A 92413-nucleotide genomic window follows, 5' to 3' on the forward strand; every position below is an offset into this window, starting at 1 on the left:
TCCGCGCCTACACGGTGCCCAGCAGCGGTGGCCGGGACAATCGAGGCCGGTTGCTGGCAGCACAGACGCGCCTGACCGGGCGCAGCGTGGACGTGGTGGCAGAGGCCATCACCTGGACCTCTGACAGCCGCCAAGCCAGCTACGCTGCCACGCGGCTGACTGCGAATGATGGCACGGGCACGGCCACCTGGCAGGATGCAAGAAACTACCAGTACAGCACGCAGCGGCGGCAGCTGGTGAGTGAAAGCTGGGTGCCTGGTGATGGCCAGGCGGGCAAGTCGCAGGGACATGAGCATGATTTCGGCCTGGCAGGGGGACTGGGCATTTACACCGGGCGTGAGACGCCTGCCCCCACCGGCAGCACAGGCAGCCAGCTCTTCGTGGTAAACGACGCCGGGATGGCAGGTGGGACGGGAATTGATGCCTTCGGCCGTGTGACCCGTGAAGTGAGCGGCTTCGAAAACCTGGGTCTCACCGCCCAGGGTACCGCCAAAGGTGCCAAAAGCGTTGAGCTCACCGTGAACACCAACAGCCAGTTGAGCGAAGTGCAGTTCCCGGCGGCCACCCGCTTCTTGAGCGGTGCCTGGAGCCGACAACTATGGCTGCCGGCAGGCGGGTACAACCTGCTGGCTAAAGGAAATCACCCCAGCGGGCAGTTCAGTGCGCAGGCCTCGGCGTCTTTTGACATTGGGGTGAGGCACTTTGGCGTGGAGTCCGTCCATGATGACAACGGGAATGTGACCTACAGGCACGTCGCGGGTGGCATTGCGCAGAATGGACGATCTCAGTCGCTGACCTGGGATGGTCTGGGACGCCTGGTGAAGGTGGTGCAGGAGGAGTTTGGGGGCTTTGGCTTTGAATGGACAGCCACCTACGACGGGCTGAGCCGACGCCTGCAAACCACCTATGTGGCTAAGCGGGAAAACCTGTATCGAACCGCGGAGCAAGTGATCGAGCGCTCGTGGTATGATCCTTTGGTGGAGTTCCTGGAGGTGGGTATCGAGGTGACGCGTGGCGGTGGCGGCACAGCGCAGTCCGAACGCTGGTGGAAAGTTCATGGACCGGACTTGAACGGCGGCTACGGCGGCTTGGGGGGCATCGGAGGGCTGGAAGCTCTGGTGAATGAGGCCACCGGCCAGGCTACAGGCACAACGGACGACTTCAATGGTCATATCGTCGGCTTCGCGAAGGCTGCCAGCCTAAGTGCGGCCGGAGCTGGATCGGTCGTGTATGAGTGGAATGACGCCCGGTTTGGAGGGTATGGCCCGCTCTCGGGCGGTTGGAGCGCTTCTGTATCGGAAGGGGCAGCTGTGTGGCGGACCTTTGGCTGGCGCGGAAGGAGACTGGATGCCACCGGGTACGTGCATCTGGGGGCAAGGTACTATGAGCCCAACAGCGGTAGGTTCCTTTCGCCAGACCCTCTGGGACATGGGGCCAGCATGTCATTATACGACTACGCCAATGGCGACCCCGTCGGCTTTGTGGATCCAAGCGGCAGAAGCGCTCTGGACATTTGGAGCTCTTCCATCACTGCGAACTCGTCAATTCTGGGATTTGAACAACCTACAGGCTCAATCGCCGGCAAACGACCGCTGGATTTGGATCCAGCCTACTGGGGTAACCAGGCCGCGCCCACGACTGCGGCCCAGTCAACGTTCTCAAACATCTACCAGTACAGTCCGACTGCGCGGAATGTCTATGACTATGCCAAAGAGAACGGGTATCAGAATTTGTCCTTTGACTACTCAAAGGCCGGTGGTGCCCAACCCGGTATGGCGTTTGACGGATCAAATAAGAACACGAGCAACCGGTATCTAATCTTCCCCAATGATGTCACAGACCCTGCCTTCAACTACACACCCTACCATGAGGCGGGACATGTCGTGCAGCGTGGATATCGAAACGCGGAACTGAATGCGGGCATGAACTACACCAAGCCCAATCCCTATCTCATGGGAGTGATCAACGACATCAGGTACGCATCTGATGGGAACGAGATGGCGAGCGAGCTGGAGATGCGCAGGCTGACCAACCGCATAGCTGTGGAAGTGTACGTGAACTCGGGCGGGCGGGTGATGCTCCCGCTTCTGACCCACTATGGCAGCACCAAACTGGCCCCTGGCACAGAATTTGGTCGTGGGACTTCCCCTGGGACATTCCTGAAAGGGTATCCTGCTCTGCCTTCGGCAGTGCAGCAGGATGCAGCAAGATATAATGCGCAATCTGGCAAACAGTGGTACTATGGCCAGGACTTGGGAGGATGGGCATCGAAGACGTTTCCACCTTCGACGGGCTCCTCCGGGCACCCGGCATCTCCACCACCCTCCCCGCCTTCAACTCCTCCGGCCGCCCCTAAGCCACTTACGCTCACTCCATTGCTTTGATTGATTGGATATGAAAAAGTTAGCTGTGATCATCACTTGCGCAGGGTTTGTGATTGCCGCCGCTCCCGGTGACGTGGTGGCGGACCCTAAGACGCCGCCATCGAACCTGAGAAGCTCAAGAACCGCTGAGACTGATCCTCTGCTGCTGAAATCGGTGTTGAAGCAGGTGGAGATCCCTCAGTCGAAAAAGAAGCCTGCACAGAAGCTGCATATCAAGATGGAGAACGTGGAACTGATTCTCGACGCGGACCCCTTCTTCGAGATCATTGGCAAAGAGGAGGGGGCATCGGCCTCTGGAACCTGGAAGCTGTTTTTTGACAGTGTCAATGCCAGAAGAACGGGGGACATCGTATGCTCGATCAAAGAGGACTCCATCGCGCATGACTTCGCCAAATACCGTCTATACACCGAAAACTCGACCCAGGAGATTGACGAGGGCAATAGCCTTATTGTCGCGCTGTTCGAATCGCTGGAAATGAACCCGTCCATTCTGGTCGGAATAACGGACCTGTTGCACAAAGACAAAGATAAATCCGGTATTCCACTCATCGTGGGTAGCTGGAAGGTGCCCAAGAACTTCGACCACGGGGACTTTGGCCGGTGCCTGATCTGGGACGGCAGGATCCTCACCAACGTCTATTTGGGGCACAAAGGGTAAACTCTTCGACGAAAAAATGGTGAAGAGTAAGGCTAGGTGGCGAGACGTCTCACCCAGGCCACATAGTCCCTTTTACTAGCGTCTGTCTTCCTCATCCTCGTCCTCCAGCTCCCTCAGTTCATCATCGGCTTCCTCGACACCGGCATTCACGAGATCTTGCGTTGCGGCGAACTCGTCTTCCAGCGGTGGTTTGCCGACACGATGGCCGAGGTCTGCACCCAGGCCACTCCAGCTTTCTTCACGGCTGGGATCGCTGTCCTCGTGCTCCTCCGTGTCTGGGATGACATCGCTCTCGTCGGGAGGGAGGACGTCTTCCGTGTTCAGGTCATCGATGATGGCGTCGGCGGTGAGCTCGGGATCTTCGGAGGCGGACGGGGCTGGTTGGTTCGAATTCATGAGTGGTCGCAGTTGAGTTGATGAGGATGGTCGGATCGGAGTCCGGAAAGGGATAAAAGGACAAATTGACCTTCAACAGGAGATCGTGCAGCGGGTCGGGCCCGGTTGGATGGTTCACCCGGATTGCCAGGGGCACATTGGGAGGTTGAACGCGAGAAGTGAGCCTGGCTGGCGTTTTCATAGCATGGGCAGAGTCTGTTCCGTACTGGTGCTGCTTTTTCTGGCGGGGATGGCGATGGCCGAGGACTGGCCGCAGTGGCGTGGACTGCATCGGGATGGCACATCGGCAGAAGTAGCGGAGCTGCCAGAGTTTCCTGCGGAAGGGCTTCCGGTGTTGTGGAGAGCGCAAGTCGGTGCGGGCTGGTCGACGCCGGTCGTGCTGAGTGACAAGGTCTATGTGTTCGACGCGAGACTGGAGCGCCCGAGGGCGTGGGAACGTCTGACCTGTCGGGATGCAGAGTCTGGCAAGGTGCTCTGGCAGGTGGAGACGGAGGTGGCTTACCCCGAATTCTGCTTCGTAGCGGGTCAGGAAAATGGGCCCACCTCAACGCCGGTGATATCGGCGGAGAACATCTATACGCTGGGGCAAAAGGGGCAGGTTTGTTGTCGCAACACCACAACGGGAGCGCTGGTCTGGCAGCGCGACTTCCAGGCTGACTACGGGATGAAAGAGTTTACTGGGAATGGCTCAGCTCTGGTAGAGGATGAGTTCCTGATCATCACCATGACGGGAACGAAGGGCGCTTGCGTGATCGGCTTGGACAGGCGCACGGGGTTGGAGAGGTGGCGGGCGTTGGACGAAGCGATGTCGAACAGTTCACCCGTCATGGCGGGGACAGGCGACCGGCGTCAACTGGTGGTCTGGACTCAGCAATCCGTATCGGCGCTGGACGTGACCACTGGCATTGTCCTGTGGAGCGAGCGATTGCTGACCAGCTCAGACAACGCGGTGGCCACACCGGTGAGTGATGGCGAGCTTCTCCTGGTGGGCGGGCTGATGTTCCGGCTTGGCGCCAACATACCCGGGGCCCAGATCCTCTGGCCGGAGAGCCGGGCGGTCTCGCAGCGCGTGCTGAGCAACACCTCCACGGCATGGCTCACTGGAGGTCACGTGTACTCCGCGAGGTTGAAAGGAGAGTTCGTGTGCCTGAATGCCGCCACGGGGCAGGAAGTCTGGAAGACGGACAAAGTGACCGCCAGCAAGCAAGGGGCGACGGTGCAAATCATCGGCTCCTCTTCTTCCCGGAATGGTGAGGCGCTGCTCTACAACGACCAAGGGGAACTGATCCTGGCGAGGTTGTCGCCTGCTGGGTACGAGGAAAGGAGTCGCGCCAAGGTGCTGGAGCCCGACCAGCCCTTTGGGGGTAACAAAGTCAACTGGTCTGCCCCGGCGCTGGCAGGGGGAAGGGTGTTTGTGAGGAACCAGCGGGAGCTGGATTGCGTACGGGTGGGGAAGTGAGGGGAGACTGAATTTTGACGAAGTGCGAAGGCGTGAAGGACGCGATGCCTGCAGGTTCAATGTGATTGAAGGATGCAACTATCCGATGGGTTCCAGAGAAGGAATTTTTTCGGCTTATCGATTGCCCGATGAGCATTGTCATGTATGGCAAAATCCCAATGGAAACTCTGTTGGATCTGGGAAGAGAGTATCAAAATCGCTTCGCGGCACTGGCTCCCTATCGGGATGCGGTGTGGAAAGTGCTGGTGAAAGGTTTTTTCCAGAACTACATCGAGACCAATGCCACGGTCTTGGATCTGGGAGCGGGGTGGGGAGAGTTCACTCGTAACATCCAGGCGGGACGCCGGATCGCAATGGACCTGAATCCTGATATGCCGGCAAGAGTAGGCCCGGGGGTGGAGACGATCCTGCAAGACTGCTCTCAAACGTGGCAACTGCCGGACAACTCAGTGGATGTGATCTTCACGAGTAACTTCTTCGAGCATCTACTGACGAAGGATGCGTTGCGTCGCACGCTCATGGAGGGGCTGCGTTGCCTGAAACCCGGGGGACGAATCATCGCCTTGGGGCCCAACATCCGGGTGCTGCACGGGACCTACTGGGACTTTTGGGATCATTACCTCGCACTGAGTGACCGGGCCATGACGGAGGTGCTCACCCTGACAGGGTACTCCGTGGAGCGAGCGGTGCCGCGCTTCCTGCCGTACTCCATGTCGCTCGGTCTCACTCCGCCCGTCGCACTGGTGGGGCTGTACCTGAAGTTGCCGTTTCTCTGGCGCTTTTTTGGCAAGCAGTTTCTAGTGGTGGCTCGCAAGCCTTTCGCGTGAGTCGCCTTTTTGGAGGAGGCGCGGCGTGTCCGATTTCGGAGGACCGGGTACTGCACGTCAGGTGCGTCATCATGCCTCCTGAGTCTACCGAGGAGCGTGCCCAGGGCGTTTCGCCCGTGTATCAAGCCGGGCTCTGGCTTTGAGGTACGAGGGACCCGTCAGAGGAGTGCCATCGTCGCCTTTAACGATAAAGACGGACCACTGATCATCTCCAGGTGGGTAGGTCTCGATGAGGTCGTGCCCGCCCGGTTTGATCTGCTGAACTCGGGTAGGCCAATGCGGTGGGCGGATCTTGGGGGGATCGGTAGCGCCGAGGCCGCACATCATGCTGATGAGCAAGACGATGGCCACGCTGGACAGGAGGCGTCGACGTGAGGCGAAAAGGGTCGCCAGAGCCAGTATCACCAGAGCATAGGGGATGACATAGTAGCGATCTCCCCCGAGCCAGGCCCGGCTCGAGCCGAAGGTGCGAGCATATCCCGCTGCGGCGAACAGGGAGGCAAAGAACAGCATCCAAAGCAGACGTGAAGGTCCCCGCGGATGGCCCTTCCAGTGGAAAAGTGCGCTGGCAAAGAGTAGTGAAAGCCCAGCCGCTAGAATCATTCCCCACACGAGAAACTGAGTGGGTGTGAAGGGCAGGCTTCTCCCGAACAAGCCCAAGGCAAAATCAGCCACCCACAGGAGCAAGGGACCTCGGGTGACTCCAGGGATGGCGGGCTCATGGGCACCGAAAATCAAGATGGCGATCTGGATCCCGGCAGCGACAGCTTGGGAGAGTGCCAGGGTGATCTCAAACCTGTTGCACTGAGACCAGGCCTGCCAGATCATGGCCGGCAGGGTGAGAATGGCGAAGGGGCCGGAAAGCGCGGCGACGAAGGCCATGGAGAGCAGGAGGATCTGCCCGAGAGGCGTGGTGGGCCGAGACGAGGGGTGAATGGCAAGCAACACCAGAGCCAGTCCCGTGATCCACTGAAGATTGGTGGGCGAGAACATGAGGTATCCGCCTAGTGGGGCGACTGTGAAAAAGGCAGTGACGGCGAGACGCTCTGCCCAGCCTGTCCAACTGCCGATGAAATAGAATGTCAGGCTCACCATTCCCAGCGTGACCCAGACAAAGGCGGCGGGTTGTAGATCGAGCGAGAAGCCGCCACTCGCCCAGGCAATCAGTCGGGGAAGCACATGGAGATAGCCCGCATAGGGCACAAACAGGGCACCGATGCCATGGGCGAGGTTGTCTTCGATGAAGATGGAGCCATCTTCCGCGACCAGATAGGGATCGCTGAGTTTCTGCCAATTGGCCGCAGCGAGAAGTGCGGTGGTGATTCCGACGTAGATCAACAAGGCTGCAGGGTGGTGCTCCGCCCGCTTCAGCAGGTGCCGCCATTGAGCTACCTCAAGGTAGCAGGCATCAAGCAGGGGGCGGCTGCGCAAGAGCGCTGCTGCCAGGAAGAGGGATGATGCACCCCACACCCACCATAGCCAGGTACGGGGAGCCCACGGTCTCACCAGGGAATAGGACTTCGACAAATTTCCCGAACTTCCCACAGGCGCGGGCCTCAGATTGAGGGAACCGCTGCGCAAGACGTAGGAGGCTTCCGATCCCGGTTGGGACAGCTCATGAATGGCCTGCTTCCTGTCAAAACGGCGACCATTCTGAGTGATATAGGCGTGTCGCAGATCCGCCTGCGTGAGCACGGGAAGAGCGCTCTTTTTCAGACGAAGGACGTCGCCATTCTGGCTGAAGTGTTTCGATTGGAGAGTGACGGTGGAGCGGAGCAAGCCCAGTTGCCCCAAGATCGCTGCACATGGCAGACCAAACCAAATGGCATAGATCAGCACGAGGATAATGCGAGTGCCGGATGCCCCCGGGCGCAGGGTCAACATGGAGAGCTGGGATGGGTATGAAAAAGGCACCTCTCCCCAGGAGCAGGCCGTCGAGAGGTCAATGGGTTGGGAGTTGGTCTATGGCAGGTGGCGGGGGAGCGGTCAACCGAGGGCTGATCGAGGAGTCAATTTTCTCCATCTGCATCAGGTCTGCGCTCACCCTGCAAGACGCGGCAGATGGCCTGGATGAGCTGGCGGGAACTGGTGGGTTTCTCCAGGCACCCGGCCACGCCGAGGCGGGTGCATTCATCCTTCATCTCCGGCGTCCAGTAGGCGCTCATGATGAGGACAGGCAGGGAGGGGTGAGTGCTCTTGATGAGGCTGAGGATGAACTTGCCGCTGGCCACGGGCATGCGGAGATCAGTGAGGACGACGTCGAAACCAAAGTCTGGGTCCGCCATGAGCTGCATGGCCTCCGCCGTGGAGCTGGCGGAGTGCACCTGGGCACCGGCGCGGCTCAGCACCTTGGTGACGGCCCGGAGCATGGGGAGATCATCATCGACTACCAGCAGCCGGCAGTGCAGGAGAGAGAGGCGGGATCTGTCCAGTTCAACAGGCAGGGGAAGGATGGATTTCGTGATCATGGGGTGGGGTAGAGCAGGGGGTGAAGGTCTGAGCGGAGCCGGAGGCCCGAACTTTGAGGCTGGAGGTGGCGACTTCTCGCACTCGCGGCAAGGCGATCGTAAAGGTCGTTCCTTCCCCCAGAATACTGTGGCACGTGAGTTCACCGTCGTGTTCGGCAATGATCTGCTGGGCAAGTGCGAGCCCCAGCCCGGTGCCTCGGGCTTTGGTGGTGAAGAACGGGGTGAAGATCTGGGACAGATCCTCCGGACGGATGCCGCACCCGGTGTCTGACAGCTGGATCAAAGAACGGTCCTCTTCCTGAAGAGTAGTCACACTCAGCACCCCGCCCTGCGGCATGGCATCACGGGCATTCAGGGCGAGATTCAGCAAGACCTGCCAGAGCTGGACTACGTCGATGTTCACCGTGTGCAGGGTCGGGTCATAGGTCTTCACCATGCGTACGTGAGCGGCCCCTAGCTCCGGCAGCAGCAGGGCGAGCTTCTCGTCCAGGAAAGGGTGGAGAGCCTGGGGTGTAGGCACTACCTTGGGCAGGCGGGCAAACCCAAGGTAGTCCTGCATGACCTTCTCCACCCTCTCCACCTCACTGCGGATCTGGTCCACCAGAGACAAGGCTTCCTCCTGATCATGAGGTAGTGAGGAGGGCATGGCGCGCGCGAGTTCGATCACCTCGCATGCCAGGAGGTCAAGGTTTAGGGAAATAGATCCCATGGGGTTGCGGACTTCGTGCGCCATCTGGGCTGCCATGGCACCCACCTGGGCCAGGCGTTCCGCCCGGAGCCTCGCCAGGTCCGCATCGTGACGGCGCGTCATTTCCTCCCTGAGTTGACTGGTTCTCAGGCGCACCCGCCGTTCCAGGGAGTTCATCACGTCATGCAGGGCAGAGAGCAGCAGGGCCACCATGAGGAACACGGTCAGAAACATGAGCGCATTCCACAGCAGGCTGGACTGTCGGGCGTGAATGCCGCCGATCCCCGCTTCCGCGGCCAGCCAGGTGCATGCGGAGAGCAGGCAGAAGACCATGCCGAGCTTCCGCCCCGCCACCCATGCCACCAGAGACACTGGCAGCAGGTAGAGCGCCACCACCTGACACTCCTGGCCGGTGAAGTAGTCCAGCGCCCCGATGGCCGCAGTAAGGGCTGACGCCAGGGTGATCGCAGCTGCCCGATGCTTGAGAACCATTTTCGCCACTTCCATGACTGAGAGGAGACTGCCACAGAAACGGAGTTTGGACCGTCCGGTGGAGCCCATCTTGGATAGGCGCTTTGCCTAGGACGGAGGCCTTTTTTTTGGGGGGGTCTTCCCAATCAGTTTGTCGATTGATTGAGTGTTCTGTCGACGAATGTGATTTCGCTGAGTATCGCGGTGGTATAGAGTTTCTTTCGCATGAGCAACATGGCCCCGCCTTTCGAGTTCGCCCTGAGTCTGCTTGTTGGCAAGCCGCTCTGGGGAATCATTGCTGGCTGGGGAACAGGTTCCCACGTTAGCATGCACTTCGGTCAGAAGCTGAGGCTGAGCAAGCCGATCCAGAACCTGCACCTCTCAGAGGACTGTAGAATGTTTTCTGGCGAGTATGGACTCTTTCTCCAAGGGGTAGCATGGCGTGTCCTTCATGCTGGGGTGGTTATTTGTGACTTCAACAGTGACAATCGGACTGGGTGTGAAATGCAGGAAGGGCTGGGCTGGTTGAAGGACAAATTTGTGGTGTCTGTCCTCGTGGATCCGGCCGACTGGGCATTCAAGATTGAGTTTGAAAAGGATCTCGTGCTCCACGGCGCAGCGGCTCTGGCGTTCGATGATGTGCCAGAGCGTCGCTTCGACTTCTTCATGCCAGGCTTTGTGTATTCTGTGGATGAAGAAGGGAGTCTGGCGGTGGCGACGCGCTGCCACCAGGTATGAATGAAGTTGGGTGCGAGCTTTCGGTCTGCCTGACGAATCGCGAAATCGCCTCACTGGCGTTTGTCCCTAGAGACGATGGAGGTGATTTGCATCAAGGGTTCGAGGCAAGTTTGTTGACCGGGGGTGAAGATGAGGTGGGGTGAAAATTTCATGAACCCTGCGTTGAGCCTGAGTTTTTTGCCGATCCCTGACCTCTTTCGTGCCGCTGGCGGCTGGACCTGTGCACGGGTGGCGACCACTTATTCACATGTTCGCGTCGCCGGGTTCCGCCAGAACGGTGCGCCGCTTGTGAGACTGTCTGAGACCGCCCGGGGTTGTGCGGCATCTTTTCGAGCTTCCAGCCCACAGCAACACTTGCACGTGGCTGCCGCATGGCGTACCTGATGCTCTACCGGAGCCATGCTTTTTCATCCCATGCAAGAGTTTAAACCTGAAGTCATCGAAGCCCTGCTGAAGCTCCCCGGTCTGGTGGGCTGGCAGGTACGCCTCTGCGAGGCCGCGCTCTACGGTGACGACTACTCGGAGTATGATCTGGCGGACCTCATCCAGTCCCGCTGGCGGGAGCTCATGGAGCGGGGTGCGGTGTGAAGAAGTGAGGCGAGAACAGTCCGCATTTATGGCTCGGCTTGAGGCCCCGCCTTCAGGGGCGCTCTGGTTGGCGTCTGCACGGGGTGTGATCTCGATCTCTGTCGCGTCTCTATGGAGTGCCCAGAGGGATGCCCCATAGAGTGGCATGATGAGTGTTACCGCGAACTCGGTTCCTCTCACCGCCGTCGTGCCACCATGCAGGATGACTGGGTAGATTTCTCCAAATGCATTTCCAGTGGTAGGACTGTTTTCGGAAGTTTGACCTACGGTGGGTGTTGCATGAATTCGAAGCTTCTTCACACCAGCCAGCGCAATTGCAAAGACGTGGGGATCGCCTAAGGTGGACCCATCCGTTGCATGCTGAATTTGTTTCGCCGCTTTTTCCAGGCCACAGGTAACAGACCATCTGTAGATGCGCTCTGTTGCGATGAGGTTGGTCGTCCGGTGCTGGACAGGGATGACGAGTGGTGGCTGGAGGTGAATGGTGAGCGGATCGCGCTCCTGAGAGATCGCCGATCTGTGGAAATGTTTTGGAGCAGTTTTCTGGTTGTGCCAGTCACGGAGAATCCCGTCTGGCTGCGACAGCTGGGAGAACGGGATTTCTGGCTGAGCCTGACTCCGGAAAACTGCACTTTCCGCAATCGTAGCCGTGATGTGGTTTCTTCTCACCCCTTTGCTGCACAAAATCCTTTCGTGGTGCCTGGGAGAGTGCTGATGCGCAGACTTTAGGTGGGCTTTGGTTTGTGCAGGTCAGTAACGATTCTTGTTGGACGTGGGGTGAAACTTTGGATGAAGGACCACAATCCCATCCGATGAGTAGCCCTCTCCCAAGCGGCCGGGAGAGGTGGAATGCGAGCTGCCTCCACCCGGTCTACGGCGCTCTGCCCAGGCCAGCACCCACGTCCGCTGCAGAGGTGCCAGTGACCAGCCCCGTGAAGGTGCCAGAGGCAATGAGTCGCGCCTGGAGGATCATAGGATTGACGGGCTGCCCAGAAGCAGCCAGGCGCTGGCTCCAGAGGGCGGCGAGACCGGCGACGTGCGGGGTGGCCATGCTGGTGCCGCTGATGGTATTCATGCCTCCGTTGAGCCAGGCAGAGTTCACGGCCACGCCGGGTCCGGCGAGGGTGGCGCCCGTGTTCGAGAAGGGGGCTACGCGAAGACCGGTGGGGGATTGGCCCAAGGCACCGATCCCGATGATGCCGGGGGCGGCGGCGGGCGGGGAGAGGTTGATGGTGTAGGGAGTTGGCAGCGTGCGCTCGCTCTCGTTCCCGGTGGCTGCCACCACCGTCACCCCTAGGCCAAACGCGGCCCTGGCGGCGAAGAAGGACGCGAGTTTCTCAAAAAGCATCACATTGGCCCGGTAGGCCTCCAATGCCATGGAGGTAGCAGGCTCTACGGCCAGTCCCTGGCTCACCACTTGCTGTACGAAGCCTGGGAAATCGATCCCCAGGGACATGGAAATAACCGTCGCGCCCTCGTCAGCCGCCCACTGCATGGCCAGCGCCAGGACATCGCTCCCGCCACCAGAGGGGCCTCCGAGCACCTTGCCAATGACCGCCTGGGTAATGCCCGGTGCCACGCTGAAGCGAAGGTTGTTTAGCGGACGGCCGAAGATGGTGCCTGCGCAGTGGGTGCCGTGGCCGTTGTCGTCCTCCACGCTGCCTGCACCGGTGAAGTCCCGGGTGGTGAGGTTCACTCCGGCGAAGGCGGGGTGGTCCTGGTCGATTCCCGTGTCCAGGACGGCGACCTTCACGCCGGTACCGTTGAATTGGGAAACATCGGCACCGATGGCGTTTACTCCCCAGGTGGTGTTGGCCGCAGCGGGATCGGCGGTGAATCCCGGACCCGCGTCACGGGGCTCAATGAGTTTCAGTGGCATTACCGGTGCTCCCACCACCACATCGGGATCGCGATTGATGTCCCGTATTTCCGCCTCGGTGACTCCCGAGGCGGTTTCCAGAGTCATGCCAGCACTGGCGGCGGCCATGCTGACGGCTGCTTCTAGTCCGGGGGTGGCGAGTGGGCCGGTGATGGGATCCCTCGTGGCGCGGAGAGAGGGGACACGGAGGATCGTTATGGAGTGTTTCATAGGATGAGATGGTGGTGGGTGTGGGAAGGAGGCAGATCAGAATTGCAGCGACAACAGAGGTTCCATGAAACAACTGATGAGTTGGCGGAGGCGCCGAATTGCCCCGTGTCGCGAACGTGGACATCCCTTGCCGATGGATGTGCGGTCGGTGAAAGTGAAACCTTCCCGAGAAGGTTTGAAAGGAGGCGGCCGTGAAGTCAGGCGACTGTCCCAGGTGCAGAACGCAGGATCAACTTAACAAGAAGGGTGGATTGAGCTCGCGGATGGCTCCAGCCTGGATGTTGGCCAAGGCATCGCGCGGTGCAGCAAGATTCGGTGTTCCTGAAGTCGTGAATAAAGGTCGCTCAGCCGCTGGCGACGTCAAGTGATTGCGTGGCGCAAAGAAAGCGCCGAAATTATTAGTGTACGGAGAAAAACAGGGCTCCAGGGAGATGCTCTGCCTGGGAATGCCTGACTGAATTGATGAGTCCCCGGAGTTGCTCTGCTTCCGTCTTGAAGCTTCATTGGGCTGCGTGCACGCTGACCGTGATTTTCCGATGACCTTCACCCATCTTGAGAGTTCAGAAGCCGACGACTTTGAGGCGGAGCAAGTGCTCCATAGCCTGATGCTGGGCGGGGATGAGATGGCGCTGAAGGCGGCTTGCTGGGCGATTCTCACGGCGGAGTGCTTCCCGCCCCGACTGGGGGCTGCCTACGCGGCCGTACAGCAGGTAAGTGCACACCCTGGCTGGAGGGATGAGTTCTGGAGCCGCATTCTCAGCCACGCAGGCAGCTGGACATCGGCCCAGTTGGCGAACTGGCTGAGTGGGCACTACTACTTCTCATACACAAAGCAGGATTTCGAAAAGTTCGTGGAGCTTACAGGTTCGATCGCTTCCAGCCATGATCGGCGCTGTGTCGCCGTCATGTTGTTTACCTGGCGGCGGTTGGGGGAGGATGAAGCGCGAGTCCTCCAGTTCATGGACGTGACTTCCAGATCCGGCAGCGGGGCCTCCGGAGTTGTTCATGTAGGCCCGTCGGCGGCGCCGGATAACGAGATGCTTTGAGGGTAGGGGGCGAGCGGCGTTTTTGTAACTTTCGCAATACGGATAAGCCTTGACAGGGTAAGGCAAAAGCGTATGCGTGGTTATGGTAGGTGTGAAGTTTTTGATCGCGTGTTGCCGCGTGCTGGCGGTAGTTTTGACGCTGAGTGGAAGTCTGGCTTTCGCACAAAGTGGGGTCGTGGTCGTACGGTCTCGTCCAGGCCAGCTGGATGAATTTGCGTCGGCGATGGCCTTTACCCAGATGGGGAACTACGGGGTCGTCACTCATTTCACGACGGGGCCTGGTGCCCCGGTGATCGTGGAGAACGCGACCATTGCTGGCCTGTTTGTGACCGGAGATTTGCCGGGCAGCGAACTCGCTGGAGATGACGCGGTGGCGAAGCTGAAGAAGCGCCGGGACGAGCTTGCCGATGCGACGCGTCGCTTCCCTTCTGCCCGGGCATTGCTCAACCCCGTACTGGCAGAGCTGCAGGACAGTCTCTCCCGCCTGTCCGCCGGGGAGGTGCGGCACGAAGACAAGTGGATCTCCGCCCAGCAGTATCAAGCTTTCAAAGCCAAGGGGCAGGAGCTCGCGGATCTGGGTAAGAAACGTGAAGCCAATCTCACCAGCAAGCAGAGTAATCTGGCCGCGAAGTGGTTGCTCTCCAGCCATCGGAGTTATGTGGCGGAGTTGGAACTGCATCATCGTAAGGCGCAGGGTGCGGCCAAGATAGGCGGGGGCACCGAGGCCGAGGCGGAAGCTGACAAGGGTGTATCGGCATTGCCCGGATTGCCCTTTGCGCTGCCTCCTTCGATTGTTCAGGGAGGAGTGTTGTTGCCTAAATATCGTGATGCAGAAGTGGCACTCAAGATGGGCCAGACAGACAGTGCTGCCGCGATGGTGCACGTGACCAGCGGTGAAAAGTGCGTGTCCTGCCGCCTCGCTTTCACCGTGACCCGGAACGGAGACGTCGTTCAGAATAAAGAGGAGGTTCGGGCCGCCGCCTCGTTGATCGGCCAAATGGATTACGCCGTATCCAGCTGGCTGTTGCTGGCCATCACCTCCGCGCAAACCCGGTTTGACTTCAACAAGGCGGCGGGAACGGCCTCTGAGACGGTGTCCATCCAGCGCGAGATTTCTGGAGTGGACTGTGAGCTCATCATGATGGCGGAAACCAGCAACGATGTTGGGCAGCTTTGCGCAGTGTATTGCCTGACACTCCGCTAGAACTTTTTTTGGCACATCCCCAAGGAACCCCCCTCCATGGAATACTATTACCTGAATGCCAGCGGCACCCCTGTGGGACCGATGCCCTGGAGCGCCATCCGCAGCCTCCGTGAGGCCCGGGTGATCCTGAATGAGACGCTCGTCGCAGCCGAGGGCTCAGACGAATGGGCTTCCTATATCGTCTTGATCACGCAAGGCGAGTCGCCTGTTGTTGGCTCAGTTGCCACTGGGGCGGAAGCGTCGGGCGAGTCATCGCCGGAGGCAAATGCATCGGTGCCGGGTATCCTCAAGCCTCTGCCGGTGCTCGCGCCCGTCACGCTGCCGCTTAATACGACGGCGACCGGTACCGGAACCACGGGGGGAGCATCAAAAGGGCGCAACATCCTCTTGCTCGGGATTTTTGGCGTCCTGGTACTGCTCCTGTTGGGCACGGCTGGGATTGCTGCGCTGCTTTACTTCCGGGGGGCGGCTCCCACGGCAGAAACTGAGCTTGCGAGCGATGACTCCGGTGCCAATACGCGGGGAAGGGGAGTTCCCAAGGTGGACCCACATGAATCCCGGCATCCGCGTCCCGATGGCGCTGGCGGATTGCCGTCCGGCTCCAGCGTAGCCAGCACCCCTTCGCCGACTCCGCTCGCCAGCAGCAATCCGGCTCCAGGTGGTGCGGCGGTGGTGACGCCTCCTCCAGCTGGCACCTCCGATGTTACTCCAACGTCCCCCAAGGTGGCTCCGTCGAACTATCGCGATCCTTTGGCGGAGTGGTACGACTTTGGTTACCGTCAGGGAAAGAGCGTGCTTCGGGTGCATGAGACCTTTGGGCGTCCCCCCGTAGCCACCCGCACTCAACTCTATCAGTTGCTGAAAAACCTTGATGTGGAGCCAGCCGCCGTCAAGCCGGATGCCCTGGAGATCTGCATGCGCGGGTACAGTGATGGCATCTCTGGGCTCGAGATGGTCATGACCGTGCCTGAGGGGGCGATCACCAGTATTCTGCCACAGGAGTTGCGGGGCTATCACACTTACAAAGGAGGGGGCCGCTCTCGCTGAGGAATCGGGCGACTTCGCCTCCCGAGCCCGTGCCGCCAGTGTGATGATTCTTGCGCTCGGACGGTCCAGCAAGGAGCACAGTCAGGGCTCAGGCTTCTTCATCGCACCAGGCATCATCGTGACCAACCGGCATGTGGTGGACAAAGGGTCGAAACTCATCGTTATCATGCCCGACAAGACTGAGGTCACCGCGAAGCTCGTGGGCAAGTCCACGACCATCGACGCGGCAGTGCTCAAGGTGGACCGGACCAATCATTCCAGTCTGCGATTTGCCAGGTCCTCATCGGTGCAGATCGGCTCCCAGGTCTGTGCCGTGGGGTATCCCGTTTCTGACTATCTCGCCGCCGCGAGTGGGACGGCGGATTTCTCCAAGGCGCTGGCGGGCATCTCGCCCACCAGCACCTACGGGCGCATCGGCGGGCGTCAGACGCTCAAGAACACCAAATGCCTTCACCTCGACCTTAATCTTAACCCCGGCAACAGCGGTGGCCCGGTCATGGATCGAGCCAGTCAGGTCGTTGGCGTCAGTACCTACAAGCTCATGGGAGCCGATGGCACAGTTCAAGGTATGAACTTTGCCATTGAGGCAGATCTCGTCCGGCAGTTTGTCGAGGAAACCGTTCCAGGCATCCGGTTGTAGGGGCTGCCCTCACCTGGTTGGCCGATAGACACCCTGCTCCTCTTCCTCTGTTCGAGAAAGCAGGGTGTCATTCACAAGATCGATCTGGACCCGGATCAGTTGGCCGGCTTCTTCAGGCTGTCTAAGCCTGAGGTGGAACTGCTGCTGCTCGTTCCGGCGGCGCCTCCGCCCTTCAGGATTTTCTCCATGTCCTCAAGCACTTTGCGCGGCCCCACGTATTTGCCGTCCACATAGGAGTCAGAGAGGACCTTGCCGGTTTCATCGATGAAGACCAGGCAGGGGATGCCTCGTCCGGAGTATTTGGTAAGTCCTGGGGTGTCCTTCTTGTTGTCAAACGCCAGCGCTGGCCAGTCCATGCCGTCCTCCTTCATGTACGCTGCCATGTCCTCCGCTGAACGGTCGCTGCTCACGAAGATGAGCTCAAACTGGGGGTTCTTGCTCTTGTTGCGCTTGTACCAGCGCACCAGATCAGGTGTGAACGCCCGGCACGGTCCGCACCAGGAGGCGGAGTAGTAGATGGCGTAGTACTTGGACTGGGCAAGTGCCGCATCGTCGAACTTGTCCACCTTGCGTCCTTTGGACTCCACGAGCTTGCCTTTGAACCCGGGATACACCGTATTGTCAGCCTGGAGCGCCCCAGCACCAGCCAACAGTGCCGCCGCAACGGCCATGTAGAGGAAGTTGGTTTTCATCACACCATTGTGGTGCGCCTCCGGAAACTTGGAAAGCAAAGTTTTGGCGGAGCGATGGGTGGCCCCAATGACGGGCAACGCGAAGTCTGGAGCAAGGATGCTATCCGCCGAACCTCGCAGGATACATTTTCTCCAGAGCCACGCGACTGGCAGCCAGACGGTTTTCAACCCCCAGCTTGGGATAAATGCGCTCCAGATGGACCCGCACGGTGCCGGGCGAGATGTTGAGGATGGTGGCGGTGTCCGCGTTGGTTTTGCCTTCGGAGACCCAGTAGAGCACCTCTTGCTCACGGGGCGTCAGCCCCAGTCCCACCAGGCGATCGGATGCGGGGCCGCTGGATGCGGTGCGGGGCGGATTCAGCGTCAGCACTGCTCGCAGGTGGGGCAAAAGCAGGGTGAAAAGGAGGCGGTCCCGCTCGGTGAAACTGCGTTCCTCCCGGATGACGCATCCCTGAAAGAGTGATCCACCGGGCAGACGCATGTCTACACCCAAGTCGTCTTCCAGGCGTACGGAACCGCGATCCACATTGTAGAGATCGGTGCGCTGCCACCGGGTCTGGCTCAGGAAGTCGGACACGCTCAGGACTTCACCCCGTGGTCCGGACTGCAGCCGCGGATGGGATTGCAAAAGACGAAACTGCTCGGGGCTCCAGTTGAAGGCTCCTCTCTCTGAAAGCGCAAAATCAGGTGCCGTCTCCGGCAATGCCGGGCTAAGGCATGCTGCAGCCACGGTCCCGCCCACGACTGTCGCCAGGGTGCGGGCGATCATCGGCATGGCCTCCTCCTGAAGCGCACCCGCATAAAGCGCCGCCACGTGATCATTGAACCGACGGCATTCAGCCGCGGACAAGGCCGGTGGAGAGGGAAGGTTCATGGGGTGCGAGAAGTGAAAGGGCGCATAAGAGAGCAGAACTTCGGCCGTGGGAAAGGGGAATGTACCGGTGCGTCGGTGCGGCAGGTTGCCGCCCTCCCGTCCCAAGCTTAGGCTCCGATGGCCTTGAGGTACCGCTCTGCGGACAACCGGACTCGCTCCTTGGCAGCCTGGTTCACGATGCTGGGCCAGAAGGCGCCGTAGAGATGCTCGTAGGCGTAGGGCTCCAGTGCATCCGTGATGCGGCGGATGGCGGGGGCGTTCAGCGGGATGAAGTTGGGGTAGCTGTACATGAAGCTCACCCACCTCCGGTCCGCGGCCACCTGAGGCTGGTCCCCGGCCAGGATGGCCCCTTTACCCTGGGCTCCGTTGCGCCAGTGCAGGACTTGAAATCCGTCGAAGTGCCCTCCGGTGTTGATCAGCGTCAGATCATCTCCCAGCTTCTTCGTCGCGCCCTTCCAGAACTGGTAGTTCACATCTGCATCTGGCCTCATGACCCACTGGCGGTCTGCCTCGTGCAGGTGAATGGGTGCGTTGCCGAAGGCCCGGCTCCACTCCGCCATGCTGCTGTAGTAGTGCGGATGGGAGATGGCGATCGCCGAGATGCCCCCTAGCTTCTTAACGGCTGCGATCGTGGCGTCATCGAGATAGCTGATGCAGTCCCACAGGATATTGCCCTCCGGGCGCCGGACCAGGATGGCCCGCTGACCGATCCCCAACTTGGGCTGGGTGCCGATGCCATGCAATCCCGGCTCCAGTTCACGGATGACATTCTTCCAGGTGCCCTGTTGTTTCATCGCCTCCAGGGTGTTCCACTCCTGGCCGTTGGCTCCCACATACTGGCGTTCATCCAGGCAGATGGGGCACTCTTTGGGCGGCCCGTCGGTGGCGGAGAACTGGGATCCGCAGGTGATGCACAAGTGCGGTTGCGCCCCGCTGGCGGCGGCGGTTTGAGCAGCCGATGCATTCATCATGAGGGAAAGCGTGCCGGTTGCGGCGGCGGAAGTCGAGAGGAAACGTCGGCGGGAGAAGGAGGGGAGCATGGCGTGGAGGGGTGAGGAGTTTTTTTCGGTGCCCGATTGTGACAGGAAGTGCAGGGGCTGGAGAAATACCAAGAAGGTTGGGCCATGCATGCCCTGCGAGTATGGCGCACTTCCTCAGGAGAATAAGGCCGGAAGCTCGTCATTCCCTCCACAGCTGCAAAAAGGATCAATGTCCGCGATTCAGCGTTGCTGGACGGTGGCTTGACTGGTGAGCGCCGCCCTTATGGCGAGCGTCTCGTCAGTTGGGGTAATGTTGCCGGTGCCTGTGATTAACAGCAGCGTGCTCAGCGATGGCATTGAAGAGAGAGTAGGGATGCTTGCCTGGGTGATGCGGCTGGCGGGTAGGCGGAGGGTGTTCACCGTAGGGTGTCCGGCGAGTGGAGCGATGGAGGCGTCAGTGAACTGGACGCCATCCAGTTCGATGTTCCGAAGTTTGGGCAGGTCGCGCAGAGCTTCGCAAACTTGGGTGGCGTCCGCCTCAGTCAACTCGTTGGAATTCGCGGAGAAAGAGACGACGACGGCTTTTGCATTCGAGAACTGCCGCAAAGCGTCGTGGAAGCCGGGCTTGATAGATTTTACATCTGTAATGTAGATGGTGGGGAGCTTGGCACCCAGCGTGCCGCGAAGACGATTGTGCAGGTAGTAGGCCAGTTCGTCATTTGCGGTCAACCTCCTTGTCAGGAATTCTATCCCGTCGTCACCTATCGATGGCATCCAACGGGGCTTGGAGAATCCCGGGGCAAAACGGTGCCCCTCGTAAGTCTGAGCCAATGCGGCAAATTTCGCCAGGATCAACTCGGTGCGGACGTAAAGCAGGCCCAAAGTCAGGAGGGCGACGGCTGGGATCGCGAGATAGATGAGGTGAGGCTTGAATTTCATGGCTGTGCGGCGCAGCGTCTCCAGCCCCGGCAAGCTCGCACTGAAAATGAGACACTAGGGATCTTGATCAGAAGCAGCTTAACGGGGCAGCTATGTCAGATGAGCTGGCTGGATCCGCGTTCATTAAGATATTGGGTAATGGTCTGTCGTTGAGTGGAGCCGCCCAATCTGCATCCGAACTCGCTTCACCGTGGCGAGCAATCGACATGGGCAGATTGAACATCTGACGTGGATCGAGCGGGTTTTAGTGGAAAGTGATTTTTAAGGTGCCTCGTAAGGCGCTGAGGCTAAGTTGGATGCAATCGAACGTCCGTTGAACGGAATCATGTGTTCCGTTCAACAAGACAGGGGTGTCCGTTGAACAAAAGAGAAAAGGAATGGGAAATGGAACAGAAAAAGAATGAGGAAGAGAAATGAAAGGAAAGGAACGAGGAAACCAGCGAGGCCGCTTTGATGCGCGTGTTTTCTCCAAGGAAAGAAATTCCAGTTGCGTGGTACGTGTGCTTAGTGCACATTGATTGATGAAGTGGCTATGTAGGCATCCGTTGACATTCATCACCTGTCTGGGTTTGCTGTTGGCCTGGGTGGTGTCTGCCTCAGGGTGGCAATACGACAGCCCTGGTTTGCGCGGTGTGGCGTTTTGGGCTTCCTGGTTGTTCGCGCTGCCTGTGTGGGCAGTGGGTGAAGCCGATCAGTCTTGGGGCCCAGGGGCTCCCAGTTGGTTGTTGATCGCGGTGGCGTTGGTGTTGTGCTGGTTTATCGAGATGGGCGTTCGCAGTTTGGTGTCGCGATGGCGCGGAAGTTTGTCCAGGGTGCCTTGAGGCAAGTCGCGGGCGGTCAGGAGCTGATGGGTTGACTGGACCCTCTATGCTTCGTCAACCCGCGGGACCGGAGATCCCGCCTCCTTTACTCTGTGTTCCAGTTGTCAGGAGGTTTGTTCGCGGATGAGCACTTCACCGGATCTTCGCCTCGGGCAGCTCTTTCTTCACTCCTTCATCGATCGGCATCTTGTCCTCCTTGAGGCCCACCTCGTCCATCAGCACGGCCAGTTGCACCTGGAGTTCGCGTTTTTTGGCGTCGTGGGCGGGGAGGTTGATGAGGTTGTTGTTCTCGCCGGGGTCCGTCTTCAGGTTGTAGAGCTCGGCCATGTGGCGGTCTTCGGAGTCATCGCCATGAGGGTAGTGAATGTACTTCCAGTTCGCGGTGCGAATGCCGCGGATGTTTGGCGTGTAGGGGAACTGCTTTTCGTAGTACAAGTAAAATCATATACAATTCAGTGATATGTGTAACCGTCTCATTGCGAGAAAATTAACGGTGGAAACGGCACGCAAACGGACCAGCGGTTTTGGTGGCGCTGATGCGTGTTGGTGGCGATGCGCGCTTCGGTGTTGATGCTGGACGGATGGCAGCCGACTTTGGAGGCAGCAACAGAATCCGCATTGCCAGTGAGCAGGGATGCCTATCGCGTATCTGGCTCTCCCTGGCGTACAAACATTCAAGTTTCGGGGGAACTGTCTTGCAGAGGAGATTACGTTGCAACACCCTACCTACTTCCCCGGATGTCCAGGGACCACATGTGGTTCTACTCCAGGCCCGCCCGCCCCAATAGCGACTTCGGGCGATACACCCTCTTTGTCCCCATCGTTATTTTCCTTTTGCGCTTGAAGTTTCTCGTGTTCTTGCGCAATTGCATGCAACACGCAAAACAGGATAGGAATACCGAGAAGCGTATCGATAGGAACAGCCAGAGGACCGGTGAAGAGCGCAGGCCCCGCAATGGCCATGGAGACCGCGGTCTGCAGCGCGCAGACATCGATAGTGTGAATTCCTTCGGCTTCGGGCATGACTAAAAGTCCAATGTTACATTGTCAATAACATTCTCGTCATCCACCCAGCAATTAATAGGCTTTTTTGCTCCGGCGGATGTTAGCAGCAAGGTGAAGATAGCGCTGTGACCTCGGTGACCTGTTAGTAGCTTGCAATTAGTGCCGTCAACTTCGGCCAATACATAGTCAGCCTCCGCTCTAATTGTCTTAACAACTCCTGTTTGCATTTTCATGTGACAGATGTGTTGAATGTGCGCACATGATTCCAAGGAGAAAAGCACTTGTCAAGATGAAACTTCCTAAACATCTGGAGCCACAAGGCAAGGATGTACGCTTGTAAATTATATGCAGCCTACTTGTCGGGCGTTCACTGGGAACGCCCAAAAAGAGGAAACTGAGACTATTTCGCTTTCGCACGGCCTTCTTGTGCCGCAGCTTTTGCCCTTGCCTTTGCTACCTTGTCTTTGAGCAATTCCGTCACTATATCAGAGATGGACTGCCCGGTGCCGTGAAGCAACTCCTTGGCATCAGCCAAAACGTCAGGATCAATCGTGAGATTGAGACGGGGGCGTTTCCCTGTTGAGCTCATTTGTGGTCTTGCCATGGTGCATTTAATGCGCATTTTATGCGCATAGTCAAGAGCAATTCGGCTTTGGCGGAAGGGGTTTAGCGATTGATGCTGTAGTAGTCCACGAAGCCATCACTATCGACTGTGACGAAAGCGTCTCGCCAATGCCAATGCTGCACCCCACTTGAATTCTTGCTCGAACTGCTTGGCTGGCCCCAAGCCAAAAGCAAAAGCGCTCCGGGCATGCCCTTCGCGATTTTGCCTTCGTAAGTTGCCTTCACCCAAAAGATGATATCGGACCTCTCAACGCCTGATTCAAGCAGCGGGCGGCAAGTGTCCTGTATGATGGCAAGGTCTGATTTGAGCTTTTCGTACCGTTCGGGATCGGTGACATTTTGCTTCAACTTGGCAATCTCGGAAGAATAGGGCTCCCAAGTGTGGAAGTCTAAACGATCGTCTGCATGCTGTCTTTTTGCAGTGGCGATACGCTCCCGCTTCGAAGCCTCGGCATCCGCCATGGCGGCTTTGACCTCTAATTCATCAAAGCCGCCAAGTGCCTGCTGAACCTCAAGAGGCAGTTCCTTGTAGGAGATTCTTGCAACCCCGGCGGAGTGAACAATCTTCACTCCATCAACGAGCTTTTCCGTCACCTTTACATCGCTGTACTCAGCCCCCTTTGCTGTCTTGAGGGTGGGTAGAGTGAGGATCGGGGCGGATCCTAAAGCGGTGCTAACCAAAAGCGCCAGAATAGCAAGAGGTTTCATCTTCACAATGGTTAGATGAAAGGTGGAAGGTGTCAAGTTCCACGACGCTAAAGGGCTGAGGCTGAACACCTCAGCCCGTGAATGTTTAATTGAAATTGCCAGCCAGCACATTCCCCACTTGGGCGGGATCTTTAACCCTCTCAAGAATTCTCTTGAGAAGTTGGCCGCGCTCTCCCCGGCCCTTCTGCGTCAGAGTGAGGAGGTGGGCGTCAACAGCGTCCTGCTTCACGGGCGGAAGCACCGCCATCGGCACCGTCACGGGGTGATCCCCTTGAACCAAAAGGTCATAACGGACAAGACCTTTGATGTATGCGGCCCAGTTGGGATAGCCGAGGGAAACGGCTCTTTTTTCGGCGGCTTGAGCAAGAGAATCGGGGAATCGTACGGAACGGGGGTGTGACATTGTTGCGAGTCGTTAACAATCTTGTAGTTCGATGTAGTTCAATGAACTACACAGAAATTGTTGCGCTCTTTGTCACTGATTGCAAACTGTTCGTGTGAACACTATGTATTTTTCTTTGCAGCGCGCTTCGATGACTTGGGGGGTGGGGTAGGCTCCTCTGTAGCGATCAATGAGCGCATCCAATCGGCAAGAGTCATCCCTCTGCTCTTTGCAGCTTCCATCATGGCGGCGGCTTCCTCCTCGGTGGCATAGAAACCGACCATTCGCTTTCCGACTTTGCGTTGGCTTGGCATGAGGTGATTAGACACCTAGGGAAACTTTTATCAACTTTTTCTTGCGGTGTCTAGTCACCTGCAATAGTGGGTGTCTAGACACCTTGCCTGAACATGATAAAAATATACTTTCAGACACCTCTGTCGATTAAGCAGTTCTCAGCGCTTGAGGGATTGGCAAAGCATAACGGGCGCAAACCTGCACAAGAGCTACGCGCAAGGGCTTTGGCGGCGCTTTCTAAAGCTACCCCCGCTCGCAAGCAGGAGGCCCGGAAGCCGTGAAACCCGCTCCCTTTGTGCGAGGCATGCTCTTCGCACTGATTCGCCGCAGAGCCTTTCTTTGCCTCGCGAGGCTTAACCGCCCTCAAGCCATCAAGTGGATCGGCTTTGCACGCAGTGAGAGGCAGAGCCTCCGACTCAACGCCGCCCTTGCTTTCCAAGTTTCCAAGCCATGAACAACCGGCTCCAACAATTCAACTTCAACGAATCTTCCGTGAGGGTGGTTCAGCGTGACGGCCAACCTTGGTTTGTTGCTGCGGATGTGTGCGAGGTGCTGAGCCTCTCGAATCCCTCCATGGCCCTCAATGCCTTGGATGACGACGAAAAGGGTACCCTAAGGATTAGTGAGGGAACCTCGGTAAAGGGGGGCAATCCTAACATGGGCATCGTCTCCGAATCCGGCCTTTATGCTCTCATCTTCAAATCCCGCAAGCCACAAGCAAAGCTCTTCCGCAAGTGGGTGACATCTGAGGTGCTTCCCGCCATTCGCAAGACCGGAAGCTATGCAGTCAGTGCGCCGACAACGCCGGAGATGCACCCGGTAGCCGTGCAGTTCCTCAACTTCTTCGACTCCCTCCACAAGCGCGGCGTGCCCGTTGACCAGTGCTCAAAGACTGCCGGGCAAGTCTTCCAAAGCGGTGTGCAAGGCTTCGAATTTTCTCAAGCCGCGTTGCTGCCTGGAACGCGAGCCCTTGCCCCAATCAACCAAATCCATCAAGCCTAAGACTCAACATGCCCAAACAACCGACGAACATCTATCTTCCTGCCGATCTCATTCTTGAGGCAAAGGCAATGGCAAAGAAGCAAAAGACCTCCCTTTCCGCCATCGTGAACAAGCTCCTCAAGGAATGGGTGAAGCGTGAGAAGCGCAAGCTGGAGCAACAGGCAGAAGGGGGAGCGGCATGAGCGAACTAATCACCGGCCAGTGGCACGCCAAGCACCTTTCGCTTTTCGTTCCGATGTCTGCCCTTCAAAGACTCGCAAAGTATTGGACCCTAAAACCCGCACAGGACAAGACCGATGAATCAGAAATTTCGCAAAATGCGCCGTCTCCTGACGGCAATCTTCCACCGGTTGTTTCTCCCGGCCAGCGTCGCAAACGCTCACAAAATCAACGGCATTCAGGCCCGTTTCATCCTCGCTCGTCCGGGTTACGGAAGCTCGAAAAGAATCGCGGCTGAGAGCCTTTGACTTCCAAGCATGTCTGCCGCAGGTGCACTCAAATTAGACTTCTAAATACACCAAATACTCGATGGCACTACAGATCAAAAAAGGAAAACAAGTCCGCGCTCAACGCGTGGTAGTTCACGGCCCGGAAGGGGTCGGCAAATCGTCTCTTGCCTCCGGCTTTGGCCGGGTGCTCTTCATTGACGCCGAAGATAGCACCGCACAATTGGACGTTGAGCGTCTCGAACCTTCCAACATGAAGGAAGTCCGGCAAGCGATTGAGATCGCAAGGAAGAGCCCGGATCATGATGCGATTGCGATTGATACCGTGGATTGGATCGAGCATCGCCAGCTCGCCGAAATGCTGGAAGAGGACAAGAAATCCTCCATTGAGGATTACGGCTATGGTGCCGGATACACCATGCTTTCAGAGCGCATGATGGAGTTCTTGAAGCTTCTCGACGGTCTGATTGCGGCAGGCAAGCACGTGATTTTGCTCGCACATTCGCATGTGCGCAAGCACGAGGAGCCCGGCGACAAAGGCTCTTATGATCGCTTTGAGTTGAAGCTCTCAAAGAAGGGCGCGCCCTTGGTGAAAGAGTGGGCGGATGCGGTTCTTTTCCTCAACTTCCAGACCCTAACGAAGGAATCAAAGGACAAGAAAGTCCGGGCAGTGGGCGGCACGGATCGCGTCATTCACACCTCACGTTGCGCCGCGTTCGATGCCAAGAACCGCCACGGTCTCCCGGAAAAGCTCGACTATGAAGTCGCAGGGAAGATTCCGGCTCCATTGTTGGCAATCATCACCGGCAACACCCCGACCCCGAAAGAGGCGAACCCGGACGCCCCCGCAGATCCCTTCCTGATGAAGCTCGTGAAGGGCTATGAAGCTGCAGCTCTTGCCGTTCTGATGGAGCGGGGCATGCTGCAAGTAGGGCAAGATTTTCGTGCCCTGAAAAATACGCATTTAATGCGGATTAAATCACAGTCCGGAAGCTTCCTGGATGTTGTGAAGTCGAAGCACGCCGCCATGAATCCAGCTCCGGAGGAGCCCGCCGAAGAGGCGGAAGCAGAGACTCAAGAGCCCGGCTTTGACAAAGGAGGAGAGGCGTGAGCGAAGCCGCTGCCGTCACCATCGAGCCCCCCGCAACGGGGGCTCTCCCTCTCACCGTGGAGCGCCCCACGCACTTCACGGAGGTTCTTCGCCCGTCTTCGCTCCCGAAGCTGGCGCAATGTCCGCGATACATGCCCAGCTCCGAAGCTGGCCCGTTCGCAGAGCGTGGCAACAAGCTCGACCGTGCATTCCGGCTCCTCTTCGCAGGTGACCCGTCCGCCCTGGATGGATGCACCGAAGAGGAAAGCAAAAGCCTCAAGTGGGCTAAGGATATGACAATCCTTCTCTCTGGCGGGGAAGAGATCCACACGGAGAAAGACGATTGCCGCATGAGCATCCCCGACCTGCCTAACGGCGGCGAAGCGGATGCGATTGTTCCCACGCGCTTTCGCTCCATGGATCTCAAAAGCGGTATGCTCCGGGAGTATCGCGAACAAATGGCGGCATACGCTTACGGGCTCATGCTCCGCCACTTCACAGAGGAATGGACTTGTTCACTCCTCTTCCTGGACCTCCGCGAGGTTGTGCACATGCGCTTCACATTCGAGGAAGCAAAGGGAATCGTGGAGGCCGTGATTGCCTCAAAGCGTGATCCTGAATCACTCGCAACCCCTGGTGGCGCGTGCGGCTGGTGTGCGTTCAAGGAAGTATGCCAAGCCCGGCTTAACCTCGCGGCGGAATCCCTCGCGGCGCTCCATCTCAAGGAAGGCCTGGAAGCTTTGAAGGATGACCCGGAGAAGCTGGCGCGCTTCATCGTCGGATGCAACCCGTTGGAGGACATGCTCAAGAGCGCCAAAGAACATGCTAAGAGCTATTTCGACAACGGAGGGCCGGGGGTTCCTGGCTTCAAGCTCCAAAGTCGAAAGGGCAACGAGTTCGTTTCTCCTGTTGACGTTCTGGCCTGCTTCCCTGGTGCAACGCTTGAAGAAATCTGCGGCTACTATGGGGAAATGTCCGGCACGAAATTCCGCCTCGCATGGACGGAGCGCCGGGGGAGTCAGGAAGCCCCTGAAAACCTCATTCAGTCAAAGCCGGGCTCCACCTTCATCAAAGCTGCCCCGCCTCCAAAGGAGCCTAAAGCAAAGAAGCCAAAGGCCCGCAAGTAATCAGTAACAACTCAAAACACGACAGAAACTCAAAAAACCATGGCATCCTATACCTCCGGCCCCAAAGAAGACCGCCCCATTCGCATCCAGCTCGTCAAGTCAGGCGAGTACGATCTCAAAGTGCTCGACTCCAGTGAGAGTCAATCCAGCAATGGAAACGACATGATCGAGCTTAAGTTCGAGGTGATCCTCGAAGGCGACACCCCTGGCCCCATCATTTACGACAACCTCGTTTTCACGGAAAACTCTGCCTGGAAGATTGACCAGTTCCGCCGCGCCATTGGCGAAAACGTGGTGGAAGGGGAGGAGGTGGAGGTTGATGCGGATGTTTTCCTTGGCAAACGCTTCCGTGCTTTCCTCAAGCAGGAGAAGGACCGCAACGACAGCTCCATCAAGCGCAACCGGGTGGGCAGTTACCTGGAACCGAAGCCGGGCGACAAAACCCAAGCCCCGGCCACCAGCGGCGCGGAAGATGATGATCTTCCGTTCTAACCTTTTTTTCGCCGCTTAAATGCGCATTTAATGCGTATGGAATATCCTTGGGCGGGCTGGATATTCCGGCCCGCTCATTAAAGAGCAACCCAACATTCCAATGCTCCCCACTATCCCCCCTCAATCCCGTTACATCTTCTCGGGTAATTTCACAAACCGCCATTCGGAATTCCCCTGGCTCGTGCGGCGCGCAGATCAACCCCTTTGCCACTGCGTCCCGTGCATGTTTGTGGAGGCTCGGCACGTCATTTTCACCCCCTCCGGTGAGGAAGAGCAAAAGCAGGGTTGCAAGATGACGGCAACCATGAACGTACAAGGCCGGGAAGGTGTGCGCTTTGGCAACACCTTCCAAGGGCGGCAGATCCTCCCGCTTGAACCACTGGTGGAGGATCGCCCCTCACCGGAGTTGCTGAAAGCTACGCAAGAGGCGCTCGACCTCCACGCCATGAACACCGGCTTTGTCCGGCTCCTCTTCACCCCGGAGGGCTTCAAGGTGGGGATCACCGGGGAGCTTGTGGAGAGCGTCTTTATTCTCCGCCTCACCCCTGACGGCAGTATTTCCGCAGTCCTTTACCCAACTCCTGCCTTTGAAAACAGCAACAGCCCCTCAGCCTAACCCACCACCCCCCGCCGACACAGTGAAATCATTCTCTTACTTCCTCTCTGGTCTCCTCTTTGGTGCCATCCTCTGTATTCCCTTCATGCGTCCATTGCCGGGCTTTGTCTCTCCATTGCTCGCGCTGGTGGCGGTGGTGACGCTCCTGGTTGCGGCAGGTCTGCCCCGGCTCAACTCCGGCGGGTTCCTTCACTTCGCGGCGGTGCGTGTTCAGAAGGTGGAGCTGGATCTCCTTCGGAAGCGCATCAAGTCACTTCGAGCGGTGATCGAGTTCTATGGAGCGCATCGCTTCTACTCCTCCGGTGCCTGCCAGAAGGACAGGGGAGCGGTTGCCCGTCGCGCCCTGCAATATGACGACAACGGCCAGACCAGTTCCAGCATTCTTAAGCTCCCCAACGGCGAGGACTGACACACGAGAAGCAAGGAAACCACTAAGCGCGGCGGCGGCTGAACGGCTCCCGCCGCTTTTTTTGCCATCACATGACGATTAGACCGTATCAGCAGGAGATTTTAGAGCGGGTGATTGCCGCTTTTGAGGAATTTGACCGCGTGCAGGTGACTTCCGCCACCGGGTCAGGGAAAACGATCATCACGAGCGAGCTTATGCGCCTGGAAGAAGGGCGCTCACTCTTCCTCGCGGACGGTACGGAGCTTGTCTTGCAAAACTCAGACAAGTATCACAAGCACACCGGCGACTTTGCCGCCGTCGAAATGGAGAAGCTCAAGGCGCGCCCCTACGAGCGGAAAGTGACTATTGCCAGCGCGCAGACCTTGCACCGGCGGCTTGAGAAGTATCCGGCGGACTACTTCGCAAAGATCATTGTGGATGAATGTTTTCCGGCGGGGACGCTTGTCGATGGCAGGCCAATTGAGTCCTTCAAAATTGGGGATGAAATCACTGCATTCGATGAAGTGACAGGCACGCTCAAGCAAAGCCGAGTGACGGACGTGCTTTGCCATGTGACTCACAACCCGCTAGTTGAGGTGAGAGTGCAAGGGAAGCGGATTCGATGCACCCCTAACCACCCATTCTGGACGCAACGGGGATGGGTGCCCGCTGCTTTGGTTGACTCCGGTGACTCGGTGCTAACCACCGAAACACTTGAAGACCTATCCCTCTCAAGCTTGCCAAGTCTGCGGAACGCAGTTCTCACCATCGAAGAGCCAGCATCACAACCGGAAGCACAAGCCAAATGCGGCATGGTGTTGCTCCCGGGCGTGTCAGAGTGCGCATTGCTCCGCGCTACGGAAAGTGCAAAATCCGATGCACGACCCGAAGGTGAGAGCGATGGTTTCGACCAAGCTAAGGGCGATGGGCTGGAAGCCAACAGTCAGAGGAGGGAACGGGAAACCGTTGCCTCCGGAGCATATAGCGATTGCTGCGATGCTGGGCTGGAAAACGGAAGTGGCGATTGCCACGAAATCGCGACACCTGGGACTCGGACTGCCGACCTGCTACAAACTGGACATTGCGCACGAGGGGTTGAAGATTGCGCTGGAGATCGACGGAAATTCCCACAACGTGACTGTGAGGAAAGAGCAAGATGCGAAAAAGGACGCGTTCTTAGCTGGGCTCGGGTGGAAGGTGTTGAGAGTGTCGAAGAAGGAAGCGCAACAGAACCCGCAGGCTATCGTTTCGCGCGTGCTGTCTATAATCTGACGGTTTCCACCTATTCAACCTACCTCGTGCAGGGAGTGGTGGTGCACAATTGCCACCGCAACACACTGGGCGGCATGGCTCAGAAGATCCTCAAACACTTTGAAAGTGCAAAGGTGCTTGGGATGACGGGGAGCCCGAAGGGGCCGAAGGGGCGCAGCTTGAGCGAGTATTACCAGCACATCGCGCATGACGTGGGGCTTGAAAGGTTGATTCGCGAGGGCTGGCTTGCTCGCATTGTTTTGAAGTGTATCCCGCTTGGCGTGGATCTCTCCCACGTGGGCACCGCCAGCGATGGGGACTACAAGCTAGGGGAGCTTGACGAAGTGGTTGAGCCTCACTTGCTCAAGGCCGCGCAGATCCTTGCTCACCACGGAAAGGGGAGGAAGTCCGTTGTGTTCGTGCCGCTCGTGAAAACGGCATACAAGTTCGCCACCGCCTGCCGTGCGGTGGGGCTGAAAGCCGTGGCGGTGGATGGGGACGACAAGAGCTCGCTTACGCACTTCACGCACGGCAACGCTGACGTGATCGTGAACGCGGCTCTCCTTACGACCGGCTGGGATTGTGACCTGGTTGATTGCGTGATGATCCTCCGCCCCACGAAGAGTGAGAACCTATTCCGCCAGATGGTGGGGAGGGGCACACGTCCCCGTTACATGGAGGGCTTTGACCCTAACGCGGACATGCACAACCACGAGTTGCGCCGGGAGGCAATGCGCCTGGGGCCAAAGGCAAACCTTTTGCTCATCGACCCGCTCTTCATGACGGATGACGTGAAGCTAATCGGCGCGGCCCGGCTCATGGCGCGGGATGGAGACCTTGAAGCCGCCATTGCGAAGCATCTCGCGAGCATGGCTCCCGGAGAAGATAATCTATTCGCGGACGTTGAAGCCGTGGACCTCCTGGACGCTGACGAAAAGGTTGAGAAGGACGCGGCGGAGATCCGAGAGCTTTCGCTCAAGAAGAAGCTCGAAGCCGCTGCAAACAAGAAGGAGCGCACGGTTGACGCGGTGGAGTTCTTCCTTGCCCTTCATGAGAAGGAGTTTGCGGAATACACCCCGGAGCATGATTGGGAAGGGGAACCGCCTTCCGAAGGGCAAAGGAAGCTCTTGGAGAAAAATGGCTTTGACCCGGACGCGATCAAATACAAGGGGCAGGCCGTGGCGATCTTGGAGCTTGTGGCAACGCGCCGGGATGCTGGGCTTGCCTCCCCGGCTCAAGTGAAGGCGCTCCGCAAGCTGGGGCATTCCAATCCCGACCTTGCCACTTTCGACGAAGCAAAGAAGTTCATCGCGAGCGCGGCACTTCGCGGGTGGGCTCCTCTTGTGCAGAAGCCGGAAGCCAAACCTAACACGCCCAGAGTGTGGCGGAGTGTCTCCGGAAACACCCTGGAGGGAGTGTTTGTGAAACTGACAAAGCAGGGCGCTACGCTCCGGCTTGCCGGTGGGCGGGTGATGGAGTTGCCGCTTGAGCGGTTCGTTGAAGATGACCGCATTGCACTCATGCACCTCGCTCATGAGGAGCAAAAGAGCAACCCACGCCCACGCTATAAATTTCGTGTCTAATTAAATACGCATTAAATACGCATTCAAAGCCTTTCCTCAATTCCATGTCACGATTCAAATACACATCCGTCCCTCAAGACAACCCCCACGCTCACGCGAGCAACGGCGACACGCTGCCGAATAGTGTGCAAGAGTACCTCGACAACGGAGCCGCACAAGGCGGACGCAACCGCGCGCTTTTCGCGGCAGCGTGCCAACTCCGGGACATTGGGGCAACGGAGGGGTTCGCCGTGGAAACGCTTCTCTTGCGGGCCACTCAAGACGGTCTCAAGCCGGGAGAGGCTACCCACGCCATCAAGAGCGCGTTCGCGGCTTCCCGCCGGGAGCCTCCTACCGGGAGCACCGGCCAGCCCTGGCAGCTGTCAAACAACCGCAGGCCCGCCCCTGCCATGGTTGCCCGCCCCTCTCAGAAGACCGCCAAGCCCGGCGCTATCAGTGAATCCCGGCCCATCCCACTTCCCGAGACGATAGCTGACGGCTTCAAGACGCTCCTGCTTACCGCCTTCAAGGAAGGGGAGGGCGTATGCTTGGCTCCCACTCGTGAGAATGAGGATGGAAGCCGGACGCCAGTACGAGGAACAACCCTCACCCGCGAGGCGTGGCTTGAGAAGTTGAAGAAAAAGGGATCGCTCAGCAAGATCTACTCCACAAAGGAAGGGCTCTTTGTGCGCGTCAATCCGATGAAGACCGGGGGCAAGGGGACAAATGACGACGTTACCGCCTTCCGGCATGCCCTCGTGGAGTTCGACACGGATGCCCAAGGACAGGACATCCCAAAGGAATTGCAGCTCGGGGCAATCATCCACTCTGGCCTTCCAATCACAGCCATCCTCGACAGCGGAAACAAAAGCGTGCACGCCTGGGTGCGCGTGGATGCCGCCAACCTGGAGGAATATGAGGCGCGTGTGGACGCGGTTTATGCGCTCTTCGATTCTGCCGCGTTGGACCCTTCCAACCGCAACCCGTCGCGGCTCTCGCGGTGCCCGGAGGGGCGGCGCACCGAGAAAGGCGAAGTGAGAGAGCAACGATTGCTTGCCTTGAACCTGGGGGCGAAGAGCTGGGCGGACTTCGAGCGTGTTCGCAACACGGCAAACCTTGGGGAGCCTATCCGGCTGGACTACCTCCTAAACTACAACACCAAGGAAGATCCAAACAACATGATCGGCAACCGGTGGCTTTGCCTCGGTAGCTCTCTCGTGATCGTCTCTCAATCCGGCGTTGGCAAAAGCTCCCTCAACATGCAGCTCGCGATTGGCTGGGCGGCTGGCCGTGAGGATATGACTTTCGGGATTAAGCCGGTGCGCCCGATGAAGCAGCTTATCTTGCAGGCCGAAAACGACGAGGGCGACCTTGCCGAAGCCGCACAAGGGGTATTCTTCGCGCAAGAGATCAGCGCGGAAGAGCGGGCGGTTATCAACGAGAACCTTCTTTGGCACCGCATCACGTCCGCCACCGGTGAAGAGTTCTGCCGCACGGTGGAGGACTTGGTTACACTCCATAAACCAGACATTGTCTGGATTGACCCCCTGATTAACTTCATTGGGGACGACCTCAGCGAGGCGAGTGTGATTGCGCAGTTCTGCACCGGCTGGCTCAATGCCATCAGTCAGAAGACGGGCGTTATCTTCGCGCTCATTCACCACACCGGGAAACCCCCGAAAGATGGGGCATCACGAGGAACGAACTCAGACCTTGCTTATGCGGGGCTCGGTTCGTCCGCCCTGGTGAACTGGGCTCGTGAGGTGATGGTTCTCTCTCGCATCAAGACTCCCGAAGGTGACCCCGCCACATTCTCACTCACCGCCTGCAAACGCCGGAAGCGCGCGGGCATGAGAGACATGAGCGGCGAGGTGAGCGAGGAGATTTACATTCGGCACGCAGCGGACGGCACTATCCGTTGGGAGCAGTGCGACAAGCCGGAAGCGCCAGAGAAGGCGAAGAAGGGGAGCAAGAAGGAGGACAAGGCACCAGCGGCGGGCGGCTACGCGTTGAAGAAGAAAGGAGAGGGGACAGAAACGATTCCTGGCGTTCTGGAGCGCGAGGACGGCACGGGCGAGAGTGGAGACAGCGCCGCCCTCACTCAAGGCGCGCCAGAAGCCCCGCAATCGCGAAGCTACACCCTCCGGAGAGGCAGGCCCTCAAAGCTTCCTCGTGAGGCTCAAGCCGCCATCATTGCCGCCATTCGAGCAAACGGCGGACTCATCACCCCGGCGGAAAGAGAGCAGTTTGCGACCACCTACGGAGTCAGCACGATGACAATTCGACGCTTCGAGGATGCAGCAAACGGAAAAGAAGAGGACCGCTCAGAAGAAAAATAAGGTGTAGGTATGGAAAAAGCGTGCGCACGATCGGTCTCCGGTTGTGCGCATATTTTTTTGAACCCGGAGGCACCCAAGTATGCGCACGATCGTTTCACAAAACCTCTTAACAAATGTAATGACGTGGAAAAACTACATCGTGCGCATAGTTTCCGAAGAATCACAGAATGCAACACCCCGAAATGAGACACTCAGAAGCCTATTTTGTGAGCTGTCTAGTGCTCACCTCTCCCTAGTGGGAGCGGATAACAAAATTCCTCACAATATTATTCACAAATCATGACTCACAAAACCCTCAATCCTCTCCGGCTCCCTCTTAACAAAACTAGTTCACAAAATCCATACTCTCTCCCCCCCTTACAGGGGGGGGAGAGAGAGTGTTATGGAGTTTTGTTGTAACTAGCTTTTGTTGAATAGGGGAGCTCAGGAGGTTCCGGCATTTTTGAAATGTAGGGGAAGAAAAGCGACGGGAGAGAAGCGCTCAAACACGGGGTTCAAAAGGGGGTGTGTAATGCAATAGAAAAACCTACGAAATGCATTGAATACGCATTAAATGCGCATACAATGCAGGCGACAAAGAAACCCACAAAATACCCCCTCCAACATGAGCACCGGATACATTGCCCGCGCCGACAAAGAAACGAAAAGCTACCTCGCCGTTTATGCCGCCTGGATCGACAGCATGACGCCAGAAGAGAAGCGGGACTTGGTTAAGCTTGGGCTCGACCGGCCTTTGCACCCCCATACTGTTTCCGGCGCTCTCCCTGCCAGCACGGTTATCACCTCGAACGGTCTCGGCGCCACGAGCGAGGATTCGGAGGACGACGCCCCGGAGGCTCTCCACCCTGACCAATGGCAAGCAAGCATGGATCACGCCGCCGAAGAGCTGGACCAGCAGGAGACCGACTATCTCAAGCTTGGGGAAGCTATTCGCGCACTCCTGGGGCTCATTCTGGCAAGCAGCAACGCCCGGCTCACGGTGGAATGCGTGGCCCTGGTGACTGGCATCCTGTATGAGGGGATTAGCGAGGCAGAGATTGCCAAGAAACACGGCATCACCCGCTCTGCTGTGAGTAAGCGGTGCGTGGAGATCGCGGAGGCCCTGGGGCTCGACCCATCACGCGCAATGCGTGGTGTTGAGGTGCGCGAGCGATGCGCAGCCGCTCAGACCGCCCGCAAAGCCGCCTAACCTTCACCCTCGCTCATTCCTCCTCATGGAAATCACCACCCTTTCCGTACTTCCTCCCGAAAACCCGGAACTCCCGGCCACGTTTGCAATTCAGGCCGTTGGGGCGCGCTTCGCTCCCGACACGCCTGCCGAAATCGTTCACGGGACCGGCCAGCAAGCCGCCAACGGCATGAAGCAATGCGCCTTCGTGCTGGCCGATGCGCTCAATCACTCCGTTACCCACCTCGGGGGCACGCTCTCCCAATGGAGCGAGCTAACCGGCATGGATGAGCGCGCGCTCGAAAACCTCTCGAACCTGGGGAAGAAGATCCCGCTGGAACGGCGCTCCGTTTCCTTGAGCCTCGACCATCACAAGGTGATTGCCACGGCTCCGGATGGGCAGCAAGAATTCTGGATCAATGAGGCAGAGCAAAAGGGGCTCTCTCGTGGGGCTCTTCGCCGGAGCTTGCTCACCGGTGAAACCCAGCTCGACGGCAAAGGCGCTCCCTCCGACCGTGGACAAGACAACGTGAGCGCCCACGCCACCAAGATCCGGACTATCGTGCAACGCTTCAAGAGCAAGGGCGTCCTGGACGAGGCGAGCCCCGACCAGCTCCTAGCATTGCACCGCGATTTGCTGCCGGTTCTCGCGGCTCACGGGGAAATCGTGAAACGGCTCATGAGGACCGCAGACCGGCGCGCCCTCTCGGCCCTCGGCGCAGACATGCGCGCTCTCGTGGAAAGTAAGTAACCCCCCATTTCCCATGAAACTCCCCGATACCATCGAACACCGCGAGATTGCCTCGCTTCGTCCGTTCCCCACCAACTCCCGGACGCACTCACCCGCGCAGATCCAAAAGATTGCCGACTCTATCCGGGAGTTCGGTTTCACAAAGCCCGTACTCGTGCGTGGTGACTTCATCATTGCCGGGCACGGTGCCGTTGAAGGTGCTCGCAGCTTGGGAATGGAGCGCGTGCCCTGCATCAGCCTGGACCACCTCACCGCAGAGCAAGCCCGCGCCTACGTGATTGCAGACAACCGCATCGCGGAAGAGTCGGAGTGGGATGATGGGCTCTTAGCCGCAGAGCTGGCAGCACTGCAAAACCTGGACTTCGACCTTTCCCTTACCGGCATGGATTTCGAGGAGATTGCCAAGCTCCTTCAAGGTGACGGCTCGGAATCGGAAGGCTCAACCGATGAAGGGAACGAATCCTCACCCGGCGACAAAGTGCCCATGCTCTCCTTTGGAAAGTACAAGCTCGAATTGACCCCCGAAGAGCTGGAAGACATGACGGCACGCGTGGAGGCGCACGTTGACGCCTACGGCTCTTATCGCGGCTTCGTTGCCCGGCTCCTCCTGGCATTGTCCGGCCAAAACTCCCAACTCCCTTCGTGATGACTTCTATTCCCTTCGGTTTGCGTACTTGACGGTAAGCGCCAACATTTCCCTTGTCATTGGGGGGTTGGGAACCATTGCTGCAATCAATCCCTTATCCTCTGGGTCAATCTTCTTAAATCCTTCAAGAAAGACGGCGACGGTCTTCATTTGTTCAACAAGTTTGTCGTAGCCCTTTTCCGCGAAGATTTTCGATGACATTGCCCGGAGGTTTTCGTACCCAGCTAGGTGGATTTCAAAAGCCTCACGAATCTTTTCCTTTGGGTACGGGAGCCTATCAACGTCTGATACCACTGGGGCTCCTTCTGCCACTACATCGACAAAGGCATACACAACTCGTTGCGCCTCATCCTCGCTCATTGCGCCTTCGTTGTAGCCTAGCTGATCTTGTAGCCGGGTCAGCGCACCAGTTGAATATCCCTCTTCAGGGGACGGAGAAGGGAATTTCCCTGTCCATTCATTCTCGCGAACATTGGCAACCACTTGCTTCACTTGAGCATGAACCGCATGGGCATCATGCTGGTTGTTGCGGATGAAGGTGTACTGTTGACCGTCAAAGTCTGGTGTCGTCTTCTTTATGAATCCAAAGAAGGAACTTTTTGTAGTTCCTGGTATGATAGCCGTGCTCCAGTAGTCTTGTCCGATTTCTGGTGCCGTACTGATAAAGAAGACTTCCTTCGAGTACTTGTTTGCAACTTCGCTGAGAAGTCCTCCCGGTATCTGCGCTTTACGTTCCATGGCCTCTGTTTGGTTGGTTGATCGGTAAAACGCAGGTTACGCCGCTTGTCGGTCTGTGCAACGACATTCCTTGAGGCCGCTCGCTCTCAGTTTCCGCTGTTCAAGCACGCCCCCCTGAAATTTTTCGGTTTGAGCTCGGTATTTGCGTTAATTCTCTTGCGTGGTGTGTTTAATGCGTATTAAATGCGCACACAATGAAGACCGCCCCGCGAGACAGTGAATCCCTAATCGCCTCTGAGATTGCGAGTCTCGTGGTGACCTTCGAGAGGGTTCCCGAAGAGCATCACCTCGCCATGCGATCCCAAATGGACGCGCTGGCCGGACGCCTCACGCATAACCAAGTGTGGGATGCTTTCGATAGCGCCGCAGAAGGGGAGAACTATTCCACTCACGCCGCGAAAGATGCCGCTCTTGATGCAGTGGAGTGGTTGAACGGGGAGAATCCAGAAGCGCCTTCCGTGCGCTGGCTCCGAGTGGCTAAACAACGCGCCGTTGCCGTATGACCGTCATCAAGCGGTTAGGGGAAGCGGCTATCTATGTGAAAGTTACCCTTGAGGAGTTTTTCAACATTCAAGCCGCAACGATGCCGCATCAGCTCCCGATCCCCAGCGCAGTCCACAATGGGCAAGCCCTCCTGGAAGCAATTCAAAGGGAGTATCAGCAAAAGAAGATCAAAGACGGAGCTGCCTCCATCTACCTCCAGTTACTCGACGCATGAAAAGCCTCTCCTTCTCAAAGACCGTTGTCTATAATTTCCTCGTGCCCGATACGGCCACCGAAGAGCATGCTCACCATTTCCTCTCCCGGCTCACTCCTCGCGAGCTGGCAGATGCAAGCGTGAACCTGGAGGAGAGCCTCATTCTCTCGCCGGTCACGGATGCTGCCTCTTTCGGACACGTGTGGGTTGAGTTCAATGCGACGCAGGCGAGCCGGTGGGGATGGATCGTGAAGGACGGTGACGAATGGCTTACCGGCCCCGATGAGCGTTGGCTCCCCATCACGAACATTCCTGTTTCCGACCCGCTGCCCGGCATTGAGATCCCTCGCACGTTCCCGCCTTGGCTTAAATACCGGAGGCAGCTCCCAGCAGAGCGCGTGCCGGCCGATGCGAGCGTAATTTACTGGGCTCCCATGCCCGCTATCCGGGAGGTGGGGGAATGAGCCGCAGATCCAGAGCAAAGCAGAAGCTCCGGGCTCTTCGGCAAGCGTTGGAGGTGGAGAGGCTCTCCCGGCTGGAAGTGACCAAAGCCCTTGCGAGCGCGCACGGGGAAACCCGGTACTGGGAGTTTCAAGCCCGCGACTTTCAGAATCAGCTCTTCATGGCTTTCAATTGCCACATGAGGCCGTTGCCTTTCCCAATGGAACGCGAGCGCGGTTTGTTCTGGCGATTCTCGCCCATTGCTTTGGAGAGGTGGGAGAGCGTTGAGGCTCTCTTCCAGCATACTCACCGCATGATGTTTGAGGAGTTCATCAAGCATTACCCGTTGCGCTGGGAGGAGCCGCAGATTCCAACGGACGGCTTTTTCAGCAGGAGACCGGAAGACCCTCGACACGCCAGACGCACCGGCAGCCCTTTCAGATTTCAAGGATAAACACTATGATCCCACCCAAACCCATCGTTGAACCCTTCAACCTCGCGGAGGCAAAGGCAGGCAGAGAGCTTGTCACGGACTACGGCGACAAAGCCCGTTTCATCGCCCATGTCCCGGAAGCTGGTGAACCGCACCGCGTGATTGTCCTCATTGAGGGGGACAGTTCTCCCACATGCCTCCATGAAAACGGCAAGGTTCACGCCAACGGCAGCAGTGACCGCGACTTGTTCTTGGTGGCGGAAGAGCACGTCTTGCTTTGGGTGAATCTCTATCCGGAGGGCGAGGGCTCTTGGTTCAAGACTGAGGAGCTGGCAAAAGCCCACCGGCATCGTGGTTGCATGGCGGTGTGTCCGATTTGGGTGCCCGTGAGCAGGATGCCGCTTGCTCTTGAGGCGGAGCTTGTGAAGGAGCAAAACCCGCAGGAGCCCACGCAAGTTAAGGCAGGTGATTTGACGGTGCTCCCTCCCAATCACAAACCCGCTCCCCCGAAGAGTCGCCAGCCGGGGCGGCTCGTGCAAATGCTCGTAGGCTTGGACGTGAAGGGAGGCGAGAAGTGAAGCAGTTCGCTCTTGGCTTTCTCTTTGCTCCCGACCAGACGGGCACGCGTAGCGTTGTGCTCGCCATGAAGCAACGACCGTCTTGGCAGGCCGGTTTCCTGAATGGGATTGGCGGAGAGGTGAAGGACGCGGAATCCCCGGAAGATGCGATGAAACGCACCTTCTCCGAAACGACCGGCGCGGGGACATGGTGGCAGAAGTGGGAGCGGTTCGCGATCCTTCACAATGAGGGCAGGGTTATTTCCTGCTTTCGGATGAATCGCGAAAAGCTGCCTATGATCCACCACCGGGGAGACGAAACGGTATCGTGGTGGAAGGTCCGCAGCGTGATTGAGGGGAAGTTTCCAACGCTTCCGGATCTGGCCTGGCTAATTCCTCTGGCAGAGGGCGGGGAGGGTCTGGGTGCAATGGTGACTCTTCAAGCTCCTGCCAGTGCGTTGGGTGCCACGGCTTATTCCAAGCCGACCAGCTAGCGCCACTCCAAAAGGCCCACATGGACAGCTTGCCCGGCGGCCAGATTCGGAAATAGCCGGGTTCATCCGGGAGCCTCTCCCGGACATCGACAATCGGAAATTCTTCACTCATGCCCGGCCTATAGCTGGGTTTAGAAAGTGTTCAAGTGAACAGTATTGAATTAACCCCAAAACCAGCCGGGGGAGTGAGGGCTTTGGCCAGCTCTCCCGGCACCCGATCAACACACAACACCATGACAGACGGACTAGACCAGTGTGACGGACGGTGCCACCTCAAGAGGGGGGCTTGCGGCGCAATTCAGCCGGACGGGAAGCGATACTATTGCACCCTGCCAGAGGGCCACGACGGCGCGCACATCGCTTGCGGCAGAGATTGCGACTATGCCATTTGGGAAGGTGGCGAGAAGCCCCCGGCGAGTGGCATGGGGCCAATCAAGCGCGATTGGATGGAAGGAGGGCAGGAGGGATGAGCCTGGAAGGATTGAAGGAGGGTGACAAGGTGTTGGTGCTCTCACGCTACGGGAGCGCGGTGCGAACGGTGGGACGGGTGACGAAGCGGCACGCCATGGTTGCAGACCGGAGTTTCCGGCTTCGCGATGGTCTGCCCACGGGGGAGAGTTTTGTTGCCCTTCGCATCCAAAGAGCAACGCCAGAGGATATCTTGAAGCACGAGGTAGACGCTCACCGGCGCGCCCTGGTGGCCACGCTCAAGGGCACGGACTGGGATAAGCTGACGGTGGAGACGCTTCAAGCGGTGCAGCGGATGATTGCGCCCCGTCTGGCAAAGGCTGGAAAGGGGGGTGCAGCGTGAAGGATCTAACGGACAAGCAAAAGCGAATGCTTCACGCAGCGATGGCATTCATTGAGAATCGCCCCGCGTGGTACTACCTAATCAAGCGCGGGCTCTACTGGCGTCCCAATTCGAGCGGCTACACAGCCAACCGCAAAGATGCCGGGCTCTACACCTACACGGACGCAAAGGCGCGCCAGTATCTCAGAGGCTCAGCAGATGAGCGGGTGACGATGGAGCCCGCAGAGCTACCGGACTACTCCGGGGATTTGAATGCAGTGCGTGAGGTGCTCGCGTCGCTGCCTCAAGAGCATCGCAACCGGTGTATTTCTACCCTGGCGGAGGTTGTCACCGGCACACCCCGGCCAGCGATGAAGCGACGACACACAAGCACATGGAACATTGCGACAGCGACCGCCCTAGAATGGTGCATTGCCCTGGTTCGTGTTGTCACTCCGGGATGGTGGGTTGAGATCGAGAAGGAGGGGAGGGAGGGGGTGGTTATCACCCACTATGACCCTGTTAGCGGCTTCGTGGTCGGCGTGGAGGTGGTGCTCCCTGGGGGAGAGCGCACCACCTTTGGGAAAGTGTCGAGGGCGACTCCTCAGTAGATGCCAGTCCGGAGGGAGTACCGTCCGCCTCCTAAGCTTTCGACAACCGTTGCGCTCTTCTGGTCTCCGGCAAGAGTTGCATTGTAGGTTTCTCCCACAGTGAGAGGTGCGGTGGTTTCAACAGCCCAGTGAACACTGGTCGGCATGATTGGAACCCCCACTTCAGCTTGCAGCGCCTCCATGACGCCCGGTGCAATGCCTGCCATAGGGTGTTGAAGCGCAGCGTCATCGAAAGAAACGGTGAGCGGGTAGAGGTTGCCGTTAACGGTGATGGAGTCGGATTGTGAGGACGAGTTCATGGTATGAACCGCGAGTTTCAGAAGGACCACAGCAAACGCAAGGGCAAACTTAGCGAGGTGATGGGCTCTCAAAAATGAGACGAAAAAGGAATCTCTTGGGCAGGGGCAAAGGATTGTGGGTAGCGCAGTCGCTCGCTCTGTTTTTGTGCGATTTCGGTTTTCGCACTTCCCACCTAAATCCGGGCTGGTCCTGCCTCGCCAGGTAGGCGCTCACGCGTGCTAGCGAGGGGGTGAAGGTGGGTATAGCCAAACGCCACCCAGGCCCCTAGAAACAGGCTCAAAACGCGCGCATTGGATGCGCATTAAATACACATGGAAATCACAGCAATTCAGACCAGGAAAGCGGACGATGGTGACAGCGTCCAAAGTGGGAAAATGGCCCATGTCAACGCGGGAAATAAGGATGGGAAGCACGGCGCTTTGAACAGCCGGAGCGTTGGGGAGTGGCTCGCCCATCCCTACCTGACGCCCCGGCAGGTGAGAGAGACGATTGAGCGAGAAGCGGAAGATGTGCGCCTTGCGTGCTGGGCGCAAGTTCCAGTAGAACACCTTCGCCGGGAGATTGCCCGGCGGCTTGTGGTCACTTGGGGAACGAGGGCCTACGTCGTCGAGCGGCTCCGGGCCGAGATCTTGGTCGGGCAGTGGCCATCCGCAAAGGTTGACATCCTAGCAGAGGCGGACCCCGCCGGAAGTGAGTGGACGCAGTAGGCCAAGCGGCAACGGAAACAATGCTCGACCGGCGGGAGTCCCCCAAAAACGTAGGGAGCTTTGGAAGCCTCCGAGTCTCATAAGCTCGGCGAAGCAGGTTCGATTCCTGCCCCTGCATCCATTGATTCAATCTCTCGCATTGGTGCTATGGGGTGTTGCTCAAATTGGCGTGATCAGGGCGCTGAGTCTGGTTCTCCACCACATTGCGGGTTCGATCACCTTCTTTGCGGGACGATTTCGGGTGTAGAGCTCTATCCACCACTCGACGTAGATATCCAAAGGGTGCTGGCCCAAATTTGAGTCTCCAACAGTGTAGGCCAATGGCTTATAGACCAATTCAAGGTTTTTGACAGTTCTCGGGGGCAGCATGCCGCTTGATTCCAGATAGCTCAGCGGCCCAATGCTCAAGGTGTAAAGCGCAATAGTAGCCAGAAGCGTGACGCCCATAGTCGTCAAACGGCGCGAGGTGGAGGATTGTACGGCATCCATGAAACGAAAGGCTACGAAGCGGGGGCTTCAGGTGTTTGAGTTGGGCGGTTGAAACAAGAATGCCCGCCCCTCTCAGAAAAGGGGTGGGCATCGCGCCACTCATAAGCTAGTGACTGGCTGGACCTTGGAAATTACTTCTTTCGGTCTGGTTTCTGCGTCAGAGCAGAGCCCGCAGCCGTCTTGGCATCCTTGCTGGCGGTCGGACTTTTCAGGGTGCGACTCGCCGCAGATGCGGCGCGGGCGGAAGTGGTTTCATTCTTGGGCTTTGACATGAGAGTAAAGCTTTGAAATAGTGTTGCAGGTTATGCCTCCCGGCTCGCGTGGACTCCCTAGAGAAGAGCTTTCACCACGCGAGCCGGTGCTTTTTAGTGTCTTCGCGCCTTACCACACCGGCCCGTTGTGGTTGCGCTCTGGCCTTCTTGTCTTCATAAAGCTGTGAATTGACCTCCGCTGGTGAAAAGCTTGTAGGCCCCCCGAATGGCTGGCGTCGGCACCAGTTTTCCCGCCTTGGAAAGGCGCTTCATCGCATTATTAACAGCGGCAACAAAAGAGCTGTCGGTATAACTCCTGCGATCAAAACCACCGGCTAGCAAGATTGCCCGTACTTTGGAGCCCGTCAGGGACTGGGTGCTGTAAGCTTGAAAAACCTTGAAAACGGATTCCTGTAGATTCTTCCCTTGATAGGGCAGGTCCCCGTCCGGAATAATGTTAAGGATATCCTCAAGTCGCATAACGAGTCCAATACCCTCGTTGACCTGTTGAAGCTCGTCCTGCAACGCGCGCTTCTTCAAGTGTAGCTCTTCAAACCGCGCTTCGACATCCTCCATCAATGCCTCCAGATCCGCCTTGCGGTTCTCAAGCATGGTGCGGGTCTGGAGTGAATCCATGCTCAATTCTGGCTCAAAGTAGGTGCGTGCGCAATATGAAAATGAATTTTATGATTATGGTGTGAATTGTTGTGTACAAGTATTGAACGAAATGAGTTCGCTTGAGCGCTGTTCACGCGAACACTGCGAAGCGAAGGGAAAGCATTATGATAGCATGGAAGCATCGTTTGGTATGTTCAAAAGAACGTGAATGCAACCAAGCGTTCAACCGTCTCGCGAGTGAGTTGGGAGTCTACTAGCCGGATGACCCGCCAGCCATGGAGCACCGCCTCCATGTATTTCTCGCAATCGTCCGTGAAGCCGGTGGCGGTGTTGTGCCGCCCCTGGATGTGAATGCCGCCCTCAATTTCGATAATTGTCCGGCTCTCGACGTGGGTAAAATCGGCGCGCCATTTGCGGAAAGGGTGAAACATAAATTCCCGCAGGAGCGGGGAGCCGCCGCAAGCTTTCCAGAGGAATAGGAATTTTTCCTCAAGCTGGGAGCCCTGCATTCTCGGCAGAGCCATTGCCGCCTCTATCCTGGCGGCTTCGCTTTTGCCAGCGTGGAAAAACTCCAACTCACGCGAGCAGGGCGCGGCGGTGGAGATTCGGCGGGTGCGTTTCGTTGACGGTCGGGATTTTTTGACTCGCGGCTTCATACGAAAGCCCGCATGCCAACTCCAGCCCCCGTTATTTCCGCCGCCGATGCGGAGAAGCTTCTGAAAGGCGACCTCGCTAACCTCGTGCAGAAGGTCAGGCGTGGCGAGCCATTGACGCGGGCACAGCGAAACACGCTCCTTGCGTACCAAAACGGCGAGGCAAACTCGACCTCGTTTGCAAAGTCTTGGGTGGAGCTTGGGAGCATTCTTGGCGTTACACGTCGAACCCTCAACACCTGGAGCAAACGCGTAGGCGCACCCATACCAGCCCCGAATGGGAGCCATGACGTAGCCGCATGGCGCGAGTTCACGCGTGCCAACGGGCTCAAGGGCGGAGATGAGGACAGCGAGGAGACCGAGGGCGAGGGGATCGACGAGCTGAAACGGCAAAAGCTCTCGGTGGAGGTGCAGGAGCGCGAATTTCGCCTCTCCGTTCTGCGGAAAGAGTACGTGCCGATTTCTGCCGTTCGTGACCGCTGGCAGTTCAACGTAGAGCAAGCGGTTATGACCCTCCGCAAGAAGCTGGAGGACGAAGCGCCGCCCTTGCTCGAAGGGAAGACCGCGCTGGAGATCCGGCAAGAGCTGGCGGGAGTCGTTGACTCCTTTATCTCCATTATGAACGCTGGAGGTGAAGAGCAATGACCGCAGAGGGCACGATGAGCCCGGAGGAGTTGCTCGATGCCGCTTGGCGCTACGCGTGGCGTCCGCCAGACCGCCGCCCGCCCTGGCTATGGGCGGAGGAGCACATCAAGAGTATCCCGTACTCTCCAATTCCGGCGGCTTTCCGCTCGGAGCATTCGCCATGGATTCGTGAGCCGTTGGAGGCTTTCGTTGATCCGGCGATTCCGTGCGTTTCGATCATGGCTTGCATTCAGGCCGGGAAAACCACGGTCGCAGAGCTGGGGGCGTGCTATATCATTGCCAACATGCCGGGGCCGATGCTCTGGCTTGACCAAACGGACGAAGACGCCAAAGACCAGAGCGAAAGCCGGTTGCAAAAACTCTTCGATGAGTGCCCGCCAGTGAAACGGTTGTTTCACCGTAACCGGCACAAGAAGAAGCTGGATGCGGTGCATTTCGCCCATGGCATGGCGTTGTGGGTGCTTGGTGCGCACAATAAGACGAACCTGCAACGGCGCTCTATCCGGTGGGTGATCGGTGATGAAACTTGGCGCTGGCCGAAAGGCCACATGGCCGAAGCGGAGGCGCGTGTTACCGCGTTCGGTTGGTTGGGCAAGCGTCTCTTCGTGTCGCAGGGCGGGGAAGAGGGGGACGACACCGACAAGAAATGGAAATCCGGCGATCAGCGGGAATGGACATTTGTTTGCCCGCATTGTGACATTCGACAGCCGTTCTTGTGGCGCAACGTGGAATGGAACAAGGAAGCGCACGACGGCGCAGAGTGGGACTTTTCCGCTGTGAAGCGTTCCACCGTGCTCCTTTGCGACAACCCGGAGTGCCGCCACCCGTTCCCCGACACGAGCAAGGCGCGAAAGATGCTCAACGCCACGGGGGCTTATGTGAAGATGAACCCCAATGCTTCCGGGGAGGTTGTTTCCTTCCATTGGAACAGCTTGTGCGCGTCTTCCTGGGGGATGCTGGCGGAGCTATACCTCCGCGCCAAAGAGACGGCAAAGCGTGGCGACCTCACGGACCTCAAGATTTTCTATCAGAAGAGGCTCGCGTTGTCCTGGCGTGAAGATCTTGAAGATTTCCGGGCAGACATCAAGGCCAGCTCATATCAGCGCAAGCAGGAGTGGGGGAAGGAAGGCGCTATTGGCATCAATGGCGAGATTTTGAGCGCCCCGTTTGAACGCGAGCTGGCTGCGGTGCCCCTCCGGTTCCTCACCGTTGACGTGCAGCTTGACCACTTTTGGTGTTTGGCTCGCTCTTGGGCTGGAAACGGCTCCTCGCGGCTTCTGGAGTGGCGGAAGGTGCACACATGGGAAGATGTGGAAGCAATGCAGCACGAGCTGGGCATTGCGGGCTCGCTCGTGTTCGTGGATGCGCGTCATACTCCTGGCACTGTTTACAAGAAGTGCGGCGAGCACGGGTGGACCGCTCTCATGGGCGACAAGCGCGCCATGTTCCAGCACAAGGGGAAGAAGGGGAGACGAATCAATCGCTACTATTCGCCCCGTCGCACGGTTGCCCCCGGCGGCAAGCCTGCATCGCTCTTCTACTGGTCGAACCTTTCGATCAAAGACATGCTCGCGCGGCTCCGGCTCAATCAAGATCCGGAGAAGGGGCTCACGTGGGAGATTCCGGAAGACGCTGGCGACGACTACTTGCGGCAGCTTGATAGCGAGCGGCGGGTGAAGCGCGGAGATAAGTGGCTTTGGGAGCAAATCGGCAAGCGTGATAACCACCTTTGGGACTGTGAGGCAATGCAGGTTGTTGCAGCGTGCATGCTCAAGATTATTGGGCGCGAGTCCTTCCCGCAGATTGAGACAGAAGCCGCAGAAGAGGAGCCGGGGGAGTAAGCGACGTTGACACCGCTGCCGTTTTGAATGGCAGCGGTTCCAGACTATTACACAGGCTTCACGCAAGTAGAGGTGGAGCGAATCCTTGCCGTCCAGAAGAAGGAGCTGGAAAAGGCGCTGCAAGCCTACAGCGAGAATGGGACAAGCGTCACCAAGCGCGCCCTTGACGCTGTGAACCTGATTATCGCGGGTTGCCAAAAGGCTTTGAAAAAGTTCGACCCTGAAACCTACGGGGCTCGCCGTGTTCGCTCCGGATTCGTTTGCCCATGAAACTACTCTCTCGCATTGTCCAATTTTTCGCGACTCCGATTCCCGAACCTTTGAAGGAGGGCGCTGCATACAATTCGCCGTTTGAATCGGCGAATCATACGCCTAACCGCGCGCGCACGCCGGGAGGTGCCCCCAAAGATTTTAAGCTGGAGCTTACCGAAGGGGTGCGCTCCGACATCCTGGAGAAGACGCGATATGCTGACAAGAACTCTGGCGTCATTCGTGAGATCGTCCGGAGCAATGTGCTTTACGCGGTGGGGCATGGGCTCCGTGTGCAGAGCGGCGCAGAGCCCGGATGGAAGACACAAGCAATGCGCTATTGGAAGCGGGCAACCCGCCGCGTGGACATTACCGGGAGGTTCTCATTGGCGGATGTGCAGCGGCTCGTTTCTCGTGCTCTGGACGTTGACGGGGAGATATTCGTTTTAAAGGTTCGCCATCCGGAAACCGGGGCCGCGCTCCTGCAACTCGTGCGCGGGCACCGGGTGGGGGACTTTGGAAAAGGAGGAACAACGGATGGCATCAAGTATGATGGTATCGGCGCGCCCGTCGAATATCGCATTTTGCAGGATGACGGCAACACGAAGGAATTTCCAGCGTGGCAGGTGCTTCACATCTTTGACCCGGAGAGCCCGGACTTTGTGCGCGCAACCTCGCCTCTGCAGCATGGTGCAAATCACACCATGGATGGCATTGAGTTGCTCGCCCTGGAAAAGCTTGCCGTTCGGGCAAACGTCGAAGTTGCTCGCACCATCACGACCGAGACCGGCGACCTGGGCGAGGAAGGTGACTATAAGGTGCAAGAGGTGGTGAGCGCCTCGGGTGATCGCTCCGACCCGGTTGCGATTCAAAAGATCATGGGTGGGCGCATTGCGGCGCTTAAGCCGGGCGAGGAAATGGAGTCTTACCAGTCCTCCCGGCCCTCTCCGACCTTCACCGGCTTCCTTGAGCACCTCGACAGGGATACTGCCCTTGGCAACCTCCCCTATGAGTTTGCTGTGAATCCCTCGGGGATCAATGGCGGAGCTGTCCGTCTCGTGACCACTAAGGCGGACCGCATTTTTAGCATGCGGCAAGACATCATTTTCGAGCGTCTCATTATTGCCGCTTGGTTCTGGATCATTGGTGACGCCATTGACAGCGGGGCGTTGCCCGTGGCGCTCGACTGGTGGGAGATCGACTTTGTAGCTCCCCGAAAGTTGACGGCAGACGCCGCGCGAGAAAGCGCATCGAACCGGGCAGATGTGGAAATGGGGCTTAAGACATTCTCAGACCACTTCGAGGAAGGAGGGGCGGACTTTGAGGAAGAGATGGAGCGCCGTGCGCAAGAGGTGGTGTTCCTGCAAGCACTCGCGGAGAAATACAAGATCCCCGTTGAAATGCTCTTCCGGCCCACTCGCCCCGCTACTCCTGCAGCCGTCACCCCTCCCTCCGCAAAACTCGCCAAGTAATGACCCTAAACACAAACATTCCAGACAGTGGCACCCGCTCCCAATTCATCACCGGGGCGGTTCGTGATGCGGCCCCCGGCAAGGGATTGCCGTCGAACATTCCTCCAATTGCCATTCGTGCTCTTGCGAGACGGTTTGAAGATGGGGCACAAAAATACGGACCGCGCAACTGGATGCAGGGGATTCCATTGAGCCGCTACATAGACGCCATAATCCGTCACACCCTTTCGATGAGCGAGGGGCGGACTGATGAAGACCATGCTGGAGCCGTTCTCTGGAATGCAGCGGCGTTCATGTGGACTAGGCAAGCCGTCGAAAATGGCAAATTGCCAAATGACCTCAATGACCTGATTTATGACGAGGCGGGATGATATCGCGGTAGCGCATCCTGCTTTGCGATAGTCCTCGACAAGGTTTGGTAGCCACCTTGCATTAGCAAAGGTAACGTATGGAGTTAACGCACCATTGCCTGAGCGAGGCAGTGGATGACTTCCTTGCCGTCAAGGTATGCCTGAACGACTTCGTTGTAGGTTGTTGTAGAATTGATTTTGCCCTCATGGGCAAAATCATTCCTCCACACAATCAAGTTATTGTATGACGTCTTTATGTCCCGTCTGTGCAAACGAAGGTGAGACTTGGCTGTCGATTCCAAGAGCCGCGAAAACTTCTTGGTGTAGCGGGTGCCAAATCGGGGGATGTACTCATCTTTTACGATTTGTAACTTAATGCGTCCATTTATGCGCTTGAAGTGAGACTCTACAAACGCTCCGAGCACTGAGTGTTTTCGATTGGCGAAGTCGCAGAAAATATCCTTTATTGCCATTTCGTAAACCGTTACGGCTGCCACCGATACGAAGCCAACGTATTTGGCCGTCAGTAGCGGATTGCCTAGAGTAGGTACGACACCGTTAAGGTGTGCGACAACGTCGTCGGCGTGTTGAAAGTGAGTGGCGTACGGCACGGCTCTTAGCTGAAAAGAAGTTCTTGTACGCGTGATATGCGTGCCTGCACGGTTTTCGTATCGGTTGTGTTGATTCGAGTGTGCTCGTCAAACACGCCATCCCTAAGGAGATCAGCGTACCGAGACTCTAAGTCAATGGATGAAACCTTTCTGTGCTGTCTCAGAAGTACGCTCATAACGGAGTCAAGAGCTGAAACGTTCAGGGGGCCTCTGAGGTGGAAAGGCTTTTCTCCTAGTGCATCAACTACTATCTTTGTGATCGAGGGGAATACTAGGAAAAAGTTCGTCGCCTTCTTTGTTGTCCCTGAGTCGTTTTGTAACATTGCCTTGTTTAGGAACTCCTTCATGGGCTTCTCATACTTCGTCTCTGGTCCTACCAATGAGAACACCCTTAGAAGCAGCTCCACATCCCTTTGGTGCTTGTCCAGATACTTCTTACCTAAGATTTTGCGCCAATTTGCGTCTTTGTTAGCTTCCTTGAGCTTTTTGTTGATTCCGCCACGAAATACACAATTGCGAATTTCCTGGGGCTTTAGTGGGGTTCCCCCCGTATTGAGGCGCTCAAATATGTGGTATGCGCTTGTGCTCTCACCTACTGGGGACAACTGACGGATGTTAACCGCTCGTAAGACCGCCTGTTTCAGTTTGCGCTGGTCTGATTCGTCGAGCTCTGAAAAGCGTTTTCCGTGATATGGACTACTGTTGTGGAGACCTGTCAGTCTGAAAACTTGACGCTTCCCATGTGTGCTTTCCCGACCAAAGTAGCCTTCAAAGTAGAACACAATGCTCAAAATGCGTTGTTGTCCGTCGATTACTAGATTCTTGTTCTTGTCGTCTATATAGAAGAACACAGGTGGCACAGGTAGCCCAGACAAGAACGAATCGATCAGCAGAGACGCTTGACGAATTGACCAAACAAACTCTCGTTGATAGTCCGGGATCACAATATCACTGTCCTGCCACATTTGGGATATTCCCGAAAGGGTGAAATCGGAAGGGTAGCTGGCGATATCATATGTTACTGACAGAGTTTCCTCCTCCTGTTCCTCCTCAAGTTCAAGTTCGTCTTCTGCCATCTTCGCTTCTCCTGTAGTCGTGAAATTGTTTGCAACCTGGGTTTTGCTTCAAGAGAAGAGCAGGGGCGGGGATATTGCAAGCTTCATCGAAAAAAGTTTGCGAGGTTGACAGGGGCGGAAAGGCATGATTGGCCTTCCGCCCCTTAATCTTTTCAGCCTGCACAATCCGTTTGCGATCCTGCCGGATGCGCTGGTTGACATGCACTCACGCACCGCACCGGCGGCTCGCGTGCAGTGGAATGAAAATTACGAATTGGAGGATAAGCCCATCCTCACGGTGGAAGATGGCATTGGTTCCGTTTCCATTACCGGCCCACTCATGCGCAAGCCTTCGCTCTTTGCGCAGGTTGTGTACGGTGCCACGGATTTCGATGAAATTGTTGCCTCGCTCGAAAATGCCGCCAACGATCCCGGTGTTAGGGCGATCCTTCTCGAAATTGACTCGCCCGGCGGGACCGTGAACGGCACTCCGGAGGTTGCGCAAGCAGTGCGTGAAGCGGCTCGCGTGAAGCCGGTCTATGCGTTTACGCAAGGGCTCATGGCTTCCGCCGCCTACTGGATTGGCTCGCAGGCGGATGCGGTTTATGCAACACCCTCCGCGATGCTCGGGAGCATTGGAGTTATTGTTTCGTTCCTCGACGTACGCGGAGCCCTGGAGGGCATGGGTTACAAGATGGAGGTTTTCAGCTCTGGCAAGTTCAAGGGCATGGGGCTCCCTGGCACATCCCTGACCGACGAACAGCGCGAGCATATTCAAGCCCGAATTGAGGAAACGGCCAACGAGTTCAAAGCCGCAGTTCGCGCCCGTGGCCGGAAGATCCCGGATGAAGCGATGGAGGGGCAGGTTTTCTACGCCCGAGAAGCTCAAAAATACAACCTCGCGGGGACGGTGAAAAACCGCGCGGAGGTGGTTGCGCGGCTGTCCGCCCTGGCGCGCTCCGGGCGACGCGCGGCATAGGCGCACGGGTTGACATCACCGCAAGTGCTCAAAGCAACGGAATTGCACCCTAGAACCAATCATGCCAGACCTCGACCCTAACACCCCCGAAGGACAGCTTGCCGCCGCGAGCGAAAGTCTTGCCACGGCGACCGCGAATCTCACGACGGCTCTAGCTGATCTTGCGGCCTTGAACGCGGAGAAAGCCACGCTCACCGCGCAGGTAACTCAGCTCAATGCTGACCTCGCCGCCGCCAATGATCTCTTGAGCGAGGAAACTGCGAAAGTGACCCGCCTGGAAGGTGAGCTTGCGACCGTGAAAGTGGATCGCACCAACTACAACGCCGACGTTGCTCGTGAAGTGGCGCGCATTGCCGCTGGCTCTGGTGGCGCTCCCGCTGCCGTAACTCCTGACAACGGCAAGGGGCCGGAAGCGAGCGAGAGTAAAACGCTTACGCAACTTTGGGCTGAATGCTCTGCCATCACAAATCAGGGCGAACAGCGCGCTTTCTACCTCAAGCACATCAAGCCTCGGAGCTAGTTAGCTCCTAAACCGCAAAAAGCCCCCTGGGCAAACAAGGGCGCAGTCAGCCCAAAAGGATACAGGAAACAACCCCACCCGAAAGAGCAGACAACATGCCGAACGACATCGCATCCGCAGTCAATATCACCCGCATTTCGCAGCTCACGCTTGACGCCCTCGTGACTCAAGGCGTTCCGCTGCGCGCATTCCTCACCGACTTCTCTGACGAGCTGGAGCCCCACGGTGAAACCGTGACCGCCCGTTTCCCTGGCGCCCTGACCACGCAGGACATGAACGCGAGCAAGGCTCCCGGCTCTGTCACCTTTACCCCGGTGCCGATCACTCTGGACAATTTCCGGGGCGTCGTGATGGGGTTCAAGGATACGGAGCGCACGTTTACCGACGTGAAGCTTGCGGAGGAGTTCGTTCAACCTGCTGTCTCGGCGTTGGTTGACTATGTGATTTCCGCCGCGTTGAGCGTCGTCACGAATGCCAACGGCTACACTCACGCCGTTACTCTCACCTCCGCTCAGTTCGACGCTGACGCGGTGGCAGATCTCGCCGACGAGTTTAGCACCCGGAAGATTCCGACCACGGGCCGGGTTCTGCTTATCAAGCCGAAGTACAAGGGCAGCTTGGTGAAGGACAATGCCATTCAGAACGCCAGCGCCTCCGGCAGCAATGGCGCGGTGGTGAACAACGAGATTCCTCGCGTGCATGGCTTCGCCGTGGTGGAGTACAATGGCACCATCCCCGCCAACGGCGAAGCACTGGAAGGCATCGCGGTTCACCCGCAGGCGATTTGCATGGCTGCCCGTGGCGTTGTTCCGCCTCCGGCTGATACCTGGTATGGCAAGGTGGTGAACATCATTGAACCCAACACCGGCCTGCCCTTGCAGATCCGTGAGTACTACGATGGCGTCCAGCTCGTGTACGAGATTGCCGTGCTCTTTGGTGTGGCAAAGGGCATGCCCGCGAAGCTGACCCGCATCAAGAGCGCCTAAGCCGGGCTCGTGTAGTGGGGCGGAGGGTTGAGCCTCCGCCCCTTCACTCATTCATTTCACTCTCTCTTTCTCTCTCATGCCTTCATTTCAGGAAAAGGATACCGGCGCGGGCAAGCAAATTGGAACCTCGCCCACTCAGAAACTCGGCTTCTTCGGAAAGGCTCCCGTGGTGCAGCCCGCCGGAGTAACGCAAGCCGTCGCCACGGACGCCGCGAGCGTGATCGTGCTCGCAAATGCCCTTCGCTCCTCTCTCGTGGACCTGGGCCTTATCAAGGGAGCGGCTTAACCATCAAACTCATAGAAGGGACTCCCTCAAACTATGGCTATGCGATTTCATTGCGTCGCGGCATACGACGATCAGAACAACTTCCTCGAAGTGCTCTATGCCGGGGCAGACGGGGAGAAGGCGGTGCAGACGTATCACACCGAGCGCGATGCCGCCAACTTCCCGCGACTCGCCTATTTCCGTAATCCGCCCCATTCAAAACGGTGCAGCACCGTGAAGAAGGGGGAGACTCCGGAGGCTCCGGCTCCGGTGCCCGTGGAGGGTGATCCCGGCGGCGGTGGCGACGGGCTGGAGGGTGAGGAGGATGACGACAGCGGCGACCTCGCCGACATCGTGGCAAGGGCTGGAAAAGGCAGAGGTAAGGGCAAGGGTTAGTAGTTGGTTTGGTTCATGGGCTGGGAAGCCGCTTCCGAAAGGGAGCGGCTTCTTTGTTTTGACAGTGAGGCGAGGTAAATGGCGAACATCCTCAATGAAGACCTCGCGGATTCCCTGGCGGAGATCCACGCCGAAGTGGCAGATGACGAGATGAATTGGAAGACGCAAACCGTCACAGGGAAAGTTTCAGGCGGTGAGGTTCGCGGAGATACAGCCACCGGCCACAGCATCCCCGACGGGCAGTTTCGCGCGAGCATTCTCAAGAGTGAATTCACCGGAGGCGTGTACCCCAAGCGCGGGGAGCCCATCGCGTACGCGGGCACAATCTACCGCATCGCCTCAATCATCATCAGACCACAAGCCCCCAATATCATCCTCACCTTTGAAGCATAATGAACGCGACCGCCGTAGAGGCCTCCCTTAAAGAATGGCTCACCCGTGAAGGGGTGAACAATGACGCCCCGATTGTGATGGGCTTGGATGTCGAAGAGGTGCCCATTGATACGCAGTGCGTTGTTGCGGGGTGCACAGACGTTGAAATGGTGGTTGGACCGTTGCGCAAGGCTCAAGTTTCCATCGTGATCGCATCGCCCATGCACACGAGCACCCTTGCCGGGCATCGCGCACTGGTGGCTCGGGTCGCGGACTTAGTGGAAGACTACGACAACACCAGCCTCGCAACGTGTGTTGAAGAGGAAGCCGGGGCGTTCTTGCGCGGCATCTTCCCGAAGGACGGAGGAAATGACGAGGAGAACGGGCGTTGGCTCACCGCCGTTCCCTTTATCATGGGATTGCAGAGAAAGCCGTAGGTTGACACTCAGGCAAGGGCATGCCTGCAAAAATTGGAGTTGTTGAAACCTTTGGTATCACGGAGCCCGTGGGCGGCTTCGTGTCGGAGTCCAGCCGTGAAGCCACGGTGGAAATTGCAACCGTCCGCGACAAAGGCGGCGTTACGCGCATCGCGAAGCCAAAGCGCCTTGTTACTGAGGAAGTGACCATCAAAGGCAAGGGCGATCCCAATCTTGCAGGTGTGACCGCCGGTGCTTTCGCGGAAGGAGTTATGAAGGTTGTTTCCGCGAAAAGTTCAGAGGTGAACGACGACTTCCCCGACTTCGAAATCAAAGGCACCCGCTTCTCCAATCGCGCCTAACCCCTCTCTAAAATGGGACTTACCCTGACTGACATTGGTATTCAATCCGTGGACCTTGCCCTTGTGGAGAAGGTGGATCGTGAAAGGAAAGTCGAAGTGAAAAGCATCATGGCTTCAAACGGCGGCTTCGGGGCGGCGGAAGCCTTCGATCCTACGCACGAGTTCACCATTGCCGGGCGCGGCGACGTGCCCGCAGTACTGGCGCTTGGTGTGCTCGATAGCGCGGACCTTCCCATTTCTGACCTCACTGGCGGCGTGACAATCGTTCACCGGCTTTCTGAAGGGCAAAAGAATGACGACTTCCAGACATGGGAAGCGACCGGCACGCATTACCCCGGCGCAAGCTAACAGGAAACAACATCATACCTACACCCCATTCCAACAGCATGAAAGACGGCCAATCCATCCATATCGCACGAGACCACGACAAGCCCTCGCGGTCTATCAATACGCGGCTTATCGCAGCGAGCCTGATCTCCGGCGCGCAGTTCGCGTCCGACAAGCCCTTTCTGGACACGGTGGAAGACGTGGACGGAGAGGCAAAGCGCACTGTTACCTGGCTCATGGACGGTGAGACGAAGATGCATTTCTCGCCGGAGTTCATGGTGGAGCGCATTGACTTCAATGAGTTCAAACGGCGCTTCCTCTCGCTGGAATGGGCTCTTGCCAATCCAAATCACCCCATCGCATACATGCGCGGCATGTCGGAAATGATGAACCGACTTCGCGACAAGATCAGCACCATGCAGCCATTGGCGCTTATCCGCCGGGGCAAGTCTTTTGCCTTGGTGCCCGCTGGATGCGATGCCGCCAAAAGGGCGAAGCTCCTTTCTTACCTCTAATCAAAGCACACCCCAACCCGCTGAAATTCCCCCACAATGACCCCTCGTGAATCAACGCTGACAGATGCATTCTTTGACGTTCCCTTGATCGTGGACGGCTTCAAGCTTCGCGGTTTTACTGCGGGCTCTGTTACCCTAAGCCGAAAGATGGAGCTTTCACTTTTCCTTGGTGACGAAGGGGCCGAAAAGAATGCTACGCTTACCAAGGCGGAGCGCGACCGGCAAGCCATGGCCTTTGCCTGGGCTCATGCCGCGCCCTTGAGCGCGGTGTTGAGGCACGTGCGCGATAAGACTTGGAGCGATGAAGTGGACCTTTTCGAGTTCAGAGTTTCGATTGACTCCATTCCGAGTATCCTGGCGGAGATTCAGCGCGTTGCGGAGCAAGCAGGGGAGGCATCCGTTGACGTGGTGGAACGCAGCGGCAGCACGAGCGGAGAGAAGCCGCCGGGAAACTAATCGAGCCGGTATGGATAGCCTCTCTGGTGTTCATGCTGGCGAGAGAAACTGGATGGAGTGAGCACTATATTATGTGGGAGCTTCCGTTTACGCGACTTCTGCAATATCGACATTGTGCTTTGCGCGGGAACGATGTGTGGACGGTGCCGCTATCCGCCGCCCCTTCGATACAAGCAGTCAATGCGGAGGCTCATATTGCCAAGGTGGCGGAGATTGACTCCGGTGGATGGGATGACTGGTAATGCAATCGTTCCTTCGCATTGATACATCATCCTTCAATCGAAGGATTCAACAGACGCTCGCCCACACTAAGCGTGATGGGCGGGCTTTCTTGCAGGAAACCGCGCGGGGTGTTGTGAGGAGAATCCTCAATAGCACCCCGCCCGCGCGGAGTGGGAAGGAAGGAAAAGCGGCGCACGTAGCGGGCAAGAAAACCGTCGCCGCTCAGATTGGGAAACTCATGGTGGGGGTTCCCGCAAAGCGCGCAGAGCGCACAGATATCCGGGAGATTCACAAGGCCGCGCGAGTGGAGGGGCGGATTGTGGGAGCGAAGCGGGCAAACCGCATCAAGGTGCCTATCCGCGCCTTGAAAGCCTTTATTAAGGCGGCACAAGCCCGCGTTGGCTACCTGGCTGCCGGGTGGAAGAAGGCCGCGCAAAAGCTCAAGGTGAGCGTTCCAAGCTGGATCGCGAAGCACAATGCTGAAGGCGATGGGAATATCTCTGTAACGTCGCAAGGCATCAAGATCATTCTACGCAACTCCGTGGGTTATGCTTCCGGCTTGCGCAACATGACGCGACGCATCAACTCCGCCCTTCGCGGGCAGGACAAGGCAATGGCGAACCGACTGCGGAAGATGGTTGAGCAAGCCGCGCAGCAGGCAGGTTTAGGCAATTGACATCCCGGCAACGGGAGTATGGCAGGAATCACCGCAGAGCTTGATTTACAGATTGGGCTCTTTCAGAACGCCCTTAGAAGGGCGGAGGGGCAGCTAAGCGGCTTCGCGCGGCGAACCGGTGGAGCTGGTGGCGGTGTTGTTTCCGGGATCTCCGGTGCCCTGAACTCCGGGCTAGGAGCCATTACCACGGCGTTGACTGGCGCGGTGGTGGGTGGCGCAGCTCTCGCCGGTGTAGCCGGAGGCGCGGCGATCATGGGTGGCATGAAGCGCGCCATGGATGAAGAGACGTTGCAAATGTCCTTCAACGTCCTGGTGGGTGACGAAGATAAGGCAAAGCAGGTGCTCGCGGACCTCCGCAAGCTGGGGGAGGCAACTCCTTTCGAGTTCCCCGAGTTGGCGGATGCGGGCAGGAAGTTGATAGCGTTCGGTGAGGATGCAAGCAATGTCACAGAGGCGCTTCGCCGCATTGGTGACGTGTCTTCTGGCGTGGGCGCGCCTATCAGCGACGTGGCCGAAATTTACGGCAAGGCTCGTGTCGCGGGCACTCTCTTCTCCGAAGACATCAACCAGCTCACTGGGCGCGGCATCCCAATCATTTCGGAGTTCGCGAAACAGCTTGGAGTCTCGGAAGCTGAAGTGAAGAAGCTAGCTAGCCAAGGGAAAATCACGTTCCCAATGCTTGAGCAGGCGTTCAAGGATCTGACCGGCGAGGGCGGAAAGTTCGCGGGCATGATGGAGGCTCAGAGCGGCACGGTTGCCGGGCTACTCTCTACGCTACAAGACTCATGGGGCTCCGTGCTCCTGGAGCTGGGCCGCCCGATCAATGACGCGATTCGTCCCATGCTCAAGGCGGGCATTGGTATGATTGATAAGTTGAAGGAGGGCGCGGCGCGTGCTGGTGAGGCAATTGCGGGTGCCTTCAAGGCTATCATTGCCACTTGGCAGACCCTTTCCTTTGCCGATATGGGCGAGCTTGCGCGTGCGGGGATCTCCCTTGGTTTCAAGGGGGCGGTCAACTTGCTTTATGCCGGGCTCATGGGCGCAATGTCTGCCTTTGGAGCTGGGATAGTGGAGCACGGGAAGAACATGGTGGCGGTGTTCGGTATTCTCACTACGGCGGGCTTTTGGAAAGGCATGGGCAACGTATTGCTCGGCATCTTTCAGGGTGTTGTGTCCTTCTTTGGTGACGCAATTGCGAACATCCTGACGGAGTTCAAGAAGGTGCCCGGCCTAGGGCACCTAATCGGCGATGCTGATGAGGCAATGCGGGACGTTGCCGGTGACTATCGGGAGTCCTCGAAAGAGAACCTAGGCAAGGGTGGGGCTCAGCTTGGCCCCGCTTTCGATACTGCAATCAAGCGCACCCTGAAGACAGCGGAAGCCATCGCTAAAGCTTTCAAAGAGGGCTATGCGCGCACCGGCAACGTGATGGATTCGGAGGACGAAAAGAGGGTGATGGAAGACGTGCGCAAGCGCATCGCCGAAACCATGGCGAAGAACGAAGAGGCGAATAAGAAGGAGAATGAGAAGCTGAAGAGTGGTGGTGATAGCGGGAATAACGAGAAGGTGGCGTCTGGTGACGGCTTCGCGGTGAATGGAAGAATCTCGGGAGCAATCAACTCCATCATGGGACGGAGCACGAACGAGTTGCTTGCCAGCTCTATGCAGCAAGTCGCGCAGCAAATGGAGCAGAGTAACAAGACGCTGGGGGAAATTGAAAAGAACACAAAGCCCAAAACTGACACGCAGGCAAAGCCAGCAAAGAGCAACACCCCGACCGGTGTTTTTACCTAAACCATGAGCGAACCATTTCAGATGCAGGGGGCTGGCGGCTCCCGCGATGAGCGCAACGTGTATTCCCTCACGGTGCCATGGTACGCGCCAACCCTGGATGACGTTCGCTCCGTTGGCTCAGCGCCTCCGCTTGGCTTGGTGGAAACTGGGCGCACCTGGAACGAACTGGATGCAGGCGGCTTTCAGGTGGATGTTTCTTATGAGGGCATCCCCGATGGAGAAGACACGGAACAAGAGACCATCGAGTTTGATTCCGATTTTAAGGAGGAGCCCCTCCCGGCGCATCCAGCGTGGGCGACAATCAAAGAGAAGTATCGAGGGAGCGTTGATAGTACTGGTGCGGTGAAGTTCGACGAGTTCCTTGAAAAAGCATACAAGGGTGCCCTAGGGGGCGCACAAGCTGGGAACAAGGTGAAAAATCCGCTCTTCGGGAGTAAGTCGTATCTTGAGTTTAGCGCAATCTTTAGGCGGACGCGTATTGTTGAACAGCTTCCGGGTGATTTGCTCTCAAGCATCGGAAGCATCCAGAACAATCTTCCTGGTGGTCTCCCGACTCCCGAAGGCCGGAATTGGCTGGTAATGCCGCCCAAGGTATCCAAGCGCGGGAATGTGTGGCAGATCCGGGACGAGTGGAAACTATCGCCTAAAGGCGGTTGGCCCCCCGAGGTTTACAACCTGATTCAGTTCTAGGCATGGACACAAGTTTTTTAAAGGTGAAGCGGGGGGACAACATCCTTTCCGCGTGGAAAAAGCTCTTGGCCTGGGTGGAAACTACTCGCGTAATCGCGGGGCCGGGGCAACGTATCCACGTGACGCCTGCCGGCACGCGCGTTTATGTGGATGACCCGTCGCGGCAGTGGGCGCACCCTTGGCGCGTTCATCTTTCCGGCGGAGAGGCTAGCATTGAGGCTGGAAACGTGAACGGAGAGCCTGCCATGCTCAACGGTTTGACGCTGGATGGCTTCAATAAAGACGAAGTGCAGGTGACTCCGCCCCGGCTTAAGGTGAAAGGTGTAAAGGCCGGGAAAACGTGGATCTGCTTAAAGGTGACGACAAGGGAAGGCGTGATTGTGGCGGATGATCTCAATGCGTTGACCGTGGTGGAGGTGTCCAGCCTTGACCCTCGCTTGATTGAGGGCGGTTCTCCCGATAAGGACGGGGTGGGGCTCCACGTTCTCGCCTTCATTCGCTGGCGCGACTCAAAGCCGTTGAAGGTGGTCCAAAACACCCACTTCGACCTGCAACACCGCTTCATCCCGGCGAACGATGGCAGGCCCGCGCGTCATGTGTTCTGGGGTATGTGAAAGCTTAGTTCGGGATTTCGGGGAGGTTGTAAATGTCGCGGCGTAGTAAAAAAGTTGTGTTGACCAACTAGGCGATGTGTGAAAAAATGGGAATTGCGTGTGATAATTGCAACGACGTCGCCTAGTTGCCTTCGCCCGGGCTTCCGTTGGTGTTCATGCTGGGCTATTGAGGAGACATGTATGGGAGTCGAACTCGGATTTAGGGGTTTTGCCTGTGATCGCACTACCGAAGATGGCGCAGACGAAATCTATATGCTTGTTTTTTGTCGTCGTGGCGGGGCTACCTTTTCTTCTCGCCTTCCGCGTGACTTGCCTCAGCAAGAACTTGGCCACTGGGATATGAATGACGGAGGTCAAGGATGGAAATCGGCAGTGGTGCCATACTCAGGTGACGCACACGGGATTAATGATGGTGTGTTGTTAACGCTTGATGGTAATCTCAAGGATGGCGAGTCCGTTGAGATCCAGGTCATTATCATGGAAGAGGATGGTGGAAATACAAAAAAGCTACAGGAGGTTGGGTCGCAAGTTTTACAGCAGACCGGTGATCCCTACGCTGTAGCAACTGGAGTAATTCTCGGTGCCCTGACGAATTTGGGATTCAACATTCTTGCTGATACCGATGACTTTATTGGTTCCTTTGGAGTGAAGGTTGTGGGCGTTGGTGGAGGTCGAATCCGTGCAGATTGGAAGCGTGGAGATTCGGTCACCATCAGCCAGCCTGATCCAGAGCATAAGAATGATCGCAATCGCAATGAGTTCCGTTTCAATGGCTCCGGTTCAAATTACGTCGGGTGGTTTTGGGTTACTCGATAGTCGCGATTCGGAGCGACAAAGCTAGTATGAACACCACGTATGCATTTGTTTTTACGGAGATGAGAGGCGGCCAAGTGGCATGGTTTGCCAGTTGGCCAATTAATTCCAAACTAGTTTCACTTTACGGTAATCCCCAACCATTTATTCAGAATTTGATTTCAGCGGGATGGCAGCAAAAGGCTAGCCTCGATCTTTCCTCCGCTCCAGGGCCAGAAGTTCTGATATTTGAGAAACGGAACGTACCTGGAGGTGGTGGTATAGGTGACTGGCCTTAGGGCGCTCTTTTGTTGGTATAGGCCGAGCAGGTTGAGAGCCCTCCCATTGTGGAGGGCTTTTTGATGATCCGCGCCGAAGACTGGAATAAGCTAATCGACACAATCACTCGCAATCTGCCTCTCGTGTGCGGCGGGGATGCCTTGCCCGCGTGGCGGCATCCTTGGCACATGGTGACCCGCTGGCGCGCAGATGCGGGAGCCTGGGCCGTGCAGATCAATCCGGGGTGCGTGAATGGGGATGAAGTGGAGATTGATGTGCTTGCCAGACTGGCACCGGCGGAAACGCTTGAGCGCCTGGATAATCCTCCGGAAAGCTCTACGGTTCGCGCGTATCTCACAGAAGCGCCAGAAGTGCCGCTAGGATCGCTCCGGGGAATTGGGAAGGGCTCTGCTCCTACGGGAGCAATCCAGACGCCCGGAGGCGGCGTCACAACCACGCATGAGCCCGTTCCCGCGTTCTTCCTCGCGCTGGGAGTAAAGGAGGCAAAGCCCGTGACGTTCCAAGATCCCAACACCGGCGTAACTTCTATTGCCGGGCTCCTTGAGGATAGCGCGGATCTAACCCCGTACCGTCTCCTCCGTGCGTGTGACGTGGTGCTTTACAAGGATCGCTTTGGCACCGCCACAAACTGGCAGCAAGGGGCGGGCGTGGACGGGAGTTTCATGCAGTTCGATGTCGGATACTCTATACCGCCGGAAGGGCTCCGCTCGTTTGGTTATGTGAAGCTTGATTCCCAGTACACCCCGCCGGTGCCCGTGGACCCGATGACGAAGCTTCTCGGAGGCTTCACAGACTCGACGAATGACTCATTGAAGATTGGCACCGTCTATCTCCTTTCCCCTTATGACGCGTCCGTTGACGATCCCGTAGATGACACATGGACTCCATACGTTGAGCACTCGCTCTTCTGGAACCTCATGCACGCCACAAACCGCCTTGAAACAGTGGCAAACACAAACCTCGTGCTGCCTTTACCTCTCGCGGGCGGCATTGCTCAACCACTGGTGAACAACATTCTCGCCACACTCAATGATGAGGCGGACAAGGTGGCGGAGTTTCTCGCAAACCACGAGCTTGCAGGGAGATTTTGGAGCGTATGAGCACAACGAAGCACGGAGCCAACAAGGCGGCTCGACTGGCAGAGAAGAGGGCGCAAGAGCAAAAGTCGAAGGTGGTGCCGCCACTTGATCCACCTTTTCCATACAAGATGCAGCCTTTTGATCCTGCATTCTTCGCCTTCCCAGCCAATCCGGCCAAGCCTACCCCGAAAGGTTGACGTGACTCCATGGGGGAGTCATGGAAGCAAGCCCCCTCTACGCCGATCTCACCCGCCGCATTCTCTCTAGCGATCTGTCTGGAAGCTCGGCGTTTTCGTTTCCCTCCTTGGTGCAGGGCGATACGCTCACCATTGGGCTACGCTTCGCGCAGAATGTGGGAGGATCCCCGATTGAGGTGAGCCGCAATGTGCAAAGCCTCCGCGCTGTCATTGGCAAATTGGACGCACGTCCGGAGAGGGGAAGCTTCCAGCTCACCATTGGCCCGGATGCCGCAAGCCCGGCCAATACCACGGCAACTTTGCAGCACAACGAGACCGCGAAAGCCGTGCAGGACGCAATCAATGCGTTGCCTGATATTGTGGCAGAGTACGGCAGCGCGACCGTGACCACGCACGCCGGAAGTTGGATCGTGAAGTTTGGCGCTGGCACGGTGGAGGTGGAGATTGCAGCCACGGCGAACGATCTCTTTCCTATTTCTTTCTGCCGTGTTCGCGCCTATGCCAATCATGATGCAGAGTGGTTGCATGAAGTGCGCCTGATTCAAGCGCCGGTTGCGCTTACGGACACGAGCGAGCGCATTGTTCCTCCACCGCCGAAAATCACCCGCTTGCAGGCTGGCGGGTTCAATGGGACAAGCGCATGGAACGAAGTACAAAAGCTTTTCGTGCCTCCCCAGTTCGTGGGGACGTTCCAGATCCGGCGCGGCTACGCAAAGAGCACTCTTCTTTCCCTGGCCGATGGCCCGGAAGAAACTGCCGAGGCTATCAAAGCGCTTGCTGACGAAGATGGCGAGTTTCTGGTGACGAATCCCACAAACTACGCGATGCACATTGAGTTCAAGGGCTCAATGGCGGCGACGGAGCAAGACTTGCTCACCGTAGAGGTCTATGACGCTCCGGAGGGGGATCTCACGTTTAGCCTACCCTTGGACTCCTGGGAACTAGCTACCGTTCTTCGCGCGTCCAAAGATGGGGAGGTGAAGCTACCGTTTGAGATCTCCGCAGAGCTGGCGGATGAGGCTGACGCCGACACCTTCCGCCCGGTTAAGCTGTATCGCGGCGAGGTCAAGATTAAGCGTGAGCTGGGGTTTGATGAAATCGCCGTTGCGAAACACGTGGATTGGCTCCGAGGGCCGAAGCGACGCGACTACATTCCGTTTTCACTCTCGCAGGTTATCACGGGAACTCAGCATCATTCCTCAGCTCTGGGGGATGGGGTGGCCACGAGCTTCACAGTTGAGCACGGGCTCGAAACGGAATCGCTGCACGTGACCTTGCGCGAGAATAGCTCGAACCTGCCCGCTTTGGTTCATGGCACCGACTACACTTGGACCCCCAACGATGCGGATTCCTTGACCGTGACGATGCTCACGGGCAACCCCCGCGCAAGCGGGTCCGTGGCGTGCCTCATTTCGTCCGCAGGGCCGAAGAGCGCCTTTCAGGACCACGGGCACACCATTCCGCAAGTGTACCTACTTCGCCAAGAGTTGGACGCTCTGGGCTCTCGTATTGAGGTGCTTGAGGATCTCATCCCCTCCGGAGCGGCGGAAGTGACTAACAAGGAGCAAGAGGGTGTGATTGCGGAGTGGCCCCTTCCTCCCATCTTTGAAGTGTTCCCTTCACGCACCGCCATTAAGGGCGCAAGTCTCGCAACGGTTGACCTGCCCCTCAGCCTCCGCCCTGGCGGACTGTATCCCGCAATCCATGACGCCACCGTTGAAAACGTTTCTTCCTTGCCCTCCACATTCCCTGTGCCCTCCGCCACCTACAAGGGCAAGGTTTACACGAACAACACTGGCGCGAATGTGCTTGCTCCTGGTGGAATGGGCACGCGTTCGATGAACGTGAAGCCGGGCGAGTTCGTTGGGTGCGATGGGCGCGCGTGGTATCGCGTGGCGAAGTACGCGCCAACCTCTCAAACCACATTCTACCCGACCGCATTCGAGCGTGAGCTATTCATGTTCCACGTGGACGGCGAGCAACTTCGGCTCAAGAAGACCTTCAAGCTTTCATTCGGAATGGAGCTGGCCGTGCTCAACGCCAACACCCGCGCTCAATGGAGCGTGATTGTGCAGGTGGGCACCGCTACTCAGGAAACCACCCCAGCAACCACGGGCGCAAACCTGAAGGATGTTGAGTGGGTTTCGACCCCCTTGCTTGAGCACCGCATGATTTTGACGCGCGTCCCCTCAACCCACAAGTTCGGGGTGAACATCAAACGCGCCCTTGTGGGTGTGGTGGACACTCTCACGGCGGAGAAGGTGCTCTATGGAAACGCGAAGATGGCCACGCCCCCGGCTTTACCTACGTTTGCAATCCGCGCTCTTCTGGCACGCTTTGACACCGAAGACAGTGAAGAGAACGCACGCGGCTTTGTGGCAGTTCGTGGGCTCGCCCTTTCCACCGGCGGCGCTACGGATTCCGAAGACGGCAAAGCGGTAATCAAATAGACTATGGCAGCTCCCGTCATTGACCCAACAACGAGCATCCTCGCTTACAGGCGAGGGGAGTCGTTCGTGTATCAGCCCGCCGCATCAAACTCGCCGACATCCTGGGCGGCGCTTGGGCTCCCGGCTGGCGTCACGATCAATACGAGCACGGGAAGGATTTCGGGAGCTGCCACAGAGGCGGGCGTTTACAACGTCAACCTCACCGCGATCAATGGCGACGGGACGAGCGCGCCCTTGTTCGTGGCTATGGGCATTGAGTCCAGTATTTATGAGCCTGACGGTTCCGTTGAAATCAACGTGGATTGGCTTACCGGCAAGGTGACGAACCCCGCGACAAAAGACGGGGAGCCGGTGGCATTCCTTGCGCGCGGTGACACGTTGATTGCCGCCGTGGGCATCATGAAGAACGCGCAGCTCCAAGACTTGCCTGTTACCCTCGTGCAACTCGCCATCAAGGAATATGAAGGCGAGGCGGTGCTTAGCCTGGGTGACGGGCTATTCCGCAAGTCGGGCTCTTTCGATCAGACTCGCTACAAGACCGCTATCAAGTTCGAGCCTGACGCCTTGACGCCTATCCTGGCGAGCTATGAGGGCGACAGGGCCACCTATTTCGATGCCACCGCAGAGCTTCGCATCATGTGGAGCCACCAGCTTCTTGACGGCGGTGAAGTTGTAGAGCTGGAGCGCACTTCCCAAAACTTCACCATCCGCCTTTCCCGCGATTTCATCGTTGCACCATGACCGCAGACATGACGTTTCCCAAAGCCCGCCAGCTTGCATTGCGTGGGTACTTCATTAGGCGTCGTTCTTGGGACGGCTCAGAGGGTGGGCACGCGCTGGCCTGGGTGAGCTACAATTATGGGCTCTACTTCTATCACCTCGCGTCAGGTGTGCGCGTCGTTGATGGGCCGGATGTGACAGCCGCAGACTTGCGCGCGACGGATTGGACCCTTGATCCGGTGGAGGTTGAGGATGGGACAGTTGATCCTGGAACCGGTGTTGAACCGGGAGATCCGGTGTATCCACCAACGTACGAACCGCCAACGGGCAACTTCTCAAACCCCAACGGGGGCAAGGGCGGCTCTGGCGGCGGCTCTGGTGGTGGTTCGGGGAATGGAGGTGGGGAAGGTCCGCAGTCTCCTGGTGGTGGTGGTGGCGGTTCTGGCAGTGAAGGCGGCGGCGGAGACGAGCCAAACCGCCCGCCGAAGCAGAAGCGTTCCGCTCCCTCCATGACGCTTACCGTGAATCGGTTGAGCGGTGAGGATTGCGTTACCACGGATGAAACAACGGACAGCTTTAGTGCAAGCGCGTCGCTTGGGAATGACCCGGACGGGCTCCCTGGTGAACTCTGGTTCTTATCCATCAAACACGGCTCTCCCGATGGGACGAAGACAGCGTTTCATGGAACCATTGCGCCGGGCGACACGCACGATGCAAGCTTTTCGGTTTCAGCAGAAGTGGGGCGGACGTTCTCTGTTACGGCGCGCGCGTATCTTTCCAAGGTCAGCTTGGAGGCATCCGATAGCAAGAGCGCGCCATTGCGCGGCAAGTGTCCGGAATGTTCAGAGGGACAGTATTTCTCGCACAATGATCAGATTTGCAAACCTATCCCGACGTGTGAGCCGGATTACTGGTTCAACTTCACAACGGAAAATTGCGAGTACCATCCTCCCACGGTGCTAGGTTGCACGGACTGGACTGCAATTAACTATAACCCTTTGGCCACTCTTGATGATGGCAGTTGCATATACTCCTGCCCAGAAGGCCAGCATTGGGAAACGGAGACGCATCAATGCGTTCCAAACACGGTTTTTGGTTGCATGGACCCAGCCGCCAGTAACTACAACCCCTCCGCCACGGAGAGCGATGGCTCTTGCACCTATACTTGCCCCGAAGGGCAGTATTGGAACGGAAGCGAATGCGTATCGAGTGAAGTCTAATTTATGAAGCCCGGAATTTGGTTCGACTCAAACGAGAAGAGGGGCAGACGCTCCGCCGGTCTCTCCGTGGAGATGACCACCACGGAAGCGAAGGGGCTCCTGGCTGGATTGGGCCGGGCGCTCCGGAGACTGTGGCGGAAGGTTGACAGGGGAGACAGTGACAAATGCTTGTCTCCCTCGAAACAACCACCGGGACAGTCCTCCTGAATGAGGCACCGGCGGACTCTCTTAGCTTCCGAAAGGGAAACGTCGTTCCTTTCCGCGTTCGCTTTCTCAAGGACGGCGCGCCCTTTGAGCCCCCGACTTCCGCCACGGTTAGTGTAAGGCTCAATGCGGCGGACACCTATGGTGGAACCGGATACGCTAGCGGCTCCTTTGAAGGAGTGGAAGGCACAGGAGAGGAAGCGGTTTGCTTGGTGAAGCTTGCCCTCACGGACACCAGCTTGCTGAATGCTTTCAGCGATGGAGCGGCAACGGTTTCGGCGCTTCTGGAAATTCGCTGGATCATGGGCGGCTACACTCTCACTTCCCAGCTCGTAGCAGCTACCATTGACAACACCCTGCACGCGTAACCATGGCCACCCCTCGTTTTGACCCAAAGATTTCACTGGGGCACATTCTGACGGCTCTTAGTATGATGGGAGCCGTATTCATCGCCTGGGGCGTGATGACGGAAAAGCTGGCGCACGTCAAAGAGGCGCAATCCGCACAGCAGGCGCGCACTGAAAAAGTTGAGGATCGAACCGGCAAGCTGGAGGCTGACAGCGCCACGCTTAAGGCGAATATCTCCGCCATCAATGACGGTATCCAAGACCTCCGCCAAGACTTGCGCCTTTCCCGTGGCACCGCAGCCCGTTGACACCGGCCCTAGGGCATGCCCGCAAACCTGACTCTCCCACGCAGATCAAACCGCCCGGAGCTTTCCGCTTGGGTGCTGGATAAGGCCCTAGGCTGGGCCTTTCGCAAGTACGCAAAAGGCGCGCTTTCCAACCACAAGACCACGCTTGCTGGCGTGGGCTCCATCCTGGCCGGGCTTGGCTCGCTTGTTCAGCTTATCATTGCCTGGACCGATGGCGGGGAGATCCGCTTCATGGATCTGGCGGACGTGATTGGATTCATTTCCCTGGGCTTCGCGGGCATCTTCGCCCGTGACTACGACAGGACCAGCAAGGGAGAGCTTGCCGTTATTGACGGCCACGTGATCCCGAAGGCTCTCCCGGTGGAAGAGTAACACTTTCAAACCCCCCAAACAAAACAACCCTCGAAACGTGAAAGAAAAAATCCTCTCCCTCTTCTCCAAGGAAACCCTGATTCAGGTTCTCGCCTTCTTCTTCTACGCCATCACCCCTGGCGCGTGGACCAAGGCAAAAGAAGCCGTGACCGAAGCGGAAGACCTTTTCAGTGAGCCAGGCACCGGCGCGGCTAAGTTCGCCCACGCGAAGCGTGTGATTGCGGACGCTTACAAAGAGCTGGCCCCGCGCGCCCTCAACTGGCTCATTGAAACCGCGCTGGCGTTCCTGGGAGCCAAGCTCCTCAAGCAAATCAAGGTGTAGCCATTCAAGACAACACCTGACCGGCGCGAGCCTCTCCCGATTGGCTGGGAGAGGCTCTTTTTTTTGACAGCGGGGAAGGGGCATGTTTGCCAAACTCCTCGCCCTATTTGCAACCAGTGCGGCCAGCAAAGCCGCGCTCACCAAACGCACAGAAACCGCCGCAGAGAAGCCGGACGCCACACCCGCAGTCTCTACACTGCGCAAGCCCTCTTCGATTGCGGAAGCCATCGCAGAAGCCGCAGAATCCCAGATCGGCATTCGCGAGAGCGAAGGTCAGAACCGGGGGCCGGGAATCGAAAAGTTTTGGACTGCCACCAGCTACAAGACTGGCTATCAGAACCGGGAGCCCTGGTGTGCCGCCTTCGTGTGTTGGTGCATCCTTGAGGCTCTGCTTCGCCTCAGCATCAAGCCACCCTTCAAGCGCCCCACCACCGCGCAGGCGTTTGGCTTTGAGCCTTGGGCAACCTACAGCGACACGGACAACGTGAAGCTCGTGCCCACTACGGGCGACATCCGACGCGGGGACATCATTGTTTACTCGTTCTCGCACGTGGAGATTGCGACCAAGGACACACCAAAGAGTGTGAATCTTGTGGAGTGCGTGGGCGGCAACACCAATGACGCCGGGAGCCGGGAGGGGGATGGCGTTTATAGGAAACAACGTCGCCGCAAGTCCTTCCGCGCCGTTGTGCGCATTGAGTAGTTTGACAGCCTCGCAGAGAGGCATGCAACAAACGCTCGCACTCGATCTAAAGACAAGCACGCTTAGCCTTGTTTCCTCCCGCGAAGCTCTTACCTCCCTCACGCTTCGGCGCGGCGGACGTTATGAGCTTCGCCTTTTTATGACAGAGCACGGCTCACCGGTGGATCTCCCGGCGGGTTTTACCGTGGAGTCCTCCGCCAAGAAGTCTGCGGACTCGCCTAACGCCCTCATTTTCTCCTCGTGGAGTGGCGCGAGCCCGGTGGAGTGTACCATGCAGGCAGCTGGCACCGTGCTTGACGGCCTGCTTGCTGCAGATGGGGATCCCACGAATGACGTGGAAAGCGTGGATCTCTTCTTTGACGTTCTTGTTCTGGACGGCTCCGGTGAAGTTGTCGCGCAGTCCCAGCGCGTGACGCTCACCGTGGAAAACAGTGTCACCCGTGGCGGAGAAACGGGGCCGGAGTTGGCTCCTTTGTCCGCGCGATTGATTGAGAGCCTTCCTGCCGTGACGGGGCTGGTGGGTGGTGAGCCGGAGCACCTGGACTCTCGCGCAACCGTAGCCTTGCCTCTTGGCTGGCGTGTCCTGGCGAAAGATGGTGAGTGGCTTCGCCTCTTCCAGCTGGTTGAGCATGATGGCGCGGAGCTTCCGGAGGGTGCCGTTCTGCCGGTGGATCATGACGCAAGCGCCAATGCAAAGGCGTGGTTGCCTTGCTCGTTTGAGGGGGTGACTCCGGAGGAGCTTGCGGGGGCTCTTGTGGGTAAGGCAGACGCTTCCACCTTGAGCGCCCACACGGGCAACACTAGCAACCCTCACAGCGTCACGGCGGAGCAAGTCGGCCTTGGGAGTGTGCCCAACTACGGCGTTGCCTCGCAGGTGGAAGCGGAGGCTGGCGCGGTGACTGACAAGCTCATGACCCCGGAGCGAACGGCGCAAGCTATCGCGGCGCTTGGCGGCGGTGGTGGTGGTGGGGCGAGAACCTTGGACATTCAGATTTTCAGCACGCCCGGCTTGTCCACCTGGACAAAGCCCGCCGGGGCGGTCTCGTGTGAATGCGTGGCAATCGGTGGTGGTGGCGGTGGCGGCTCTGGCCGTCATGCCACTGACGGAAACCACCGGGGCGGCGGTGGCGGTGGTGGGGGCGGAGGCATTGTGAGGGAGCTAATCATGGCCGATGAATTGGGCGCAACGGAGGTGGTTACGGTAGGGGCAGGAGGGCCTGGCGGCGCTGCAATTTCGGCGAATGACACGAACGGAGTAAGCGGCATTGCCGGAAGCGCCTCGACTTTTGCCGGACGCTCTGCTACCGGCGGGAATGCGGGCGCGGGCGGGGTAGCTGGAACAGGAGGGGCAAGCGGTTCTGCCATTTCAAATGGCAGTTTCGTACATACAACCGCTTTCACTACGGGTGTAGGCGGGAGCGGGGGTGCAAATGGTGCGGGGAGTTCTCCAACTCCAGTTGCTCAAAGAGGCCCCACCGGCGGCGGCGGCGGTGGGGGCTACAGCTCTGGTGACACCGGGGGCACCGGAGCGGCTGGCGGCTCGCAAGGCGCGGTCCCGGTGGGAGTGAAGCAAGGTGGTAGTGGCTCCAACCCCATCAACCCGATTGTTGGCGGGAATGGTTCTGGAACACGCGGCGGCGGCGGCGGTGCGGGAACCGTCAACGGTGGGGGGCACGGCGGCAACGGTGGCGTTGGGGGTGGTGGCGGAGGCGGCGGCGGTGCTCCCAATACTGCTACCTCTTCGGGGAAGGGTGGGGACGGAGGCAATGGATTGGTGATCGTCACCACCTATTGCACCCTGTGACACCTAGAACCACGGATTGACAACGAGGCAAGCGAGAGCCTCCGCTCACAGACGAGCGGGGGCTTTTTCTTACCCCCACATTCACCTATGGAAAACCGAAAGTGGAGCTTCGCGTCGAAGTCTCGTAACGTCCACACTCTTCACATTGATCTCCCGCACGTGGGGGATGAGCAATTCATCTTGCTACAATCGGACGTGCATTTCGACAACCCCCATTGCAACCGGGATCTCTGGCGGGAGCACATGGACAAGGCGCGCTCGCTTGACGCTCCCGTTTTGGATGCCGGGGACTTCTTCTGTGCGATGCAAGGCAAATACGATCCGCGCAGTTCAAAGAGCGACGTGCGACCGGAGCACGCGCGAGGCGATTACCTGGATGCCCTGGTGCGCACTGCGGCGGAAGAGCTGGAGCCGTACAAGGATCTCCTCACGCTTAGAGCCTGGGGGAACCATGAAACCGCCATCTTGAAGCGGCATGAGACGGACCTCACCGCGCGCCTCGTAGAACGGTTGAAGGTGATGGACAGCGGGGCGGAGTGCGGGCAGTTCTCTGGATGGGTGCGCATTTTCGTCACCTATCAGGGTACCCGGCGCAAGAGCTTCGATCTCTTCTATCATCACGGCTATGGCGGAGGCGGACCCGTGACACGTGGCGTTATTCAAGCGAACCGCATGGGGGTGTTCTTGGATGGTGCCGACATCGTTTGGAGCGGTCACACGCATGACTCCTGGATTATGCCAGTTGAAAAGGTGCGTCTCACTCAAGCGCTCAAGGTTGAACAGTTCCGCCAAGTCCATATCCGCACCGCAGGCTATAAAGACGAATACGAAGACGGTGCGCGTGGCTGGCACATCGAGCGCGGCGCGCCCCCGAAGCCACTAGGAGGCGCTTGGTTGCGTGTCTATCAATCTGTCGGGGGAGAGGTGCAAGTTGACGTTGTGGAAGCTCGCTAGTTAGGCAGGAGTGCTAGTTGGGGGGGGTGTTGGGGTGCAAAATTTGGACCATGGACCATCTTTAAGGTACTGAACAAACCCCTCAACTTTTCTGGTAGTGCACAACTTTCGAAGTTGCAAGCCCATCTGCGTCAACAATACGCGTCCAACTGGAAGTGCGGTATCGCGTTGGGATGAGAGATCCATCTCAAGCACTTCCTTATGATAGACAACTCGAAATTGCGTGGGAAGGGATTTTTTCGAAAGGCCGAAGGTCTCATATCTTATCAAGCCAATCGCTTCAAGCTGTTGGATCGATGAAAATGTCACCCCATTTGTAGTGTAGATTGGTTCTTCCTCTTTGAAGATCAATGGAGTTGGATGCCCGAGGTGCAGGAGAAAGTTTAGCATGTTGCTAAACATCTCTGCATCCGATTTTTCCAGCTCCGCCAGAAAGTTGACTGTTCGCTTAGAGTACGTTCCGGGTTTATTTACTTCGCCTGAAAGCACCTTGCTCCATAGATCTTGCATTTCAGCTTCTGAAATGAGCTTACATTTGTCGAAAAAATTCGCGAGCCAGTCGTCATTTACATCCTCTGGTTTTGCCGTCTCTTCGATCCGAGAAATTGCCTCTCGCACGATGCTTTCGATATTTGCCTGACCGCGCAATTGCTCGACTGTGATTCTAGCTTCGGTCCGCAGTTTGATCAATTTTACCTGTTCATCTGCTTCTGCCTTAATTACGACGGCTTGCGCCTTCGCTTTGGCGTCACGAACAATGTTGCCAGGCTTTAAATAATCGCCTATGTGCCCTGAAAGCTTTTGCAGAAAGGTATTCACGGGTTTTGCCCAAGCGCCAAGCTTAACGAAGCTAATGCTGTTGTCAGTGTCACCTTGCTGATCATTTTCTTCTTGCATGATGGTACGGAGGATGTGTAGCCAAAAACTACACGCTGTTCTAGCGGCAGTGCAAGCAGATGACGGGGATAAAAAGTTACGGTGCGCCGTAATTATCTGTTGCGAATGTTACGGTGAGCCGTTATTATTGAGCCATGAAAGCAAAGGAAGTGGTTGCCAGACTGAAAGCAGACGATTGGACACTCAAGGCCACTAAAGGCAGTCACGCACAATACGTCCATCCCGTTAAGCCGGGCAAGGTGACGGTCCCGCAGCACGGCGGGAAGGACATAGCCACTGGCACGCTTCGAAGCATATTCCGTCAAGCTGGGTGGCCGTGGCCCCCGTGAGGGTGATGAAAGGGGGCGGGGAGGGAAACCTCTTCGCCTTGAAAACTGGCATTCCTTGAAATTTATGGTACAACTACAAAACGAACGCGATATGAAATATCTCTTGGTTATCGAAGAAGCGAAAGGCAACCTTAGCGCCTACTTCCCTGACGTTCCCGGTTGCGTTGCCGTTGGCGACTCCGTGGAGGAAGCCCGCGCCAACGCGAAAGAGGCTCTCGAATTCCATTTGGAGGATGACGAAGCGCCTGCATCCCGCTCATTGCGGCAAATCTTGGAATCGGGCGACGTGGTGAGCACCGGTGAGGAAGTATTCGCATGGGTGGACTATGAGCACGGAAAAGCCCTCGCCACGGCTTGACGCTCTCATAGAGCGCATGAGCGAGTTTTGCGAAGCGAAGCGGGGCAGGAAAACCGCGCTCGCTCAATATCTGGCCGTTCGCCAACACATGGTTAGCGAATGGCTTTCGGGCGTAAGCAAGCCTTCTGCCGAGAACGCATTAGGTATCTTGGAATGGATGGCGGAGGTAGAGGAGTAGGGCAGAACGGGACGGTTTGACGTTCCCTGAAGGGGGACGCTTCACACCATGTCCGCTCCCGCTCCTCGCCGCCGTCGCCCTCAATACATTTCATGGCGGCAAGCCGCAGTAGGGGAAACTCTCTTCATCATTCCCGCTGGGAATAAGCTTGAGGAGTCCATGGAGATCATGGGCACCCTTGAAGCAATCTCCCGCGCGGAGCTTGGGGAACCTGGACTCCGAAACGACAGGGGATTTGCTTCAACGGGAGCATTCAAGTTCAAGGAAGAAACCTTGCTCCGGCGCTTGGATCATTGGCGGGCAATCCGGCTCGTGGAAAGCTAGCCAAGGCATCAAGCTGCTTCTATGATTGCGCCTTTATCAGGAGGGGGCAGGCTGAACGAGTGCCCGTTCGTGCGTCCTAAATGGGAAGAGGGCGGCACAAGTTCTTCGTCAATGTCCGCATGAAGTCCTTCTGGAGTGAGCATTGCACGAATGGTGCCGCCCTCGCGGAAATGGAGTTTGAAGCGCCCTGGTGCAAGCTCAATGCTGGATAGAACGGCACGGAAGTTGGCTCCCAGTTTGACGGGATCTTGCCAATCCATGCGCACGAGCGTTGGTAGATCCGGCCCGCCCTCCAACTCCTCTTTTCGGAGAGCCATTTCCAATCCCTCTTTTTGTGCCTCCAGATCCCGCAACCCCCGCTCAAGGGCGGAGGAATAGCCGCGCGAAATCACCTGCACGAGTGTATCAATCCGCTCATTGATCCCCAGCAGCTCTTGCCGCAGGATGTCCCGCGTTTTGCCACCGGACGCGCTGGCGCCCCCTTTACGGGCAAGCGTGACCCTATCCACGAGGGAAAGGGTGAAGGAGAGTAGATCCGAAATTTTCCAGCCAACGGATTTACACCGCAGCGTCGTGTTATCGTACGATACGAGATAGCCGTAAACGCGACCATTGTCTTTGTGTTGTTGAACGAGATGGCAAGAGTTCCCCGCTTCATCGTAGAGAAGCCCGCGAAAGGGGTTCGCGTTTGTAAAGCGGCCCGATTTCTGAACACGAGAGCTAAGTAAACGGTTTGCCTCAATGAAAACCTCTGGAGGTATTATGGCGGGGTAGTGAGTCGGCATCACCACCCGGCGGGAGATGTCTGTTGCATACATGACACGCTCTCCAAGTACTGCCCGACTCCGAATGATTAGCATCACGGCCCGAGTGCTCCATTTCGTTTCCGCCCGAGCGGGCTTTACCTTGCGAGCTTGAAGCTCTAGCGCCACGTCGCGAAGGGTGGAGCCGCTCGCCATCATGTCGAACATCAGGCGGACAGCCTTCACTTTGTCGGGGATGGGTTCGTAAGCGCCCCCCTTCACCCGGAGCCACATGGGGCAACGCTTTGAGGGCTCATCCTTCCCAGCGAGGGCTCGCAGCCTTCGTTGTTCCCATGCCGCCCCGATTCGGCGGGATTTCGTCCGGCTCTCATCATTTGCCCGCGCCAGCACGACGAGCGACAGCATAAGCTCGCCCATATTGTCGTTTACGCGTGCCTTGTCATACTCCCGCCCGTCCGCCAGAGTTACGACAGTGATGCCGCCATTGATGAGGCGGAGGAAGAGCGCCACAGCTTCCGACAGATCCGCACGGGTGATGCGGTCTAAGCTCTCAACAACGAGCGTAGAGCCTCGCGGAATGCTCCCGTCCTCAACCTTTGTGAGGAACGCGAATAGCGCGCCCTGGGTTGCGTTCTTGCCTCGGAAAGCAGAAACGCCAAGATCCCTGTAGTCCTCCACCAGCGCCACCCCTCGCGACTCGCACCATTGCCGGGTCAGGGCGACCTGACGGCGGAGGGAGTCACCCTTTGCCTGCCCACCGGAGGAGAAACGAATGTACGAGTATGCTTGCACGGCGTGTATTAAATGCGCATTTAATGCGCATAGCAAGCGTCTTTCTTAATTCTCTCTCTAGTCTGGAATCCGGCCCGGTTCGGCACTGGACGAGTCGGAGGGGAGACGCGGGGGACCAGCGTCAATGGGCATCTTGTCCTCTTTGAGTCCGGCCTCATCCATGAGCACGGCAAGTTGCACCTGCAACTCCCGTTTCTTCGCATCATGGGCTGGAATGTTGATAAGGTTGGTGTTTTCACCGGGATCTGTCTTCAAGTTGTAAAGTTCCGCCATGTGCCTGTCTTCGGAGTCGTCACCGTGGGGATAGTGGATGTACTTCCAGTTCGCGGTGCGGATTCCCCGGATGTTGGGGGTGTAGTGCGCGAGCTGTTTTCCTTGTATAGGTATAGTCAGGTACTGCTCGTAATTGTATTCATAGAACCACGCGGTGCGCCAAGCCTTGTCGCCAGACTTGACCAGCTTCACCCAGGACTTGCCCTGGGCCTCGGGCAGAGGGGTGGCGTGGCAGAGTTCGAGGAGACTGGGGGCGAGGTCCAGGGTGAGCACTTGCTGGGGGACGGCCTTTGGTTTTTCAGCGGGGGAGAGGCCCGGGTACCGGACGATGAGCGGGATGCGGATGCTGGCGTCATGCATGGCGCGCTTGTCCACCATGCCGTTCTCGCCATTGAGCAGGCCGTTGTCACCCATGAAGACGACCACGGTGTTGTTGAGCTGACCGCTCTCTTCCAGTTGCCTTGTGAGCGCGCCGATGCTGTCGTCCACGCTCAGGATGACGCCCCAATAGCCGTGGATCATATTCTCGAAGTCTTTCACACCCTCGGGCTTGTCATTGGGGAACTCTTTGCGCCACTCGAAGAGCGGGCCGTAGATGCCGTGCCAGGTGTTGAGGCGGTCGCGGTACCAGCGGGGCTTGTCTTTGAGGTTAAAGGCGCTCTTGGGGTAGGGGACGTGAACGTCATCAAACGTGTGGGCGTACTTCTCCTCAGGCGTGTAGAAACTATGCGGTGCCTTGTGGCCGAGCATGAGGCACCAGGGTTTGTCGTGGGGTCTCTTGATGTAGTCAGTCGCCAGTTGGGTGACGCTGGTGGTGTAGTACCCGGGCAGCACCTTGCGTTCGCCCTCGATATTGAATTCGGTGTCGAAGTACTTCCCCTGGCCTTTGTGCGATGCCCAGTAGTTGAAGTGGGGGCGCTTTTCGTCGTTGTCCTCGCCCATGTGCCACTTGCCAATATAGGCCGTGTCGTAGCCAGCCTCTTGAAGGCGCTGGGGGAGGCTGGCGATGGAGGTTGGGAATTCAGTGAAATTGTCCCGCACGCCGTGCTTGTGGGCATACATGCCGCTGAGGATGGAGGCGCGACTGGGAGAGCAGAGGGAAGTGGTGCAGAAGGCGTTCTTGAAATGCACGCCCTCTTTGGCCAGACGGTCGATGTTGGGCGTCTTCAGGTTGGGATGTCCGGAGCATCCCAGATGATCCCAGCGAAGATCGTCGCAGAGAACAAACAGGACATTAGGCTGGGCAGGAGTCGCAGGTGTTTGAGCGGTGGGGGATGAGGCGTCGCTTGCTGGCAAGGCTGAGGGTGGCGTTGCCCCTGGAGTCGTTGGCGCAGGCGGGGCGGGGACAGGCGAAGGAGTCGAGGGCGGGCCTGCCGCGGAAGGCGGAACGTCGGCTGAAGCTGGCGCGGACGAGTCTGTCTGGCCGGAAAGGGGGCTAGAGATGCAGAACATCGCAAGCCCAAGCGCGGAGGAGAAGCGGGACAACGTCGGGTTCATGGAATAAATGAAGCGTGAGGGTGGGCGGATGACGCGAAGCGCGAGCGCGGGAAAAGGAAACGTTGTTGAAAAGGGAAACTTTTTCACGGGAGCGCAAAGCTCCGCCGGCAAAGTCGTCCCCCTCCCCACTATTCACTCTCCACCGGGCACGGAGCCAGGCAGGCGGTCATCTCCTTCTGAGTCATACGGTATAAGAACCAATCGCTCATGCGGCGGGCTCCGAGCTTCTCTTCGTAAACGCGCTGGGCGTTCACGTTCCAGTCGAGAGCCGTCCACTCGACCCGGCCGCATCCCCGTTCTGCGGCCAGTTCCACCGCCTTGCGAAGGAGTCCGCCTCCGATGCCCTGCTTCCGGAAGGCGGCGTCCACGAAGATGTCCTCAATGTAGAGGGTGGGCAGGGCAAGAAAGCTGGAATAGGTTTCCAGCAAGATGGCATAGGCCACCGGAGCGGCCTGCCCGGGCACGAAGGCAAGCCAGGGTTCAAAGCGAGGTCGGGATCCAAAGGCGTCTTCAATCAGGCGTGCTTGTGCCGTCGGGTCTGGTGGATCCAGTTTTTCAAAGATCGCCAGCGCCTCGACGAGATGCAAAAGGTCGGTCGCATCCTCCCGGGTGGCGGGACGCAGGGTGTAGCTTGCGGATGTGCTCATGGTGGCTGGGGTGAGGGAAACGCGGATGCCACGGGCGGGTGCTGTGGAAGTTCTAGAGATTACGGTGTGCCGCAGGTGTAGCTCATGCCGTGCGGCGGACCATGAACGTGTACGGATAAGCCCCCGGCTCCGTCATGTCGCGGAAGCCCAGCCCTGCATAGACCTTCTGGGCATCTTTGGTGCCGAGCGTCCAGGTGGTCACCGTGGCGAAGTCCGGGTGCTGGAGGGCGTGCTGGACCATGCGCCGGGCCAGGCCCTGACCGCGATGGGGCGAGTCCACCCACACGTCGCACAGGTAGGCGAAGCGGGCCTTGTCAGACACGACACGCAGGAATCCCGCCTGAATACCTGAGGCGGTGTGGACACTCAACACGAGGGCAGAGTGTTGCGAGGCGTGCTCGATGCGGTCCTGGCCGATGCCCGGTGTCCAGTAGGAACTGGACAGCCATTCCTGTACCCGGGCAAAATCCACGTGCTCCAGTCCTTCAAAAAGGTGGTAGGTTTCTTTCATGTCGGGGGTTGCGCCGCTTTATAGAGGGCTTATGATCCGGGGGTCAAGCGCAACCCACCAATTCCAGGTCCGGTTTTGGAGGGAGCGGCACCCTGTGTTTCGCACGGAATTTAATCTTGCTTGGCCCTGAAACCGCCTTCTCAGCGCGGTAGAACAGGGTTGGGCATCTTTTTTGGTACGCGAGTCTCAATTGGGAGGTTGATTCCTTGCTTCGACTGCGTTTTGATGGGAAAACTTTATTTTTTAACCCGGCTGGAATGGCGAAACTGATCTTCATCCTCGACGACGAACAGGAAATCGAAGTCCCCCTGCCACAGCAGGTGACAGTCGGCCGCCAGGAAGGAAACGATGTGGTTGTGGATGATCCGCGAATCTCCGCGCGTCATGCCGTGGTGGTGAGGGACCGCAACGGCAACTACGAGGTGCGGGATCTTGGATCCAAGGCTGGCACTTACATCAACGGCGTACGTCAGGAGCGACGCCTTCTTCATCCTGGCGACAAGCTGAGCTTTGGCCCCCTGAAGTGCATCTTCCTCATGGAGGAGACGGAGCGCCCGGTGAATCGTCAACGTCCTCCTGGTTCGAGTGCTCATCCAGTGCTTACAGGCATTCTGGAGTCCACTTCCGTGAGACCCCATGCTGAGCAGGATGGCCCCCGGCTCACGGGAAATGCCTTTGCCTCCGGTGTGGGTGAGACCAAAGCTCCTTCGCCAACCCCGAGTAGTTCGGGCATGGTGGTAACGCCCCGCCTCACCCAACCGCACTCAAGCGTCACGGCACCCCGCTCGCTCTACGACGAGCCGCTGGACAAGAAAGCTGGCAGCGGATCCGGCAAATCGGCATCGAGCAAAGGCACGGGCGGCGTTCTGAAATCCTTTTTGCGCAGTGTAGGCGCGATTCGACACGAGGAGCATGAGCCTGCGGAAGAGCCGCCGCGTCATACCGTCAGCCCCCGGCAGGCACCTCAGGCACGTGAGGACGAGCGTGCAGGCAGCCAACACGTCGTGCGACCCGTCAGTGGGGATCACGGTGGCTATCCCACCCACCAGCAGCAGCAGGCGCACCTCACCCAGCGTGGGCACACGCAGGGCCGCGAAACCAGCAGTGGCGTGAAGCCTCTGGCTGGGATCAACAAAGGTCCCCAGCCCAAGGACGCTGGTCACGGACCTGGAGGGCAGGGGGCACCCCCGTCTGAAGTGATCGAGCGTGTGCCGGTATACACCTATGCGGTGCAGCCCAAGGCCCGTCCCAGTGCTCCGCAGGAAGTCGATGCCCGCCATCACGAAGCGGATGCCTTCCCGGCCTCGTTGCCGAGTCAGGATGTTTCCCACCCGGCGCAGCCGTTGTCCCAACCCGCGCAGTCTTATTTCCCGCAGCAGTCTTCTTTGTCGGTGCCGCCACCGCCGCTTTCTACTGTGCCTGCCCAGGCCCCGCCAGCTGCGCCGCTCACGCCCCTCCCGCCCATGCCCGCAGGGATGGTCCGTCCGCCTTTGCCACCGCTCCCGGCGATGCCGGCCAGCATGAAGCAGGCGATCCCGGAGCTTCCCTTGACCCCGACGTTGCCTTCCACAGGCTTGGGGGCGGCACCTGCCAGCGGTACGGTTGCACCGGGGCAGATTCCCGCAATTTTGCCCACCACGGGCAAGACTGCAGGCACAGGCTTTAAGGTCCGCATTTCTCCGTCCACCGGTGCAGGCGGCTCGCCCGCTGCGCCACCTCCTGTGCCAGCAGCGTCTCCGCTCGGTGCGCCTCCTTCCGTTGTTTCCAACCCAACACCCGCAGCACCCCCTGTGTCGGTGGCTCCGACGGTTCAGGCAGAACAGCGTCCGGTAGTGGCCCCGCCCGTTGCGGTCGCCCCGGCTCCTGTGGAGAACAAGGCCGCGACACCTGAGGTTCCAGCTCTTCAGCCGTCCGCCGTAGAGGTTTCCGCGCCACAAACTCCCGCCGCGGTCGAAATTCCGGCGAAGGTGGAGTTGGCTCCTGAAGCTGTTCAAGAGGCGAAGCCGCCCGTGAGCCTGCCAGAGCCAGTCGTCGATCAGGTTGTCCAGAACGAGAAGGTCCAGGCTGAGCCAGCCCCCAAGATCGAGCCCGCCGCTGAAGCGATCGTCGCTCCGGAACCCGCTGTCGCGGCCCCGGCTCCTGTGCTTGCACCTGAGCCAGAGCCTGAGTCCGCCTCAATGGTCCCTGCTGCCGCGGCAATGCCGGTGGTGGATACGACAGATGTCGCAGAATCGGCAGTCGCGGTGTCTGAGCAAACGCAGGCTCCGAAAGCCGAGGCCACGCCGTCGCTTCCCGCAGAAGCACCGGTAAAAGCAGATCTGCCCACAGTGGTTGAGGCCGAGAAAGCGGAGGTGCCGACGACACCGGCACCCGCTGCTCCGGAGCCCGTGTCCGAAGCCAAGGTGGAAGCCGCTGCGAAGGTCGAGGCACCCGAGATCAAAGTCGAGCCGCTTCCTGCCGTGGTGGCCGAAGTTCCGACTCCTGTCGCTAGCGCTGAGACCAAGGTCGCAGCACCTGTAGAGAATTCCGCACCGGAGGGTGAGGCTGTTGCCGCCGCTTCCGTTGCAAAACCCGAGCCGGAAGTCGTCGCGACTCCGACTCTCACTTCGCCCGCCTCTCCAGTTGCGGTAGCGTCCCTTTCATCTTCTACAGTTCCGCAGGCGCCAGCATCGGCTCCTGCAGTGGAAGTCGCAAACAAGGTCGCAGAGGTGAAGCCTGAGGTGAAATCTGCCCCAGCAGTGGCTGGGCAGGTCGCAGAACCAACGGCAGCAGAACAACCCCCGTTCCCCCCCTCCACCATGGATGCCGACCGCGCGCATGTTTCCCAACTCGTCAAGGACCTCGAGGGCAAGCAGAGTAATCTGATGCAGTCCTTGAGGGCGCTGACTGACCGGAAACACGCCACTCAGGCAGAAATGGAGCGGATGATGAATGAGGTCCGCCGCTCGGTCACCGAGTTGGAAGGTCTCAAGAATCAGATTCTGGCTCGTCAGGAAGAGCTGCGTGCCATCGACCGGGAGACGGAGTCCCGGCATGCCCACCTCACCCAGCTTACGTCAGAGCAGCAGCGTCTGGCGCCGGTGACCACCGCCCTGCAGCAGGCAGAGGCCCGCCACAATGAGCTGGTACTGACTCTCCATGCACTCGTTGAGCAGCGTCAGGCCAGAGAGGCGGACCTGCACCATGCTTCAGAGGAGCTGCAACAGCGCTCTGAGGTCGTTGCCCGCCTCCAGGCGGAAGAGCAGCGTCTGGCTCATGTGACAGCAGCCCTCATGGAAGGGGAGGGGCGTTACGGTGAGATGGTTGTGGCCCTGCAGGCTCTCGCTGAGCAGCATGATGTCACCCACAATCACCTGAAGAACGCTTCTGACGAAGTTCGGGTCAAAGCGGATCGAATCTCCCAGCTCTCGGCCCAAGACGAGTGGTATGTGCAGTCCATTGCCCACCGCCAGGCGGAGCTGAGCGAGGCGGAGCAGAAGCTCACCCAGACGCTGGAAGGCATCACCCAAGGGGTGGCCCGTCATGAGGAATTGGTGCGCGGTCTTGAAAATCTCGATATCGCCTGTGGCAAACGCCAGCTTGAGCTACAGCAGTTGGCGGATGCCTCCGCCGCTTCCACACAGGATCTGGAGGCCGTTCGGGGCAGAGTCCAGAGCACGGAAGACCTCTTGCGAGATACGGACCTCCGGCTTCGCAACACGGAGGCCACCCTGCGTGGCATTGAAACGGACATTCAGTCCAAGCAGCAGGCGCTGAATGGACTGGTTGCCGATGAAAAGCGATTGCAGGATGAGCTGGAGGCTCTGAAGGAGCGGGAACTCGCCTTTCAGGGAGCTGCCAACGATGCGGAGGCCAAGCATGCCGGGTGGCTGACGGCCATCCAGGGGCTTGCGCAGCAGCACGATCAGAAGCAGTCTGAGATCCAGCGTCTGCACAACGCTTCTGAGGCGGCTCTGCGTGAGCTGGAAGCCATGACGGCCAACAAGGAGCAGATGTCTGTGCACCTGCTCAGCCTGCTGAAGGAGCAGGAGGCCATTGATTCCCGCCTGACCCACATGCGGAAGCAATCGGATGATGCGGAGGCACGTGTGGCCTCGCTGAAGTCCCTTGTGGAGAAGCGTGAAGACGAGGCCCGCGAGCGCCACCAGGTGCTGGCCGAGCTGGAGACCAAGCGCAAAGGACTCGAAGAGCGCATCGAGGCCCTTTCAGGCACCGAGGAAAAGCTCCTCACCGCCAAGCAGCAACTGAGAGAGACTGAGGAGTCCCAAGTCCGGGCTGGCGATGAGCTGACCGAGGTCAACACCCGGCTCCAAACAGGGAAAGGTGAGGCGACGGAACTGGAGTCCCGCATTCGTGAACTGCAGGCCAGGCTGGAAAGCCTGCATGTGGAGATCACTGAGTCTCGTGCCGGCCTGGCCCGGGATCAGAAGACTCATGAGGACTTCCAGACCGTGTCTTCAGAGGCCCGCGCCAAGCAGGAGAGCTACCGCGAGGCGCTGGACAAGCAGCTTGAAACCCTGCGGGCAGACTTGGCCAAGGAGAGCCAAAAGCTGGCCGAGACGATGTCCCAGCGCGAGGAGTTGGACCGTCAGTGCGCCGAGCTGGCAGAGACCGGCACCAAGCTCGCTGAAACCAAAGGTTCCCTGCAGCGCAGTGAGGCCCAGAAGTCCGAGCTTGATACTTTGAATCGCGAGCTTGAAGGCAAGCGCGACAGCCTGGAGCAGATCGTGGGTGGTCTCCATGGCGATGAGGAGAGCACGAAGGGGCGCCTGGAAGTGCTACGCACTCGTGAGAAGGACCTGCGTCAGGTGCTGGATGAGCTTGCTGATCGGGAGCGCAATGAGCGCGAACGCTTTGAAGCCCTGCGTCGTTTGACGGCAGAGGCTGACAAGGAGCACAATGAGCAACGCGAGAGCCTGCTGGCCAAGCTGGACGGCAAGCGACGTGAGCTGGCTGACCTGGAAATGAAGCTGACACCCCTGCGGGAGTGGAAGGAGTGCATGGACATTCGCTATGCCCGCCTGGCCTCCCTGCCAGAGGATTCAGATGCGGCCCGCGAGCTGTGGCGGGAGATTGAAGGGGAGAAATCCAACCTTCGCAATCTCATTGTCGGCTCCCCGGGAGGCACTCGCGGCGTGAGCCTGAGCGAAGCCGTCCTGCGTGGGCTCACCGCCCCCAGCCTGCAAGGCGGCGTTGCTTCAGACAATGTTCCCCTTACCGATGAAGCTGTTAGCGCGCTGGATGGAGACGAGTCTAGGAAGGCGGGTGGCTTGGCAGCCCGAAAGGGACGATTCTCCGGCGGTGCTGCTGGTGGTAATGCTGATGATCTGACGCCCGAAGAGCGCGGCAATGTGGGACCTACGGGTACAGGCGCCATGCATTCTGGCACGGGTCAGGAGATGGCCCTCAAGGCGCGTCTCAATCGCCTGCGTGAAAGCGTGCAGCGCGAGGCCACTCGTCTGGAGTTTCTGCGTCAGGAACGCGCTCGTGAAGAGCTGCGCACCAAAGGCGGATCCACCGGTGAGCCCATGCTGCGTGAGCAGGAGCGTCAGTTGGAGACGAAAATCCGTCGCGAAGAAGAGCGATTCGCCACCGTGCAGCGCAAGCTGGAACTCGCGGAGGTGGAGGAGGAAAAACGTCGCGATCGCATCACTGAAATGGAGCGCAAGCTGGCGGAGCTCAAGTCCTCCATCATCGATGCCGAGCGTGATCGTGGCGCTGCCCGTCACCACGCAGAGATTGCCCAGGCCGAGCAGAAGGCCCAGGAGGAGAATCTGAAGCGCTTGAATGAGAATCCAAGTGTTGCAGCCGAGGAAACCAGTGTTCTTGCCGCTCTCATCGGTGGCAAGAAGACCCGTGGCCCCTCCAATCTGAAGCCGATGGGAACGCCTAAGGAGTAGTCGCGGTGCGTCAGTGCGTCAGTGCGTCAAGGGCACGGATGCATTGAGGTGCTGTTGAATGGCGCGTGGGTTTGAGGAGATCACCAGGAGTGCGAAAGCGGCGATTCTCGCCGCAGTCCCAAAAGCGCTGCGCGCTCAGGAGTTGTATCCGGGAGCGAGGATGATGCGGCGATATCAGCCAGCGACATCGGAGGCTCTGGCGGTTCCAACGCTATCGCATTGCGTTCAACATCTGGCGACGAAGTCGCTGTGGAGTGCGGCGAGAATCGCCGCTTTCGGGAGTTTTGTGTCGGGATTGAACTTGGAGGATGGGAGCGGAGGGCGAAAAGGCGCTGGTGAGGTAGCTCTACGGCTTTGCAGGCCTGGGCTCGCGCAAGGAGCGGCGGTTTGTGCTTGCACAACCGCCGGGGGAAGCGGAGCGTTTGATCGCCAAACACCTACCACCATATGGGGTATTGCCGCTGACTTCTTAACTTGGAAGCACGCTTCCTCCGGCAACCGTCGGCGGTTGTGCAAGCACAAACCGCCGCTCCTTGGATGCTTGGGCGTAACAACCTTGAATCGGTGACTGGGCGCCTCAGGCTCTTGACCTGACGCACTGAAGTGCTGGATCACTTTGCTGGGTGCGCGGGTTTAACTTGAGATGAGAGCGGAGGGCGGAGTGGGTGTGAGGAGATCACAAGGGGTGCGAAAGCGGTGATGCTCACCGCAGTCCCAAAAGCGCTGCGCGCTCAGGTGTAGTTTCTGGGAGTGCAGATGGAAGCGATATCGGCCAGCGACATCCAAGGCCTTGGCGGTTTCAACGCATGACATTGCGTTCAACATCTGGATGCGACGGATCTTTGAACCGCCACACTGACGCACTGACGCACTGACGCACTGACGCACCGACGCGCCGACGCGCCGACCAACGGCCGCTACTCAACCAACTCTGCCTTCACGGGCGCTGGAGCGGCGGCGGGGTTACGCCAGTTGTACTGCGGCACGCCGGTGAGCTCCACCCATTGTTGTCCGCCTTCTTTGCGCCACTGAATCTCCACGATCGCGGCGGCCTTGGAGACTTCCCAGCCGACGTATCGGTCCAGATCGCGGGAAAGCGGGGCGGCGCGCCGGGCGAAGACGTGTCCGGTAAAGCCTGGCATGGGGGGCTGGATCTCGAAGCACGTAAGCTTGTCCAGACCTGGGATGTCATCATCAAAGTAATGCGTGCGCCGCATCATGACGTGGAAGCGCTTGGGCTCGTCTTGATAGCTTTCCAGGAAGCGCTGCAGGAGTTCGTCCTTGAACTCGGTGAAGGTCAGCCAGTCCACCTTCCAGCTGTTTCCTTCCTCCTCAACCATCACGGGCAGAGGTTGCTTGAGGTCACCACCAGAGACCTGGAACACGCAATGGGGCGGCCCGCCGGTGTTGGGCGTCTTGTCATGACGCATGAGTTGAATCTGCCGGACGGCGATGGGGCCATCAGGATTCTGGTGATAGTACTGCTCCATCAGAGGGCGGACTTTGTCGGCGGTCTGCACCACCTTCTGACGTTCGTTCCAGTTGGGGGCGGCCAGGAATTGCTTCAGGGCATCGACTGCGCCCTGGCTTTCTGGAGTGGCGTTTTCAAAGATCCTCGCCGGGGCGGAGTTGGGGCCTAGGGAGACGGGCTGTTCCGACTTCCGAATGGAAGGCGGAGGGGCGTCCATGGTCTTCCGATCCTCCGCGGTGACTGGCAGAGGGGGGAGCACCGTCACCGGAGGGGCGGTGGGGGGCATGGCTTGGGGCGGCTCCAGCCTGGCTGGACCAGACACCGGTGGCTGGACCTTCGCAACGCTGGGAGCTGCGGGCTTGACCTCAGGCGCTGAGGAAACAACCGAGACAGCGGGGGCAGGTGCAGGCGAAGCTTGAGGCGGTGCCGCTGGCATGGGTGAGGGGGCGGCAGCCCTTGAACTCCCTGCGCTTCCTGACGGGGCTTCTGCGCCTGGCGGTGGGGCGGTGGGTGAGAAGGTGGGGGCGGGGACTGCTGGAGGGGTAGGTGCAGGGGACTCGCCTGCCTCTTCTTCTGGCGCGTGCTGCAGCGTGTAAGTGATGTAGGTCACCCGGATCTGGTCGCGGAAGAACCACCCGATGCCCAACAACACCAGCAGAGCCATCAACAGAGTGGCGAACATGGCGCCGCGGCGGCCAGTAGGAGCGGATCGCACCTGCCGACGGCTTCCCGAAGGGGGCATCACGGGGAGGCGCGTTTTGGCGGTCCCGAGTTCTGGATTGGCCGGGCGGTTGTAGCCGGGCGCCGGCAAGGCCCCCACGCCTGCTCCCAAACCCATGGCGGGCCCGGCGGGGGCACCAGCACCTTGAAGGGGTAACAAACTGCCCCCTCCCAGAGGATGAGGTGCACCTATCCCTGGATTGGCCCCCGGTGCGTGGGGTAACCCATGTTGAAGTGGCGACGGGGCCCCGTGACCAACGGGTGGAGGGCCGTGGGTAGGCAGCACGGAAGGTGCCTGCAGCACATGGCTGAGCACGGGATGCGCGTTCTCAGGGGCACCGACGACCCCGCCAGGCGTTCTCCCGCCGCTGGCGGCAGGGTGCGACGGGCCCTGCGGTGAAAGCGCCTGAGGCCAGGGCGGCAAAGGTGAGGCAACGGCTGCAGGACCCGGACCAGGGGCAATAGCATCCGGTGAAGTGGGCCAGATCGGCGCCTCCTTAGTGACGATGGTCGGGTGAGGGTCTAGTGCTTTTGGCACTGGGACCGGAGTTGGCGGGGGCGCAGGAAGCGCTCCCAAGGGGGCCGCTGGCGACGGGATGGCGTGGGCTGCTCCCGGTCCAACGGTCGGGTAACCAGGAAAAGGACCGCTCCCGGCGGCTTGACCCAAGGGCAGCAAAGAAGGACCCGGACCAGGAGCTCCGACGCCGGGCTGGGGTGATGGCTGCGGGCCGCCTGGAGGCGCTGGGGCAGGACTCAAGGCCGGAACTGCCGCAGGACCTTGTGCGGCGAGTTCGGGCTTGGGTGAGGTGATCATGCTCCCACACCCGGGACATGGCCCTGAGGCCCCCGCCAGCTCCATCGGCACGGTCAGGGGCATCCCGCAGGCGTGGCAGGTGAAATGAATCACGGTGGGCGTTGGAGTCATGTCTGCGGCAGAGCAAAGGATGATTCAAACCTGCGTGCCCCTCACGGGCACAGACACGAAAGGCATGCTTTCTAAGTTTGTCTCATCAGCTGGCAAAATATCAATCAATCCCAATCAAGGCAAGGGGAACTGGTGCTGGCTGCGGACACTCCACCCGGAACCACCTCGTGACAATCGTACCTATAAGCGATTCGTGAGTATGCTCATCCGTGGATGGGGTGGCGTATTTGTGTTGCATGAAAAGCGTGACTCCTCCGTGGCTGTGTCTGATCGTGGGTACCATCTCCCTGCTCCCGGGCGGAGGTTCTCAATCAGCGTTTTCTCAGACAAAAGAAGCAGCCACTGGCGGAGCTGGATCCGGTGTTGCGGGCTTAAAGCCTCACATCGTGTTGGCGGCTTCTTTCGATAACGGAGTGGATGCTGATTATGCCTCAGGAGATGGCAGGCTCTACCACGCCAGTACCGCGGCCAGACTGGATAAACAGCCTGGTTTGCCTGTCTCCGGCTTGGTGAAACACCTTCCCAGCGGCGGCCGCGCCGGCGGTATGTTGGCGTTTACCAAGAAGATGAAGCCGGTTGTCTTCTTCGAGGGCGGACCCAACATCGCTCACAGCCCTTCTGATTGGCAGGGGACGGTTTCCTTCTGGTTGCGACTGAATCCGGAAAAGGATCTGGAACCCGGCTACTGCGACCCCCTGCAGTTGGTGGGACAGGCATGGGATAACGGCCATATGTTTGCCGAGTTCAGCAAGGATCACACCCCTCGCCGGTTCCGCTTTGCCATCCGGCCGGTGAAACAGCTCTGGAACCCAGAGAACCTGAAATGGGAGGAGTCCCCGGAGAAGCCCCGTCTGATGGCGGAAAGTGAGGCCCCGCCTTTCCGGAGTGACCGGTGGACCCACGTGGTGATGACCTTCACGGGTGTGAATGTCAAAGGCAAGGAAGCCGAAGGCGCTCTCTATCTGGATGGGAAGGAAGTCGGCCGATTCCGTCGCGAGCAGCTCTTCGACTGGGATGCTTCCCGGAGTGCTCTTACGCTCGGCGTCAGCTATGTGGGAGGTTTGGACGAGTTGCTTGTGCTCAATCGTGCCCTCACTTCAGCTGAGGTCGTTTCGCTGCACCAATCACCGCATTCGGTTGCAGAGTTCGCTCGCAAGTAGTGCTCCTGGCGAAGCCGCATGGGTGCCTCCAAATGGAAGGATCACTCCATGTCTTCGCCTTCCATCCCAACAACAAAAAAGCACCGGATAGACCGGTGCTTTTCTGAAAACACAAAGAGTAATGAAACCCTGGAGCGATTAACGCTTGGAGAACTGGAAGCGCTTGCGGGCACCTGGGCGACCGGGCTTCTTACGTTCTTTCATACGGGAGTCACGGGTCAGCATGCCGTTCTGCTTGAGGACACCGCGGTTCTCGGCGTTCGCAAGGATCAGCGCACGGGCGATGCCCATGCGGATGGCACCCATCTGGCCGGTCACGCCACCACCGTCCGCACGGACGTTGATGTCATAGCTCTGGGCCGAGTTGGTAAGCTGAAGGGGAGCCAGAAGCTGGTTCTGAAGGCTCACCGTCGGGAAGTAGTCGTCGAGAGGACGGCCGTTCACGGTGATGGTACCGCTGCCATTCTTGAGGTGAATCCGGGCGACGGCGTTCTTGCGGCGGCCGGTGGCGTCAAACGAAGTGGTGCTCATGAGCTAACTGCTGAGAGTAAGAATGGAGTGGAATTAGGCCAGTTGAAGGGCTTCCGGGCGCTGGGCTTCGTGGGGGTGCTTGTCACCCTTGTAAACCTTGAGCTTCGTGTAAACAGCGCGGCCGAGGCGGTTGTGGGGGATCATGCCCTTGATAGCCTTCTCGAGCATCAGTTCGGGATGCTTCTTGCGCAGGCGCTCAGGATTGGTGCTGTGGTGGCCACCGACGTAACCGGAGAAGGAGGTGTACACCTTGTCGGTTTCTTTCTTGCCGGTAAGGCGCACGTGCTCCGCATTGATGATCACCACGTGGTCGCCGGTGTCCACATGGGAGGTGAAAATGGGCTTGTTCTTGCCACGCAGGATGTTGGCAGCGGTCACCGCCACTCGTCCGAGCACTTGGTCCTTGGCGTCAATGACCCACCACTTGCGCTCGACTTCTTCGGCTTTGGCGGAAAACGTTTTCATGTCTTGAGTTGGTTGCTAAACAGGGTTCTAGAATTTGGGAGGGCAAAAGTAGGAGAATCTTTCGGACAGTCAAATGAATTGTGAAAAAGTGAAGAACCTTCAGGAAGAATTTGGTGGTGGCGGGTGACGTGTCCTCCCCTATATAGAGAGCCATGGCGACCAATCAACCCCGCGGCACCCCAGGACTGATCCTGTTGGCCTTCGCTGTGATCGTGCTGGGGATCGCCCTCGTAGGCTGGATTCAGCACTGGCAGCGGTAGGGGGAGCGTGGTTTGGTCCCAAGTTACCGCTTGCTCAAGGCAGGCGCGGTCAGCGGTTTGGAAGTCCAGGCGGCAGGGTGCTCACCGTGACTTTGGGTCCAGAAGACGCGGAATCCGTTCTCAGTGCCGACGACCCGGCCGTGGGTGGCGCTGAAAATCGGATCTGAAAGAACGACGGGCTCTCCCCAGGTGGTGCCGCCATCGGTGGAGACGGCCCCCTTGATCACGGCGGCATCGCCCTGTTTGGCATTCCAGACGGCGGCGACCTGGTCACCCGCCACGGCTACATCTGGGTGCGAGGCGGAGCTGTCCCCCATGCGCACGGGCTCTTTCCATTTGGAGGTGCCGGTTTGTCCTTGATTGAGATAGTAGACGCCCGTGCGGTCTGGCAACCCGGTCCACACTGTTGCGTGCAGGGTTGCTCCGGCTGACGAGTTGCCCATGGCCAGGCCGCCGCCGACGTGGGGACAACCTTCGAACTGCCAGTCAAAATTTCCGACCGTAGCAGGCTTGGCCCAGGCTTTGGTACCGTCAATTCCTGGCAATTCGACCAAGCTCATATCGCGGGGGGATTTGTCCCGGTAGAGGATGGCCACCTTGCCGTCAGGGCTGGCGGTGATGGCATTCCAGCAACATTCGCACGTTTCAGGGTCCGGGGTCTCGTTCGCGGACCAAGTCTTCCCGGCATCCGTGGAGCGGGAGTAACGCAAGCCTCTCTGCTCGCCGCGAGTATCGAACCAAGTCAGGTGAAACGTGTCGGCGGGGCCGCTTGCCAGATCGATGAAGCCATGTCCAGTTGTCGAGCCGTCATCGGCAGGATTGGGGCCTGCTTTCCAAGTCTTGCCGCCATCGGTCGAGAGGGCTGTTGCCATCGGTCCGCCACCAAAGGCGTCCGTGCCTGGCGTCATCCATGCGGCCACCAGCTTTTCACCAGAAGCGGCTATTTGCGCGTCCATCCCGCGATGAGGCATGTGCGCCTGGGGCATCCCTGTATCCACTTGTGCGGGCTTGCTCCAGGTGCTGCCGCCATCCAGAGAGCGGAGATGCTCCAGTCGCGCCCGTGGGTTGCCCGCAGCGTAGGTGCCAATAAAGAGGTCCAGCGTATTCCCCTGAGCCGTGACGTCCAGGGACTGGGTGCCCGCCAGTCCCGCGTTGCCATGATGCCCTGCGGCATGTTTCTCCGCAGCTGTGAGGGCGACGGGCAAGGCGGCGGAGGCGAGGATCAGGGTGCCAAACAGCAGCCGGGAGGGGAAGGAAGCGTAGGGGGACATGGGGGAGGAGGCGGAAAGCTAGCCACAATTACGCCGATGCAAACCGCTTGGCGTCTCTGAGGTTAACCTTTGGCAACCTTACGATAAAAGAAGGGTGCCTCTCTCACTGCGGTGGAGAGGCACCCCGGAGATCAGATCACTTTTTAGAACTTGTACTCCACACCGAAGAAGAATGAGCGTCCGTCACCAGGCAGGAACTGGGCCTGATTGAAGGCGCCAGCGCGATTGATGACGCCGGTGGTGGCGGCGTAATGCTCGTCCGTCAGGTTACGGGCGTCCACATAGATGGAGAGGCCTTTGGGGGTACGGTAGCCAATCTTGAAACCAAGGGTGGCGTAGGAGTCGGCAAACAGCGTGCCAGCGAAATCGACCGGATAGTCACTGAACACCCACTCGATGTTTGGCCCCAGGTAGAAACCGGACGGGTGCTCGTAAACCAGCTCGGCGCGGTAGTAGTGCTCAGGCACACCTGCGAGCTGATTGTCGCCAAACTCCTTGTCGCCGTCGAACCGGAAGCCGTTGTACAGATAGTTCTGGCGGAACACCAGGCGATCTTGCGGAGCTGGGGCGGCCACCGGTTGCACGGCTTTGGCACCCTTTGCGCTCGCCAGTGCTGGGGCTGGGGCGGCGATGCTGCGGGCAAAGATGCCCTCCAGCAGCGTCACGTCGAGACCCAGCTCCACGCCCTGATGGATGGTGCGACCGGCATTGACCGTCTGGTTCAATCCCGGGGCCACAGCCAGCTCAAGCATTTCATTATCGATCCACGCAAAGTAATAAGCGATGTCCCACTTCACGCGATTGTTGGCGCTGCGTCCACGGGTGCCGATTTCCACCGTGGTGGCAGTTTGTGCCTCCAGATCCACCAGTCCTGCG

The 92413-nt window shown here is 58.4% G+C and carries 101 protein-coding genes; 68 read left to right on the plus strand and 33 right to left on the minus strand.

Features of this window, described 5'->3' with window-relative positions; all coding sequences use genetic code 11:
• Both BV106_RS22380 and BV106_RS22385 read left to right on the plus strand, forming a co-directional pair.
• Nucleotides 1-2384: RHS repeat-associated core domain-containing protein (locus BV106_RS22380; RefSeq protein ID WP_038168451.1), on the plus strand; the 2384-nt coding region annotated here is incomplete at its 5' end.
• Nucleotides 2385-2433: 49 nt separating this feature from the next.
• Nucleotides 2434-3042 carry a hypothetical protein gene (locus tag BV106_RS22385; protein WP_265595960.1) on the plus strand — a complete coding sequence of 203 codons (609 nt, stop codon included), beginning with the start codon at nucleotides 2434-2436 and terminating at the stop codon, nucleotides 3040-3042.
• 75 nt (nucleotides 3043-3117) lie between these two features.
• Here the strand turns inward: BV106_RS22385 and BV106_RS22390 are convergent, their stop codons facing one another.
• Nucleotides 3118-3438 carry a hypothetical protein gene (locus tag BV106_RS22390; protein WP_038168454.1) on the minus strand — a complete coding sequence of 107 codons (321 nt, stop codon included), beginning with the start codon at nucleotides 3436-3438 and terminating at the stop codon, nucleotides 3118-3120.
• 184 nt (nucleotides 3439-3622) lie between these two features.
• Between BV106_RS22390 and BV106_RS22395 the strand changes: the two genes are divergently transcribed.
• Nucleotides 3623-4897, plus strand: a complete 1275-nt coding sequence (locus BV106_RS22395) for a PQQ-binding-like beta-propeller repeat protein (RefSeq protein WP_038168456.1) — start codon at nucleotides 3623-3625, stop codon at nucleotides 4895-4897.
• Nucleotides 4898-5055: 158 nt separating this feature from the next.
• Nucleotides 5056-5724 carry a class I SAM-dependent methyltransferase gene (locus tag BV106_RS22400; protein ID WP_038168610.1) on the plus strand — a complete coding sequence of 223 codons (669 nt, stop codon included), beginning with the start codon at nucleotides 5056-5058 and terminating at the stop codon, nucleotides 5722-5724.
• Between the two features lie 84 nt (nucleotides 5725-5808).
• Here BV106_RS22400 and BV106_RS22405 read toward each other — a convergent pair whose 3' ends face one another.
• From BV106_RS22405 to BV106_RS36065, 3 genes are all read right to left on the minus strand, one after another.
• The gene (locus BV106_RS22405) at nucleotides 5809-7608 is read right to left on the minus strand and encodes a hypothetical protein (protein WP_038168459.1); all 1800 of its coding nucleotides are present in this window, start codon (nucleotides 7606-7608) and stop codon (nucleotides 5809-5811) included.
• Nucleotides 7609-7733: 125 nt separating this feature from the next.
• On the minus strand, nucleotides 7734-8192 hold the full coding sequence (locus BV106_RS22410) for a response regulator (RefSeq protein ID WP_038168467.1): 459 nt from the start codon (nucleotides 8190-8192) through the stop codon (nucleotides 7734-7736).
• Nucleotides 8158-9387, minus strand: coding sequence for an ATP-binding protein (locus BV106_RS36065; protein ID WP_265595961.1), 1230 nt, complete (start codon nucleotides 9385-9387; stop codon nucleotides 8158-8160). The genes BV106_RS22410 and BV106_RS36065 overlap by 35 nt, the downstream gene beginning before the upstream one ends.
• 198 nt (nucleotides 9388-9585) lie before the next feature.
• Between BV106_RS36065 and BV106_RS22420 the strand changes: the two genes are divergently transcribed.
• The 3 genes from BV106_RS22420 (at nucleotide 9586) to BV106_RS22425 (ending at nucleotide 11406) form a co-directional block, all read left to right on the plus strand.
• Complete coding sequence (locus BV106_RS22420) at nucleotides 9586-10089, plus strand: hypothetical protein (RefSeq protein WP_265595962.1); 504 nt, start codon at nucleotides 9586-9588, stop codon at nucleotides 10087-10089.
• Nucleotides 10090-10503: 414 nt separating this feature from the next.
• Nucleotides 10504-10677, plus strand: coding sequence for a hypothetical protein (locus tag BV106_RS38770; protein ID WP_265595963.1), 174 nt, complete (start codon nucleotides 10504-10506; stop codon nucleotides 10675-10677).
• 357 nt (nucleotides 10678-11034) lie between these two features.
• Nucleotides 11035-11406, plus strand: coding sequence for a hypothetical protein (locus tag BV106_RS22425; RefSeq protein WP_265595964.1), 372 nt, complete (start codon nucleotides 11035-11037; stop codon nucleotides 11404-11406).
• 142 nt (nucleotides 11407-11548) lie between these two features.
• Here BV106_RS22425 and BV106_RS22430 read toward each other — a convergent pair whose 3' ends face one another.
• Complete coding sequence (locus BV106_RS22430) at nucleotides 11549-12766, minus strand: S8 family serine peptidase (RefSeq protein ID WP_038168471.1); 1218 nt, start codon at nucleotides 12764-12766, stop codon at nucleotides 11549-11551.
• Between the two features lie 536 nt (nucleotides 12767-13302).
• Here BV106_RS22430 and BV106_RS22435 point away from each other — a divergent pair.
• The 4 genes from BV106_RS22435 (at nucleotide 13303) to BV106_RS22450 (ending at nucleotide 16703) form a co-directional block, all read left to right on the plus strand.
• Nucleotides 13303-13812: a hypothetical protein gene (locus BV106_RS22435; protein WP_038168474.1), complete on the plus strand. Its 510-nt coding sequence runs from the start codon at nucleotides 13303-13305 to the stop codon at nucleotides 13810-13812.
• Between the two features lie 223 nt (nucleotides 13813-14035).
• Nucleotides 14036-15016, plus strand: a complete 981-nt coding sequence (locus tag BV106_RS22440) for a hypothetical protein (RefSeq protein ID WP_038168477.1) — start codon at nucleotides 14036-14038, stop codon at nucleotides 15014-15016.
• A gap of 36 nt (nucleotides 15017-15052) precedes the next feature.
• The gene (locus tag BV106_RS22445) at nucleotides 15053-16063 is read left to right on the plus strand and encodes a hypothetical protein (protein WP_038168479.1); all 1011 of its coding nucleotides are present in this window, start codon (nucleotides 15053-15055) and stop codon (nucleotides 16061-16063) included.
• 43 nt (nucleotides 16064-16106) lie between these two features.
• Nucleotides 16107-16703: a S1C family serine protease gene (locus tag BV106_RS22450; RefSeq protein WP_038168481.1), complete on the plus strand. Its 597-nt coding sequence runs from the start codon at nucleotides 16107-16109 to the stop codon at nucleotides 16701-16703.
• 95 nt (nucleotides 16704-16798) lie between these two features.
• On the opposite strand, the gene BV106_RS36070 is transcribed toward BV106_RS22450, so the two are convergent.
• The 9 genes from BV106_RS36070 to BV106_RS38780 all read right to left on the minus strand — a co-directional run bounded on the left by BV106_RS36070 (nucleotide 16799) and on the right by BV106_RS38780 (nucleotide 23749).
• A complete protein-coding gene (locus tag BV106_RS36070; RefSeq protein WP_265595965.1) occupies nucleotides 16799-17395 on the minus strand; it encodes a thioredoxin-like domain-containing protein in 597 nt (198 codons plus the stop codon).
• Between the two features lie 100 nt (nucleotides 17396-17495).
• Nucleotides 17496-18269, minus strand: a complete 774-nt coding sequence (locus tag BV106_RS36075) for a LuxR family transcriptional regulator (protein WP_051946203.1) — start codon at nucleotides 18267-18269, stop codon at nucleotides 17496-17498.
• Nucleotides 18270-18376: 107 nt separating this feature from the next.
• A complete protein-coding gene (locus tag BV106_RS22465) occupies nucleotides 18377-19309 on the minus strand; it encodes an MBL fold metallo-hydrolase (RefSeq protein WP_038168617.1) in 933 nt (310 codons plus the stop codon).
• 180 nt (nucleotides 19310-19489) lie between these two features.
• Nucleotides 19490-20188 (minus strand): hypothetical protein, encoded by a 699-nt coding sequence (locus tag BV106_RS22470; protein ID WP_265595966.1) that lies wholly within the window; start codon nucleotides 20186-20188, stop codon nucleotides 19490-19492.
• 953 nt (nucleotides 20189-21141) lie between these two features.
• Nucleotides 21142-21444, minus strand: coding sequence for a sulfatase/phosphatase domain-containing protein (locus BV106_RS22475; protein WP_038168485.1), 303 nt, complete (start codon nucleotides 21442-21444; stop codon nucleotides 21142-21144).
• A gap of 291 nt (nucleotides 21445-21735) precedes the next feature.
• Entirely contained in the window at nucleotides 21736-22032 is a 297-nt protein-coding gene (locus tag BV106_RS38775; protein ID WP_265595967.1) for a hypothetical protein, read from the minus strand.
• A 382-nt stretch (nucleotides 22033-22414) separates the two neighbouring features.
• Complete coding sequence (locus BV106_RS22485) at nucleotides 22415-22636, minus strand: type II toxin-antitoxin system CcdA family antitoxin (protein WP_038168488.1); 222 nt, start codon at nucleotides 22634-22636, stop codon at nucleotides 22415-22417.
• Nucleotides 22637-22680: 44 nt separating this feature from the next.
• Complete coding sequence (locus tag BV106_RS22490) at nucleotides 22681-23346, minus strand: hypothetical protein (protein ID WP_038168490.1); 666 nt, start codon at nucleotides 23344-23346, stop codon at nucleotides 22681-22683.
• Between the two features lie 85 nt (nucleotides 23347-23431).
• Nucleotides 23432-23749 (minus strand): hypothetical protein, encoded by a 318-nt coding sequence (locus tag BV106_RS38780; protein ID WP_265595968.1) that lies wholly within the window; start codon nucleotides 23747-23749, stop codon nucleotides 23432-23434.
• Nucleotides 23750-24472: 723 nt separating this feature from the next.
• Here BV106_RS38780 and BV106_RS36080 point away from each other — a divergent pair.
• The 8 genes from BV106_RS36080 to BV106_RS22530 all read left to right on the plus strand — a co-directional run bounded on the left by BV106_RS36080 (nucleotide 24473) and on the right by BV106_RS22530 (nucleotide 29204).
• A complete protein-coding gene (locus BV106_RS36080) occupies nucleotides 24473-25024 on the plus strand; it encodes a Bro-N domain-containing protein (protein ID WP_051946204.1) in 552 nt (183 codons plus the stop codon).
• Nucleotides 25025-25032: 8 nt separating this feature from the next.
• Nucleotides 25033-25206 carry a DUF6364 family protein gene (locus BV106_RS37550; protein ID WP_081892119.1) on the plus strand — a complete coding sequence of 58 codons (174 nt, stop codon included), beginning with the start codon at nucleotides 25033-25035 and terminating at the stop codon, nucleotides 25204-25206.
• A complete protein-coding gene (locus BV106_RS38785) occupies nucleotides 25203-25481 on the plus strand; it encodes a hypothetical protein (protein ID WP_265595969.1) in 279 nt (92 codons plus the stop codon). Before BV106_RS37550 ends, BV106_RS38785 begins: the two co-directional genes overlap by 4 nt.
• A 71-nt stretch (nucleotides 25482-25552) precedes the next feature.
• Nucleotides 25553-26581: an ATP-binding protein gene (locus BV106_RS36085; protein WP_081892121.1), complete on the plus strand. Its 1029-nt coding sequence runs from the start codon at nucleotides 25553-25555 to the stop codon at nucleotides 26579-26581.
• A complete protein-coding gene (locus BV106_RS22515) occupies nucleotides 26578-27687 on the plus strand; it encodes a PD-(D/E)XK nuclease family protein (RefSeq protein WP_038168496.1) in 1110 nt (369 codons plus the stop codon). The genes BV106_RS36085 and BV106_RS22515 overlap by 4 nt, the downstream gene beginning before the upstream one ends.
• Before the next feature lie 39 nt (nucleotides 27688-27726).
• The gene (locus BV106_RS22520; protein WP_038168498.1) at nucleotides 27727-28179 is read left to right on the plus strand and encodes a DUF669 domain-containing protein; all 453 of its coding nucleotides are present in this window, start codon (nucleotides 27727-27729) and stop codon (nucleotides 28177-28179) included.
• Nucleotides 28180-28483: 304 nt separating this feature from the next.
• Nucleotides 28484-28795, plus strand: coding sequence for a hypothetical protein (locus BV106_RS22525; protein WP_265595970.1), 312 nt, complete (start codon nucleotides 28484-28486; stop codon nucleotides 28793-28795).
• 22 nt (nucleotides 28796-28817) lie between these two features.
• Nucleotides 28818-29204, plus strand: coding sequence for a hypothetical protein (locus BV106_RS22530; RefSeq protein ID WP_038168501.1), 387 nt, complete (start codon nucleotides 28818-28820; stop codon nucleotides 29202-29204).
• A 257-nt stretch (nucleotides 29205-29461) separates the two neighbouring features.
• Here BV106_RS22530 and BV106_RS38790 read toward each other — a convergent pair whose 3' ends face one another.
• Nucleotides 29462-29755, minus strand: coding sequence for a hypothetical protein (locus tag BV106_RS38790; protein WP_038168502.1), 294 nt, complete (start codon nucleotides 29753-29755; stop codon nucleotides 29462-29464).
• 304 nt (nucleotides 29756-30059) lie between these two features.
• Here BV106_RS38790 and BV106_RS38795 point away from each other — a divergent pair, with 304 nt between their 5' ends.
• The 6 genes from BV106_RS38795 (at nucleotide 30060) to BV106_RS22565 (ending at nucleotide 36900) form a co-directional block, all read left to right on the plus strand.
• The gene (locus tag BV106_RS38795) at nucleotides 30060-30455 is read left to right on the plus strand and encodes a DUF559 domain-containing protein (protein ID WP_038168503.1); all 396 of its coding nucleotides are present in this window, start codon (nucleotides 30060-30062) and stop codon (nucleotides 30453-30455) included.
• Nucleotides 30456-30529: 74 nt separating this feature from the next.
• The gene (locus BV106_RS38800; protein ID WP_265595971.1) at nucleotides 30530-32017 is read left to right on the plus strand and encodes a helicase-related protein; all 1488 of its coding nucleotides are present in this window, start codon (nucleotides 30530-30532) and stop codon (nucleotides 32015-32017) included.
• Nucleotides 32018-32061: 44 nt separating this feature from the next.
• On the plus strand, nucleotides 32062-34335 hold the full coding sequence (locus tag BV106_RS22550; RefSeq protein ID WP_038168506.1) for an AAA family ATPase: 2274 nt from the start codon (nucleotides 32062-32064) through the stop codon (nucleotides 34333-34335).
• 604 nt (nucleotides 34336-34939) lie between these two features.
• A complete protein-coding gene (locus BV106_RS22555) occupies nucleotides 34940-35524 on the plus strand; it encodes a hypothetical protein (RefSeq protein WP_038168509.1) in 585 nt (194 codons plus the stop codon).
• Nucleotides 35525-35549: 25 nt separating this feature from the next.
• Nucleotides 35550-36254, plus strand: a complete 705-nt coding sequence (locus tag BV106_RS36090; protein ID WP_051946206.1) for a hypothetical protein — start codon at nucleotides 35550-35552, stop codon at nucleotides 36252-36254.
• A gap of 13 nt (nucleotides 36255-36267) precedes the next feature.
• On the plus strand, nucleotides 36268-36900 hold the full coding sequence (locus tag BV106_RS22565) for a ParB/Srx family N-terminal domain-containing protein (RefSeq protein ID WP_051946207.1): 633 nt from the start codon (nucleotides 36268-36270) through the stop codon (nucleotides 36898-36900).
• Nucleotides 36901-36906: 6 nt separating this feature from the next.
• On the opposite strand, the gene BV106_RS22570 is transcribed toward BV106_RS22565, so the two are convergent.
• Entirely contained in the window at nucleotides 36907-37638 is a 732-nt protein-coding gene (locus BV106_RS22570; RefSeq protein WP_038168511.1) for a hypothetical protein, read from the minus strand.
• Between the two features lie 194 nt (nucleotides 37639-37832).
• Here BV106_RS22570 and BV106_RS22575 point away from each other — a divergent pair, with 194 nt between their 5' ends.
• The 7 genes from BV106_RS22575 (at nucleotide 37833) to BV106_RS22615 (ending at nucleotide 41661) form a co-directional block, all read left to right on the plus strand.
• Nucleotides 37833-38141: a hypothetical protein gene (locus BV106_RS22575; protein WP_038168512.1), complete on the plus strand. Its 309-nt coding sequence runs from the start codon at nucleotides 37833-37835 to the stop codon at nucleotides 38139-38141.
• Complete coding sequence (locus BV106_RS22580; RefSeq protein ID WP_038168514.1) at nucleotides 38138-38356, plus strand: hypothetical protein; 219 nt, start codon at nucleotides 38138-38140, stop codon at nucleotides 38354-38356. Before BV106_RS22575 ends, BV106_RS22580 begins: the two co-directional genes overlap by 4 nt.
• The gene (locus BV106_RS22585) at nucleotides 38353-38799 is read left to right on the plus strand and encodes a hypothetical protein (protein ID WP_038168518.1); all 447 of its coding nucleotides are present in this window, start codon (nucleotides 38353-38355) and stop codon (nucleotides 38797-38799) included. The genes BV106_RS22580 and BV106_RS22585 overlap by 4 nt, the downstream gene beginning before the upstream one ends.
• A gap of 436 nt (nucleotides 38800-39235) precedes the next feature.
• Nucleotides 39236-39787 carry a hypothetical protein gene (locus tag BV106_RS22595; protein WP_038168520.1) on the plus strand — a complete coding sequence of 184 codons (552 nt, stop codon included), beginning with the start codon at nucleotides 39236-39238 and terminating at the stop codon, nucleotides 39785-39787.
• A 65-nt stretch (nucleotides 39788-39852) separates the two neighbouring features.
• Entirely contained in the window at nucleotides 39853-40260 is a 408-nt protein-coding gene (locus BV106_RS36095; RefSeq protein WP_265595972.1) for a hypothetical protein, read from the plus strand.
• A 466-nt stretch (nucleotides 40261-40726) separates the two neighbouring features.
• Entirely contained in the window at nucleotides 40727-41071 is a 345-nt protein-coding gene (locus tag BV106_RS22610) for a hypothetical protein (protein WP_038168522.1), read from the plus strand.
• A 26-nt stretch (nucleotides 41072-41097) separates the two neighbouring features.
• Nucleotides 41098-41661 (plus strand): hypothetical protein, encoded by a 564-nt coding sequence (locus BV106_RS22615; RefSeq protein ID WP_265595973.1) that lies wholly within the window; start codon nucleotides 41098-41100, stop codon nucleotides 41659-41661.
• On the opposite strand, the gene BV106_RS22620 is transcribed toward BV106_RS22615, so the two are convergent.
• The 5 genes from BV106_RS22620 to BV106_RS22640 form a co-directional block, all read right to left on the minus strand.
• Nucleotides 41655-41960, minus strand: a complete 306-nt coding sequence (locus BV106_RS22620; protein ID WP_265595974.1) for a hypothetical protein — start codon at nucleotides 41958-41960, stop codon at nucleotides 41655-41657. The two genes, BV106_RS22615 and BV106_RS22620, sit on opposite strands and share 7 nt — an antisense overlap.
• Nucleotides 41961-42827: 867 nt before the next feature.
• Nucleotides 42828-43157 (minus strand): hypothetical protein, encoded by a 330-nt coding sequence (locus BV106_RS22630; RefSeq protein WP_265595975.1) that lies wholly within the window; start codon nucleotides 43155-43157, stop codon nucleotides 42828-42830.
• Between the two features lie 131 nt (nucleotides 43158-43288).
• Entirely contained in the window at nucleotides 43289-43429 is a 141-nt protein-coding gene (locus tag BV106_RS38805) for a hypothetical protein (protein WP_265595976.1), read from the minus strand.
• 153 nt (nucleotides 43430-43582) lie between these two features.
• On the minus strand, nucleotides 43583-44044 hold the full coding sequence (locus BV106_RS22635) for a hypothetical protein (protein WP_038168528.1): 462 nt from the start codon (nucleotides 44042-44044) through the stop codon (nucleotides 43583-43585).
• Nucleotides 44045-44220: 176 nt separating this feature from the next.
• Nucleotides 44221-44601, minus strand: a complete 381-nt coding sequence (locus tag BV106_RS22640) for a hypothetical protein (protein ID WP_051946209.1) — start codon at nucleotides 44599-44601, stop codon at nucleotides 44221-44223.
• 93 nt (nucleotides 44602-44694) lie between these two features.
• Here BV106_RS22640 and BV106_RS22645 point away from each other — a divergent pair, with 93 nt between their 5' ends.
• The 5 genes from BV106_RS22645 to BV106_RS22665 are packed head-to-tail and all read left to right on the plus strand — an operon-like array spanning nucleotide 44695 to nucleotide 49257.
• The gene (locus tag BV106_RS22645; RefSeq protein WP_038168529.1) at nucleotides 44695-45324 is read left to right on the plus strand and encodes a hypothetical protein; all 630 of its coding nucleotides are present in this window, start codon (nucleotides 44695-44697) and stop codon (nucleotides 45322-45324) included.
• Nucleotides 45325-45338: 14 nt separating this feature from the next.
• Complete coding sequence (locus BV106_RS22650; RefSeq protein WP_265595988.1) at nucleotides 45339-47165, plus strand: terminase gpA endonuclease subunit; 1827 nt, start codon at nucleotides 45339-45341, stop codon at nucleotides 47163-47165.
• A gap of 27 nt (nucleotides 47166-47192) precedes the next feature.
• Nucleotides 47193-47435: a hypothetical protein gene (locus BV106_RS22655; RefSeq protein ID WP_038168531.1), complete on the plus strand. Its 243-nt coding sequence runs from the start codon at nucleotides 47193-47195 to the stop codon at nucleotides 47433-47435.
• The gene (locus BV106_RS22660; RefSeq protein ID WP_038168534.1) at nucleotides 47432-48886 is read left to right on the plus strand and encodes a phage portal protein; all 1455 of its coding nucleotides are present in this window, start codon (nucleotides 47432-47434) and stop codon (nucleotides 48884-48886) included. The genes BV106_RS22655 and BV106_RS22660 overlap by 4 nt, the downstream gene beginning before the upstream one ends.
• Nucleotides 48886-49257, plus strand: coding sequence for a dATP/dGTP diphosphohydrolase domain-containing protein (locus BV106_RS22665; RefSeq protein WP_038168538.1), 372 nt, complete (start codon nucleotides 48886-48888; stop codon nucleotides 49255-49257). Before BV106_RS22660 ends, BV106_RS22665 begins: the two co-directional genes overlap by 1 nt.
• 83 nt (nucleotides 49258-49340) lie before the next feature.
• Here BV106_RS22665 and BV106_RS22670 read toward each other — a convergent pair whose 3' ends face one another.
• Both BV106_RS22670 and BV106_RS22675 read right to left on the minus strand, forming a co-directional pair.
• A complete protein-coding gene (locus BV106_RS22670; protein WP_038168539.1) occupies nucleotides 49341-49847 on the minus strand; it encodes a HEPN domain-containing protein in 507 nt (168 codons plus the stop codon).
• Nucleotides 49848-49852: 5 nt separating this feature from the next.
• Nucleotides 49853-50923 (minus strand): DUF262 domain-containing protein, encoded by a 1071-nt coding sequence (locus BV106_RS22675; protein WP_038168540.1) that lies wholly within the window; start codon nucleotides 50921-50923, stop codon nucleotides 49853-49855.
• A gap of 124 nt (nucleotides 50924-51047) precedes the next feature.
• Between BV106_RS22675 and BV106_RS22680 the strand changes: the two genes are divergently transcribed.
• From BV106_RS22680 to BV106_RS22815, 27 genes are all read left to right on the plus strand, one after another.
• Nucleotides 51048-51881 carry a S49 family peptidase gene (locus BV106_RS22680; protein ID WP_051946210.1) on the plus strand — a complete coding sequence of 278 codons (834 nt, stop codon included), beginning with the start codon at nucleotides 51048-51050 and terminating at the stop codon, nucleotides 51879-51881.
• 61 nt (nucleotides 51882-51942) lie between these two features.
• The gene (locus BV106_RS22685) at nucleotides 51943-52401 is read left to right on the plus strand and encodes a hypothetical protein (protein ID WP_038168541.1); all 459 of its coding nucleotides are present in this window, start codon (nucleotides 51943-51945) and stop codon (nucleotides 52399-52401) included.
• Nucleotides 52402-52496: 95 nt separating this feature from the next.
• On the plus strand, nucleotides 52497-53387 hold the full coding sequence (locus BV106_RS22690; RefSeq protein WP_038168543.1) for a P22 phage major capsid protein family protein: 891 nt from the start codon (nucleotides 52497-52499) through the stop codon (nucleotides 53385-53387).
• Nucleotides 53388-53463: 76 nt separating this feature from the next.
• Nucleotides 53464-53673, plus strand: a complete 210-nt coding sequence (locus tag BV106_RS22695) for a hypothetical protein (protein ID WP_038168546.1) — start codon at nucleotides 53464-53466, stop codon at nucleotides 53671-53673.
• 33 nt (nucleotides 53674-53706) lie between these two features.
• Nucleotides 53707-54048 carry a hypothetical protein gene (locus BV106_RS22700; RefSeq protein WP_265595977.1) on the plus strand — a complete coding sequence of 114 codons (342 nt, stop codon included), beginning with the start codon at nucleotides 53707-53709 and terminating at the stop codon, nucleotides 54046-54048.
• Between the two features lie 78 nt (nucleotides 54049-54126).
• Nucleotides 54127-54441, plus strand: a complete 315-nt coding sequence (locus BV106_RS22705) for a hypothetical protein (protein ID WP_038168555.1) — start codon at nucleotides 54127-54129, stop codon at nucleotides 54439-54441.
• On the plus strand, nucleotides 54441-54857 hold the full coding sequence (locus tag BV106_RS22710) for a hypothetical protein (RefSeq protein ID WP_038168556.1): 417 nt from the start codon (nucleotides 54441-54443) through the stop codon (nucleotides 54855-54857). Before BV106_RS22705 ends, BV106_RS22710 begins: the two co-directional genes overlap by 1 nt.
• Nucleotides 54858-54877: 20 nt before the next feature.
• The gene (locus BV106_RS22715; RefSeq protein WP_038168557.1) at nucleotides 54878-55198 is read left to right on the plus strand and encodes a hypothetical protein; all 321 of its coding nucleotides are present in this window, start codon (nucleotides 54878-54880) and stop codon (nucleotides 55196-55198) included.
• Between the two features lie 12 nt (nucleotides 55199-55210).
• Nucleotides 55211-55546 carry a hypothetical protein gene (locus BV106_RS22720; protein WP_038168559.1) on the plus strand — a complete coding sequence of 112 codons (336 nt, stop codon included), beginning with the start codon at nucleotides 55211-55213 and terminating at the stop codon, nucleotides 55544-55546.
• A 38-nt stretch (nucleotides 55547-55584) separates the two neighbouring features.
• On the plus strand, nucleotides 55585-56040 hold the full coding sequence (locus BV106_RS22725) for a hypothetical protein (RefSeq protein WP_038168561.1): 456 nt from the start codon (nucleotides 55585-55587) through the stop codon (nucleotides 56038-56040).
• Between the two features lie 147 nt (nucleotides 56041-56187).
• Complete coding sequence (locus BV106_RS22730; protein ID WP_265595978.1) at nucleotides 56188-56496, plus strand: hypothetical protein; 309 nt, start codon at nucleotides 56188-56190, stop codon at nucleotides 56494-56496.
• A 241-nt stretch (nucleotides 56497-56737) separates the two neighbouring features.
• Nucleotides 56738-57394, plus strand: coding sequence for a hypothetical protein (locus tag BV106_RS22735; protein WP_038168564.1), 657 nt, complete (start codon nucleotides 56738-56740; stop codon nucleotides 57392-57394).
• 18 nt (nucleotides 57395-57412) lie between these two features.
• The gene (locus BV106_RS22740) at nucleotides 57413-59188 is read left to right on the plus strand and encodes a tape measure protein (RefSeq protein WP_038168567.1); all 1776 of its coding nucleotides are present in this window, start codon (nucleotides 57413-57415) and stop codon (nucleotides 59186-59188) included.
• A gap of 57 nt (nucleotides 59189-59245) precedes the next feature.
• Nucleotides 59246-59878, plus strand: coding sequence for a hypothetical protein (locus BV106_RS22745; protein ID WP_265595979.1), 633 nt, complete (start codon nucleotides 59246-59248; stop codon nucleotides 59876-59878).
• Nucleotides 59879-59880: 2 nt separating this feature from the next.
• Nucleotides 59881-60492, plus strand: a complete 612-nt coding sequence (locus BV106_RS22750; RefSeq protein ID WP_038168570.1) for a hypothetical protein — start codon at nucleotides 59881-59883, stop codon at nucleotides 60490-60492.
• 180 nt (nucleotides 60493-60672) lie between these two features.
• On the plus strand, nucleotides 60673-61308 hold the full coding sequence (locus tag BV106_RS38810) for a hypothetical protein (protein WP_265595980.1): 636 nt from the start codon (nucleotides 60673-60675) through the stop codon (nucleotides 61306-61308).
• 443 nt (nucleotides 61309-61751) lie between these two features.
• Complete coding sequence (locus BV106_RS22760; RefSeq protein ID WP_038168574.1) at nucleotides 61752-62684, plus strand: hypothetical protein; 933 nt, start codon at nucleotides 61752-61754, stop codon at nucleotides 62682-62684.
• A 196-nt stretch (nucleotides 62685-62880) separates the two neighbouring features.
• Nucleotides 62881-65310, plus strand: a complete 2430-nt coding sequence (locus tag BV106_RS22770; RefSeq protein ID WP_038168577.1) for a hypothetical protein — start codon at nucleotides 62881-62883, stop codon at nucleotides 65308-65310.
• A 3-nt stretch (nucleotides 65311-65313) separates the two neighbouring features.
• On the plus strand, nucleotides 65314-66051 hold the full coding sequence (locus BV106_RS22775) for an Ig domain-containing protein (protein WP_038168579.1): 738 nt from the start codon (nucleotides 65314-65316) through the stop codon (nucleotides 66049-66051).
• Nucleotides 66048-67250 carry a hypothetical protein gene (locus BV106_RS38815; RefSeq protein ID WP_265595982.1) on the plus strand — a complete coding sequence of 401 codons (1203 nt, stop codon included), beginning with the start codon at nucleotides 66048-66050 and terminating at the stop codon, nucleotides 67248-67250. The genes BV106_RS22775 and BV106_RS38815 overlap by 4 nt, the downstream gene beginning before the upstream one ends.
• A 164-nt stretch (nucleotides 67251-67414) precedes the next feature.
• Entirely contained in the window at nucleotides 67415-67822 is a 408-nt protein-coding gene (locus BV106_RS22785; RefSeq protein ID WP_038168585.1) for a hypothetical protein, read from the plus strand.
• Nucleotides 67823-67824: 2 nt separating this feature from the next.
• Entirely contained in the window at nucleotides 67825-68109 is a 285-nt protein-coding gene (locus tag BV106_RS22790) for a hypothetical protein (protein ID WP_265595983.1), read from the plus strand.
• Nucleotides 68110-68124: 15 nt separating this feature from the next.
• Complete coding sequence (locus tag BV106_RS22795) at nucleotides 68125-68481, plus strand: hypothetical protein (RefSeq protein WP_265595984.1); 357 nt, start codon at nucleotides 68125-68127, stop codon at nucleotides 68479-68481.
• A 37-nt stretch (nucleotides 68482-68518) separates the two neighbouring features.
• The gene (locus BV106_RS22800) at nucleotides 68519-68803 is read left to right on the plus strand and encodes a hypothetical protein (RefSeq protein ID WP_038168588.1); all 285 of its coding nucleotides are present in this window, start codon (nucleotides 68519-68521) and stop codon (nucleotides 68801-68803) included.
• Between the two features lie 82 nt (nucleotides 68804-68885).
• Nucleotides 68886-69506: a hypothetical protein gene (locus BV106_RS22805; RefSeq protein ID WP_038168590.1), complete on the plus strand. Its 621-nt coding sequence runs from the start codon at nucleotides 68886-68888 to the stop codon at nucleotides 69504-69506.
• 22 nt (nucleotides 69507-69528) lie between these two features.
• Nucleotides 69529-71310 carry a hypothetical protein gene (locus tag BV106_RS38820; protein ID WP_265595985.1) on the plus strand — a complete coding sequence of 594 codons (1782 nt, stop codon included), beginning with the start codon at nucleotides 69529-69531 and terminating at the stop codon, nucleotides 71308-71310.
• Between the two features lie 87 nt (nucleotides 71311-71397).
• A complete protein-coding gene (locus tag BV106_RS22815) occupies nucleotides 71398-72264 on the plus strand; it encodes a hypothetical protein (RefSeq protein ID WP_038168591.1) in 867 nt (288 codons plus the stop codon).
• Here the strand turns inward: BV106_RS22815 and BV106_RS22820 are convergent, their stop codons facing one another.
• The gene (locus BV106_RS22820) at nucleotides 72265-73161 is read right to left on the minus strand and encodes a DUF2806 domain-containing protein (RefSeq protein ID WP_051946212.1); all 897 of its coding nucleotides are present in this window, start codon (nucleotides 73159-73161) and stop codon (nucleotides 72265-72267) included.
• Between the two features lie 134 nt (nucleotides 73162-73295).
• On the opposite strand from BV106_RS22820, the gene BV106_RS37575 reads away from it, so the two are divergent.
• Together BV106_RS37575 and BV106_RS22825 are read left to right on the plus strand one after the other, a co-directional pair.
• Complete coding sequence (locus BV106_RS37575; RefSeq protein WP_081892131.1) at nucleotides 73296-73490, plus strand: type II toxin-antitoxin system HicA family toxin; 195 nt, start codon at nucleotides 73296-73298, stop codon at nucleotides 73488-73490.
• Between the two features lie 64 nt (nucleotides 73491-73554).
• Entirely contained in the window at nucleotides 73555-73848 is a 294-nt protein-coding gene (locus BV106_RS22825) for a type II toxin-antitoxin system HicB family antitoxin (protein WP_265595989.1), read from the plus strand.
• 510 nt (nucleotides 73849-74358) lie between these two features.
• On the opposite strand, the gene BV106_RS36105 is transcribed toward BV106_RS22825, so the two are convergent.
• The 4 genes from BV106_RS36105 to BV106_RS22845 form a co-directional block, all read right to left on the minus strand.
• Complete coding sequence (locus BV106_RS36105; RefSeq protein WP_051946213.1) at nucleotides 74359-75906, minus strand: recombinase family protein; 1548 nt, start codon at nucleotides 75904-75906, stop codon at nucleotides 74359-74361.
• A gap of 57 nt (nucleotides 75907-75963) precedes the next feature.
• The gene (locus BV106_RS22835) at nucleotides 75964-77475 is read right to left on the minus strand and encodes a sulfatase (RefSeq protein ID WP_038168595.1); all 1512 of its coding nucleotides are present in this window, start codon (nucleotides 77473-77475) and stop codon (nucleotides 75964-75966) included.
• Between the two features lie 329 nt (nucleotides 77476-77804).
• Nucleotides 77805-78323 carry a GNAT family N-acetyltransferase gene (locus BV106_RS22840; RefSeq protein WP_038168597.1) on the minus strand — a complete coding sequence of 173 codons (519 nt, stop codon included), beginning with the start codon at nucleotides 78321-78323 and terminating at the stop codon, nucleotides 77805-77807.
• 82 nt (nucleotides 78324-78405) lie between these two features.
• Nucleotides 78406-78834, minus strand: coding sequence for a GNAT family N-acetyltransferase (locus BV106_RS22845; protein WP_051946214.1), 429 nt, complete (start codon nucleotides 78832-78834; stop codon nucleotides 78406-78408).
• A 257-nt stretch (nucleotides 78835-79091) separates the two neighbouring features.
• Here BV106_RS22845 and BV106_RS22850 point away from each other — a divergent pair, with 257 nt between their 5' ends.
• Nucleotides 79092-84734, plus strand: a complete 5643-nt coding sequence (locus tag BV106_RS22850; protein ID WP_038168599.1) for an FHA domain-containing protein — start codon at nucleotides 79092-79094, stop codon at nucleotides 84732-84734.
• Between the two features lie 917 nt (nucleotides 84735-85651).
• Here the strand turns inward: BV106_RS22850 and BV106_RS22855 are convergent.
• The gene (locus tag BV106_RS22855; protein ID WP_038168601.1) at nucleotides 85652-87043 is read right to left on the minus strand and encodes a hypothetical protein; all 1392 of its coding nucleotides are present in this window, start codon (nucleotides 87041-87043) and stop codon (nucleotides 85652-85654) included.
• A gap of 1193 nt (nucleotides 87044-88236) precedes the next feature.
• Here BV106_RS22855 and BV106_RS22865 point away from each other — a divergent pair.
• Complete coding sequence (locus tag BV106_RS22865) at nucleotides 88237-89010, plus strand: LamG domain-containing protein (protein WP_265595986.1); 774 nt, start codon at nucleotides 88237-88239, stop codon at nucleotides 89008-89010.
• A 138-nt stretch (nucleotides 89011-89148) separates the two neighbouring features.
• Here BV106_RS22865 and rpsI read toward each other — a convergent pair whose 3' ends face one another.
• The 4 genes from rpsI to BV106_RS22885 all read right to left on the minus strand — a co-directional run.
• The gene (gene rpsI, locus BV106_RS22870; RefSeq protein ID WP_009961891.1) at nucleotides 89149-89541 is read right to left on the minus strand and encodes a 30S ribosomal protein S9; all 393 of its coding nucleotides are present in this window, start codon (nucleotides 89539-89541) and stop codon (nucleotides 89149-89151) included.
• A 33-nt stretch (nucleotides 89542-89574) separates the two neighbouring features.
• Nucleotides 89575-90006: a 50S ribosomal protein L13 gene (gene rplM, locus BV106_RS22875; protein WP_038168607.1), complete on the minus strand. Its 432-nt coding sequence runs from the start codon at nucleotides 90004-90006 to the stop codon at nucleotides 89575-89577.
• A 283-nt stretch (nucleotides 90007-90289) separates the two neighbouring features.
• Nucleotides 90290-91537 carry a sialidase family protein gene (locus BV106_RS36110; RefSeq protein WP_051946215.1) on the minus strand — a complete coding sequence of 416 codons (1248 nt, stop codon included), beginning with the start codon at nucleotides 91535-91537 and terminating at the stop codon, nucleotides 90290-90292.
• Nucleotides 91538-91680: 143 nt separating this feature from the next.
• Nucleotides 91681-92413: TonB-dependent receptor (locus BV106_RS22885; RefSeq protein ID WP_265595987.1), on the minus strand; the 733-nt coding region annotated here is incomplete at its 5' end.

The sequence above is a fragment of the Verrucomicrobium sp. BvORR106 genome (assembly GCF_000739655.1).
Lineage (GTDB): Bacteria > Verrucomicrobiota > Verrucomicrobiia > Verrucomicrobiales > Verrucomicrobiaceae > Verrucomicrobium.

Coding starts and splice junctions, on each gene's coding strand:
- BV106_RS22825 (WP_265595989.1), top strand. CDS start 73,555: ATGGTACAACTACAAAACGAACGCGATATGAAATATCTCTTGGTTATC.
- BV106_RS22635 (WP_038168528.1), bottom strand. CDS start 44,044: ATGGATTCACTCCAGACCCGCACCATGCTTGAGAACCGCAAGGCGGAT.
- BV106_RS36080 (WP_051946204.1), top strand. CDS start 24,473: ATGAACAACCGGCTCCAACAATTCAACTTCAACGAATCTTCCGTGAGG.
- BV106_RS22430 (WP_038168471.1), bottom strand. CDS start 12,766: ATGAAACACTCCATAACGATCCTCCGTGTCCCCTCTCTCCGCGCCACG.
- BV106_RS22710 (WP_038168556.1), top strand. CDS start 54,441: ATGAACGCGACCGCCGTAGAGGCCTCCCTTAAAGAATGGCTCACCCGT.
- BV106_RS36095 (WP_265595972.1), top strand. CDS start 39,853: ATGAAGCAACGACCGTCTTGGCAGGCCGGTTTCCTGAATGGGATTGGC.
- rplM (WP_038168607.1), bottom strand. CDS start 90,006: ATGAAAACGTTTTCCGCCAAAGCCGAAGAAGTCGAGCGCAAGTGGTGG.
- BV106_RS22570 (WP_038168511.1), bottom strand. CDS start 37,638: ATGGAACGTAAAGCGCAGATACCGGGAGGACTTCTCAGCGAAGTTGCA.
- BV106_RS22655 (WP_038168531.1), top strand. CDS start 47,193: ATGGCAGCGGTTCCAGACTATTACACAGGCTTCACGCAAGTAGAGGTG.
- BV106_RS22695 (WP_038168546.1), top strand. CDS start 53,464: ATGCCTTCATTTCAGGAAAAGGATACCGGCGCGGGCAAGCAAATTGGA.
- BV106_RS38800 (WP_265595971.1), top strand. CDS start 30,530: ATGGCTCAGAAGATCCTCAAACACTTTGAAAGTGCAAAGGTGCTTGGG.
- BV106_RS37550 (WP_081892119.1), top strand. CDS start 25,033: ATGCCCAAACAACCGACGAACATCTATCTTCCTGCCGATCTCATTCTT.
- BV106_RS38785 (WP_265595969.1), top strand. CDS start 25,203: ATGAGCGAACTAATCACCGGCCAGTGGCACGCCAAGCACCTTTCGCTT.
- BV106_RS22705 (WP_038168555.1), top strand. CDS start 54,127: ATGGCGAACATCCTCAATGAAGACCTCGCGGATTCCCTGGCGGAGATC.
- BV106_RS22445 (WP_038168479.1), top strand. CDS start 15,053: ATGGAATACTATTACCTGAATGCCAGCGGCACCCCTGTGGGACCGATG.
- BV106_RS22410 (WP_038168467.1), bottom strand. CDS start 8,192: ATGATCACGAAATCCATCCTTCCCCTGCCTGTTGAACTGGACAGATCC.
- BV106_RS22820 (WP_051946212.1), bottom strand. CDS start 73,161: ATGCAAGAAGAAAATGATCAGCAAGGTGACACTGACAACAGCATTAGC.
- BV106_RS22855 (WP_038168601.1), bottom strand. CDS start 87,043: ATGGGTTTGGGAGCAGGCGTGGGGGCCTTGCCGGCGCCCGGCTACAAC.
- rpsI (WP_009961891.1), bottom strand. CDS start 89,541: ATGAGCACCACTTCGTTTGACGCCACCGGCCGCCGCAAGAACGCCGTC.
- BV106_RS22715 (WP_038168557.1), top strand. CDS start 54,878: ATGCCTGCAAAAATTGGAGTTGTTGAAACCTTTGGTATCACGGAGCCC.
- BV106_RS22425 (WP_265595964.1), top strand. CDS start 11,035: ATGCTGAATTTGTTTCGCCGCTTTTTCCAGGCCACAGGTAACAGACCA.
- BV106_RS22750 (WP_038168570.1), top strand. CDS start 59,881: ATGGACACAAGTTTTTTAAAGGTGAAGCGGGGGGACAACATCCTTTCC.
- BV106_RS22735 (WP_038168564.1), top strand. CDS start 56,738: ATGCAATCGTTCCTTCGCATTGATACATCATCCTTCAATCGAAGGATT.
- BV106_RS22645 (WP_038168529.1), top strand. CDS start 44,695: ATGCCAACTCCAGCCCCCGTTATTTCCGCCGCCGATGCGGAGAAGCTT.
- BV106_RS22630 (WP_265595975.1), bottom strand. CDS start 43,157: ATGGATGCCGTACAATCCTCCACCTCGCGCCGTTTGACGACTATGGGC.
- BV106_RS22840 (WP_038168597.1), bottom strand. CDS start 78,323: ATGAGCACATCCGCAAGCTACACCCTGCGTCCCGCCACCCGGGAGGAT.
- BV106_RS22690 (WP_038168543.1), top strand. CDS start 52,497: ATGCCGAACGACATCGCATCCGCAGTCAATATCACCCGCATTTCGCAG.
- BV106_RS22685 (WP_038168541.1), top strand. CDS start 51,943: ATGCCAGACCTCGACCCTAACACCCCCGAAGGACAGCTTGCCGCCGCG.
- BV106_RS38770 (WP_265595963.1), top strand. CDS start 10,504: ATGCAAGAGTTTAAACCTGAAGTCATCGAAGCCCTGCTGAAGCTCCCC.
- BV106_RS37575 (WP_081892131.1), top strand. CDS start 73,296: ATGAAAGCAAAGGAAGTGGTTGCCAGACTGAAAGCAGACGATTGGACA.
- BV106_RS22395 (WP_038168456.1), top strand. CDS start 3,623: ATGGGCAGAGTCTGTTCCGTACTGGTGCTGCTTTTTCTGGCGGGGATG.
- BV106_RS38815 (WP_265595982.1), top strand. CDS start 66,048: ATGACCGCAGACATGACGTTTCCCAAAGCCCGCCAGCTTGCATTGCGT.
- BV106_RS22770 (WP_038168577.1), top strand. CDS start 62,881: ATGGAAGCAAGCCCCCTCTACGCCGATCTCACCCGCCGCATTCTCTCT.
- BV106_RS38780 (WP_265595968.1), bottom strand. CDS start 23,749: ATGTCACACCCCCGTTCCGTACGATTCCCCGATTCTCTTGCTCAAGCC.
- BV106_RS22465 (WP_038168617.1), bottom strand. CDS start 19,309: ATGCTCCCCTCCTTCTCCCGCCGACGTTTCCTCTCGACTTCCGCCGCC.
- BV106_RS22760 (WP_038168574.1), top strand. CDS start 61,752: ATGGTGACCCGCTGGCGCGCAGATGCGGGAGCCTGGGCCGTGCAGATC.
- BV106_RS22575 (WP_038168512.1), top strand. CDS start 37,833: ATGAAGACCGCCCCGCGAGACAGTGAATCCCTAATCGCCTCTGAGATT.
- BV106_RS22595 (WP_038168520.1), top strand. CDS start 39,236: ATGATCCCACCCAAACCCATCGTTGAACCCTTCAACCTCGCGGAGGCA.
- BV106_RS22520 (WP_038168498.1), top strand. CDS start 27,727: ATGGCATCCTATACCTCCGGCCCCAAAGAAGACCGCCCCATTCGCATC.
- BV106_RS22485 (WP_038168488.1), bottom strand. CDS start 22,636: ATGCGCATTAAATGCACCATGGCAAGACCACAAATGAGCTCAACAGGG.
- BV106_RS22805 (WP_038168590.1), top strand. CDS start 68,886: ATGTTTGCCAAACTCCTCGCCCTATTTGCAACCAGTGCGGCCAGCAAA.
- BV106_RS22390 (WP_038168454.1), bottom strand. CDS start 3,438: ATGAATTCGAACCAACCAGCCCCGTCCGCCTCCGAAGATCCCGAGCTC.
- BV106_RS22650 (WP_265595988.1), top strand. CDS start 45,339: ATGAGCCCGGAGGAGTTGCTCGATGCCGCTTGGCGCTACGCGTGGCGT.
- BV106_RS38775 (WP_265595967.1), bottom strand. CDS start 22,032: ATGCCCGAAGCCGAAGGAATTCACACTATCGATGTCTGCGCGCTGCAG.
- BV106_RS22525 (WP_265595970.1), top strand. CDS start 28,484: ATGAACGTACAAGGCCGGGAAGGTGTGCGCTTTGGCAACACCTTCCAA.
- BV106_RS22850 (WP_038168599.1), top strand. CDS start 79,092: ATGGCGAAACTGATCTTCATCCTCGACGACGAACAGGAAATCGAAGTC.
- BV106_RS22610 (WP_038168522.1), top strand. CDS start 40,727: ATGAGCCTGGAAGGATTGAAGGAGGGTGACAAGGTGTTGGTGCTCTCA.
- BV106_RS22620 (WP_265595974.1), bottom strand. CDS start 41,960: ATGAACTCGTCCTCACAATCCGACTCCATCACCGTTAACGGCAACCTC.
- BV106_RS22660 (WP_038168534.1), top strand. CDS start 47,432: ATGAAACTACTCTCTCGCATTGTCCAATTTTTCGCGACTCCGATTCCC.
- BV106_RS22400 (WP_038168610.1), top strand. CDS start 5,056: ATGGAAACTCTGTTGGATCTGGGAAGAGAGTATCAAAATCGCTTCGCG.
- BV106_RS36085 (WP_081892121.1), top strand. CDS start 25,553: ATGGCACTACAGATCAAAAAAGGAAAACAAGTCCGCGCTCAACGCGTG.
- BV106_RS22845 (WP_051946214.1), bottom strand. CDS start 78,834: ATGAAAGAAACCTACCACCTTTTTGAAGGACTGGAGCACGTGGATTTT.
- BV106_RS36075 (WP_051946203.1), bottom strand. CDS start 18,269: ATGAACCTTCCCTCTCCACCGGCCTTGTCCGCGGCTGAATGCCGTCGG.
- BV106_RS22790 (WP_265595983.1), top strand. CDS start 67,825: ATGGCCACCCCTCGTTTTGACCCAAAGATTTCACTGGGGCACATTCTG.
- BV106_RS22720 (WP_038168559.1), top strand. CDS start 55,211: ATGGGACTTACCCTGACTGACATTGGTATTCAATCCGTGGACCTTGCC.
- BV106_RS22420 (WP_265595962.1), top strand. CDS start 9,586: ATGGCCCCGCCTTTCGAGTTCGCCCTGAGTCTGCTTGTTGGCAAGCCG.
- BV106_RS36065 (WP_265595961.1), bottom strand. CDS start 9,387: ATGGAAGTGGCGAAAATGGTTCTCAAGCATCGGGCAGCTGCGATCACC.
- BV106_RS22555 (WP_038168509.1), top strand. CDS start 34,940: ATGAGCACCGGATACATTGCCCGCGCCGACAAAGAAACGAAAAGCTAC.
- BV106_RS22665 (WP_038168538.1), top strand. CDS start 48,886: ATGACCCTAAACACAAACATTCCAGACAGTGGCACCCGCTCCCAATTC.
- BV106_RS22680 (WP_051946210.1), top strand. CDS start 51,048: ATGATTGGCCTTCCGCCCCTTAATCTTTTCAGCCTGCACAATCCGTTT.
- BV106_RS36090 (WP_051946206.1), top strand. CDS start 35,550: ATGGAAATCACCACCCTTTCCGTACTTCCTCCCGAAAACCCGGAACTC.
- BV106_RS22490 (WP_038168490.1), bottom strand. CDS start 23,346: ATGAAACCTCTTGCTATTCTGGCGCTTTTGGTTAGCACCGCTTTAGGA.
- BV106_RS38790 (WP_038168502.1), bottom strand. CDS start 29,755: ATGGCAAAGCACGTCCGTCACTCGGCTTTGCTTGAGCGTGCCTGTCAC.
- BV106_RS22730 (WP_265595978.1), top strand. CDS start 56,188: ATGGAGCTTTCACTTTTCCTTGGTGACGAAGGGGCCGAAAAGAATGCT.
- BV106_RS38810 (WP_265595980.1), top strand. CDS start 60,673: ATGGGAGTCGAACTCGGATTTAGGGGTTTTGCCTGTGATCGCACTACC.
- BV106_RS22550 (WP_038168506.1), top strand. CDS start 32,062: ATGTCACGATTCAAATACACATCCGTCCCTCAAGACAACCCCCACGCT.
- BV106_RS22565 (WP_051946207.1), top strand. CDS start 36,268: ATGAAACTCCCCGATACCATCGAACACCGCGAGATTGCCTCGCTTCGT.
- BV106_RS22580 (WP_038168514.1), top strand. CDS start 38,138: ATGACCGTCATCAAGCGGTTAGGGGAAGCGGCTATCTATGTGAAAGTT.
- BV106_RS22795 (WP_265595984.1), top strand. CDS start 68,125: ATGCCCGCAAACCTGACTCTCCCACGCAGATCAAACCGCCCGGAGCTT.
- BV106_RS22470 (WP_265595966.1), bottom strand. CDS start 20,188: ATGAAATTCAAGCCTCACCTCATCTATCTCGCGATCCCAGCCGTCGCC.
- BV106_RS22740 (WP_038168567.1), top strand. CDS start 57,413: ATGGCAGGAATCACCGCAGAGCTTGATTTACAGATTGGGCTCTTTCAG.
- BV106_RS36070 (WP_265595965.1), bottom strand. CDS start 17,395: ATGAAAACCAACTTCCTCTACATGGCCGTTGCGGCGGCACTGTTGGCT.
- BV106_RS22440 (WP_038168477.1), top strand. CDS start 14,036: ATGGCCTTTACCCAGATGGGGAACTACGGGGTCGTCACTCATTTCACG.
- BV106_RS22585 (WP_038168518.1), top strand. CDS start 38,353: ATGAAAAGCCTCTCCTTCTCAAAGACCGTTGTCTATAATTTCCTCGTG.
- BV106_RS38820 (WP_265595985.1), top strand. CDS start 69,529: ATGCAACAAACGCTCGCACTCGATCTAAAGACAAGCACGCTTAGCCTT.
- BV106_RS22785 (WP_038168585.1), top strand. CDS start 67,415: ATGCTTGTCTCCCTCGAAACAACCACCGGGACAGTCCTCCTGAATGAG.
- BV106_RS36110 (WP_051946215.1), bottom strand. CDS start 91,537: ATGTCCCCCTACGCTTCCTTCCCCTCCCGGCTGCTGTTTGGCACCCTG.
- BV106_RS22615 (WP_265595973.1), top strand. CDS start 41,098: ATGCTTCACGCAGCGATGGCATTCATTGAGAATCGCCCCGCGTGGTAC.
- BV106_RS22435 (WP_038168474.1), top strand. CDS start 13,303: ATGACCTTCACCCATCTTGAGAGTTCAGAAGCCGACGACTTTGAGGCG.
- BV106_RS22725 (WP_038168561.1), top strand. CDS start 55,585: ATGAAAGACGGCCAATCCATCCATATCGCACGAGACCACGACAAGCCC.
- BV106_RS22450 (WP_038168481.1), top strand. CDS start 16,107: ATGATTCTTGCGCTCGGACGGTCCAGCAAGGAGCACAGTCAGGGCTCA.
- BV106_RS22815 (WP_038168591.1), top strand. CDS start 71,398: ATGGAAAACCGAAAGTGGAGCTTCGCGTCGAAGTCTCGTAACGTCCAC.
- BV106_RS22700 (WP_265595977.1), top strand. CDS start 53,707: ATGGCTATGCGATTTCATTGCGTCGCGGCATACGACGATCAGAACAAC.
- BV106_RS38805 (WP_265595976.1), bottom strand. CDS start 43,429: ATGTCAAAGCCCAAGAATGAAACCACTTCCGCCCGCGCCGCATCTGCG.
- BV106_RS22775 (WP_038168579.1), top strand. CDS start 65,314: ATGGCAGCTCCCGTCATTGACCCAACAACGAGCATCCTCGCTTACAGG.
- BV106_RS38795 (WP_038168503.1), top strand. CDS start 30,060: ATGCACGACCCGAAGGTGAGAGCGATGGTTTCGACCAAGCTAAGGGCG.
- BV106_RS22405 (WP_038168459.1), bottom strand. CDS start 7,608: ATGTTGACCCTGCGCCCGGGGGCATCCGGCACTCGCATTATCCTCGTG.
- BV106_RS22675 (WP_038168540.1), bottom strand. CDS start 50,923: ATGGCAGAAGACGAACTTGAACTTGAGGAGGAACAGGAGGAGGAAACT.